Origin of the sequence: Algoriphagus algorifonticola (assembly GCF_007655305.1) — a bacterium.
In the GTDB taxonomy this organism is placed as follows: domain Bacteria; phylum Bacteroidota; class Bacteroidia; order Cytophagales; family Cyclobacteriaceae; genus Algoriphagus; species Algoriphagus algorifonticola.
On the sequence record NZ_VLOG01000012.1, the window covers coordinates 27,075 to 110,040 of the forward strand.

At 39.1% G+C, this 82,966-nt stretch carries 72 protein-coding genes and 1 tRNA gene; 32 read left to right on the forward strand and 41 right to left on the reverse strand.

Annotated elements, in window-relative coordinates:
* Positions 1-322 precede the first annotated feature (322 nt).
* Entirely contained in the window at positions 323-670 is a 348-nt protein-coding gene (locus FL972_RS02205; protein ID WP_091649774.1) for a 4Fe-4S binding protein, read from the reverse strand.
* Between the two features lie 122 nt (positions 671-792).
* Here FL972_RS02205 and FL972_RS02210 point away from each other — a divergent pair, with 122 nt between their 5' ends.
* On the forward strand, positions 793-1,815 hold the full coding sequence (locus FL972_RS02210; RefSeq protein WP_317129915.1) for an acyl-CoA reductase: 1,023 nt from the start codon (positions 793-795) through the stop codon (positions 1,813-1,815).
* Here FL972_RS02210 and FL972_RS02215 read toward each other — a convergent pair.
* Entirely contained in the window at positions 1,812-3,569 is a 1,758-nt protein-coding gene (locus FL972_RS02215; RefSeq protein WP_144603032.1) for a sensor histidine kinase, read from the reverse strand. The two genes, FL972_RS02210 and FL972_RS02215, sit on opposite strands and share 4 nt — an antisense overlap.
* Before the next feature lie 101 nt (positions 3,570-3,670).
* On the opposite strand from FL972_RS02215, the gene FL972_RS02220 reads away from it, so the two are divergent.
* The 5 genes from FL972_RS02220 (at position 3,671) to FL972_RS02240 (ending at position 11,870) form a co-directional block, all read left to right on the forward strand.
* Positions 3,671-4,978: a TIGR00366 family protein gene (locus FL972_RS02220; RefSeq protein ID WP_144603035.1), complete on the forward strand. Its 1,308-nt coding sequence runs from the start codon at positions 3,671-3,673 to the stop codon at positions 4,976-4,978.
* 139 nt (positions 4,979-5,117) lie between these two features.
* Positions 5,118-7,379: an aconitate hydratase gene (locus FL972_RS02225; protein ID WP_144603039.1), complete on the forward strand. Its 2,262-nt coding sequence runs from the start codon at positions 5,118-5,120 to the stop codon at positions 7,377-7,379.
* A 74-nt stretch (positions 7,380-7,453) separates the two neighbouring features.
* The gene (locus FL972_RS02230) at positions 7,454-8,026 is read left to right on the forward strand and encodes a hypothetical protein (RefSeq protein ID WP_144603042.1); all 573 of its coding nucleotides are present in this window, start codon (positions 7,454-7,456) and stop codon (positions 8,024-8,026) included.
* Positions 8,026-8,838 carry a DUF2490 domain-containing protein gene (locus FL972_RS02235; protein ID WP_144603045.1) on the forward strand — a complete coding sequence of 271 codons (813 nt, stop codon included), beginning with the start codon at positions 8,026-8,028 and terminating at the stop codon, positions 8,836-8,838. The genes FL972_RS02230 and FL972_RS02235 overlap by 1 nt, the downstream gene beginning before the upstream one ends.
* Positions 8,839-8,972: 134 nt before the next feature.
* Entirely contained in the window at positions 8,973-11,870 is a 2,898-nt protein-coding gene (locus FL972_RS02240) for an ATP-binding protein (protein WP_144603049.1), read from the forward strand.
* Here the strand turns inward: FL972_RS02240 and FL972_RS02245 are convergent.
* The 7 genes from FL972_RS02245 to FL972_RS02275 form a co-directional block, all read right to left on the reverse strand.
* Complete coding sequence (locus tag FL972_RS02245) at positions 11,867-12,820, reverse strand: tetratricopeptide repeat protein (protein WP_250161266.1); 954 nt, start codon at positions 12,818-12,820, stop codon at positions 11,867-11,869. The two genes, FL972_RS02240 and FL972_RS02245, sit on opposite strands and share 4 nt — an antisense overlap.
* A complete protein-coding gene (locus FL972_RS02250) occupies positions 12,783-13,889 on the reverse strand; it encodes an AI-2E family transporter (RefSeq protein WP_144603053.1) in 1,107 nt (368 codons plus the stop codon). The genes FL972_RS02245 and FL972_RS02250 overlap by 38 nt, the downstream gene beginning before the upstream one ends.
* Positions 13,890-13,924: 35 nt before the next feature.
* Positions 13,925-15,964: a M3 family metallopeptidase gene (locus FL972_RS02255; RefSeq protein WP_144603058.1), complete on the reverse strand. Its 2,040-nt coding sequence runs from the start codon at positions 15,962-15,964 to the stop codon at positions 13,925-13,927.
* A 264-nt stretch (positions 15,965-16,228) separates the two neighbouring features.
* Positions 16,229-18,664 (reverse strand): zinc-dependent metalloprotease, encoded by a 2,436-nt coding sequence (locus FL972_RS02260; protein ID WP_144603061.1) that lies wholly within the window; start codon positions 18,662-18,664, stop codon positions 16,229-16,231.
* 162 nt (positions 18,665-18,826) lie between these two features.
* A complete protein-coding gene (locus FL972_RS02265) occupies positions 18,827-20,929 on the reverse strand; it encodes a ComEA family DNA-binding protein (protein WP_144603067.1) in 2,103 nt (700 codons plus the stop codon).
* Complete coding sequence (locus tag FL972_RS02270; RefSeq protein ID WP_144603071.1) at positions 20,929-21,750, reverse strand: PorV/PorQ family protein; 822 nt, start codon at positions 21,748-21,750, stop codon at positions 20,929-20,931. Before FL972_RS02270 ends, FL972_RS02265 begins: the two co-directional genes overlap by 1 nt.
* 363 nt (positions 21,751-22,113) lie before the next feature.
* Positions 22,114-23,520: a POTRA domain-containing protein gene (locus tag FL972_RS02275; RefSeq protein WP_144603076.1), complete on the reverse strand. Its 1,407-nt coding sequence runs from the start codon at positions 23,518-23,520 to the stop codon at positions 22,114-22,116.
* Positions 23,521-23,627: 107 nt separating this feature from the next.
* Between FL972_RS02275 and yidD the strand changes: the two genes are divergently transcribed.
* Positions 23,628-23,852, forward strand: a complete 225-nt coding sequence (gene yidD, locus FL972_RS02280; protein WP_144603079.1) for a membrane protein insertion efficiency factor YidD — start codon at positions 23,628-23,630, stop codon at positions 23,850-23,852.
* Here yidD and FL972_RS02285 read toward each other — a convergent pair.
* From FL972_RS02285 to FL972_RS02305, 5 genes are all read right to left on the reverse strand, one after another.
* Entirely contained in the window at positions 23,849-24,952 is a 1,104-nt protein-coding gene (locus FL972_RS02285; RefSeq protein WP_144603082.1) for a prolipoprotein diacylglyceryl transferase, read from the reverse strand. The two genes, yidD and FL972_RS02285, sit on opposite strands and share 4 nt — an antisense overlap.
* A gap of 13 nt (positions 24,953-24,965) precedes the next feature.
* Positions 24,966-26,804 (reverse strand): NAD(+) synthase, encoded by a 1,839-nt coding sequence (gene nadE / locus FL972_RS02290; RefSeq protein WP_144603086.1) that lies wholly within the window; start codon positions 26,802-26,804, stop codon positions 24,966-24,968.
* 16 nt (positions 26,805-26,820) lie between these two features.
* Entirely contained in the window at positions 26,821-27,480 is a 660-nt protein-coding gene (gene rnc, locus FL972_RS02295) for a ribonuclease III (RefSeq protein WP_091650886.1), read from the reverse strand.
* Between the two features lie 88 nt (positions 27,481-27,568).
* Positions 27,569-28,819 (reverse strand): beta-ketoacyl-ACP synthase II, encoded by a 1,251-nt coding sequence (gene fabF, locus FL972_RS02300; protein WP_144603090.1) that lies wholly within the window; start codon positions 28,817-28,819, stop codon positions 27,569-27,571.
* A 19-nt stretch (positions 28,820-28,838) separates the two neighbouring features.
* Positions 28,839-29,075: an acyl carrier protein gene (locus tag FL972_RS02305; RefSeq protein ID WP_024282156.1), complete on the reverse strand. Its 237-nt coding sequence runs from the start codon at positions 29,073-29,075 to the stop codon at positions 28,839-28,841.
* Between the two features lie 152 nt (positions 29,076-29,227).
* Here FL972_RS02305 and FL972_RS02310 point away from each other — a divergent pair, with 152 nt between their 5' ends.
* The 6 genes from FL972_RS02310 (at position 29,228) to FL972_RS02335 (ending at position 35,389) form a co-directional block, all read left to right on the forward strand.
* Positions 29,228-29,656 carry an IPExxxVDY family protein gene (locus FL972_RS02310; protein WP_091649814.1) on the forward strand — a complete coding sequence of 143 codons (429 nt, stop codon included), beginning with the start codon at positions 29,228-29,230 and terminating at the stop codon, positions 29,654-29,656.
* Between the two features lie 6 nt (positions 29,657-29,662).
* Complete coding sequence (gene pyk / locus FL972_RS02315; protein WP_144603095.1) at positions 29,663-31,087, forward strand: pyruvate kinase; 1,425 nt, start codon at positions 29,663-29,665, stop codon at positions 31,085-31,087.
* Positions 31,088-31,270: 183 nt separating this feature from the next.
* Positions 31,271-33,136 carry a fasciclin domain-containing protein gene (locus FL972_RS02320; RefSeq protein WP_186299973.1) on the forward strand — a complete coding sequence of 622 codons (1,866 nt, stop codon included), beginning with the start codon at positions 31,271-31,273 and terminating at the stop codon, positions 33,134-33,136.
* 109 nt (positions 33,137-33,245) lie between these two features.
* Complete coding sequence (locus tag FL972_RS02325) at positions 33,246-34,310, forward strand: sensor histidine kinase (RefSeq protein ID WP_144603098.1); 1,065 nt, start codon at positions 33,246-33,248, stop codon at positions 34,308-34,310.
* A complete protein-coding gene (locus FL972_RS02330) occupies positions 34,249-35,019 on the forward strand; it encodes a LytR/AlgR family response regulator transcription factor (RefSeq protein WP_144603101.1) in 771 nt (256 codons plus the stop codon). Before FL972_RS02325 ends, FL972_RS02330 begins: the two co-directional genes overlap by 62 nt.
* A gap of 1 nt (position 35,020) precedes the next feature.
* Positions 35,021-35,389 (forward strand): hypothetical protein, encoded by a 369-nt coding sequence (locus tag FL972_RS02335; protein ID WP_250161267.1) that lies wholly within the window; start codon positions 35,021-35,023, stop codon positions 35,387-35,389.
* Here FL972_RS02335 and FL972_RS02340 read toward each other — a convergent pair.
* The 5 genes from FL972_RS02340 to FL972_RS02360 are packed head-to-tail and all read right to left on the reverse strand — an operon-like array spanning position 35,382 to position 39,122.
* Positions 35,382-36,956 (reverse strand): NFACT RNA binding domain-containing protein, encoded by a 1,575-nt coding sequence (locus tag FL972_RS02340; RefSeq protein ID WP_144603105.1) that lies wholly within the window; start codon positions 36,954-36,956, stop codon positions 35,382-35,384. The two genes, FL972_RS02335 and FL972_RS02340, sit on opposite strands and share 8 nt — an antisense overlap.
* On the reverse strand, positions 36,956-37,720 hold the full coding sequence (locus tag FL972_RS02345; RefSeq protein WP_144603109.1) for an MBL fold metallo-hydrolase: 765 nt from the start codon (positions 37,718-37,720) through the stop codon (positions 36,956-36,958). The genes FL972_RS02340 and FL972_RS02345 overlap by 1 nt, the downstream gene beginning before the upstream one ends.
* Positions 37,717-37,995: a hypothetical protein gene (locus FL972_RS02350; RefSeq protein ID WP_091649833.1), complete on the reverse strand. Its 279-nt coding sequence runs from the start codon at positions 37,993-37,995 to the stop codon at positions 37,717-37,719. Before FL972_RS02350 ends, FL972_RS02345 begins: the two co-directional genes overlap by 4 nt.
* Positions 37,996-38,373 carry a response regulator gene (locus tag FL972_RS02355; protein ID WP_091649836.1) on the reverse strand — a complete coding sequence of 126 codons (378 nt, stop codon included), beginning with the start codon at positions 38,371-38,373 and terminating at the stop codon, positions 37,996-37,998.
* Positions 38,370-39,122: a response regulator gene (locus FL972_RS02360; protein ID WP_144603113.1), complete on the reverse strand. Its 753-nt coding sequence runs from the start codon at positions 39,120-39,122 to the stop codon at positions 38,370-38,372. Before FL972_RS02360 ends, FL972_RS02355 begins: the two co-directional genes overlap by 4 nt.
* Positions 39,123-39,164: 42 nt before the next feature.
* Between FL972_RS02360 and miaA the strand changes: the two genes are divergently transcribed.
* Entirely contained in the window at positions 39,165-40,082 is a 918-nt protein-coding gene (gene miaA, locus FL972_RS02365; RefSeq protein WP_219959142.1) for a tRNA (adenosine(37)-N6)-dimethylallyltransferase MiaA, read from the forward strand.
* On the opposite strand, the gene FL972_RS02370 is transcribed toward miaA, so the two are convergent.
* Complete coding sequence (locus tag FL972_RS02370) at positions 40,060-40,395, reverse strand: hypothetical protein (protein WP_144603117.1); 336 nt, start codon at positions 40,393-40,395, stop codon at positions 40,060-40,062. The two genes, miaA and FL972_RS02370, sit on opposite strands and share 23 nt — an antisense overlap.
* Before the next feature lies 1 nt (position 40,396).
* The gene (gene pfkA, locus FL972_RS02375; RefSeq protein ID WP_144603120.1) at positions 40,397-41,371 is read right to left on the reverse strand and encodes a 6-phosphofructokinase; all 975 of its coding nucleotides are present in this window, start codon (positions 41,369-41,371) and stop codon (positions 40,397-40,399) included.
* A gap of 214 nt (positions 41,372-41,585) precedes the next feature.
* Between pfkA and FL972_RS02380 the strand changes: the two genes are divergently transcribed.
* Positions 41,586-42,476: an aldo/keto reductase gene (locus FL972_RS02380; RefSeq protein WP_144603123.1), complete on the forward strand. Its 891-nt coding sequence runs from the start codon at positions 41,586-41,588 to the stop codon at positions 42,474-42,476.
* A 71-nt stretch (positions 42,477-42,547) separates the two neighbouring features.
* Positions 42,548-44,722 carry an acylase gene (locus tag FL972_RS02385; RefSeq protein ID WP_144603126.1) on the forward strand — a complete coding sequence of 725 codons (2,175 nt, stop codon included), beginning with the start codon at positions 42,548-42,550 and terminating at the stop codon, positions 44,720-44,722.
* A gap of 242 nt (positions 44,723-44,964) precedes the next feature.
* On the opposite strand, the gene msrB is transcribed toward FL972_RS02385, so the two are convergent.
* From msrB to FL972_RS02420, 7 genes are all read right to left on the reverse strand, one after another.
* The gene (msrB, locus tag FL972_RS02390) at positions 44,965-45,384 is read right to left on the reverse strand and encodes a peptide-methionine (R)-S-oxide reductase MsrB (RefSeq protein WP_144603131.1); all 420 of its coding nucleotides are present in this window, start codon (positions 45,382-45,384) and stop codon (positions 44,965-44,967) included.
* A 43-nt stretch (positions 45,385-45,427) separates the two neighbouring features.
* Positions 45,428-47,812, reverse strand: coding sequence for a penicillin acylase family protein (locus FL972_RS02395; protein ID WP_144603134.1), 2,385 nt, complete (start codon positions 47,810-47,812; stop codon positions 45,428-45,430).
* Positions 47,813-48,524: 712 nt separating this feature from the next.
* Positions 48,525-48,902: a magnesium citrate secondary transporter gene (locus FL972_RS02400; RefSeq protein WP_144603137.1), complete on the reverse strand. Its 378-nt coding sequence runs from the start codon at positions 48,900-48,902 to the stop codon at positions 48,525-48,527.
* Complete coding sequence (locus tag FL972_RS02405) at positions 48,902-49,186, reverse strand: hypothetical protein (protein ID WP_144603140.1); 285 nt, start codon at positions 49,184-49,186, stop codon at positions 48,902-48,904. The genes FL972_RS02400 and FL972_RS02405 overlap by 1 nt, the downstream gene beginning before the upstream one ends.
* 18 nt (positions 49,187-49,204) lie before the next feature.
* Positions 49,205-50,389: an aspartate aminotransferase family protein gene (locus FL972_RS02410; RefSeq protein WP_144603143.1), complete on the reverse strand. Its 1,185-nt coding sequence runs from the start codon at positions 50,387-50,389 to the stop codon at positions 49,205-49,207.
* Between the two features lie 10 nt (positions 50,390-50,399).
* Positions 50,400-51,296 carry a class I SAM-dependent methyltransferase gene (locus tag FL972_RS02415; protein WP_144603148.1) on the reverse strand — a complete coding sequence of 299 codons (897 nt, stop codon included), beginning with the start codon at positions 51,294-51,296 and terminating at the stop codon, positions 50,400-50,402.
* A gap of 33 nt (positions 51,297-51,329) precedes the next feature.
* Positions 51,330-52,157, reverse strand: a complete 828-nt coding sequence (locus tag FL972_RS02420; RefSeq protein ID WP_144603153.1) for an SDR family NAD(P)-dependent oxidoreductase — start codon at positions 52,155-52,157, stop codon at positions 51,330-51,332.
* A 163-nt stretch (positions 52,158-52,320) separates the two neighbouring features.
* Between FL972_RS02420 and FL972_RS02425 the strand changes: the two genes are divergently transcribed.
* From FL972_RS02425 to FL972_RS02435, 3 genes are read left to right on the forward strand one after another with little or no spacing between them, the layout of a single operon-like run.
* The gene (locus FL972_RS02425; RefSeq protein WP_144603158.1) at positions 52,321-53,142 is read left to right on the forward strand and encodes a 1-acyl-sn-glycerol-3-phosphate acyltransferase; all 822 of its coding nucleotides are present in this window, start codon (positions 52,321-52,323) and stop codon (positions 53,140-53,142) included.
* Entirely contained in the window at positions 53,135-54,106 is a 972-nt protein-coding gene (locus FL972_RS02430; protein WP_144603228.1) for a GNAT family N-acetyltransferase, read from the forward strand. Before FL972_RS02425 ends, FL972_RS02430 begins: the two co-directional genes overlap by 8 nt.
* Positions 54,093-54,467, forward strand: a complete 375-nt coding sequence (locus FL972_RS02435; RefSeq protein WP_144603163.1) for a CoA-binding protein — start codon at positions 54,093-54,095, stop codon at positions 54,465-54,467. The genes FL972_RS02430 and FL972_RS02435 overlap by 14 nt, the downstream gene beginning before the upstream one ends.
* Here the strand turns inward: FL972_RS02435 and FL972_RS02440 are convergent.
* Genes FL972_RS02440 through FL972_RS02450 form a run of 3 tightly spaced genes read right to left on the reverse strand, consistent with a single transcriptional unit; the run spans position 54,448 to position 57,262 of the window.
* A complete protein-coding gene (locus FL972_RS02440) occupies positions 54,448-55,341 on the reverse strand; it encodes a Brp/Blh family beta-carotene 15,15'-dioxygenase (RefSeq protein WP_144603168.1) in 894 nt (297 codons plus the stop codon). The genes FL972_RS02435 and FL972_RS02440 overlap by 20 nt on opposite strands.
* Complete coding sequence (locus tag FL972_RS02445; protein ID WP_144603173.1) at positions 55,328-56,470, reverse strand: lycopene cyclase family protein; 1,143 nt, start codon at positions 56,468-56,470, stop codon at positions 55,328-55,330. Before FL972_RS02445 ends, FL972_RS02440 begins: the two co-directional genes overlap by 14 nt.
* A gap of 42 nt (positions 56,471-56,512) precedes the next feature.
* Positions 56,513-57,262 carry a bacteriorhodopsin gene (locus tag FL972_RS02450; RefSeq protein WP_144603177.1) on the reverse strand — a complete coding sequence of 250 codons (750 nt, stop codon included), beginning with the start codon at positions 57,260-57,262 and terminating at the stop codon, positions 56,513-56,515.
* A gap of 347 nt (positions 57,263-57,609) precedes the next feature.
* On the opposite strand from FL972_RS02450, the gene gyrB reads away from it, so the two are divergent.
* Positions 57,610-59,568: a DNA topoisomerase (ATP-hydrolyzing) subunit B gene (gyrB, locus tag FL972_RS02455; protein WP_144603180.1), complete on the forward strand. Its 1,959-nt coding sequence runs from the start codon at positions 57,610-57,612 to the stop codon at positions 59,566-59,568.
* 78 nt (positions 59,569-59,646) lie between these two features.
* Positions 59,647-61,770 carry a polyphosphate kinase 1 gene (gene ppk1, locus FL972_RS02460; RefSeq protein WP_144603182.1) on the forward strand — a complete coding sequence of 708 codons (2,124 nt, stop codon included), beginning with the start codon at positions 59,647-59,649 and terminating at the stop codon, positions 61,768-61,770.
* A 195-nt stretch (positions 61,771-61,965) separates the two neighbouring features.
* On the opposite strand, the gene FL972_RS02465 is transcribed toward ppk1, so the two are convergent.
* From FL972_RS02465 to FL972_RS02475, 3 genes are all read right to left on the reverse strand, one after another.
* Entirely contained in the window at positions 61,966-62,178 is a 213-nt protein-coding gene (locus tag FL972_RS02465; protein ID WP_091649897.1) for a hypothetical protein, read from the reverse strand.
* Positions 62,179-62,245: 67 nt separating this feature from the next.
* On the reverse strand, positions 62,246-64,027 hold the full coding sequence (locus FL972_RS02470; protein WP_144603184.1) for an SLC13 family permease: 1,782 nt from the start codon (positions 64,025-64,027) through the stop codon (positions 62,246-62,248).
* A gap of 1 nt (position 64,028) precedes the next feature.
* The gene (locus FL972_RS02475) at positions 64,029-64,304 is read right to left on the reverse strand and encodes a YidH family protein (protein ID WP_144603186.1); all 276 of its coding nucleotides are present in this window, start codon (positions 64,302-64,304) and stop codon (positions 64,029-64,031) included.
* A gap of 44 nt (positions 64,305-64,348) precedes the next feature.
* Here FL972_RS02475 and FL972_RS02480 point away from each other — a divergent pair, with 44 nt between their 5' ends.
* A complete protein-coding gene (locus tag FL972_RS02480; RefSeq protein ID WP_144603189.1) occupies positions 64,349-65,230 on the forward strand; it encodes a DUF3078 domain-containing protein in 882 nt (293 codons plus the stop codon).
* Positions 65,231-65,598: 368 nt separating this feature from the next.
* Here FL972_RS02480 and FL972_RS02485 read toward each other — a convergent pair.
* Together FL972_RS02485 and sucC are read right to left on the reverse strand one after the other, a co-directional pair.
* Positions 65,599-65,672: transfer RNA gene (locus tag FL972_RS02485), tRNA-Arg, on the reverse strand.
* A 9-nt stretch (positions 65,673-65,681) separates the two neighbouring features.
* Entirely contained in the window at positions 65,682-66,896 is a 1,215-nt protein-coding gene (gene sucC, locus FL972_RS02490) for an ADP-forming succinate--CoA ligase subunit beta (RefSeq protein WP_091649907.1), read from the reverse strand.
* A 151-nt stretch (positions 66,897-67,047) separates the two neighbouring features.
* On the opposite strand from sucC, the gene FL972_RS02495 reads away from it, so the two are divergent.
* Complete coding sequence (locus FL972_RS02495; RefSeq protein ID WP_144603191.1) at positions 67,048-67,701, forward strand: ABC transporter ATP-binding protein; 654 nt, start codon at positions 67,048-67,050, stop codon at positions 67,699-67,701.
* A gap of 1 nt (position 67,702) precedes the next feature.
* On the opposite strand, the gene FL972_RS02500 is transcribed toward FL972_RS02495, so the two are convergent.
* The gene (locus tag FL972_RS02500) at positions 67,703-68,152 is read right to left on the reverse strand and encodes a peroxiredoxin (protein WP_144603193.1); all 450 of its coding nucleotides are present in this window, start codon (positions 68,150-68,152) and stop codon (positions 67,703-67,705) included.
* Positions 68,153-68,295: 143 nt separating this feature from the next.
* On the opposite strand from FL972_RS02500, the gene FL972_RS02505 reads away from it, so the two are divergent.
* The 3 genes from FL972_RS02505 (at position 68,296) to FL972_RS02515 (ending at position 72,776) form a co-directional block, all read left to right on the forward strand.
* Positions 68,296-69,099: a DMT family transporter gene (locus FL972_RS02505; protein ID WP_144603230.1), complete on the forward strand. Its 804-nt coding sequence runs from the start codon at positions 68,296-68,298 to the stop codon at positions 69,097-69,099.
* Between the two features lie 57 nt (positions 69,100-69,156).
* Entirely contained in the window at positions 69,157-70,014 is an 858-nt protein-coding gene (locus FL972_RS02510; RefSeq protein WP_144603195.1) for a hypothetical protein, read from the forward strand.
* Positions 70,015-70,115: 101 nt separating this feature from the next.
* Positions 70,116-72,776, forward strand: coding sequence for a CHAT domain-containing protein (locus tag FL972_RS02515; protein ID WP_144603197.1), 2,661 nt, complete (start codon positions 70,116-70,118; stop codon positions 72,774-72,776).
* A 48-nt stretch (positions 72,777-72,824) separates the two neighbouring features.
* Here FL972_RS02515 and FL972_RS02520 read toward each other — a convergent pair whose 3' ends face one another.
* The 3 genes from FL972_RS02520 to FL972_RS02530 form a co-directional block, all read right to left on the reverse strand.
* A complete protein-coding gene (locus FL972_RS02520; protein ID WP_245756357.1) occupies positions 72,825-73,559 on the reverse strand; it encodes a hypothetical protein in 735 nt (244 codons plus the stop codon).
* 108 nt (positions 73,560-73,667) lie between these two features.
* Positions 73,668-74,417 carry a hypothetical protein gene (locus tag FL972_RS02525; RefSeq protein ID WP_144603199.1) on the reverse strand — a complete coding sequence of 250 codons (750 nt, stop codon included), beginning with the start codon at positions 74,415-74,417 and terminating at the stop codon, positions 73,668-73,670.
* A complete protein-coding gene (locus FL972_RS02530; protein WP_250161269.1) occupies positions 74,410-74,949 on the reverse strand; it encodes an RNA polymerase sigma factor in 540 nt (179 codons plus the stop codon). The genes FL972_RS02525 and FL972_RS02530 overlap by 8 nt, the downstream gene beginning before the upstream one ends.
* 229 nt (positions 74,950-75,178) lie before the next feature.
* On the opposite strand from FL972_RS02530, the gene FL972_RS02535 reads away from it, so the two are divergent.
* The 4 genes from FL972_RS02535 (at position 75,179) to FL972_RS02550 (ending at position 78,765) form a co-directional block, all read left to right on the forward strand.
* Positions 75,179-76,666, forward strand: a complete 1,488-nt coding sequence (locus FL972_RS02535; RefSeq protein ID WP_144603203.1) for a nicotinate phosphoribosyltransferase — start codon at positions 75,179-75,181, stop codon at positions 76,664-76,666.
* Positions 76,653-77,282: a bifunctional nicotinamidase/pyrazinamidase gene (gene pncA, locus FL972_RS02540; RefSeq protein ID WP_370627665.1), complete on the forward strand. Its 630-nt coding sequence runs from the start codon at positions 76,653-76,655 to the stop codon at positions 77,280-77,282. Before FL972_RS02535 ends, pncA begins: the two co-directional genes overlap by 14 nt.
* 4 nt (positions 77,283-77,286) lie before the next feature.
* Entirely contained in the window at positions 77,287-77,802 is a 516-nt protein-coding gene (locus tag FL972_RS02545) for an acyl-CoA thioesterase (RefSeq protein WP_144603206.1), read from the forward strand.
* A 375-nt stretch (positions 77,803-78,177) separates the two neighbouring features.
* Entirely contained in the window at positions 78,178-78,765 is a 588-nt protein-coding gene (locus FL972_RS02550) for a hypothetical protein (protein ID WP_091649934.1), read from the forward strand.
* 66 nt (positions 78,766-78,831) lie between these two features.
* Here the strand turns inward: FL972_RS02550 and FL972_RS02555 are convergent, their stop codons facing one another.
* Entirely contained in the window at positions 78,832-79,794 is a 963-nt protein-coding gene (locus FL972_RS02555) for a phosphotransferase (RefSeq protein WP_144603208.1), read from the reverse strand.
* Positions 79,795-79,956: 162 nt separating this feature from the next.
* Here FL972_RS02555 and FL972_RS02560 point away from each other — a divergent pair, with 162 nt between their 5' ends.
* A complete protein-coding gene (locus FL972_RS02560; protein ID WP_144603211.1) occupies positions 79,957-81,114 on the forward strand; it encodes an acyl-CoA dehydrogenase family protein in 1,158 nt (385 codons plus the stop codon).
* Positions 81,115-81,166: 52 nt separating this feature from the next.
* Complete coding sequence (locus tag FL972_RS02565; RefSeq protein ID WP_144603214.1) at positions 81,167-82,852, forward strand: AMP-binding protein; 1,686 nt, start codon at positions 81,167-81,169, stop codon at positions 82,850-82,852.
* Positions 82,853-82,966: the final 114 nt, after the last annotated feature.

Genomic DNA, 82,966 nt, shown 5'->3' on the forward strand with positions numbered 1-82,966 from the left:
CTCCTTTATCAAAGGGGGTAGGGGGATTTAAGTAGAAATACAATTGAAATAAATAGAAATATGCCTGTGACGAAATGGATAAAGAAATACTGTAGAAATAGTTAGAAATACGCCTTCGGCAAAATATATATTCCCGACAAAGTTTTTGAGTTTCAATAGAGAAGATATTTTTCAAGATAAATTAAGAAATGCCTTCAGCGAGATAAACCATTCAATCAAAAAGGTATTAAACCAAATTATCTCTCAAAAAATGGATTAGGGGAAATGAAGTTCAGGATCAAAAATCAGTCAGAAAACAAAAAAAGGCGTTGATACGCCTTTTTTATTCTCCATGCATCATTGCTTTTTTAGCAAGTAGCTCTTCTTCTGTTTCCCGATGATCTGGATCATCTACGCAGCAGTCCACTGGACATACTGCAGCACATTGTGGCTCTTCGTGAAAACCATTACACTCCGTACATTTTGCAGTGACGATGTAATAGAATTCATCAGAAACAGGCTCCTGCTTTTCATTCGCATCTACAACTGTTCCGTCTTCTAATGTTACTTCTTTAAGGCTTGTTCCGCCTCCCCAAGTCCATTCTACACCACCTTCGTAGATTGCTGTATTCGGACATTCTGGTTCGCATGCACCGCAATTGATGCATTCGTCTGTTATCATTATTGCCATAACTCACTCTATTTGTTCCAAAAGTAATAAGCTTAACACAGACCCACAATAAAAAGTTGTCATACTAACTAATTTAAAATAATTCTTATTTTGTTCTAAGGGTTTCTGGTAAATTTGCGGGCATGATGGAATTGGAAAAAAGAATCAAGGCTTTTGCTTCTCTCGGAACATTACTTTCAAACCTAGCACCAAATCAAAAAGAAGATTTATTCAGAAGATCAGAAAATCGAAACAACTGGTTTACTGCTGAAAGTTGCGAGCAGGCGCTGAATGGGTTGGCATTTATGCTACAAGAGTCCAAGTTACGAGCATGGGTTTCCAAGTACGAATTCCCTCAATATTCGTCTCCAAAAGACGTGGGAGTCCTGATGGCTGGTAATATCCCGGCGGTAGGTTTTCATGATGCCATGGCGGTTCTTCTTTCCGGAAATAAACTCAGTGCAAAATTAAGTTCTGCAGATGAAGTCCTTATGAAGTGGCTTTTGCAGCAATTGATCCAACTCGAACCTGAATTCGAAAATCTGATTGAATTCAGTGATATGTTGAAGAACAAAGACGCCTACATCGCTACAGGTTCAGATAATTCCGCCAGATATTTCAACTACTATTTCGGAAAATATCCATCAGTTATTCGGCAAAACAGAACTTCGGTAGCCATCTTGGAAGGGGATGAAAATCGGGATGACTTAGTCAACTTAGGCAAAGATATTTTTAGCTATTATGGTTTGGGATGTAGAAATGTCTCGAAAATTTTCATCAGAAATGAAGAGCAATTGCAGCAATTATTGAAAGAACTTCAGATTTTCGCTGAAAAGGCAGAGCATCATAAATACTTGAATAATTACGATTACAACAAGTCCATTTACCTCGTTAATCAAGATTCGCATTTGGATAATGGTTTTTTGATCCTGAAGGAAAGCCAAGATCTCGTTTCTCCAATAGCTGTTCTCTATTATGAATTGTATTCATCCAAGGAAGCTTTAACTGGAAAAATAGATAGCCTCAGTTCTAAAATCCAGTGCGTGGTGGGGAATATTGATCATGGAATTGCAAGCGTCCCTTTTGGCCAAGCTCAAATGCCAGAACTTTGGGATTATGCAGATGGAGTGGATACCTTAGAGTTTTTAACAAACTTGGAAGATTAATTGCTGAGAGGAAGATAAAGGCAGAAGGTAGTTCCTTCTCCTAAAATAGAATCTACCTCAAGTTTACCATTGTTCTTTTTAACATATTCTCTCACCAAAACCAAACCAAGGCCAGTTCCGCTTTCATTATTCAGACCTCTGGTCGTAAATGAAATTCCCTCTCTGATTTTTTTCAGGTTTTCATTTGAAATACCTACTCCAGAATCTTTTATACAGACTTTGACCTCTTTGGATAGTCTTTTTGCGGTCAGTTTTATTTTGCCACCGGCTGAGGAGAATTTTACGGCATTGTTGATCAAATTTCTCAACACCAAATCAATCATATTTCGGTCCGCCAAAATCTCGATGCTGTCTTCACTTTCAAGTATGATTTCAATTTTTTTCTCCTGAGCTATTCTATCCAATAATTTTTGCTGCTGTGTAAGTAAGGTGACTATATTAAAAGTTTGGATCTGAATATGTTCCCCTCTCAATTGGCTGCTTGCCCATGCCAATAAGTTTTCCAAAAGAATGGCTACTTGCTCCATGTTTTTGGAAACTTCAGGAAGCATAGTTAAAAATTCTTCCTTACTGATAATATTACTTTGGGTCATGTGGATTAACTCCTTCACACCGAAAATTGGGCCTTTCAAATCATGTGAAATAATACTGAAAAATTTGTCTTTTAGCTCATTCAGCTGAATCAAATCATTGGCCTGTTGCCTCAGCTGATTGTTTACTTTTATTTGCTCGGTCTGATCGTCTAAAAGTATGATGACTCCATAAAAGCCTGAAGTCTTATCAAGCATAGGAATGGATTTCACTCGAATGTTTACCTCTTTTCCATTCTTTTCGGTGTTGATCAATAGTATAGTTTCTTCTGCATCTTGAAGAATTTTATAAATTTCTTTTCTCTCATTAAATAATGTAGCAGCCGGAACTCCAATTTTTATTTGGTTTTCTTGGAAGCAAAACTGCTTAGCTGCAGGATTGAAATCGATCAGCTTTTCATTGCTGTCAAAAACCAAAACTCCTACTGTTAAGGACTCCATGATCCGATTTTGTGCCACAGGCTTAAGGCTGAAAAGCCTGTACCTGATGATGGCGAAACCTAAAATCAAATAAGTGAGCAGAAAGGCATAGGGTGTAAGGTCTATTTCCGAAAATGGCTTAATGATTCCAACTTGATAGAAGAGATTAAAAATCAAGGGAAAGAAACCTGAGGCAATCAGAAATATACTTTGAGTTTGATAGAGAGGATCTGCATTTTTGAACCTGCTCCACAAAATCAAAGTGCCTAATAGAAATGCTATATAGGAATATATAGTATGGATATAATACCAAGGGCCAAACTCTATATCCAAAAGGGGAAATGGGCCTGAATTGGAAATGCCAACTGAGCTATAGTGGAGATGATGGTAATCATTGGTTAAAACCATCAAATATGTTGTAATGGGAATCAAAAAAACAGAAACTAGAACAGCGGGTTTCGACCATTTTTTGTATCCCGTGTAAATCATGGAAAAAACTAACCAAGCTGCTGGGGTAAATGAAATTCCAATGTATTCCAGATAAATCAGCTTGATCATTTGATCTAAACTAGTGCTAGCTAACTCTAATCCATAAAAAAATCCCCAGATAGTCATCAAAAACATGGTCAGAGCCATCCATCTGGTTGAATCGCTCAATTTAAAAGCGATGTATAATGACAGTCCACCCACCAGAAGACTGGATATAATCAGGGAAGTTGAAAATGCGTTGTGGATAAATTCCATTTATTTTTGCATTCAGCGAATTGAGGTAGCAGTATTTTGAATTTTTGGGTGATTACTCAAAAGATGCTACTTTAAAGGTCTAACTAATAAACTCAAAATCTTTGAAATCAGAAAAAAATCAAGCCTCAATTCTTTCTCCGTTTAGCATTGTTTTGGCCTTAAGCCTTTTCTGCTTCTTAATGGCTGTTTTCAATTTGATGGGAGAGGGGCAATCTGTCGGTGAAAGCCTCAAGCAATCACTGAATTTCTGGAAAGATGGCTTTTTCAGTTTATTGGATTTTACCATGCAGATGATGATGATTTTAGTTTTTGGCTATGCCATAGCTATTTTTAAACCTATCCATGCTTATTTAAGAAAGATTTCGAAAATCCCTTCCAGCCCTCTATCTGCAATCTTGTTTACTGCCTCTATCACCATGGTGGCGGGACTTTTAAACTGGGGTTTTGGATTGATCATAGGGGCATTACTGGCAAGGTTTGTTTACTTGGCCATGGAGGAAAAAGGGGTTAAAATCAATCCTGCATTATTAGGAGCTTCCGGATATTTGGGAATGGCAGTTTGGCATGGAGGGCTTTCAGCTTCCGCACCCTTAAAAGTCGCTGAAGAGGGACATTTTTTAGCCAGTCAAATTGGTACTGTTTCAGTATCAGAAACACTTTTTACCAGTTTCAATGTGACAATGACAGGTGGATTAATCTTGGTTTTCTTAGTAACCTTGATTTTTCTTTCCCGCAAAGATTATCCTTATCATAAACCCACTTATAGCCATCCACTCAGACCAATTCCTCAAGGTGAAATTGGGAATTTGGCTAGGTGGACAGGGCTGGTGATTCTTCTTGTTTTCGGCTTACAATTTTTAAAATTGGATGCTTTGGGACTGGGTTTTCTTAATTTAAACTTGGTGAATTTTCTCCTTTTTGGGATTACACTATTCCTGTATAAAAATCTTCAAAGCTTTACCGAAGCAACAACGGAGGGAATCAAGAGTTCGGTAGATATTTTCATTCAGTTTCCATTTTATGCGGGGATTTTGGGTTTGGTAACTTATTCTGGATTACTGGAATCAGTTTCACTTTTCTTTCTGGAAACGACCAGCCAGGCCTTTTTTCCAGTATTGACTTTATTCTCTGCTGCGATTGTTAATTTATTGGTGCCATCTGGAGGAGGTCAGTGGGCGGTTCAGGGACCTGTAATCATGGAGGTTGGTAAGTCCTTGGGATTAGATTCTGGAAAATTGATCATGGTTTTTTCTTACGGAGATCAAATCAGTAATCTCTTACAACCATTTTGGGCTTTACCGCTTTTGGCGATTACTGGTTTAAATGCCAGAGATTTACTCAGGTATACCTCTTGGCTGTTTTTGATGGGAACGCTCTTTTTGGCCTTTTCTGTCTACTTTTTCTTCTAAAGAAGCTGCTCTAGTCTAAAATGGTTTTAAATAAGGATGAACCCCTGTTTTGAGGTTTTGTCTGGTTATCTTTTTCAGCTTGAAGTTCCTATATTTGCACCGAAAATTTTGAACCTTTTACACACCTAAATCCAATACAATGGCTTTTGATATTGAAATGATCAAGGAAGTGTATGCCCGCTATCCTGAAAGAATAGCTGCTGCCCGTGAGGCAGTTGGTAGGCCACTTACCCTGACAGAGAAGATTTTGTATTCACACTTAAGTGAGGGTACTCCTTCACAGGCATACGAAAGAGGAAAATCCTACGTGGATTTTAAGCCGGATCGTGTTGCCATGCAAGATGCTACCGCTCAGATGGCACTTTTGCAATTCATGCAAGCCGGAAGAGATCAGGTGGCTGTTCCATCTACTGTTCACTGTGATCACTTGATCCAGGCAGAAGTTGGTGCGGAAAAAGATTTGAATAAAGCAAAAGATAAAAACCGAGAGGTTTACGACTTTTTAGCGTCAGTTTCCAATAAGTACGGAATTGGATTCTGGAAACCGGGAGCTGGAATTATTCACCAAGTAGTATTGGAGAATTATGCTTTTCCTGGTGGAATGATGATTGGAACAGATTCTCATACTCCAAATGCAGGTGGTTTGGGAATGGTTGCCATCGGTGTAGGTGGAGCGGATGCTTGTGATGTAATGGCAGGCTTGCCTTGGGAACTAAAGTTTCCAAAGCTGATCGGTGTGAAGTTAACCGGGAAAATGTCTGGATGGACTTCAGCTAAAGATGTTATTTTGAAAGTTGCTGGTATTCTAACTGTAAAAGGTGGAACCGGAGCAATTGTAGAATATTTCGGTGAAGGTGCTAGATCTCTTTCTGCTACAGGTAAAGGAACGATCTGTAACATGGGAGCTGAGATTGGTGCTACCACTTCTATTTTCGGTTATGACGAAAAGTCTGCTGCTTACCTTCAGGGAACTGGCAGAGCTGATATCGCTGAGTTGGCTAATGGCATTGCAGCTCACTTAACAGGAGATGACGAGGTATATGCAAATCCTGAGCAGTACTTCGATCAGGTGATTGAAATCAACCTTTCTGAATTGGAGCCACATGTGAATGGACCATTCACTCCGGACTTGGCTTGGCCTATTTCCAAATTTGCAGCTGCAGTTAAGGAAAACGGTTGGCCAGCAAAATTGGAGGTTGGCTTGATCGGTTCTTGTACCAACTCTTCTTATGAAGATATTTCCCGTGCTGCTTCATTGGCACAGCAAGCTGTGGACAAGAAGTTGGTTGCCAAATCTGAATACACAATCACACCAGGCTCTGAGCAGGTAAGATACACCGTTGACAGAGATGGTTTCTTGGATACTTTTGGGAAAATGGGAGGAGTAGTTTTGGCAAATGCTTGTGGTCCGTGCATCGGACAGTGGGCAAGACACGGTGCTGAAAAGCAGGAGAAAAACTCCATTATCACTTCTTTCAACAGAAACTTTGCGAAGCGAGCTGACGGAAATCCAAATACTCACGCATTTGTGGCTTCTCCTGAAATCGTTACAGCCTTGGCAATTGCCGGTGATTTGACTTTCAATCCACTGACTGACACTTTGGTTAATGAGGAAGGAAAATCAGTGAAACTGGATGAGCCTAAAGGATTGGAATTGCCAACCAAAGGCTTTGCGGTAGAAGATGCAGGCTACCAAGCTCCTGCAGAAGATGGATCCAAAGTAGATGTAATTGTTTCCCCAACTTCAGAAAGATTGCAACTTTTGGAATCTTTCCCAGCTTGGGAAGGTACTGACCTGAAAGGCTTGAAGCTTTTGATCAAGGCAAAAGGAAAATGTACTACTGACCATATTTCCATGGCAGGTCCTTGGTTGAGATTCAGAGGCCACTTGGACAATATTTCCAATAACATGTTGATTGGTGCAGTAAATGCTTTCAATGATTCTACCAACAAGGTAAAAAATCAATTGACTGGGGAATATGGAGAAGTTCCTGCAACTCAAAGACATTATAAGCAGCATGGAATCGGAACTGTCGTAGTAGGAGACGAAAACTACGGAGAGGGTTCTTCAAGAGAGCATGCTGCAATGGAGCCAAGATTCTTGGGAGTGAGAGCTATTTTGGTAAAGTCCTTTGCCAGAATCCACGAAACCAACTTGAAAAAGCAAGGTATGTTGGCATTGACTTTTGCGAATGCTGCCGATTATGATAAAGTATTGGAGGATGATTCTATTGATATTCTTGGATTGGAATCATTCGCTCCAGGAAAGTCTCTTCAGGTTGTTTTACACCATGCTGATGGTTCTTCTGACACAATTGAAGTAAATCATACCTATAATGAAGGACAGATTGAATGGTTCAAAGCAGGTTCTGCATTGAACTTAATCAAAGCAGGTTTATAATTTTACTTCAATCCTAATGATAGAAACCGTGGTTTATAAGACCACGGTTTTTTTTATTTTTGGACATGCAATATATGAGAAAGCTAATTTTAGTCTTAGTTTGTTTGATTCCTGTTCTATGTTTTTCTCAGGAAAAAATAGAAAGGGAAAAAAGAGTTGACGAAAAAGAAGTGCCCAAAGCTGCAATTGAATGGCTATATGATGCATTCGAAGAAATAAAAAAGCCAAAATGGTATCAGGAATTTTTTGAGTCAGGATATTCCTTTGAAGCCAAATTCTTCAAGGATGGAAGGTATTTCAGTGTGGAATTTGATTCTTTGGGAATCATTCAGGATGTGGAAATTGAAATACCTTTGGACGAAATTCAACCAGAGGTTCAAAAAAATCTTACTGCTTATTGGGAAGAAACTTATAGTGATTTCAAATTGATAAAAATCCAAAGGCAGTATTCAGGTGAGCCAGATGATTTGGAGGATTTTTTTGATGAGAACGAAGTGGAGAATATTTTGGAGCAATATGAGATAGAATATATAGGTAAGGAAAAAGATGGTGATGAAGAAATATGGGAAGCCACCTTTGACGCTCAGGGGAAATTTATATCCAAGCGGGTCGTAATAGTGAGAATAATGGATAACCTGATTTTTTGATGAAAGTGGAAAAAACTGAGACGAATTCTAAATCCTCCTTATCAAGAATAGAAAAAAAATGGACTTTTCTTTTGCAATTTTCTGAAAAGGAGAGAGCAAGACAAAGTTTGGGTTTGAATTCAAGTATCAAAAAGTATATCCTCGTTTTATTCTTGTTTTTTTCGTTTTTAGGAAAACTATTTGCTCAGGAGCAGGTTTTTTTCTTTGGATTCTTTCCGGAGGCTGCGGTTACTAAAAGTCTTTCGAATGGGAAGAAGGTCAATTTTAAGGTTGAGAATCAGGAAACCTTCTTTAGAAACACAGCTAGAGAAGGGGAGCAATGGGATGTAAGACATTACCGGACTGATTTGATGGTTTTTTATAGTTGGCAAGCAAGTCCTGTGATCAATTTGGCCATCGGTGCTTTTCATAGAATTCAGGACGGGGCCAACGCTAATAGGGTTATTCAGCAAATGGCTTTTCTCCAACGTTTAAGATCTTTGAGAATAGCTCACAGAATTCGGACGGATCAAACTGCTACACGAGGAGAGTCTTTAGAGTGGAGGTTGAGATATAGAGTGGCATTGGACATCCCTCTCGATGGAAAAACCCTAGATCCGGGCGAAAATTATTTGGTACTCTCCAATGAACCTATTTTTAGCTTGCAGGATGGGGAGTTTGAATTGGAAAACAGGCTTGTGTTTACCCTAGGGAAATTGATCAATGAAGAGCAAAAACTTGAATATAGTATCGATTATAGAACAGATGGATTTTTCCAAGAAGGCTTCAGAACCCGCTTATGGGCAAAAATTGGCTATTTCTATAATTTTTAAAACATTTTTTTGGGTTTGAAAAGTAAAATACTTGCTATGAAATACAAATTGCTGTATGTTTACCCTATGAATATGAATTGGATGATTCTAGGAATAAAAAAGTAGGACTTCAATTCAATCAAAAACCTAAACAAATGCAGGAAAGGGGTATCAACAGTACTTTTAAAAAGATCATTTACGAGTCTTCGGAAATGGTGTTTTTGGCTGATGATACCTATCCGTACAATATCTTTTATGCCAATGAATCCTTCGAGGAATTTATTGGAGAAAGTCTCAAAGAAAGAAATCTTGTAGGCTTAGGATTAGATATCAATGCATACATTTTTAAGGAGGAACTGATTCTTACCCATGGTGATAAGGATTATTCTTTTCGCCTAGAGCTCCCGCAAGAAAGTTCTTCTAATTACTTTTTATTTTATAAGGGAAAAGAAGTTAAAACTCATGGGCTGCCGGGAAAGCGGGAAATTCAGCAGTTTTTTAAAAATGGTCTAGATCTAATCGCTATCGGGCAGCATGATTTCCTGACTTATCTTAATGCTGCAGTTAAACCAATTCTGGGATATGATCCAGCCGAATTGATGAATACCAGTCTATGTCCCTATTTGCATGAAGAGGATTTAGAAAAAATCAGATCATTTTGGAAGAGTAAGCGAAAGCAGGATGAACTTGGTTTCTTTGAATCACGGGTAAAATGTAAAGATGGTTCATATAAGTATTTAGAGTTTTCAGTCCAGTTTACGGCTGAATATTTTTATTTAATAGGGAGGGATAAAACTGAGTTTTACAGTGAATCTGTAAAAACAAAAAGACTCAATCAGCTTAGAAAAAAAGGTTCGGAATTAGCTAGAGTAGCTACATGGTCTTTTGATCCCGAGAGCTCTACATTTGAATACGATGCGGTTGCCAACCTAATTTTTGAAAAGCAGGAGGATCTAAAAGTCAATTTTGAAAATTCCTTTTCAGAGAAACTGACCGATAAAAGGAGCGAGAAAAAATTGGAATTCGAATTACTTGAATCTGAATTGGGGGTTGTGGCGGAATACCACGATGCCATTCAGGGAACAGGATTTTGGTTGGGCGTATTATCTGATCTTTCTGAAAAGAAAAATATTGAGAGATCAGGAGAACTGCTCAAAAATATTCTTTTAAGCTCCCCAGACCCGATGCTTGTAGCTCGACCGGATGGGGAAATCTACCTCTGCAATGAAGAGGCGAAAAAACTTTTGGGAGTAGAAGAGAACCGAAAATTTGAGCATTTAAGTGAGCTCAATGTACTTTTTGAAGAGAGTGATGAGTGGAAAGACTGGATTGATACACCAGCAAACGAGGAAGGTTCCAGACGATTTTCCACATTACTGATCAGTAATCTGGGCAAGCAACTCACTTTAGAGGTAGCAGCTAAGTCTTTGCAAGAGAAAGAGGAAAGCTTTGTGGTGCTTTCTTTTAGAAATATTTCTGAGAAGGTGACACTGGAGAAGACTCTTGAGGAAAGCAGTGATTTCTTGATGAATTTGACTGAGCAAGTTCCAGGAGGCCTTTACCAATTAGTTTTGGATCAAAACGGAAAAATGAGCTTCTCATTCCTTTCCAGAGGAATTGCTTCGGTTTTAGGACTTACTCAGACTGAAATTGAAAAGTTTGAGGATATTTCAGGAGCTATATCCAGAGTGCATCCAAATGATTTACCACAAGTGATCATGACTTCGGTGGCCTCTGCCAGAAAAGGAGAGCCTTGGCAATGTCAGTTTAGAGTGAAAGACAATTCCGATTCTGAAGGATATCGATGGGTATTAGGTGCTGCGAGACCCCAAGCACTGGAAAATGGAGATATGGTTTGGTATGGATATTTGACAGATATCAGCCAACAAAAAGAATTTGAATCCAAACTCGACGAAGCAAGAAGAACAGCGGAAAAAGCCAGTCAAATCAAGTCTGACTTCCTTTCTATGATTAGCCATGAGTTGAGAACTCCATTGAATGCGATTTCAGGATCTGTTTATTCCTTATTGCAGGAAAATCCGAATACCTCCCAAAAGAGTGCTTTAAACACGATAAATTTTGCTGTAGAGAATCTGATCATCATGATCAATGATTTGCTTGATTTCCAAAAAATCGAAGCAGGCAAACTGACTATAGAAAAGGCACCTTTCAATTTGAGGAATTTAGTAGAGCAGGTGATGAAAGGTTTGTCTTTCCATGCGAGAGATAGTAAAAATGATTTGCAACTTCACCTAAGTGAAGGTTTGGACATGAGGGTAAATGGCGATAAAACCAGACTCTCTCAAATCATGAATAACTTGATAACCAATGCTCTCAAGTTTACTCATGAAGGAAATGTGGATGTCAGCATTAAACTTCAGGATTTAAAGAATGGCAGAGCTAAGGTATATTTTGAAGTAAAAGATACGGGAATCGGAATCGCACCTGAAAATCAAACGAAGATTTTCAACGATTTCGATCAAGTAAAGCCAACTTTCAGCACCAAATACGGAGGAACCGGGCTTGGACTATCTATTACCAGGAAATTATTAAATCTGATGGGAAGTACCATTGCTTTGGAATCTGAAGTTGGTAAGGGCTCCCGCTTTTTCTTCGAATTAGAGCTTGAAGTTTCTGATCAGGAAGTTCAAGTGGAGAAGCCTGTTACAGGTTCAACTCAGGACTTTTCAAAGCTTCATTTGTTGATGGCAGAGGATAATGATGTCAATGCCTTGGTATTAGGGAAAATTATCAAAAAGTGGGGATATACTTTTGACAGAGTAGGAGATGGAGCCCAGGCAGTTGAGATTTTAAAAGATCATCAATACGATTGTATTTTGATGGATATCCAAATGCCAGTTATGGATGGCTTCGAGGCCACTCAAGAGATCAAGAAAAATATTGATACTCCGGTAATAGCTTTAACAGCTGCAGCCAAACTGGAAATCATGGAGAAAATAGAGGAATGTGGCTTCGACGGGTTTGTAGCAAAGCCAATCGACGCAGCTGAACTCCTAAAGAAAATCAAGGAAGTAATTTCTGAGAAAAATTAAAGTTCTAGCGCTTTTTGATAGTATTCTTCTAGTAAATCCATCTCAGGATAATCTTCATACAATTCTTTCAAATACGACAAAGCAGATATTTTATCTCCTGTCATTACATAATAAATCCCCTTATTTCTCAAAGCAAAAGGATTATTAGAATTCATCTGAAGACTTTGATTGATTAGGTCCAAGGCTTCTTCTTTATTTCCTAAGAATAGAAGGTATAATCCTTTATTATTATAATAATAGGCTTCTCTATTGTTGAGGCTTATCGCTTTTTCTACAGCATTTAAGGCCAGCTGATAATTTCCTTCATCAAAGGAAATCATAGACCTTAGATTGTGAAGATTAGGTTCATTTGGATTTATCTGCTCCGCTTTATCCAATAATTCTGAAGCTTTAGCATACTCATCTTGGTAATAATAAATCGTAGCCTGGTTGACTAATAGATCTGAATTTTCAGGATTAAGCTCTAATGCTTGTTGAAAAGAATTGAGAGCAAGTTCATAATCCTCCAGTTTTTCTGCTACCAAGCCACTTAAAAAGAAGCCTTGCCAATTATCCGAGTTGTTTGTAGTCATCCATTCGGCATCGGTTCGGGCTTTGTAAAATTCTCCATTATCCAAATAACTCAGTCCTCTTTGGAAGTAAGCGTCCACATAATTGTTTTTGTATCTGATGGCTTGGGAAAAATCTGCAATAGCCTCTTCCAGCTGGTTTAATTGTAAATGAGCCACTGCCTTATTAAACCAGGCATCTGCATAAGTGGAATCAATATCCAATGCTTCCTGGTAAAATCCTAAAGCTGATTTAGGATCATTTTCTTCCAATTTTTCATTCCCTTTCAAAAGGAAGCGACCCTTTCTGTCTTCATCAGAATCACAACCAATTAGAAAAAGGATTAAAATTAATTTTAGTATGCTATTCTGAACTTTCATTGTCAGCTTCGGGCTTTTCATTTTTCTGTGTTTTTTCTTTTTCCTCACCCATGAGGTATGCAAAAGGCTTGGTAGTTTCGCTCAAATCAAATATTTCGCGCAAGATTGCCATTGCAGGAATAACCAATATCATACCAGCTACTCCCCAAATTGTTCCGCCAATTAATAATCCCAAAAAGGTGATGAAGGCATTGAGGTTAACGTTGCCTCCTACAATTTTTGGAGTAAGAAAGTTGCCTTCCAGCATTTGAATAATTTGGTAACAAACAATCACGGCAACCGGATAAAACAAACTGTCCTTTGTCAAAAAGGAATAAATGACAGGCAGGAGGACTCCGAAAAAGGGGCCTACATAGGGTATAATATTCAATAATGCTCCTAAGACTCCGAAGAAAATTGCATGTTTGATTCCTAATGCTGAATAGGCCGAAATATTCAGAATAGCCAAGATGATCATAACTTTTCCCACTCCGACGATATAGTGTAGAATGACCTTTCTTAGACTGGTGATACGCATTTTAACCAAGTTGGGGTCTCTATCTCGGTAGATCATGATCATCATTTGAGTCAAATGATGCCTATACAGCAGAAAAAAGAACATGAAAACTGGTATAAGAACCAATCCCGAAAGAGATCCCACAGTTTTCATGGCGAAATCTGAAATGCTAGAGCTATTTTCTTTAAGTAATCCTTTGAGATAATCCGTATTGGCTTTATTTCTTATCTCATAATCCATTTGAAAAGTGGATTGGGTCCACTCGTCTATTCGCTGAGCATAGGTATTGATTTTACTCGTGACATCATCGAAGTCACTGGTAAATGAGGCCACATTCCCAACAATAAATGATAAAAGACCTCCAACAATTAAGGTCATGCATAATAGAGAGATGACCGAGGATAGAATTTTCGGTACTTTCTTACTCTCCATCCATTTGCTGAAAGGAGTAAAAAGGATTGCGAAGAACCCACCTAGAAAAAGAGGGATCAAAAGGCTTTTTCCGACAATCAAAAAGAAGGTCAATACGATGATGAAGACCATCACGGATAAAGCACTCAGATAAGTCGGAATTTCAAGCTTTTTGATGCTCATTTCAATCGTATTTCTCCGTTTAATAAAATTAAGAACTACTGCTTTTTTACTAACCCAGCTCTCCGCATCAAAGCATCCGGCTGTGGGTCTCTTCCTCTGAATCTTTTGTATAAAATTGAAGGATGCTCGGTTCCTCCAGCTGCTAAAATATTCTTTTGGAATGATTTAGCCGTTTCCTCATCAAAAACTCCTTTTTCCTGAAATAGCTCAAATGCATCGGCATCCAATACTTCTGCCCATTTATAACTGTAATAGCCAGATGAATAGCCTCCCTGAAATATGTGGGAAAATGCAGTGCTCATCAAGGTATTTGGAACAGATGGAAGTAACTCGGTTTTTTTCATTACCTCTTTCTCAAAATCAAAAATATCCTCGATCTGAGAAGGATTCTGACTATGATAGGCCATATCCAAGAGCCCGAAACTGATCTGTCTTACGGTTTGATAGCCTTGCAGGTAGTTTGAAGCTTTTTTGATTCTTTCGATCAAATCTTCAGGGATTTTTTCTCCAGTTTCATAATGCTTGGCAAACAAATCCAAACATTCTTTTTCATAGCACCAGTTTTCGAAAATCTGAGATGGAAGCTCTACAAAATCCCAAAACACACTGGTTCCAGATAAGGACTCATACTTACTATTTGCAAGCATTCCATGCAATGCATGTCCAAATTCATGGAAAAGGGTAGTGACCTCATTGAAAGTTAAAAGGCTGGGCTTACTCTTAGTAGGTTTGGTGAAATTGCAGACTATGGACACATGAGGTCTTTGGTCTTTCCCTTCTAACTTGAATTGACCTTTGTAGCTGGTCATCCATGCTCCATTTCTCTTTCCAGGTCTTGGGAAGAAATCCGCATAAAAAACGGAAATATGATTGCCTTGAAGATCTTGAACCTCGTAGGCTGTGACGTCTTTATGATAAACTGGGATTTCCTGATTGGCTTTGAATTTAAGACCGTATAGTTTTCCGGCAGTTTGAAAAACTCCATCAATGACATTTTCCAGCTGGAAATAGGGGCGAAGGAGTTCATCGTCCAATTCATATTTTTCCTTTTTCAAAAGTTCGGAATAATAGGCGAAGTCCCATTTTTCCAATCTTTCCAAACTATCCAGATCATTTGCAAACTTGCTGAGCTCCTCTAGTTCCTCTTCAGCCTTTGGCTTCGCTTGAATCAGTAAGTTTTCCAAAAAATCCATCACTGCCTTTGGACTTTTTGCCATACGCTCCTCCAATACAAAATGAGAATGTGAAGAATAACCCAGCAAATGAGCTCTTTGATGACGGAGATTTAGGATTTTTTTGATCGTCTCCTGATTATCAAGTTCATCGCCCTTAGAAGACTTGGTATTATATGCGATGAAAAGTTTTTTTCTCAACTCCCTGTTTTTCAGATAGGTCATGGCAGGGATGTAGGAAGGGTAGTCCAAAGTAAATGCCCATTGTCCAGCTTTCCCTTTTTCTTCAGCTGTCTGTGCTGCAGCCTCTTTGATACTTTCTGGAAGTCCCTCTACTTCAGATTCTTCAGATACAAAGTGTACAAACTTGTTGGTTTCTGCCAATACATTTTCTCCAAACTGCAGAGATAATTGGGCCAATTCCTGGTCAATTTTTCTCAGTTTATCTGCATCTTCATCAGATAGATTGGCACCGTTTCGTACAAATGCCTTATATGTTTTCTCCAGTAAAGTTTTTTGTTCAGGGCTAAGTTTGAGTTCATCCTGTTGTTTGAAAATTTGCTGTACTCTTAAAAATAAATCCTTGTCTAAAAGAATATCATTGCTGTGCTGAGTTAGGAGAGGAGATATTTCTCTTGCCAATTTTTGGATTTCATCCGAGGTCTCAGCTGAGTTGAGATTAAAGAAAATTCCCGAAATAATCCCCAATTTTTTTCCAGCTAGGTCGAGTGCCTCGATAGTATTTTCAAAAGTTGGCAAGGCTTGGGACTTAATGGACTCGATTTCCTCTTTAGCCAGACGGATTCCTTCTTGGATTGCCGGCATAAAGTGTTCAGTTTTAATTTTATCAAAGGGTGCTGTATCAAATGGAGTATTGAACTCTCTCAAAAGTGGGTTACTCATTTTTTCAGATTTTTATTCGGGTAAATAACAGTCTCCTGATTCTTTGGTTCCTCCAAACTCAGGTTTTTAAAAGCAAACTCTAAGTTACTTAATTGTGCCGGATCGATAAACGAAAGAAGAAAAAATGAAAAAGAAAAGGGGCTGTCTCATATTCGTTCTAATGTCAGTCTGATCAGAGTCGAAGGCCGTTTCTACCAAAATGGCCAACATTTCGACTTCGCTCAATGTGACATAATCACTTTCGAGACAGCCCCTAGGGAAGATTTAATAATCCATATCACAGCTCATGATATCTGAGCCGATTGGTGCTCCGTCTGGAACTTTAAGACTTTCCTGAATTGTGAGTTCTTCAGGCAATTCTAGAAATGCTGAAATTTTATCTTCCAGATATTTAGAGTGAGCTGCCAATAATGGACTGCCGCTTCTAGCAGTAAGCTTAGCATTCCCACTGGATAGCGTGCCTAATTTTGATCTCACTAATGCTCTTACTGTGTTGGAAACTTCTTTGTTTTTAGCCAAGGAGATAAGCTGATCTACCAATTTTGATTCTGTCATCAGTTTGATTTCGCCTTTCAAACCTGCCGGTAAATTTGCTGTAAATACCTGACCTGAGATTTGATCCAAAACCTGTGAAAACCCGGGAAGATTAGTGCTTTGTAAGCCCTGTAGGTAAATGCGGTTAGCTCTGCCGGATTCGAAAAGGAAGCTGAAAGTTAAATCTACAACGCTTTCAGCTGGAGCTATCGGATCGAAAACAGGTCCAGTTCTTGAAACAAATGTTTCTCTAGTTTTCCCATAACCATAGGGTCTTGGTGGAATTAGAGAAAGGATATCACCTGGGATTTCCAACTGATCTGGGGAAATGGTATATAGCAATGCATTTAATGCTTCCATCTGAGCATCTTTTGTAATCCACTGATGTCTTTTTTGATTATCACCTTTGACTTTATACGTGTAATCCAAACCTCCAATCAACTTGCTGGTGGCTTCGACTTGATATCTGTGCATGAGATAAAGAGGTACCAAAACTTCTTCAAGTAAAGCTTCTGGCGTACCATCAGGAATGGCATTTAAACCAAAGGTTTTGAGTTTATTGGAACGGATGCTTAGCATTCGCAACAATTCTTTGGGAGCAGACTCGCCATTATCCCATAAATGCGACCGTGGATGGACTCCACTTGGGTCCCTAGAATCAGAGTCAGTAATAAATTCGTACCCCTCAGCATAAGTTTTTTCCAAGGTGTTTTTCAAAAATGTCTCTTCAGTCTGACCTTGAGAAGGATATCCATAGCCATAGGTTATTGCCCACTTGTCCCAAGCTCCGATTTTATCATCGTAAGCATTGCTTAGATCCAATTCACCCTGAGCGTTTTGAGTAATTAAAGGATAGGGGTAATCCATTACTGAAACCCTACCTACTGCGGAGGTCGCGTAGCTGTGAGCCAAACCAATAGTATGTCCAATTTCGTGGGCAGATAATTGTCTTAATCTTGCAAGTGCCATTTCCAGCATTTTTGGATCGGCTGGTTTTCCATCTTCAAAGGGCTGAAGTAAACCCTGAGCGATCAAATAGTCTTGTCTTACGCGAAGTGAACCCAAAGAAACATGACCTTTGATGATTTCGCCTGTTCTAGGATCTCTGACGCTACTACCATATGACCAGCCACGCGTTGATCTATGCACCCACTGAATCACATTGTACCTTACATCCATCAAGTCCATTCCTTCAGGCGCCAATTCTACTCTAAAGGCATTTTTAAATCCCGCTGCTTCAAAGGCTTGATTCCACCAATTTCCGCCTTCGATCAAGGCAGATGCCACAGGCTCAGGTGTACCACGATCCAAATAATATACAATCGGCTCAACCGCTTCCGAAACAGCAGCTGTCGGGTCTTTCTTTTCTAATCTATGTCTGGATATAAAACGCTTAACGATAGGCTCTGAAATTGGAGTCGTGAAATCCATGTAGCTGATGGAAAAGAATCCGGCTCTTGGATCAAATTCTCTTGGCTCGTATTGATCATCAGGCAACTCAATAAATGAGTGTCTTTGTCTAACGGTAACTGCATCTGGACTAGGAGTAACTGATCTTATCAAGGCTCCAGTAGCATTTCCAGTAAGGGTTATGAGGGCTTCAACTTCCGTGTTTTTCGGGAAGTTTTTGGTCATAGGAAAGTACAATGCAGATCGGGAAGCGTCTGCTTTATAGCTTCCCTGTCTTCTTTGGTTGAGCCTGTCTGCCACTCCATGGGTATCCTGCATGTAAAAGGAGGTAGCATCTACAATTAGCTTATCTCCATTTTTTTGGCTGATTTCAAATCCCCATAAAACGGATTCGGCAAATGCATCCTGAATGGATTTGACCTCATAAGGATTATCTGAATAAGCGCGGTAATCATAGTTTTTATGAACCAAGAGAACCTTATTTCCTGATCTTCTGAATTCTACGATTCTGGTGTCTCCCAACTGACCGCGATCCAATCCCAGGTCGTTTGATCCTACGCCTGCTGTAAGAGAACTTACATAAAGGAATTCATGATCAAGTTTGTCTATTTCCAGGTAAATTTTGCCTTTTTCTTCATCTAGATAGAAGGTGACAAAACCGTCTTTTTTGGAGAGTTTTCCCAAATCAAGATTTTGTGCCTGAATTTGAAAAACAAGGAGTAATAGAATTAGGGTGGTGGTCAGTAATCTTTTCACGTGATTAGAGTTTATTTTTTTCTTTGAATTATCTGCTGTGATAACCGATTCAATAGTGGATTCCAATTGTTAAAAACTTCCAAATGAAGTGGCTATAACAGATTCAAACTTAGCCCTCAAATTATCAAAAAAGGATGGCTTCTTTCAGCCATTGATGGAAAATTACCTGTGAAATAAATACCGGATCAAAAAACTACTTTCGGTAAGTGTGGATCCTTCAATAGTTTGGAGTCCAGAGCCTATTCTTTCACGGTCAGTATAGCTTGTTCGTGCTATCCTTAAATACAGTCTAATTTGAGAGTTTACGGTATACTCGCTTACTAAATAACTTCGCTGTCCTTGTCCAAAAAAAGCTGGAATTGAAAAAGTCCAAAGCACATTATTTTCAAATGCAAACAACCTGCTATCATAATCATCAGTGTCAAAAAGCGAATAGCGGGCAGTAAATTTCCATCTGTTTTTATCCCATTTAAAATCCTGAAGAATAAGAAAGCCCTTGCTTTTGAGACCGTCCATCTGTACTTGTGACCAAAGTATGCGAGAACGAATAAAAACCTCCTTGCTCAGTTGATACTCCAAGCTTAGGATGCCATTCGATCTTTTGATAGGCAGCACAAGATAAGGGAGATTAGGCTCTCCGGAGTCAGATGCATTTCTATCTTTTTGTTCCTCCCTGAATTGAATAAAAGCCGTAAGTGTCCGAGTGGGTCTATAAGTAATTCTTGCAAGCCACTCATGACCTGCTGAAGGTGCATACACCCTATATTTCAGCCAGGGAAATTTGAATAAATCATAATAAGCATTGATCTTCCACACTTTGTTGGGACGAAATTCCAAGCCTAAATAAGTTCCACGCTCATTGATAGGCCTGGTATTTTCGGAAAATGCATTGCCGTAAAAGCTGTGGAAGTTTCGATCGTAATTTCTCCATAAAAAAGAAAAGTCCAAACGATTGCTCAGGCTGCTGATAAACCCTAAGACCGTACCGTTTCCTCCTGAACTGGAATAGGCAGTCTCTCCAAAAAGGAAAAAATTTCTCCAATTGTAATTGAGATAGACGCTTCCAACTTGATTGCTTTTTCCGGCAAACTCAAATTGATTGTAGGGTTTTGGATCTCTTATCCATTCATTATCGAAGGAGGTATGTAAGAAGTTGACTCCGGAGTTCAGTCTTTTATTAGGAACTTTCAATTGGATATTTCCTCCTAAACTGAGCTCTTTAAATTGATTTTTTGTAGAAAGCTCGCTTGGGGTGCGATGTAGGCCACTTTGATTGAAAGAACTGATCCTGAATTCCTCCCGATTTAAACTGTCGAGTGATTCTGCCAATCTTCCGTCTTTGGGAGCAAAGGATCCAATGAAGCTGAATTCCCAGTTCTTATAAGTATAGGTAGATCCTATTCCCCTGAAAAATCCAAACTCAAGAGCTGCTGTATAAGGGATTATGCCTACTGAACTTCTTCTTACTGTAGGCACAGTCTCTGCACCCTTCCCTAAGGAATATCCGGCACCAAATACTAATCCCTGTCCAAATGAAGCCTGAAAATCTCCCAGAGAAATGGTTTTCCATTTTCCCACTTGATATCTGGTTAAGTGAAAAGACAGAAAATTGAAGCCATATCGGGCGGTTTTGGGGTCCCAAGTGAATTTTTCGCCGGGGTCTTTATCCAATGTCATCCCCATGCTGAAATCTTTGGGATGCTGAATTCTCCATCGTAAATAAATATCATTAGGGTCTCCCAAATAGCGAGTGCTAATTCTTCCTGTTGAGCTGGTATCAGGGGCTGTAAATCCTCTCCTGGTCTCCCAAACTCTGCGAGTTCTGAAAATCAGATAGGCTTGCTCTTCTTCAGAGACCCTTTTCCAAAAGGATTTTTCCCGTTTGATAGAAGGATTCAAGGCCAGAAAAGGAAGCAATGATTCTATGGTTGCCTGATCAAATCCCGGAATCGCTTGCAATTCATAAAGTGATAAAAATGGCCCCATTTCAGCTCTGTATTGGAGAAATTCATTGATTTGAAGAGGGTTAAGCAGAAATGTGGACTGTAAGGTTTCCATATCTGCTTTGTTGATATCAATGGGGTTTTGGTAAAGCTGAAAAAGAACCTCGTAAATACTCTCATAATCTAAATCGTCATCTTGGACCGGGAATAATCGTTCGATCAATTCATCTAAGTTGAAATTGGCTCGTGGAGGAGCCTGTCCATAAACTGGATTAGTCAAAATGAAAGACAACAGCACGATAGAAAATCCAAATGCCCGCATTAGTCTCTCAGTTGATACCCCAAACTAAGGTGATGCGTACTTCCTAAGGCAGAATTTTGCCCATAAGAATAATCAAATTGAATTTTGCCGGGTAAAACTCCCAAACCAAAAAATAAGCGTGAGGGGTTTGTGTTTACTCCTGAACGTAAGACCAGGAATTCTTGAAGCGTATAGGCAATTCCAACCTTAGTAATTGGCTGTATTTGAATATCCTTTTCCACTTCAAGAAATAAATTTAAGCTTTCCAAGGGTCTGTATTCCAATCCCATTTGAACCGCTGTCGGAAGGCGACTTTCGCTATCCTGGCTGATTTTTCCCCGATTGATATTGCTGATATGAGCTCCTAAAAATAGGTTGGGGGATAGTTCTGCCACTCCGCCCAAACTAATCAGTAAGCTACCTGCTGAGCCAAAATTCTCAATTTGTGTTTGAAACCATTCGGCTTTGATTCCAATACTGGCAATTCCCAAGGTATTGGAATACCCCAGGTTAAATGTTTGTTGATTGAATAATTTGGCCCCAAACCGGCTAATCCCAATCCCGAATGTGCCTTTTTGGGTCCGAAATGCTCCGGCGAGATTTAATGTCGTGAGTTCCTTTAAACCGTATCTGTGATCAAAGCCTACTCCAAGGATTTCTGAACTTGAAATTCTGTCCAGAGCGCCTACATTGTTGAAAATGGACCAAACGCTAATATGATGAACTCGAATGTTGCCCAAAGCTTGATTGCTCGCTCCATGCACCTGGGTCAAGGGATCCATTTGCGCAATAGTCAGTTGAATCGAACCGAAAAAGAAGAAGAAAAAAAATCCCTTTCTCATAGGATTGAATTTATTGTTTAAAAGTTCTGCCAGAATTCAGACAGCTATTTTCCTTTTCTAATAGCGTGAGCTAAACCCCTTTCTTTCAGGCCAGGATTCAAAAATGGTTTACCCAAAACGCTGTGATAGAGAAAGAAAAATCTAATGATAAGTTAGTTATAAAAATTCTAACTTTTACGTTTGAATCAGGAAATTCTTTTTTTTAATCTGATTATCCGTAATCATGCCAGTTGCCTTATTTTCCTTGCTTGACAGATTGGAAGACCGATGACCGAAGACCGAAGCTTCCGGATTCTGTTCCTTTCAGCAGACAATAATCCGTATTTTTGTCAATACTGGTAAGAAAGCGGATATCCATATTTTTTAAAAAGGAGCCTTAAAGTTTAAAAAGAAATTGGCACCTCCGTTGTTGTTAAATGAGTATTCAAACCTCAAAACTGCATCATAAAATCCTACCATGTCTATACCTAAGCCGTAACCAAACAGGTAGCGATTGGTCAACAAGGCATTTTCAGGGATATTATTTCTATCCTTCACATATCCATGGTCAAAATTGGCACTGAGATAAAATGTAAAAGGAATAGTACTGAATTGTTCGAGAGGTACAACGCTTGAGATATCATATTCCCAATCGATAAACTTCCATCTAAAGCTATTCTTATGGACGTAGAGTTGCTGTCCCTCAATTACATTGAGTTCATATCCACGAATGAAGTTAGGGTTGTAACCGATACCCCTAACCAGAGTATAGGGCTGAGATTGACTGAGAAACCAGTTGGCCGTTAACCCACTCGCAAAATGAAATTTCTCATTTAGCTTCCAATATCGATTCATGGTCAAATTCACCTCAATCTCGTCCAGATTTTCTGTTCTAAAAATCCCGTATTTGGTTGCCGAAACCTGCAATAATTCCCCATCCGTGGCGTAAGCTACATTATCCCTTTTATCATGTCTAAAGGTGTACGTGGCGTATAAATACTTAAGAGAATTAGAGTTATGCTGGAAATAATTCGGGTTTTGTAAAAGAACCTCGGGATCTATTCTGGTATTATTATAACCCAAATTGAAGAAGTGAAAATTGTAGAAAGTCCTTCTGTAGGTGTATCTAAGGGCTAATCCAAAGTTTTTTCTCAAAACATCTTCTTGCTCATTGGAGAAGAAGACTTGTTTATTGTTGCTGGATCTGAGTGGAATAGTTTTCTGCTCAAAAAATGTTACCTGAGCTGCAATCCCGTGCTTTTGTTTTTTATCAATATATGGTTTGCTGTAAAGCACATCCAATGCTCTGGTAAAACCCAGCTGGCCTGCAAATCGAAGCTTTTCATTTCTTCCTCCTACATTGGCATGAGATAAACGTAGCCCAAAATTAACTCTTGAGAAGTCCCGGTTTTGGTTGGTCCACCATTCTGAGAAGTTTCTATCCGCCAACTCAAAAATCAAAGAGGGTAGGATATACCACCTTTCTTTGACGGCTATGAGAACTTCCACTTCGTTATTCCCGCTCATTAAAGGCGTAATTTCAACAGAGGTAAAAAGTCTGAGATTGTAGATTTTCTTTTGGTCAGCCTGAATAATTTCCAAAAAAGTATTCCAGTCATAATAATAGTCGGTAGTAAAGTCCAACTCCCTTAAAATGATATTCTTCTGAGTCTTTTCATTTCCAATAATGAAAATATTATTGACCTTCACTGAGTCGGGATAACCGTTGATATACTCTACCATTGGTGCCAAAGAGGTGTCCTGAGCAAAGGTTTTATCCGGCTTTAGCATTAGCCATGTAAGGCTAAGAAAAAGAATATGTGAAATTTTAAGTTTCAAAAGGAATTCAGAATCAATACTTTTGGTTTAAATAAGCGAGCTCTCCAAACGCTTGAACCATGCTCAAAGACGCCATCAGAAAGATTGCCATTTTCCCTGTTTTGGTATATCAATACACCATTTCTCCTTTATTTCCTACAAGCTGTAGATTTACCCCGACTTGCAGTCAATATACCAAAGAGGCCATTTTAAAACATGGTCCACTCAAAGGAGGATGGATGGGGATCAAGCGCATATCCAGATGCCATCCTTGGGGAGGACATGGACATGATCCCGTACCTTAATTTTCTTTCGCAGGAATACCTTTTTTCAAGGCTCTCAAAACGAGGAGTACTCCTGCAATCACCAGTGGAATACTCAAGATTTGCCCCATGTTGAATTTCATGGTCTCTTCAAATTCAACTTGGTTCTCTTTGAAAAACTCCCAGACGAATCGCATTCCAAAAACAGAAATCAAGAATAAACCAAGAAGTAAACCTTCAGGAACCCGCTCTTTATATTTAATCCAAATGCTTAATAAAATTAAGAAAATGATAAAATAAGAAATTGATTCATAAATCTGGGTTGGGTGCTTGGCTCGGCCAAATGTTTTGACTGTGGCCACATATTGGTTAGACTCCTCAGTCAAAGTCAGATTTAGTGGAGTTTCCACTTCTTCTGCCAAATACTTTTTGGAGGAATTAAACTGAGTCAATGCGTATTTGATATCGCTTCTTAAAGTAGACTCCAAGGTTTCCTTAGTGAAGTTTCCCTTGTTGATGACAATGTCAATATTCACAGGAACAATACCATTTCCATTTAGCTCATTTTGCCTATCCTCTGGTTTGTAGGCATCAATAGACTCTACAGGAACCCGCAAGCTTTCCAAAACCTCCTCGGTATCTCTCATATACACAATACCGGTGTCCGTTCCTGTGTCTTTACCCCCGATTTCAGAGTTCATTAAATTTCCAAAGCGAATCAAAGCACCAGTCATAGCGGTTACAATGACAATTCGATCAACCACCCATAGGTAACTTTGTCCAGGAGTCTTTTTGGCATAAAGCCAAAGCGCAAAAAGGATTGCAATAGCGGCTCCATGGGAAGCAAGTCCACCTTCCCAGACTTTGAGGATGTCTATGGGATTGCTTAAATATTTTTCGGGTTCATAAAACAAAACATGCCCCAATCGAGCGCCAATGATTGTTGCCAGCACCATGTAAATGGTCAATTTATCTACCAAAGCTTCATTATGTCCTTCTTTTTTGAAGAAATAAACCATGAACTGTTGGGAGATAATAAAGCCCAAGGCAAACAAAAGGCTGTACCACCGAAGTCTTTCAAATCCTGCAAAAACAGCTGGATTAGGGTCCCACACTACATAATTTAAGATAAAAGAGAGCATAAATTAGGTTTGGTCAAAGTTGATCTAATTGTTCTAATTCTTCTTTGTATCCCCCTGATAAAATTGGAAATCTGTACCAGGTTTTGGGGTCTACATTGAATTGGTCCAAGTGAAAGGAGGGAGCCAATCGCTCTCTTTTCCATTGGTTTCTGGACCAAAGTTGAAAGAATTTTTTAATATATCCCTTCAAAATCTGATCTTCTATCTGTATCTCTTCTTTTAAAATCAGAAATACATCCATAGGTGATCTTCGGTCTCTGATTGCGAGTTTTTCTATTTCTACAATCAGCGAATAAGGCATCAAATCTTTTTCATCAGTTTGAGTCCTTTCAGCCGGCCTTAATTCAGCTGAAGGCTGCAGGGAATTCACTAAAGCTAATCCTGGCCTGTCGAGATTTATTTCTGCCCAGCGCAACCAATGAAGTATAAAATATTTATCTACCGCTGCAATAGGGGAGATACTTCCGCTGGTATCACCGTCCATGGTAGTATAACCTACGTCTCCTTCACTTCTATTGGATGTAGCGAGCAGCAAAGCATTATTGATATTTGCCAGCATCCAAATAATTGGAGATCGGGTTCTAGCCTGAATATTCTGCAAGGTGATATCATCCTCGGCCCAAGTCAATTTCCTGCCAATAGCATTTTCAATTTTCTGGGTATAAGTGCCGACCTCTTCATCAATGGTCCAATGATAAAAGGTTGCTCCTAGGCTTTCAGCCAATTCTTTAGCACTTTTAAACGTGTCAACCGATGAATTTTTAGTGCCCTGATAAGCGGTAGTGAGAAGTTGATTTACCAACTCTTTTTCTGCAGAAGCTGAATTTTGAGGGATTGGAAAAGAGATTTTTTTGCAGAAGTTTTCTAGTCCTAATTCTTGAATTCCTCTTCTGACCATTTCTGCGACCAAAATCGCAACGGTGGAGGAATCAGCGCCTCCGGATAGGGAAAGTACAAATCCTCTGCTTTTGCTTTTTCTCAAATAATCAAAGAGGCCTAAACTGGCGGCTTGAACAAACTCTTCCTCCTTGCTTAGGATTCTAGCAATTTCTTGAACTTCTTCTTTGACTTCAAAAGTCAAAACCTGAAAATCTTGGTAGGATAGGAGTTGATTTCTATACAAAACCTTGCCGGATTTAGCCAGCATAGTCTCTCCGTCGAAGATCATTCGACCAGCTTCATTTCCAAGTAAGTTGACATAGCAGTAATAGCAGTCAAATTCCTTGGAGCTAAATTCAATCAATTCTTTCCGCTCTAGGGTTTTTCCCATGGCGAAATGACTAGCACTTGGATTGAATATTAAATCTACTTTTCGTTCGCAAAGTCTATAGCCAGGTCGAATAGGTCCTCTCCAGGCATCTTCACAAATTTCAAAACCATAGTGGATGTTTTTGTGATGAAAAGTAATATCTCCAAAAGGGATTTTTTCACCGAAGAAATCCAGGTCGATAATCTCATGAGCTTTCCAAGGGGTAAACCAGCGAAATTCGTAATGAACTCCGTCTATGGCCATATACTGCTTTGCCACAAAACCTTTCAGTTTCCCGTCTTCCACAATAGCCATCGTATTGTAAACCTTATTTTCAATTCTCACAGGAAGCCCAATGGCAACAGTGATTCCCTTGCAATGGGGCAATAAGGTTTTGAGTTGATCCAGAGCTTTGATAGGAAACCAATAGCTTAAAAATAAATCCTCAGAGCCATAGCCTGTGATGGCCAGCTCAGGGAAACAAAGAAGTTCTACCTTCTTTTCTCTAGCTTCATTGATTGCAGAAACAATTCTTTGGAGGTTGCCAGACCAATCCAAAGGTGTTTGATTTAGGGGAGCTGCTCCGATTTTGATTGCAGACATGTGTAATTGATTTGAATCAGGTGGCGATATTCAGTTCTTCACAGGCATTTTTGGAGGCATCTTGTTCGGCTTTCTTTTTAGTGCTTCCTTTTCCTTGAGCTACACTTTTGCCTTCTACTTCCAGCCCCACAATAAACTCTTTGAATCGCTGATTGCCGTGTACTTGCAATACTTTAAACTCCAGCTGTTTGTTTTCTTTTTGGGACCACTCGATGATTTTACTCTTGTAATTGGTGGTCGTGGCGATCATTCCCTCCAAGTCAAAGTGGAGGAGAATTCTTTTAAGAATAAAGCGCTTGGTAAAATGATAGCCCCGATCCAAATAGGTGGCTCCAATGAAAGCTTCCAGCATATCTCCATAAAGAGATTTATTTCCTGTAAAGTTTCTTTCTCCTATTTCCTGATCCAGGACATTTCTGAGCCCAATTTTAATTCCTGTTTCATTCAGACTTTCCCGGTTTACCAGTTTGGAACGGGTTTCCGTCAAAAAGCCCTCATCTCTGTAGGGATATTTTTGAAAAAGATGCTCAGCGATGACAGCACCTAGCACTGCATCTCCCAAAAACTCCAGTCTTTCATTGGAAATCCTGAATCCTTTGGAAGTTTCCTCTCCTAATCCGGCAGGAGTTAATGCGAGTCGGTAGAGAGAAATATTAAAAGGCTTGCTCCCGGTCATTAATTTGACCGAGGCAGCAAGCCTTTTGTCTTTATTGTTGAGAAAGAGAAGATGTACTCCGAGTTTCTGAAAGAGTTTCAAACCCTGATCAGTTATATTTTTTGAAAATGACAGAACAGTTGTGTCCACCAAATCCAAATGTATTACTCAGCGCATAATTTACTTCTCTTTGCTGCGCCTTATTGAAAGTTAAATTCAATCCCGGGTCAAATGTTTCATCATCCGTGAAATGGTTGATGGTAGGAGGGATCAAACTATGCTTGATAGCAAAGATAGATGCGATAGCTTCGATAGCACCAGCTGCACCTAAAAGGTGACCTGTCATGGACTTTGTACTACTGATATTGAGTTTGTAAGCATGCTCTCCAAAAACTTTTTGGATGGCTTTAGTCTCACTTACATCTCCCAACGGAGTAGATGTTCCATGTACATTGATGTAATCAATATCCTCAGGCTTTAAGTTGGCGTCATCTAAGGCTGATTCCATCACTGAACTAGCTCCCAAGCCTTCTGGATGTGGAGCGGTAATGTGATTAGCGTCTGCGGACATTCCTCCGCCTACGATTTCAGCATAGATTTTAGCACCTCTAGCTTTGGCATGTTCGTATTCTTCCAGAATCAATGCGCCAGCTCCTTCACCTAAAACAAAGCCATCTCTGTCTTTGTCAAAAGGTCTGGAGGCTGTTTCAGGAGAATCATTTCTCTGAGACAGGGCTTTCATAGCATTGAATCCACCGATACCGGCTTCGGTAACTGCTGCTTCAGATCCACCAGAGATAAAGATATCTGCTTTTCCTAATCTGATGTAGTTAAATGCATCGATTAGGGCGTTGGTTGCAGAAGCACAAGCCGAAACAGTTACAAAGTTTGGTCCTCTAAATCCATATTTGATGGAAATAAAACCTGCACTTATATCAGCGATCATTTTAGGGATAAAGAAAGGATTGAACCTTGGAGTTCCGTCACCTTTTGCAAAATCGGTCACTTCATCCTGGAAGGTTTTTAATCCACCTATTCCTGAGCCCCAAATGACTCCCGCTCTGGATTTGTCAATTTTTTCAAGATCTAATCCCGAATCTGCCATTGCCTCATCTGCAGTGATCATTGCATATTGAGTAAAGGGATCCATTTTTCTGGCTTCCTTTCTGTCAATGAATTGATCTAGATCGAGGTTTTTGATTTCGCAGGCAAACTGGGTTTTGAAAAGTGAAGCGTCAAACTTGGTGATTGGTGCAGCACCACTTACGCCCGTAGACAAAGCCTTCCAAAATTCTTCGGAAGTATTGCCTATGGGTGTAAGGGCACCAATACCAGTTACAACAACTCTTTTTAAATTCATGGACTGAATTTATTGGTTATTATTTTACGTTAGCCTCAAGGTAGGAAACAGCCTGTCCCACCGTGCCGATTTGCTCAGCCTGATCATCTGGGATAGAGATGTTGAATTCTTTCTCGAATTCCATAATCAATTCTACAGTGTCTAGAGAGTCAGCTCCCAAGTCATTGGTAAAGCTTGCTTCCATAGTCACTTCAGACTCTTCTACGCCCAGTTTGTCAACGATGATGGCTTTTACTTTTTGTGCAATTTCAGACATTTTGTGATCAGTTTAGTTAATAACACTCCGCAAAGAAATATATTTAAAAGCTAATTGGCAAAGAAATGATTCAAGTAAATTTTTAAGCTTTGGGGCTTTTCGTTGAGTTGAATTTTTATTTCTACCTTTGTTTTGCTCCATTTTCTTCCCAAATGAAGAAGGTAAAATTACAGATTGAACATACGTACGACTTTGAGGTTTTGGGCCTTGTATCCCCTGTAAAGGACTACAAGATGGCCTGGCTTATCAATCGTCAACTGGATTTAGACCTCATCAAATGGGAGGATCTTGAGATTGAGTTTCTTTCAGATCCACAACTGAAAATTAGTCAATATTTCCTTTCTTTACCCCATGGATTTGTTCAACTTTTGAAAAATAAAGCGATCAATTCACAAAATCAGGTCTCTTACCTGATACCTGAACTAAAAACCATGGACTATTTCCTTTTGGTCCAAGATCAGACCTTTCAAATAAGTATTAATACATTTGCGAATAAACTTGCTGAAATTCCCTTCATTCAAAACGTAATGAAACTGGATGTCACCAAGCTAAAATCTAGAGAAAACCTATTAACTTATTAAAAATCAATGAGTCATATTAACAAAACCAAAATCCTCGCAACTATAGGCCCAGCCTCCAATAATTATGAAACAATCAAAAGCTTGGCTGCTGCGGGGGCAAATGTGTTTCGATTAAATTTTTCTCATGGTACTCATGACATCCACGAGGAAGTCATTCAAATCATCCGAAGGGTCAATGAAGAGCAAAATCTGAATTTGGGTATCCTTCAGGATCTTCAAGGTCCTAAAATCCGGGTAGGTGAAGTGGAAAACAATGGGGTTGAAATCAAACCTGGGGAGCCAATAACCATCACCAATGATCCAGTAGTCGGTACTAGTCGATTGGTTAGCACAGTTTATCAAAACCTTCCTAATGATGTGGTTGCAGGTGACAGAATTCTAATCGATGACGGAAATCTGGAAGTTGTAGTAAACGATACAGACGGCAAAAATGTCAATTGTACCGTTATTCATGGAGGGATTTTGAAATCAAGAAAAGGGATCAACCTTCCAAATACTAAAGTTTCCGCTCCTTCTTTGACTGAAAAAGATATTGAGGATCTTGAATTCGGTCTTTCTCAGGATGTTGACTGGATTGCTTTATCTTTTGTCAGATCTCCGGAGGATATTTATGATTTGAGAGAAAGAATTCAAAAAGCTGGAAAGGTTTGCAAAATCGTTGCAAAGATTGAAAAGCCTGAAGCACTTGAAAATATAGATGCCATCATTGATGCTACTGATGCGATTATGGTTGCAAGAGGTGACTTGGGTGTGGAAGTTCCAATGGAGATAGTTCCTCTTTGGCAGAAAAGAATGGTTGAGAAATGTAAATTGGCTTGTAAGCCTGTAATCATTGCAACCCAGATGATGGAAAGCATGATTCAGAATCCGAGACCAACCCGGGCTGAAACCAATGATGTGGCCAATGCGGTTTTAGATGGTGCAGATGCAGTAATGCTTTCTGCTGAAACAGCTTCAGGAAAATATCCTGTAAACGCGGTAAAAGCGATGAGTAGTATTATCAGCTACTTGGAGCAAAATGCTGAGATCTATCATAATCTTTACAAGATTCCTGAAGACGACACCACTTTCTTAAGTAATAATTTGCTGTTGATGGCTGCTAGGCTATCCAGAAACGTCAAGGCTAAAGCAATTGTAGGCATTACCTCTTCAGGATTTACAGGATTTAGAATTGCTTCCCACAGACCTTTGGCCAATATTTTTATTTTCACCAGAAATAAGCAGTTGATTACTCAAATGTCTTTGGTATGGGGAGTGAGAGCATATTTATATCAAAACCAGGTTTCAACAGATGCTACTTTTGAGGATATTGAGAAAACCCTGAAAAGGGATGATCATGTCAGCGCAGGCGATATTATTATTAACACGGCAAGTATGCCTTTGAAAGCGAAAGGCAGAACAAACATGCTTAAGATTCATCAGGTAACCTGATCCTTCTAAAGTTTGAAACTTAAAAATCCTCAATAGTTATTCTGTTGGGGATTTTTTGTTTTTAGGATCACAGTTCAAAGAAAAAATAAGACAGTTCAAGCTTCTTTTGATACAGGTCAGAGTAAAACTCGTATCCTAATTTCTACTTAAAAGTTTTGATAGCAAACTAACCAATTTAATGCTATGACAAAATTATTTAAGTACCTGTTCATCGGAACTGCGCTTTTTTCGATGTTTTCCTGTCAGGAAATTGTCGACGCTGATCCAATAGAAGGAAGAACTGTTGTTTCAGTTGCTCAAAATGAGGGTCTAACAACGCTGGTTGCTGCTGTTCAGGCTGTTCCAGGCTTGGAGTCAACTTTACAAAGCCAGTCTTCTATTACTGTTTTTGCTCCGACCAACGAAGCTTTTGCAGCTGCTTTGGATGCCTTCGGCGCAAGTGATTTAAATGACTTGGTTGCTAAATTAGGAGGAGCTACAAATCTCCAGACTGTTTTAGGCTTCCATGTTGTACCAACCAGAATTTTATCTTCTTCTCTTTCTGGGACAAGTACTGTGACCACTTTGGCAGGGCAGCAATTAACTGTCACCAGAAATATAGACGGAATAACTGTAGTGGATGCTCAAGGAAATACTGCGAATGTATTAGAAACTGACTTGCAATTTCAAAATGGTGTTATGCACATCATTGATAGGGTGTTGCTTCCATCCATTGAATTGCCAAAGCCAAACTTGGTTGAGGTAGCTAATGAATTTGGTTTAAATACCCTTTTAAGCGCTGTAAATGCCGTGGATGGTTTAGGTAATACTTTACTTTCAGCTGGAGAAATAACTGTTTTTGCGCCAACAAATGAGGCTTTTGCCGTAGCGTTGGAAGTTTTTGGTGCAGCAGATTTGAATGAACTAGTGATCAAACTAGGGGGAGTATCCAATCTTGAAAAAGTTTTAGGGTTCCATGTTGTCCCAGCAGTTGCTTTCTCAGGAGATTTGCAAGCAAGCAATACATTTACGACAGTTGCTGGACAGGACTTATTGGTTGAAGTTTCTGGAGGTTCAGTTACTGTAACCGATAGATTGGGCAGAACAGTAAACGTGGTTGCTGCTGATATTGAAATTGCAAATGGAGTAGTTCATGTTGTGGACGGAGTACTCCTACCAGATTTGATGCTTCCAAATGTAGTAGAGGCCGCAACTGCTGCAGGGTTGACAACTTTGATTGATGCAGTGACCGCCGCGGATCTAGGAGGAGCATTGCTTGGAGCTGATGCAATTACAGTATTTGCGCCTACCAATGATGCTTTTGGGACAGCTTTACAAGCATTCGGCGCTGCTAATCTTTCTCAATTGGTGACCAAAATAGGAGGCGTAGAAAACCTTCAAACTGTCCTTGGTTTTCATGTTGTTCCTGCGGTGGCTTTTTCCACTGATTTGAACGCAAGTAATACTTTTACCACTCTAGCAGGGCAGGAGCTCACGGTTACCGCTGGAGGCTCTGGAGTGACTGTGACGGATGCATTAGGAAATACAGCTAATGTAGTGACTGCTGACGTCGCCATTTCTAATGGAGTGGTGCATGTCATTGACGGGGTCTTGTTGCCGGAATATAATCTTCCAAATGTTGTGGAAGCAGCAACAGCCGCTAACCTTTCTGTTTTGTTGGACGCTGTAACTGCCGCTAATTTGGGACAGACATTATTGGATGCGGATGAAATTACAGTTTTTGCCCCTACCAATCAGGCCTTTGTGAATCTATTGAATGCTTTGGGTTTTTCTTCTCTTCAAGAAATGATCTCCAATCTAGGGCTTGAAGCTGTTCAAAAAGTATTAGGATTTCATGTGGTACCAACAACGGCTTTCTCATTTGATCTAACTGAGGGAACTCAAATGGTACCAACTCTAGCCGGAGAAAATCTAATGGTAACCCGATCTGGAAATCAAGTGACCGTCACTGATGCCAATGGACAAACTTACAATGTTGTAGCAGCTGATGTGGCAATAGAAAATGGTGTTGTTCACGTAATCGACGGGGTATTATTGCCAACCCTTTAATCTGGCAATCAACTAAATACCACAATTAAGGGGCAGGTACATCTGCCCCTTGTTTTTCCATCGTAGGTTTCTGTACATTTACCAACCGTGATGAAAGTCAAGCAGCGATATGTTCAGCCATCGATTTAAATTTATTTTTCCAGGATTATTAGGGGTTTATTCTTTCTTGAATATCCTTATTCTTGATGGTGATAGATTGTATCAGGCTGCATTGCCGGAGGCCCAATTATTTTCACTTATCCTGGTACTTTGTTACGCTGTTTGGTTGATTAATTGGAGTTTAGAGAGCTTTTTTTCTTATTCATTCAAAAATTTTCATCCGCTATTAGCTCAATTTTTGGGAAGTTTTGTTTTGGTAGCTGGATTAGCGGCACTTTCAGTACAAACCACCTCTTTTTTATTTGGAGGACCTTTTGGTAACTCGCTACCGAATTTTCTGCTGACTCTCGGTTTTTTATTTAGAATTAACCTCTTCCTAAATTGTATCAACGCGATTTATTTTTTCTTTAAAAAATTTACTGAGAAAAAACTAGAAGCAGACAAGTTAAGATTGCTGTCTACTGAAGCCAAATTAGAATCCCTCAATTCACAATTAAATCCTCATTTTTTCTTTAATAATCTCAGTGCCCTTTCAGTTTTGATCCATCAGGACGTGGGGAAAGCAGATCAATACCTTCAAAAATTGAGTGCTACCTATCGATACATTCTTCAAAACAAGGTATCAGAACTAGTTAATTTAAAAGATGAATTAGTCTTTCTGGAGGACTATATAGAGCTTTTGCAAATTCGATTTCAGGATTCACTCAGCTTTAATTTTTCAATTTCTGAAAAAGCAAAAAACAAATTGATTCCACCAGCCGTACTCCAATTGCTGGTAGAAAATGTGGTTAAGCATAATTATTTCACGAAAAAGGAGCCATTGATTGTTCAGATTTCTGCGGATGATCAAAGTATCAGTGTTGGAAATGTGAAGCAATTGAAAGAAGCCGTGGAGGATTCTACGGGAATTGGCCTCAAAAACATTTCCGATAGATATAGGTTTTTAAATCAGTCCATTAGGATTACCGATCAGAAAGACTGGTTTGAAGTAGTTTTACCATTGTTAGAGACCCATGAGGATACTTTTAGTCGAAGACGAGCCTTTAGCTCAAGACAGAATCAAATCGATCCTTGAGCATCATTTTCCATCTTGGACTATTCATTCTGCTGTACAAAGTATCAAGGAACTACGGGAAGAGTTAAAAAGTCCTGATGCTTTTGATATCATTCTTTGTGATATCCATCTTGCTGATGGTTTGAGTTTTAAAGCTTTCGAAGGGAGGGAAATTGCTCATCCAGTCGTGTTTATCACAGCCTATGATCAATATGCACTGCAGTCTTTTGACCATAATTGTATAGACTATGTACTTAAGCCTATTGACGAAAACAGGATGGTTCTGGCTTGTCAAAAAGCTGAAAAACTCTGTGTTTCAAATTCGGGTTTGAACTTAAACTCAAAATTGATAGATAGATTAATAAGGTACTATAATTCAAATTCTTATAAAAAAAGATTTTTGGTGAAAATTGGAGATAAATTCAGTTTTATTTCCAGCGACAAAATAGCTTATTTCTATTCGGAAGAAGGGATTACCTATGTCGTAGAAATAGGCTCTTCTTCCCGATATATGATAGATCACAGCTTGCAAGAACTTCAGGATGTTTTATTGGATCCTCAGCAATTTTATAGAGTCAATCGATCCATTATTATAAATCTGGATGGCCTGATGGAGATCAAACCGTATCTGAATGGTAGGCTTGTTTTATCTTTAAATGCCCGAAGCGAGGCTGCTATCGTTGTGGCAAGAGAAAGGGTGAGTGAGTTTAAAAATTGGATCAATCAATAACATGTTGACAAAAATATTTTTTCTTTTTATCGCTATTCTTTTGATTTCGAATCTAGCCCATAGTCAGGTAATAGAACGTCCAGCCTATGATTCTTTGAAAAGAACTATCCTTGCTCTGGATCAAGAAGTCTATGAAGTGAAACTGAATTTACATCAAGCTCAAAGCCAACTGAAAACCGGGATTTTTGTAGCCACCATGGGATATACAATCACCATTATTGGTGGTCAATTATTAGGGTCTAATCCTGATTTGGGAAAGTCACTCCTATATGTGGGAGGAGCCACAGGTATCGCCGGAACTTTTGTTCTAGTCAAAGGATTTAAAAAGCTCTCTTTAAGAGCTCCTGATCCTCCTTTGGGTATTAGGTAGTGAGCTCCTCTGAAGGGCCTTCAGGTACTACCATTATCACCGATTCTCTATCTACCATGACTGCACCTGGAGCAAGACCTTTCACCTTTCTTACAAACTTTGCTTCAGTGTAAATCACTGGAGCCAAGCTTTCAGTTTTGTATTTTGAATAATAGGCTGCTAAAGAAGCCGCTTTTTCAAGCACTTGATTGGGGACTTTCTCCTTGCCCTTTGTTCTGATGACAACGTGTGATCCCGGAACCTGCCTTGCATGCAACCATAAGTCATCTTTGTGAATATAGTTTCTCAGCATTTCATCATTATCCTTGGCAGATTTACCCACCCAGATAGGGAAACCGGCATATTCGAATTGCCTAAAAGGAAGACTGACACTATCTTTTTGGAGGGACTTATCTTCTTTATTTGATTTTTTAAAATCCTTTAAATCTCTAAAACCATCCAGGTTTTCCAACTCAAAGAGCTTGGTTTCCAATTCCTCCTTTTTTACTTTTTTAGAAGCGATAGCCTGTTCAATCTGGTCTAATTCAAGCTGCCTATTTTTACTTTTTCTGTAAAGGTTTTCAGCATAATCTTGAAGTTTCTGATTGGGTTTTAGCTTTACTTCGACTTCTTCTCCTGAATAAAAATTGGTAAAGCGATAGGTTAATTGACCTGGCTTAAACTCATGAATATGAGCCATTATTACATCAGCTAATTGAGAAGGAGGGGCGGCTTGAATCAATGCCTCCAGCTTCTCTTGAGATTTTTTGATATAGCTTTCAGTTTTCTTGAGTTCATCCCCATATTTCTTCAGCAAAGCCCTCTTTTCTTTTTCAAAAGAGCCCACGACCATGGCTTTATAAAAAAGCTCATTCAATGCATCTACGGGGTTGGCGAAGGTTTTTTGGATATTGGAATCAGGGAGCAAGGTCAAATAGACCTCCTCCTCTTTTTGAACCAAGCAAAAAAGCGGGCTGTCGAGCATGTCCAACAACTCCTGCATGAGTGCCCACTTTTGATTTATCGTTGCCTGTATATATCCCCGCTCTTTCAACCATTCCCGAGGAATCTTCCCGAGAGTTGGCAAAAACTGAGAAGCATTGCCTTCAAGCCTGAAAAATTGTTCTTGACTTAAATCCAAAGTCTTTTCTAAATCGGGCCAGTATAGACTTTTATCTTCTACAAATTCATTTCTGAAAACTCGAATGGGTAGCTTATTCCCAGATTGATAATGAAGCACATTACTTCGATTTCCATGCAGTTTAAACAACAAAGTTCCTCCAGACTCCAATTCCAATCTAAAAGCCCTTTCATAGCTTAATACTTTGCAGGAACTGATCTTTTCTCTTATTAACTCTGGAAAAAGGTCTACCGAATTCCTTTTAGCTCTTTTATAATCTTCAGGAAAAGCAAAATAAATCTGAGGAGGTAAAAAGTGCGCCCGGATGTACCGATGATTTTCTCCTGATTCAGCTTCTATAACCAATTCATCTTTGCTTTGAGAAAAGCAGGAGATAATGGTCATTCCTTTCAATTCCTGCTCAAGTTCAGGGCAGAGGTATTTAAGAAAATGATAATTGAGATGCATTAGTCCAAAGTTAACTCTAATCCATCGTAGGCCAGATGAATTCCTTTAGGAAGCTCTTTCTCAACTTCAGCATGGAGTCCCAGTTTATGGGAAATATGGGTAAAATAAGTGTTTTTCGCTCCGAGACTTTCTGCCATTTCTATTGCTTCGTCCAAAGTAAAGTGGGAAATATGGGGCTTTTTTTGAAGGGCATTGAGGACGATGGTCTCAGAGCCTCGGATCAAATCAATAGATGAATCGGGAATGTGATTGGCATCTGTTATATAGGTAAAATCGCCGATTCTAAACCCTAAAACTGGTAATTTATAATGTAAAACCGGAATAGGAGTGATGGTAATGCCTTCTATGGTAAAGCTTTGTTCATCAATTTCTATGGTTTCAACCTGAGGGACTCCCGGATATTTTTGACTGGAAAAGATATAAGAAAACTCCCTACGAATTTGATCCAGCACTTGAGCTCTTGCAAACACTGGCATATCTTTTTGCTGGGCAAAATTAAATGGTCTAATATCATCCAGACCAGCGGTGTGATCCTTATGCTCATGGGTAAATAGTACGGCATCTAAAGTGCTTATGCCACTTTGAAGGATCTGAGATCGAAAGTCTGGACCCGTGTCAATTACCAAACTCAGTTCGCCCACTTGTATGTGAATAGAGGACCTATATCTTTTATCCCTAAAGTCCAAAGATTTACAGACCGGACATGAGCAGCCAATGACTGGCACTCCCTGTGAGGTTCCTGTTCCTAAAAATCGTACTTTCAAAATTTTAATTGGGTTTGTTGCAATTCTTTTAAGAAATCCTGAACGGACTTCTCTTTAAAATCCTGAGGATTGAATTGAAGTTCCCCTAAAATGTCGATCAATGCATTAATTTTCCCTTCTAGCGGGAAATATTTGTTGACAATGACGATTTTGGTGTCTTTTAATACACAATAGCCTGATTTAAAGCTCCCTTTTTCGTAGCGCAAAACGTAGTCTGATGCTGCGAATAAGTTTTCGAGCTTATCTAAAAAATGCTTTGTGTATTTGACAGCCATTTAGCTTAGGAATTTTTTCACCGTAGCCAAAACCTGATCGTAATCAAGAGGTTTTTGAATAAAGTCATCAAAACCGGCCTTTCTGAAATCATCATGAGTCATGTTGTGGATATTTCCAGAGATGGCAATGATAGGCAGTTTGGATTTTTTCTCATCTGCCAATTCACGGATTGCTTTGGTGCAAGCGATTCCATCCAAGACCGGCATGCTGATATCCATCAAAATAAGGTCGAAATCCTCCTTGGCTAAAAGATCCAAAACTTGCTGTCCATTTCGGGCTGCTGTCATTTGGTAATTTTCAAATGCCAATACATTTTTCGTCAGGTTGATAATGACTGAACTGTCTTCACCTACCAAAATTTTCTTGTCTGCATTCATAACTCAAAAATAGTTGCTTGATTTAAATATTGTTTGAAAGATTGTATTTCTTCTTCTAATTGATTCAGTTGGTCGGGGATTTCTTCTAAAGATCCTTTTCTACCGGATAGTTCAAGAGTCTGTGCCGCAAGAAATATTCTATTGGCCCCAAGGGTGCCCGAGTTGCCTTTCAAAATATGAATAGAATTGCTCAAATCCTCTAAATTTTTGCTTTCATATGCAATCTTTGATTTTTTTATCAGTTGATCGCACTCCTGCAAAAAGTCAAGATATACCTGTTTGATCATTTCTGGGTTGTTGTATTTTGTCAATTGCTCAAAAACTTCTCGGTCCAGAATATTTTTTTGGAGTGTTTTTTCTGTGCTTTCTTCCTCCGGTAAAGTTTTTGAGTCCAGGGTGTTTTGAATCAAGTTTAGAAATTCTCTTGGCCTTATCGGCTTGACCATAAACTCATCAAAACCTTGAGAAAGGAAGGTTCCCCGATCTGATTCATCTGCATAGGCCGTGATTGCAATAATCGGACAATCAGCTAATTCGCGCGATCTGATTAGCTTCATGGCGGAAATGCCATCTAATTCCGGCATCTGAATATCCATTAAAATCAGGTCGAAACTCTGATATTTTAATTTCTCCAATGCTTCCAGACCATTCCTTGCAGTTTCACAATACCAGGATTGACTGATGAGATTTTCGAAAAGCTTTCTATTGAGATCATTATCATCAACGATCAGGATGCTTTTGCTTTTCATTCCTTTACTTTAGAATTTTACATCAAATCAAATCCTCAGGACTTGTCTGAAATACCTACATTAATTTTGGTTGTTGGCCCCACTGCAGTTGGGAAAACTAACCTTTGTTTAAAGCTAGCTAAATTTTTCAATACCGAAATCATTTCTTGCGATAGTAGGCAATTTTATAAAGAAATGAACTTAGGTACTGCAAAACCTACCCCGGATGAACTGGCTCAGGTTAAGCATCACTTGATTGATTCGCTGTCTATTGAAGATGTATATGATGTGAAGAAATTCGAGCAGGATGCTATGAATATTTTAACTCAACTCTTCAAAGAAAAAAAAGTCGTCATTATGACCGGTGGTTCAGGCTTATTTGCCGACGCCATCACAGAAGGCTTGGATGAAATGCCGGAAGTTGAATCCGAAATCAGAACTCAAATTATCCAAGAGTATGAAGAAAGAGGTATAGAATTTTTGCAGGAAGAGGTCAAAAAAGCAGATCCTGAATATTTTGAAACTGTCGACAGGCAAAATCCCCAAAGACTTATGCGAGCCTTGGAAATCTGGAGGGGCACTGGCAAGAAGTTTTCTTCATTCAGGGTAAAGCAAAAGGTGGAAAGACCCTTTCAAACCATTAAAATTGGACTGAATCGGGATAGGGAGGAATTATACCAAAGGATTGACCAACGCATGGAGGAGATGATCTGGGCAGGTTTATTTCAAGAGGCAGAAAGCCTTTTCAAAAAAAGACATTTGAATGCCTTACAGACCGTAGGTTACCAAGAAATATTCTCCTACATGGAAGGTGAATATGATAGGGAAGAAGCTATCCGCTTATTAAAAAGAAACTCCCGCCGATATGCCAAGCGTCAATTGACCTGGTTTCGACGGGATTTAACTATTCACTGGTTTCATCCTGATCAAGAATCAGAAATCATCCAGTGGGTTCAAACTAGATTGTCTGAAAACCACTGATTTTTGCCACCCAATTGTAAGGTGCTTTTTTGATCAGTTGATTGTATTGAATCCGATTATACTTTAGCTCTCTGACTACCTTTAAGGCATCTTTTATTTTGGATTTTTTTTCGTCTGATTCTTTCAGTTTTTCCAAAATCACATCTGGATCTACTAAACTACCTGCAGTTAGTTGAAACTCAGGAAAGGCCAAGCTTAATTGAGTAAGCAACTCTTTTTGAAGGTTGAGTTTCCTTTGTAAGGAAGTTTTAACGGTTAAGAAAAAAAGGAGACAAGCGCCTCCTACAGTCAGAAATAAAGGGATATAGCCCATTTTAGATACTTAAGATTTCTATCAGTTTCAAATGATCTTCAATCAGTGGTTTGGTTTTACCAATGCAGTCTCCAAATGGAGTGTAAACAACCTGCTGATTCATCACTCCGGCCATGCAGTTCACTTCTCCTTTCAACAGACCTTCTACAGCTGCCATTCCACATCTACTTGCTAAAACTCTATCTCGGGCCGTAGGGTTTCCACCTCTTTGAATATGTCCTAAAGTGGTCACCTTAAATTCCTTGGTAGTGTCCTTGATTTTACTTTTAACTTTCTGCATAATCTCCTCGGCATTCCCTGCATCATCTCCTTCTGCTACTACGATAATGCTGGAAGATTTAGTCTTCCTGAGGTTTTTCAAGGACTTTACCACTCCTTCTATATCAGTAGCAGTCTCCGGAACCATCACGAATTCCGCTCCGCCTCCGATACCCGATTCCACAGCAATAAAGCCTGCATCCCGTCCCATCACTTCTATGAAAAAGATTCTATCATGAGCAGCAGCAGTATCCCGAATCTTGTCGATTGCTTCCAAAGCGGTATTAACCGCAGTATCAAATCCTATGGTGTAATCTGTTCCATAGAGATCGTTGTCTATAGTTCCTGGACAGCCGATAGTTGGTATCCCAAATTCTTCGAAGAAAATTTTTGCACCTGTAAATGTTCCGTCTCCTCCGATTGCGACAATTCCTTCAATTCCATGTTTCATCAGGTTGTCATAGGCTTTTTTTCTGCCTTCCGGAGTTCTAAATTCCTTTGATCTGGCAGATTTAAGAATGGTTCCCCCACGCTGAACAATATTACTTACAGAGTAGGAATGCATGCGTTTGATATCACCCTCAATCATTCCTTCATATCCGCGATAAACTCCGTAAACTTCCAGTCCTTTAAAAATAGCTGTTCTGACAACAGCTCTCACACAGGCATTCATTCCTGGACTATCACCTCCTGAAGTAAAAACGGCAATTTTTTTCATGTTTTCTGTATTATCTAAAAGGTCAATAAAACCAATCTTTCGATAGAATTCCCATGGGGGAAAATCTTAGATCGTCTAGTTTTAATAAAATAGGTTTTTAAGCCCCGCAAAAATAGGGATTAAAGGAGGAAAGCCGTAGTTTCTGGGATGAATTAAGTGGAAAATTTTATCTATGGAATGAAATCATATTTTTGAATTGTAAACCCAAAATCAAATGAATAGACGAACTCTTCCCCTTGCGGATTTCCAAATACCTGAAATTTCTTTAGGCTGTATGTCTCTTCCTGAAAAGAAGAATGAAGGCATAAAAATCATTCAGGCTGCGATTTCTTCAGGAATCAATTTATTGGATACGGCTGATTTGTATCAAAGAGGCTTTAATGAGGAAATGGTGGGAGAGGCCATTCAAGACCGCAGAGATCAGGTGCTTTTGGCAAGCAAAGTCGGCAACGAATGGAGAAAGGATGGCTCTGGGTGGGATTGGAACCCCAAAAAAGAATATATTCTTAAAGCCGTAGATGCCAGTTTGGCTCGTTTGAAAACGGACTACATAGACTTATGTCAGCTTCATGGAGGCACGATTGAGGATCCTTGGGATGAGACCTTAGAGGCCTTTGAAATTTTAAAGAAGGAAGGAAAAATCCGGGCTTTTGGGATTTCCTCCATTCGGCCCAATGTTATCCGAAAAGTGATGGAGTTAAATCCTCCTGCCAGCATTATGATGCAATATAGCCCTTTGGATAGGAGACCTGAGGAGGTGGTTTTTCCTGTTTTGGAACAAAGTGAAATCCGGGTTCTGGTAAGAGGGGCATTCGCAAAAGGCTTATTGATAGATAAGGAATCCTCTGATTTCTTGAGTTATCATGCTGAAAAAGTAAAGGCTATGAAGGACTTTTTAAATTCATTCGTCTATTCAACCGAGTCCTTGTTGATTCGCTTTGGCTTAAGCCAAAAGGCAGTTGCATCTTTGGTCATTGGGGCTAGTTCAGTAGGCCAGGTTGAAAAAATGTTGAGAGCCTACGAAGAAGGGATGCAGATAGAGGAAGACTTTATCCAGGCAATTCGAAGGAAATTACCCGCTAATCATTATCAAGATCACCGCTGATCAATTTCTTCTATACAGGATTTTTATTTCCCTTAATTTCAAGATTGAAAATCAACCACCCATAGATACCTATGATTAAAAATATTTGCTTGCTACTTCTGATAGCTTTTATCGCTTGCAGTCCCAAAGTTGAAACAGAATTGGATCGCTGGGAAGCCCGAGCTGCCCAAGTGGAAATAATTCGGGATGACTTTGGAGTTCCTCATATTTACGGAGAAACCGATGCTGATGCGGTGTTTGGACTGCTTTACGCTCAATGCGAAGATGATTTTAGAAGGGTTGAGCGAAATTATGTATGGGCAACAGGAAGATTAGCTGAACTGGAAGGAGAAGAGGCAATTTTCTCTGATTTGAGAGCCAATTTGTACATGACAGAAGAGGAAGCTAAGGCTGCTTATGAAACAGCTCCGGATTGGTTGAAGGAATTATGTGTGGCTTTCGCAGATGGCATAAATTACTACCTACATACACATCCAGAAGTTGAGGCTCAGGTAATTACTCATTATGAACCATGGATGCATTTATTCTTTTTTGAAGGTTCCATAGGTGGAGACATCGAGCAGATACCTCTAAAAGGAATTCGGGAATTCTACGGAAAAGAAATCAGTGTACCTGTTTTGGAGGCAGTTGCTGAATGGAAAAGCCCTGAGGCTTTGGAAGAACCTGCGGGATCGAATGGAATTGCAGTTGCCGGGGAACTGACAGAGTCAGGAAATGCTATGCTGCTTATCAATCCCCATACCTCATTTTATTTCAGACCAGAGGTGCATGTTGTATCTAAAGAGGGTTTGAACGCCTATGGAGCTGTGACCTGGGGTCAGCTTTTTGTTTATCAGGGATTTAATGAAAAAACCGGTTGGATTCATACTTCCACCCGAGTTGACTTTATCGATGAATTTGTAGAAGAAGTACTCCAAAAAGAGGATGGTTCACTGGTTTATCAATATGGAAATGAAGAAAGACCGGTGGAAGTAAAGCAAGCGACAATTAAGTATAAAACAGCCGAGGGGATTAAAGAGAAAACCTTTGACTTCTATAGAACCCATCATGGCCCGATCACTCACGAAATGGATGGAAAATGGGTGGCAACCAAAATCAATTGGGATCCTGTTCAGGCCTTGATTCAAAGTTTTACCCGAACCAAGTTGAATAATTTTGCAGAGTTTAAGGATATGATGAATATCCGTACCAACTCATCCAATAACACTGTTTTTGCTGATGCAGAAGGGAATATCGGCTATTTCCACGGGAATTTTATTCCCAAAAGAAATCCTGAATTTGACTTTTCTGAACCCGTAGATGGATCTAATCCAGCTACAGACTGGCAAGGCTTACACACGGTGGATGAAAGCATTGTGATCCTCAATCCTGAAACGGGCTGGATTCAAAACTGTAATTCCACACCTTACACAGCAGCAGGTGAATATTCTCCGAAAAGGGAAAATTATCCTATTTACATGGCTCCTGATCAGGAAAATTTCCGAGGCATTCATGCAGTTAAAGTTTTGAAAGAGGCTAAAAATTTGACATTGGATTCATTTATAGAATTGGCACATGATCCTTATTTACCTGCCTTTGAGGCTTTGATTCCTGAATTGGTTGCGGCCTATGAAAAAGTAGGTTCTAAGAATAAAGAGGCGATTCAAGTGCTTAAAGCATGGGATTTCCGTACGAGTAAGGAATCAGTGGCTATGTCTCTGGCTCATTTTTATGGGATGAATTATGCGCGAAATGTAGGTTCATTGAATCGCTTCATCGACGATCCATCAATTAGTGGGGAATATTCTAAGCCTAGCGACAATCAAGTCGTGGAGGCTTTTGATCAAACTATTGAGGAAATGAATGCAGATTTCGGATCTTGGAATACCCCTTGGGGCGAGATCAATAGATTTCAAAGACTTTCAGGCGCTATTGATTTGAAGTTTGATGATGATAAACCATACATTCCTGTAGGAATGGCTTCAGGAACCTGGGGAGCTTTGGCAGCTTATGGAGCAAGAAGTACAGAAGATACAAAGCGATTATATGGATATAGAGGGAATAGCTTTGTAGCTGTAGTTGAATTTGGTAAAAAGGTAAAAGCTAAAAGTATTTTAGCAGGAGGTCAAAGTGGGGATCCTAATTCGCCTCATTTTACCGATCAGGCGCAGCGTTATGCTGATGCAAATTGGAAAGATGTGGCGTATTACCAAGAAGATGTTGAAGCTAGAGCAGAAGAGCGGTATAATCCAGGGAAAAGGAAATAATTGTATTGACGAAAAAAGCTCATGTCAATTCGGGCAAGGTCGATGGGTTCTCGACTTCGCTCGAACTGACATTTTATTGAAAAATATATCCGATTTTCTGTCTGTAAGAAAACTGAGGTGCATAAAAGAAGCACAGCAGATCAATTCAACCAAGCTTCGGTCAACTGTCTTCGGTCTCCATAATCGATGAGCAAAGGAGATTTGGCTACTAGCAAGATTCTGGATATTGATATAACCCGGTTTTACTCTCCTTTCTTGAAATCCATACTGACCGAATTGATACAATAGCGAATTCCTCCTTGATCTTTTGGGCCATCCGGGAAACGGTGACCTAAATGTGATCCACAATTTCCACAGAGAATTTCTTCTCGAATCATAAAATGTGAATAGTCCATCTGAACATCTATTGCCTCTGGGCGGATAGGTTCTGTGAAGCTAGGCCAACCACAGCCGCTGTCATACTTTTTCGAAGAGTGAAAAATCTCATTATTGCAGACCTTACACTCGTAAATGCCAGTGTCCTTGTTTAGGTAATATTGTCCCGTAAATGGCCTTTCTGTTCCCTTTTCTCTAAGCACATGATAGGACTCAGGATCTAGTTTATTTTTAAGTTCCTCTTCAGAGAATTGAACCGGATATTCTTTTTTATTTTTCTTGCTCATAGATTTCTATTTAGAATTCTAACCCATCTAATACCAAAGAAGTTTATCTGGGCTTTAATATGAGAGGCTCCTCTGTGCTTTTGATGATGTCCTTTTTATCCATCAACTGATATCGGTATTTCCCTTTGGCGTAAAGATTCGCCTGATCTTTATAGTGTTTGCTAAAACGATTCCCACTTTGACCTGTGGGAAGTACAGAAAGCGATTTTTGAATATTTTGAAAATCTATCAAAATCCGCATAGCCGGTCCAGAGGTAACCCTGTAAATTCCTTCTCCATTTAATTTGAAGGCCAGTTTATTGACTGCTTCATCATTGGCTGGAATCGGATCAGTTTTAACATTGAATATCTTGTCCAGCGGTTTTTTACTTCCTAAAGGGTGGGGATGCTCTGCGATTATTACCTTCTTCCAGTCCCAGTCATCTATATCTTTTCCTAATTGATCGCTAAGCTCATCCAGCGTAATCTGCAAGCTATTGGCAAATATGTCTTTTGCATTTTCTTTTTCGGGGGTTTGTATATCATCCCACCAAGGGCTTCCTATGTTTTTGATAAAGGGAAGGTTGGATCGAATCATCATAAATGTGCCCAGATAATTTTCAAAGCCAACTTTCCCCAGCTCATCTTCCATTGAAAGGCGAAGTGTATGGTATAACCATTTGTAATAAATAGTTGGAGTCGGGGAGTTTAACTCATGATTTCCGTCCCATTGGTTTAGAAGCTCTCGAGCTTTTTCTCTTCCTTGAAAATCAAAGTCCGGGATTTGATCCAGCATGAATTGGGCGATTTGAGAGTGGTCTGTATTGATCACTTCAAGCTGGACCGCTTTTACATCATCCAAGGTCCAATCATTTTTGGATTGAATAGCCTCAGCGATTCTTAGCCATCTTTCACCGGGATAATAATAGCCAGGAAAAAATACGCCATTTCTTAGGGTGTCAGGTTGATTATTAGCTGAGGCAACAAATCCCGAAGGAGGATTGATACTCATTGGGTTCATGCTGAAAGGGTACCAGCCCTGAGGCATGATTTCGGGATCTGAGCCATTTGCAAAAATCTTGGAATCTACTTTTTCAGATCGGATAGGCAATTTGGCAGCAGCCCACCAAGCGATATTGCCCAAACTGTCACCATACATGATATTCAAACCAGGCGCATGAATGAGCTCTGCGGCATGAGCTACATCCTGCATAGATTTGGCATGATTTATCTTGTAAAGTGACTCTAATGCTCTTGTGGGTTCTGAAGTATATACCCACCAAGAACTAACAGGATTTTGTGTCAAAGAGGCGATTTCAGAAACTACCCCATTCATGATGGGACCATGAATTGTTTGACGTATTTCAAAATCTACCGGGTCTTGCCCTTTTACCGGGATTTGATCTTTGAGTATAGTAAAGGGAAGAAATTCATCTCCATATCTGTATTCATTGGGATTATTGGGATTCAATTCTACTTCAAAAAAGTCCTGATCATCGTTTTCAAACATGGTCAAGCCCACGCTGTGAAACAAGGAATGTCCAACCAGACCAAAAGGAACACCGGCCAGGTGATTTCCATAAAAATTAAAACCAGGATATTCCAAATGCGCTTCATACCAAACAGATGGAGATGAGAAGCCAATATGGGTGTCATTAGCAAAAATGACTTTTCCGCTTTTCGTTTTAGATCCAGAAATGACCCAACCATTGGAACCTTCCAAAAGAGGAACAGGAAGTTTTTCTAGCATGGATATAAGCCCGCTGCCCGAAGTAGACTTAAGAGAATCAGGATAATGATTTGGGATTACATGGTGTTCCGGAAGTGTATGAACGGATAATGCTTGAAGGTAATTTTCACCGAGTTTTCTGCTCATTTCAGTAATCAATGGATCAGTCTTGACTGCCATGGCAAAAGTAAATGACATATAACCTAAAATAGAGTGAACATCATTGATAGTGAATTCCCGGGGCTTTTCTCCCAAAAGGGTATATTCTACAGGTAAAGTACCTTCCTGAATAAATTGATTTATTCCAGCTATATAGGCTTCAGTGGCTTTTTTCCAAGGAGAATCAGGTTGAGAGTTCCAAAAGTCAGTGGAGCTTTGAGCATGCTCAGGAATTCCCAGCGTTCTGAAAAACTGGTCTATTTCCAATAAATCCGGTCCTAAAAATTCGGCTAAGGTTCCAGTTCCGACTCTTCTCATCATCTCTAACTGAAATAGCCGATCTTGAGCATGGAGGTATCCAAGAGCCGTGTATGCATCAGCTTGGTTTGAGGCATAAATATGAGGGATTCCGTATTGGTCGAAGTAAACAGTGGTTTCTTCATTTAACCCTTGGATTGTAATCTCCCCTTCATATTGAGGAGTATGCAATGCTGTAAAAACCAATGCACCAATTGCTAAAATAAGAAGCAAAATGCCTAATACGATTCCTGTTTTTCTCATGTGTCAAAATTTTAGAAAAGATAATTGAAATAAAAATTGAAATCTGCCTCAGGTAAAAGAGATAAAGAAATACAGTAGAAATAATTAGAAATACGCCTTCGGCGAAATAGATAAAGAAATACAATGGAAATAATTAGAAATACGCCTTCGGCGAAATAATAGAAAAGATACCTTTTAAGATAATTTTAAGATATGCCTTCGGCGAAATACGGATCAATTCCCCCTTTGGAAGTGTAAATTCAATTCAGGATGATAGCTATATGTAAAGGGGGAAAGGGGGATTTAGAAGTAAAGCTTTATTCAAGGAAAATACCGTAGAAATAATTTGAAATATGCCTTCGGCGAAATATTTAGAAGATATTTTTCAAGATATGCCTTCGGCGAGAAAAACCTCCGATCGTACTCGGATCGTAAGCTCCATAGGAGCGTACTATGTAGTAGCCAGGGGTTTTAACCCCTGGTTTCATTATGCAACGCCTTTACCCAGCGCTGGCCCTATTTCTTCTTTTGGAAATGGGGCTTTGTGCCAGCAAGACAGAACGAGATTTTATTTTTATCGGATAGAAAATCCAACGATAAAGCCTCGGAATTACTCCCGATTCTTGTCGTTGATCTGAGGGGCACTCTTCAAGAAATTATCAAAATATGCCTTCGGCAAATAGCCAAAAAAAGCATCGAAATATATCCACGGCTAAAAAATTAAACTTTTGACCTAATTAAAGACCTTCTGGCTTTTGGTATGGTTGATAAATTTATAAAAATAGATACTCCCTAATCCATAGCAGAGGATATCCCAATAATCAGAGGTATAGGTAGATGAATATCTTGGTAACAAAAACTCAAATACTATGGAGACATACACAAATGCAACCAAAACCTGAGGCTTAGAAAAGCTGAAAAGCTCCTTTTTAGGATGAATCCACTGATATATTTGAAGGGTTATTCCGAGTATAACAGGCATTGCTAACAAATCATCAGCATAAGAGGAAAGGAAACCGCTTGAATGCCAACCCATGACTCTTTCAAAAAACTGGTTAGTCCAAAATAATATCACAGGAATAAAAAAGAATGGATTTTTGATCACTTTCATTATCCGGGGAGCGCTGCAATTAACCAAAGGATGAAGGTAATGATAGCCATATATATGGTATAAAAGAAGTTTCCGATCTTTTTGAAAGTTTTGACCAAATCAGAATCATCTTCCTTGATGTGAAACATCCAGTTTTCTTCATTGGATTTCTTATCAGCCTCTCGTTTTTGTTGATTTTCGAGGTCTTTGCCTCCCAATGGTTTGCCGCAATGCTGGCAAGTATCTGTAAGATTCTGATTCCAATCCGACCATTGCCCACAATGGGGGCATTTCTTCTGTCCCATAAAAAATAAAGTTTAAAATTAAGCTACATCTTCAATCGCCTGCAAAATGATGCTACAGGCACCTTTTATTTCTTCTTTAGTTATTACCAATGGTGGGGCGATTCTCATAGAATCATCACAAAACAGAAACCAATCTGTAATCACACCCAATTCGATTGCTCGATCAATAATTGGTTTTAGAACTTCAAAAGATTCAAACTCAACGGCCATCATCAAGCCTTTGTTTCGGATACCTTTGATTTTGGGGTGAATGAGTAGTTTTTTGAAAAGCGCTGCTTTATCCTCTACCTGAGCGATCAAATTTTCTTTTTGTAAAATCTGAATAGTGGCTAAGGATGCAGCTGCGCTTACTGGGTGCCCACCAAAAGTAGTGATATGACCCAGCAAAGGATTATTCTTAAAAACTCCCATCACCTCTTTGTTGGCTATAAATGCTCCGATCGGCATTCCACCTCCCATACCTTTGGCACAAACAACTATATCTGGGACTATATCAAAATGCTCAAAAGCCCAGAATTTGCCGGTTCTGCCAAAGCCAGCCTGAATCTCATCCAAGATCAATAATGCTCCTACTTCATCACACTTTTTCCGTAAAGCCTGAAAATAATTTGTACAGGCTACTCGAATTCCGGCTTCTCCTTGGATGGTTTCTACGACTACTGCAGCAGTATCCGAATCAATTTTCTCCAGATCTGCATAGCCACCATACACTATATTGGTAACTCCAGGTAAAAGAGGTCTATACGCTCTTTTGAAAATTTCATTTCCTCCTATACTCAGCGAACCATGAGAACTCCCATGATAGGCATTGATGCAGGAGAAAAGCTTTTTTTTGCCAGTGTATCTCTTGGCTAACTTGAGGGCTCCTTCAATTGCCTCCGATCCACTGTTTACAAAATAGACATTGTCAAGCTGATCCGGTAAAGTGTCACAAAGTGCCTTGGCAAGTAGGGTTTGGGGAGTTTGAACATATTCTCCATAAACCATCAGGTGGAGGTATTTGTCCAGTTGATTTTGGATGGCTTCCAACACTTTGGGGTGCCTATGCCCCACATTACTGACTCCGATTCCTGAAATCAGATCAATGTATTTTTCTTGGTTGGGGCCATATAGGTATACTCCCTCCGCCTTTTCCACTTCTATCATCAGTGGGAAATCTGTGGTTTGGGCGAGATGGGATAAAAATAATTGTCGGTTATTCATGATTTACTTATCAGAAACTCGAGAATCTGAAGAAAATTCCCAAAGGAAGCTTTTTCTCAAATTTATCCTGCAGATATAATTCTCCGTGCTCTGGGTTTTTCACTTCTCCGAAATTGGATTTGATCAGGTTGACAGCGATCAAAGAAGAAAAACTGAGTGAATACATATTTAAGAGCAAGAAATGATCTTTGGGATCTAAGATTTCTGCGCAGGTTTTCAGCATTTCGTTGATTTGCTCTTCCAATACCCATTTTTCTCCTTCTGGTCCTCTGCCATAGGCTGGAGGATCCAAAATAATTCCCTGGTATTTGTTTCCTCTTCGGGCTTCCCGTTTGATAAACTTCATCGCATCATCCACAATCCAGCGGATTCCATCCAGCTTAGAAGCCTCCATATTGTGTCTAGACCAGGTCACTACTTGCTTGACTGAGTCTAAATGGGTGACATCTGCTCCCGCAGCTTTGGCTGCCACAGAAGCAGCTCCGGTGTAGGCAAAAAGATTGAGAACTTTTGGGTTTTTTACAGGAGAGCGTTTGATAGTGGAGAAAATATAATCCCAATTGACAGCTTGCTCTGGGAACAGGCCAATGTGTTTAAAGGAAGTTTGGGCAAGATTTAGCTTGATATCCAAACCTTCCTCATTTTGATAGCCGATTTGCCAATTGTGAGGCATTCTTTTTAATTGCTCCCAATGGCCTTTTTCAGGGTTGTTTTTTTCTTTTGCAAAGTGGGCATGTGCTAATTTCTTCCATTCGGAATCCTCCATGCTTTTATCCCAAATAGCCTGCGGTTCGGGTCTGCTGACAATAAACTCTCCGAAGCGTTCCAATTTCTCAAAGCCTCCTGTATCAATCAGCTCGTAATCTTTCCAAACTCCGGGACTAAGGGATAAAATTCTGTCTTGCATAGCTAGTTATTTGAGCGAGCAAAAATAGGGAAATTATAGCAGACCCAAATTCGCCAGGGATTCCTCACTATATTCCCAAAGAGCTCGGGCATTTTCAGCATTTAAGGAAGCGGAATTAGATGATTTAGGCTTCTTTCTGACGTAATAAGCTCCGTTTTTGAGTTCTTCTGAAGGTATTTTTGCTAAAAAAATACTGGTTTGGGCTCCTTTCTTGGCTGAAATAAAAAATAATTGAGTTGCCCGAATGATCATCTTGCTGATTGGGTCCGTTTCGGATCCGAATGCTGTTTTGACTGCTCCAGGATGCAATGAGAAAGAAGAGATGCCTTGCTCACTAAATCTTTTTTTTAATTCTTTAGTGAATAGAATATTATAAAGTTTTGCCTGACAATAGGCTGAGAAGATATTTCCGGATTTTTTGAGACTTGGGTCTTCAGTATTAAAACTTGCGATTCTATGAGCCTCTGAACTCACATTGATAATTTTCGCTTTGCCTTTGACCAGGGCATTTTCTACTAATTTAAAGAGGAAAAAATGTCCCAGATGGTTGACAGCAAAAGTCATATCGAAGCCATCCTCTGTCTTTTTTCCAGCAGGAAACATGCCGCCTGCATTATTGATCACAACATGGATTTCAGAGTAATTTTCCTGAATATAAGATCCGGCATTTTGAACGGATTTCATGGAAGAAAGATCCATTTCTACCCAGTCTAGCTTTTCGGTTTTTGGGAATTGACTGGCTAACCTTTGGGCTTTTTCCATATTTCTTACCGGTAAAATAAATCGGTCAAAATGGGGATAAAGTACTTTTAGAGTTTCTAGTCCAATTCCGGATGTGCTGCCTGTTAAAAGTAAATTCATATAGTATTTTTCTAAGACTACTCAAAAAGTACTCTCTTGGTTTTCAGTTTACTGTAGAGTTGACAATATACAAAAATGTTATGCATGCAGAATTTTTGTAATTTTAGCCTTATTTTCCCAATCTAAGCGAATTAATCCTAACCCTATTGAATAGCATTTGGCTATGTCGAAGAAATTTATTGATATAGAAAAGGCAATTGCCTCCAAAAACCCATCTTTATTGAAATGGATGCCTGGTTTTGTGCTCTCCTACATCAAACGTGTCACGCATGAGTCTTGGATGAATGGGATCATGGACCGCATTGGGCACTTGAAAGGACTTGATTTTGTCAATGCATTGATAGAGGAGTTTGAGATGGAAGTAGAATTAATAGGAGAGGAAAAAGTACCCAGAGAAGGAGGCGTGATCATCGCTGCGAATCATCCTTTGGGTGGAATGGATGGAATTGCACTGATGTATGCCTTGGGTAGAATCCGAACTGATATCCGCTTTTTGGTGAATGATCTATTAATGACCTTCGATAATTTCAATCCAATTTTTGTCCCTGTCAATAAGCATGGAAGGAATTCTCAAGAAACTTTGGATAAAATTGAAGAGGTATATTCCAAAGATTTTGCTGTGCTAATATTTCCGGCAGGATTGGTTTCCAGAAAAATAGACGGAGAAATAAAGGACTTGCAATGGAAAAAGAGTTTCATCGCCAAGTCAAAAAAATATAAAAAAGATATACTTCTAAGCTTTATTGAGGGGGGAAATTCAAAATTCTTTTACAATTTAGCTAACTGGCGAAAGAAACTTGGGATAAAGGCAAATCTGGAGATGTTTTATCTTGCAGATGAAATGTATAAGCAAAGGGGTCAAAAAGTTAAGATTCGAATTGGTGAAAGAATCAAATATCAAACCTTTACCGATGAGAAATCTGATGCTCAATGGGCTGATCAAATGAAAGAAAAAGTGTATGAACTCGGATCGAAAAATGCATAAAGAGGCTGAAATTATTCCTGCAGTGAGCACGGAGTTGATTAAGGCTGAATTAAGGCCTGAAAGATTCATTCGTTACGCAAACAATGGAAACAATCTGGTTTATTTGGTTAATTACCACAATGCACCTAATGTGGTCCGAGAAATCGGCCGTTTGAGAGAATTGACCTTTAGAGCAGCAGGAGGAGGGACAGGCCTAGCATTGGATCTGGATGAAAATGACACTTGTGAAAACTGCTATGATCAACTAATTACCTGGAGCCCCGAAGATGAAGAAATTGTGGCTGGATATCGTTTAATCCATTGTAAAAAAGCCATTAATTCATCTGGGAAAATCAATTTGTCCACCACTCACTTATTCGATTTTTCTGAGAAATTTATTTCTGATTATTTGCCTTACACTATTGAGTTGGGACGCTCTTTTGTTCAGCCTAAATATCAGCCAAGCATTGATAATAGAAAAGGAATTTTCAGCTTGGATAATCTATGGGATGGGCTTGGAGCTGTGGTTTTATTGAATCCTGACGTAAAATATCTATTTGGCAAAGTGACCATGTATCCGCATTACAATAGAGAAGGAAGAGATCTTTTGCTGAGATTTATGAATCATTATTTCCCAGATAAAGAAAATCTAGTCAGTCCCAAACCTGAGTTAAGACTTACTTATGAAACCGAATTAGGAACAGGTCCAAATATTTTTGAAGGCCTAGACTATAAAGAGGGCTACAAACTTCTCAATTCCAGGATTAGAAATTACGGAGAAAATATTCCTCCTTTGATCAATACTTACATGAATTTGTCTCCTACCATGATGACTTTTGGTACGGCTCTGAATGATGAGTTTGGAGAGGTAGAGGAAACAGGAATTCTAATCACATTAAAAGATATCTATGATACCAAAAAACATAGACACATGGATACCTTTGAAAGAGACAGAGTTTTAGGAAGTAGAAATGGGCAAAGCTAAAAAAACATTAATCGTAGGTGCTACTCCGAATCCTTCCCGATATGCATTTGTAGCGGCAGGAATGTTTGATGACAGAGATATGGAATTTATCCCCATTGGAATCAAAAAAGGAGAACTTTTTGGAAAGGAAATTCTGGATTTGAGACAAAAGCCAGCTTTAGAAGATATTGATACGATCACTTTATATATTGGACCGGATCATCAAGAAGAGTGGATTGATTATTTGCTTTCACTCAATCCTAAGAGAATCATTTTTAATCCAGGAACCGAAAACCCTGAGTTTTTTCAGGCAGCAAAAAAGCAAGGTGTGGAGGTGACCCCAGCATGTACTTTAGTTATGCTTAGTACTGGTCAGTATTAGAGATTTTTTTGAAGAAATTATCCATATACAAAATATGTGGAAAGGAAATTAGGGAGATTAATACGAAAAATAAAAGCAGTAATTCCTGAGATTCTAAAAACCTAAGACCCAAAAATAGGATAAGGCCAATTCCTATGAAACTCAAAATTGAGAAGGGGAGGAGTTGAATTAGAAATTTTTTAAAGCCCCGAAATTTGGGGAATTTTTCCAGAAATCGGTATTCGACCATCATACTTGGAACAGCATGCCAGAACCCAAAATAAATAATAAATGAAACAAGCAATGGGCTAAAGTATAAAAGTAGGGGCAGTACAGTTAAATCGATCAAATCAGCTTTACTGAACCCAATTTTCAGATATAATTGAATTGATAAACTACTGACCAAAAATACGCTTATAATGAGAATTTGATAATCATAGAATCCCTCAACAACTAAAATAGGAGCTAAGATTGATTGGGTCATTTCAAAATCTCCAAAGAGAATCACAGACAGCATTAACAATCCCCTGCTGCAGTATAACAAGGAGTTTAAAAGTCTATTATTAGCAAATTCTCGCTTGATAAAGTGAGTTTGTCCAAAGTGATAGGCGGACATAAGTAGAAATGCAGCTAGGGCGATTTTGGGTACTATATACCAAATCAAAAGATAAGCTGCAATCAATGATAAGTAGTTGATTAAAAACCTAATAAGGCTTTTTTGGTTGGTATGAGGATTGGATGTCAAATGGTCTATTGCTCCGTGAGGGATTCCGGCTGTAAGGAGTATTAGTAGAAAAATCCCATAATCCAAGATAGGAAGGTCAAATGAGAAAAGTGCATATACACAGCCTATGCCCAAGCCCAATATTTTGAAAATGTCTTCAATGCTTCTCATAATTCATGAGGCTTTTGATGAAAATTGGAAACCGTAGTCGGCTAAGCAATTTAATTTCTTGAAAAAGACTAGTTTCTTCTCCCAAGAATTTCATGACCAAATCAGTTTCATTCCTTTTAAACAAATCCTCGAAAATTCCTTTGAGTTCATGGGGCCATCTATGGGCGATATTGAGTAGGATATTATCATAAAAGCGAAATCTGGCAGGAGACTTTTCGGTTTTAATGTTGTTTTCACCATTCACTAGCTGATTGACAAGTGATTGAGCTCTCTTTTGAATGGTGTGGAATGTATAACCTGTAGATGCCTTAGTCCATCCCGCTTTGGTACCGATAGGAATGATCCGTTTTGAAAAATCGGGGGCTTTTATTTGAGTTGTCATTGGAATAACTCCTTTTTCCTGAAAAGTGATTTCATAAGCTATTCCACTAAATTTTTCCTCCAGATATTCTTTGATTTTTGCGTTTAAGTTTTCTTGACTTATATCCTGTCGACTGTAGGCGGTATACTCTATCAAGGCTGATTTGGAATGATAGGGTAGAATGTAAAAGAAATCAAATAGACCCTTTTCACTGTGGGTCCACTCCATCATCGTGAAGGTTGATTTATCAAAAATGTTTTGATCAGTTTCGATTTTCCATCCAGCAAAGATCTGTTTTAGAGCTTTGGAACCTAGGTGATCCGAATCTGTAAGTCTGGAATCGAAAATATAATTTCCTTGATAGATAGTATCATTTGAGGTGAATACTTCTACTGAATTTTCTTTTTCAATGATTTGATTGACAGTATTTTGTTCATGAGTCACGTTGGGGTGAGATTTTAAAAAAGTATAAATGTGTTCAAAAAAATCTCTAGAATTTAAATGGAAATACTGTAGGTTTTCCATTTGATGAGTTGCCTTATCATAATTGGAACTCAAGCTAAGTTGGTTCCAGGAATGAATTGCGTTTCTTGGGTGAATTGGTAAAGGCTTTTCAGCCCAATAGCACCAAGTTTTATCCGGTATCTGACCCATATTTGGGTCTAGAAGTAATATTTTTGAATTTTTCAACGGACTGTTGAGTAGGTGATACACCATACTAAGTCCGGCACAACCCGCACCTGCAAATATGAAATCGTAGTGCTTCATGAGAAGAAAAGAGCCGCCCGAAAGGGCGACTCTTAATTAGGTTTATGCTGCTGCAGTTTTGTTTTTGGATGATTCGGAAATTGCTACAGAGTAGATTACCAAACCGAAACCGATTTTGTTGATAGCATCAGCCAAGTTGTAGAACAAGTCGATTGAGCTTACCTCAAATGCACCTGACAACAAGTTTCCTGGCAATACCATGTAACCGATTGGATAGATTGACCATCCTAGGGTGATGAAGATTTTCAATAGGAACATAGCTCTTCCTAAAGCAGGGCTGTTGGAGTCTTTAGCCAATTTCGCTACATCTCCTGCGAATACTTCGTATACGATATACAAATAACCCAGGGTAGATAGGATACCCCACATGACGTTGCTATCGATACCTGAAGTTTCACCGATGTAACCGGTAATTAGCATGAAAAGAGATGCTACGATCAATTTGAAAAGAGTGGAACCTTTTGCACCAAATGGTTTGGTCAACAAATAGAACTCCACACACATCAAAGGTACTGTCAAAGTCCAGTCAACATAACGGAAAGCTGTTGGGCTGGAACCAGTTTGTAAATAGAAATCTCTCATGTAATAATAGTGAACTGCGGCAATACCTGTGATCAGTCCAGATACTAAAAGAGAGGTTTTCCATTTTCCATCTACAGATCCTCTTTCTACGAAAAAGAAGACTGCAGAAGCGAACATAGCCATATACCCAATGAAGAAGGTAATGGCTACCGGGTCTGAGTTAATGATTCGATCTAGTCCTACTAGATCGGCTGCTAAGGTTAGGTTCATAATTTTTAATGGGGAAAGTGTTAACTGTTTGATTTGCTTACTTAAATAGATTCAGAATTAAATTTGTTTAACAAAAAGGTCTTATAATTAAACAAAATGGTATAAAGTGTTAAAAAACAAGTTTATATGTACTATAATCAGGTAGGAATTGGTGAAAAAAATTTTACAAAAAATATGAATTTTAGAATAATATTTGGATTATTATAGGCGGGGCATACTATTCTATTCAGGTAGATAATGCTGTAATTATTCTCGTTTGAGTCACTTTTTTTGCTTATCTTGCCGAATCAATTGAATTTCAGAAAATCACCGTTTAAGCCCGTTTTAAGGGTTTTTTTCCAGTTAATATGAGCGAAGAAAAAGCGAAGAATCCGGCAGAGTACGGAGCCGGCAATATTCAGATTTTGGAAGGTCTGGAAGCAGTTAGAAAAAGACCTGCCATGTACATCGGAGATGTAGGAGTTAAGGGTCTTCACCACCTAATTTGGGAAGTAGTGGATAATTCCATTGACGAAGCCTTGGCTGGTCATTGTGATACTATTCATGTCACTGTCAATGAAGACAATTCCATCACTGTGGAGGATAATGGTAGGGGTATCCCAACCGATATGCACCCGAAGGAAAAACGTTCGGCCCTGGAGGTCGTGCTTACTGTGCTTCACGCTGGTGGTAAATTCGATAAGGACACTTACAAAGTTTCCGGAGGTTTGCACGGTGTGGGTGTTTCCTGTGTGAATGCTTTATCGACAGACCTTAAAGCTACTGTTTTTAGAAATGGGGTTATTACCGAGCAGGAATTTAAAATTGGTGTACCTCAATATCCTGCTAGAGAGATAGGGAAAACTGATAAGAGAGGAACAATCATCCACTTCAAGCCGGATGCCAGCATTTTTGCTGTTACTGAATTCAAGTATGAGACCATTGCCAACAGGCTTAGAGAAATGGCATATTTGAATGCGGGAATTCGAATTTACCTCAAGGATCTTAGAGAAATTGAAGACGATGGAAATCCAAAGTCTGATGAATTTTTCTCTGAAGGTGGTCTGGTTGAATTCGTAGAATACCTGGATGAGACTAGAGAGAAAATCATCGATGCACCTATTTATATAGAAGCTTTAGATCAGGATGTACCTGTACAGGTAGCGATGAGCTATAATAACTCCTATTCCGAAAATGTGGTTTCTTATGTGAACACTATCAATACCTACGAAGGAGGCTCCCATGTAACTGGATTCAGGAGAGCTCTAACCAGAACGCTCAAGTCCTACGCGGATAAATCCGGCATGTTGGATAAGTTGAAGATTGAGGTTTCCGGTGATGACTTTAGAGAAGGTCTTACTGCAGTTATTTCCGTAAAAGTTGCAGAGCCTCAGTTTGAAGGCCAGACCAAAACTAAATTGGGTAACTCCGATGTGGTAGGCGCAGTAGATTCTGCTGTTTCTGAGACATTACAGTCTTGGTTGGAAGAGCATCCAAAAGAGGCGAAAATCATCGTAGGAAAAGTAATCTTGGCAGCTCAGGCAAGACATGCAGCTAGAAAAGCTCGTGAAATGGTACAGCGTAAGAACGTACTTGGAGGCGGTGGTCTACCTGGAAAGCTTGCGGATTGTGCGAATTCTGATCCTACTGTTTGCGAATTGTACTTAGTGGAGGGTGACTCTGCAGGTGGTTCAGCCAAGCAAGGGAGAGATAGAGATTTTCAGGCCATTCTTCCCTTGAAAGGAAAAATCCTGAACGTAGAAAAAGCCCATGAGCACAAAATCTACGATAATGATGAAATCAAAAACATCCTGACTGCCTTAGGGGTTAAGTTTGGAACTGCTGATGACGATAAGGAACTTGATTTGACCGGTTTGAGATATCACAAAATCATCATCATGACGGATGCTGATATTGATGGGTCCCACATCCGAACTTTGATCTTGACTTTATTCTTCAGATATATGAGAACCTTGATTGAAAAAGGATATATCTACATTGCCTTACCACCTCTTTATTTATTGAAGAAAGGTAAAGATGAACGCTATTGTTGGACTGAAGAAGAGAGAAAAAGGTTGGTCTCCGAGATGGCCAAAGACGGTAAAGAGGACAGTGTCGGTATTCAGAGATACAAAGGTCTCGGTGAGATGAATCCAGAGCAACTTTGGACTACCACCATGGATCCCAATGTCCGGACCATTAAACAGGTGACTATTGATTCGGCAGCTGAAGCAGATCATCTCTTTAGCATGCTGATGGGAGATGAAGTCGCCCCTAGAAGAGAGTTTATCGAGAAAAATGCTAAATACGCAAAAATCGATACCTAATACTTCCCAAAGGGGCTTTCGAGCCCCTTTTTTTGGCCAATAAATAAGATAAGCTATTCAGGAACAAAATTATCAGGTATGAAACTGGCAGTTGGAGATAAATTCGAGTCAATCATCCAAAAAAGTGATTTAGTCAGTAGGGATTTAAGCTGGCTGAAATTTAATGAACGCGTGCTGGATCAGTCCAAAAAGGAGCACCGTTCAATTTTTGAAAAACTGAAATTTCTGGCAATCACTGCATCTAATCTGGATGAGTTTTTTATGATCCGTGTAGGTTCATTGTACAATTACCTGGATTATGATAAAGAGCGGATAGATTATTCTGGCCTGAGAGAAGAGCCTTTCAAGGCTAAATTGATGAAAGATTGCCAGCAATTTCATGCAGAGCAGCATCAGCATTTTATTGAAAATGTACTTCCTAGACTGGGCGAAGAGGGGATTTCTTTGGTCAATACTTCCAGACTGACAGCCGATGAGCAGGAAAAGGTCCGTCAGTATTTTCAGAAGGCTATTTATCCAATGCTCACGCCCATGGTGTATGACGGGTACAGAACTTTCCCGATTTTGATGAATAAGCTTCTGATCTTCGGTGTGGTGACAACTAGCCCGGGAGAGAAGAAGGATATGCGCAAACTCAGCTTTGTACAGATTCCGGCAAATATTCCTCGTTTTTTTGAAATCGAGCGGGATAACATGTTGCTTTTGATTCCAATTGAAGAGGTAATTCGTGAAAACATCGTTTCGCTTTTCAGAAATGTAGAAATAGAAGCAGTCAGTCTCTTCAGAATTACCAGAAATGGTGATTTTACTTTGGAAGAAAGTGAAGATATGGACGCGAACTTTCTGGAGGAAGTGAAGCGGAAGCTGATGGAAAGAAAAACAGGTAGGGTAGTTAGAATTGAAATTGAAGAAGGGTATAGCAAATGGATGCTGAATTCATTATTAGAGAGATGGAATCTGAAAAGTGATTCGGTCTTTTTGGTGAAGCGATCCAGCATGATTGATTTTACCGGTTTCTGGCAAATCGTAGGAAATAAAAAATTCAGGGATAGATTGCCACAAATTCCTGAGCCAGTCAAACCACTTTCTCTGAGGGATGAAGGGACTGCTGATATTTTTGAGATTTTGAAAGAAAAGGATATCCTGCTTCATCACCCTTATAACAATATCGATTCTATTCTAGACCTAATTGAGAAAGCGGCCGATGATCCGGATGTAATGGCCATCAAAATGACCATTTACAGGCTAGCTAAGGAAAGTAGAATTACCAAAGCTTTGTTGAAGGCAGCGGAGAATGGAAAACACGTTTCTGTTCTTTTTGAGGTCAAAGCGAGATTTGATGAGGAAAATAATATCAGGGAAGCCAAAAAACTTCAAAAGGCGGGATGCTTTGTGATTTATGGAATCACTCATTTGAAAACGCATACCAAACTTCTTTTGATTGTAAGAAAAGACAGAAATGAAATAACGCGTTTTGTTCACTTAGGCTCAGGTAATTACAATGAGGATACAGCAAGACTATATACAGATATTGGCCTTCTGACTACTAATGAGGTTTTGGCAAATGATGTATCAGAATTCTTTAATGTAATTACAGGACACAGTATGCCTTCTCAATATCAAAATTTGATTACTGCTCCTCGGGATATGAGAAATCAGCTAATTGAATACATTGAGCAGGAAGCAGAAAATGCAAGAAATGGTCTTCCAAGTGGGATTTTTATCAAAGTCAATTCTTTGGAGGATTCCGAAATTATTTATGCCTTGTACCGTGCTTCTCAGGCGGGTGTGATTATCAAATTAGTGATTAGGGGAATTTGTTGCCTAAGACCTGGAAGACCTGGCCTGAGTGAAAATATAGAAGTGATTTCTATTGTTGGAGACTTCTTGGAGCATTCCAGGATTTATCATTTCCATAATAATGGTCAAACACGAACTTATGCAGGTAGTGCTGATATGATGGTGAGAAGTTTTGATAAAAGACTGGAGTCTTTGTTCAAGGTTGAATCTCCATTATTGGAAAAGCAGTTGATGAATATCTTAGCTTTTAATCTTCGGGATAATTTCAATTCATACGTGATGCAAGAGGATGGGACCTATCTGGCTAAGGAGCCGAAAAATGGGGAAGAAGTATTCAATGTTCACAAAGAATTTTTCAATCTGGACCCTGATAAGGTAATGCAGGTCAGATTAATAGGTTAATAGATAATCTGATTATCCGCAATTATGCCAGTTGCCTTATTTTCTTTGCTTGACTGGATGGAAGATCGATGACCGAAGACCGAAGCTTCCGGATTCTGATCCCTTTAGCAGACAATAAGCCGTATTTTTGTCAAAATGGGTAAGAAAGTGGATATCCATAATAGATTAAAAAAAAAGCGCCGAGAGGCGCTTTTTTTATTTCTTTTTACTTGCAACAGCCAATAGAACAATTCCTGCTGCCACCACAATTCCTCCGGCATATTGAGGCCAATCCAGCTTATTTTCTTTGTCAGCTGTGACTTCTAATGGCCCCGCATCTATGACTTTTTCTTTGGTAGTGAAACTGATACTGCCGCTGAAAAGCATAAAAATGCCTGCAATAATTAAAATAATTCCGAAGATTTTCATTGAAAAAGGGTTTGAATGGAACAAAAACGAGTATAAAGGTTGATTTTATTGATGATTAATCCAATAATTAAAATGGATAAAAATATGGAATTAACCATGTTGCTAATATCCACATGATCAGGTTTAGTGGAATTCCCACCACCAAATAATCCCTGAACTTATAATTTCCTGGATTATAAATCATCGTATTAGTCTGGTAACCCATAGGAGACATAAAACTTAAGCTTGCCGCAAATGTAACAGCCATCAAAAAAGGTCTGCTATCCACTCCAATTGATGCAGCTACAGTGATGGCAATAGGAGCTAAGAGAGCAGCGGTAGCATTATTGGACATAATATTGGTCAATAAGAAAGTTAGTCCAAAAATTCCTCCCAAGACGGCCCTTGGTCCAAATTCACCTAGGTTTTCTGTGATAACATCCCCTAAGAGCTGTGCTCCTCCGGTTTTCTCAAGAGCGGCACCCATAGAAAGCACGCCGGCCAGCATCATAATTACTTTCCAATCAATAGCTTTATAAGCTTCCAAAGGGTTGATGGATTTAAGTAAGACAAGTACTACCACACCACCTATTGCGCTAACTGCAATTGGAAAAATTTTGAAAGCCGAAAGTAATATTACAGCTGCTAAGGTAGCTACAGTAAGAATACTTTGAGTCTTATTGATATTTCTGCTCTTATTTTCAGCCAGTAAAAGGAGATCATTTCCTTCACTTAGCCTTTGAATTGCTTCTTCTGTACCTCTGAGGAGTAAAATGTCCCCTGCACGTAGCTTAGTCTGTTTGAGTAAGCCTTCCAAAAGCCCAGCTCTGTGTCGGATACCCACTACAGTAATCTGATCAAAAATATGCCGGAAGTTAAGGGCTAATAGCTTTTTATTGACTAAGTCTGAGTTTGGAGTGACTAATGCTTCATACAGTCTAACTTCATCATCTGTCACATTCTCCGTGCTCCATTCCAATTCTGATTTTATCGATAGACCTGCGATTTTCTTGAGTTTTTGTATGGTTTCTTTTTCACAAGTGATTCTTATCAGGTCATCTTTTTCAATGGGAGTATTGGGATATACTTTCACTTTTCTTCCATCTGCTCTTAGAATTTGGAGGGCCTCAATTGGATAAGCTTTGAATAATTTCTGTTTGTGAAAAGGTTCACCGATTTGCTCAAACTCCTTGGTAATGACAATCTCAATGAGGTAATTTCCAAGATGGGAGCTTTCTTTTACGCTGAAATGAGCCTTTCGCTTTGGGATAAGCCAAGTGCCTATAGAAATCATATATATAATTCCAGCGATAAAAAATATAACTCCGGCTTTAGTCATTTCAAATACACCAAACTCTTCCAAGCCTTCTCTTGCAGCGATTCCACTTACGAGAATGTTGGTACTGGTGCCCAGTAGAGTACATATCCCACCCATTAAAGCTCCAAAAGATAAGGGCATTAAAACTCTGGATGGTGAAATGCCATTTTTTTTGGCGAGTTGAATAACGGTTGGCATTAATAAGGCGACAACTGCAGTATCGTTGATAAATGCGGATAAAATACCTGCGGAGAGCATCAAACTTAATATCAGACCAACCTCACTTTTTTGGGCTTGAAGGGTCAGTAAACGACCGAATGAGTCTAAAAGTCCTGTATTAAAGATTGCGGCAGAGATAACAAACATAGCTGCTACAGTGACTGTAGCAGGATTGGAAAAGCCGGCAAAGCCCTCTTCTAGGTCTAAAATCCCTGTAAAGATGAAAAGCCCCATGATGCCAATGCTAACGGTATCTATGCTCAGCCTTTCTGTAAAAAATAAAATCATCGCCAAACCAATGATGGCGAAAACAAGACCGATTTCAAATGTCATATTACATCAGGTGATAAGTGCCTTTTTTGAGTTTTTTCCGAACTCTGAAATAATTGTAAAAACCTAGAATGATTAAAATTAGAGATAATGCAAACGACAAGTATCCCAAATCTCGTATGTGATCCAAATTTTTTACCTCAAACAATGCCGTACCGCTTACCAGGAAATACAATGAGGTACGGATGTAGGATAGTAGGGTTCTTTGATTGGCTAAAGTAGTTCTCTGTCTAGCCAAAAAATCCCTGACTATTAATTCGTTTTCAAAGTCATTTTCCATATTTTGTTTTCTTGTCTAAGTTAATTTAATGAATCAGTATACTTATGAAAAGAATATTTACGCTTTTCTTTTTAGTTTTTGGGGTAGCCATTGCGCAAGCCCAAGAAACTGAAAAGGATACGACTTATTGGTTAAAAGAAATAGGGGGAGGTCTAAACTTTAACCAAGCATCATTCAGTGGTAACTGGACGGGTGGTGGAGTGAACTCCATTGCAGTTGGTACCTATCTTCAGGGTAGGGCAAATTATAAGAAGGAGAAATGGACTTGGGATAATACCTTGGATTTCATTTACGGTGTGGTAAAAAACCAAGACCAAGACGGTAGAAAATCCAATGATAGGTTATTTCTAGATTCAAAAGTCGGATACAAAATTGGCGAGTTCTGGAATTTATACTCCTCTGCAAATTTCCTTTCTCAGTTTGCACCAGGCTATAACTTTGACGACACAGGCAGAACCTTAATTTCCAAATTTGCCAATCCGGCTTACCTTACATTTGCTTTGGGATTTGAGTATAAGCCCAATGATGAGTTTAGCCTTCGTTTATCCCCCTTTGCTCCGAGATTTACATTTGTCACCGATACCGAATTATATTTGAATGTCCCTCAAAATTATGGAGTGCCGATAGGAGACAAGGTCAGAACAGAATTGCTTGCCATGAATATCATGGCAGATTGGAATAAACAACTTTCAGAGAATGTTTCTCTCCTGGTGCGTTACCAGTTGTATGCAAATTACGAGACCTTGGCATTTGACACGATTGATCATAGATTGGATGTAGCATTAACAGCGAAAGTTTCCAATTTGATCAATGTGAGTTTAACCAGTTTGAGCATTTACGATATTGATCAAGACGATAAAATACAATTTAGCCAAGGGCTAGCTTTGGGGATTTCCTTTAAGCGCAGTACGTTTCCGGCTAAGTAATTAATAAAAACAAATTTTTATTTTGGATTTTGTTTTGTTAATAATTGTATTATTTTTGAATTCATTGTGGTAGTTAAATAATAGTTGGTTTAGTTTTCAAATAAAGGGCAGGAGATTTTCTCCTGCTTTTTTATTTTAATCTTGGATAAGTACAATTTATAGCTTTTAAACTTATTTCTTTACTTCACTTTTCCTACTTCATATTTTATGGGAGTTTCCTTAGGGAGAAAATATTTTCTTTGGAAGTTCCATCCTTCAGCCAATTTGCCCACAGTCAAAAAAATCGGTCTATCTATTCTCATATTACCTTATCCCTGCTAGAGTATATAACAAAAAAAGCCCAGACTAAGAGTCTGAGCTTATAAGAGTGCACTCGGAAGGATTCGAACCCTCAACCCTCGGAGCCGAAATCCGATATTCTATCCAGTTGAACTACGAGTGCTGCTATATTTTAGCCTTTTAGTACACCTTGTACTTTTTCTGCAGCTTCTTTCAATGTGATTGCAGAGAAAACCTTAAGGCCTGATTCGTCAATGATCTTAGCACCTTCTTCAGCGTTGGTTCCCTGGAGTCTTACGATGATAGGAACTCGAATGTCTCCGATTGATTTGTAAGCTTCAACCACACCGTTAGCGATTCTGTCGCATCTTACGATACCACCAAATACGTTGATCAAAATCGCCTTTACATTAGGGTCTTGAAGAATAATTCTGAATCCAGCTTCTACAGTAGTAGCGTTTGCTCCTCCTCCTACATCTAGGAAGTTAGCCGGCTCACCACCAGATAATTTGATCATATCCATAGTTGCCATAGCCAGACCTGCTCCGTTCACCATACAGCCAACATTACCATCCAACTTCACATAGTTAAGGCCGGATTTTCCAGCTTCAACTTCCAATGGATCTTCTTCAGCCAAATCTCTCAATTCAGCCAAATCCTTATGTCTGTAAAGTGCATTGTCATCCAGATTTACTTTAGCATCTACTGCCAAAATTTTATCATCTGAAGTTTTCAATACCGGGTTGATTTCAAACTGAGAAGAATCTGTAGCTTCATACGCCTTATAAAGCGCAGTGATAAATTTGGTCATCTCCTTGAAAGCATTTCCGCTCAATCCTAATTTGAAAGCTACCTTTCTTACTTGGAATCCCTGAAGTCCTGCTTTAGGATCGATCCATTCTTTGATGATTTTCTCAGGATGTTTCTCGGCTACCTCTTCGATATCCATACCACCTTCGGTAGAAGCCATGATCACATTGGATCCTGTAGCTCTGTCCAAAAGGATAGAAACATAATATTCTTTAGGTTCTGAATCACCTGGGTAGTATACGTCCTCAGCGATCAAAACTTTGTTTACTTTTTTACCTTCCGGTCCGGTTTGGTGAGTTACCAAAGTTCCTCCAAGTATGTTCTTAGCCTTTTCAGCTACCTCTTCCAATTTTTTGGCAAGTACAACGCCATTGGAACCAGTTTCCTGAACCTTACCTTTTCCACGGCCTCCAGCATGGATTTGAGCTTTAATCACATACCAGGAAGTTCCTGTTTGAGCGTTTAGTTTTTCTGCAGCTTCTTGTGCGGCTTCGGGACTGTCTGCTACGATGCCCTCCTGAATTCTAACGCCGTAACTTTTTAGTACTTCTTTAGCCTGATATTCGTGAATGTTCATCTCTCAAAATTTTTGGGCGAAGTTAAGCCCTAGCCGTGGATAAATCAAACCTGAATTTTGCCTTTTTTATTTAATAGGACCTTATTTGATGGCATAAATGCCCTTTGCCTCGAAGAATTGTTCTAATTTTAGGAGCGTAAATTTTAATAGTATGTTGATAGCCAGAGACATCCATAAATCCTATGGAAATCTCCATGTTTTAAAAGGGGTGGATCTTGAGATTTCCACTTCCGAGATTGTTTCCATAGTCGGTTCATCGGGTGCCGGAAAAAGTACTTTGTTGCATATTTTGGGGACTTTGGATAAGCCAGATCAAGGAACTTTGTCCATGAATGGAAAGGATTTAATAGCCATGAAAGGAGAGGGGCTGGCTCAATTTAGAAATCAGCAAATAGGCTTCATTTTTCAATTTCATAATTTACTTCCTGAGTTTACAGCTTTGGAAAATATTCAAATACCAAGCTTTATTCAGGGAAAAAATCCTCAGCAAATCGAAAAAAAAGCTGGCGAATTGGCTGAAATTCTGGGTATTTCCCATCGACTGGATCATAAACCATCCACTTTGTCCGGTGGGGAACAGCAACGTGTGGCAGTGGCAAGAGCCTTGATCAATAGTCCGGAAGTGGTTTTTGCTGACGAACCCAGCGGCAACTTGGATACCAGCAATGCAAGGGCTTTGCATGAGCTGTTTTTTACCTTGAGAAAAGAGTTGGGGCATTCCTTTGTGATAGTTACTCACAATGAGGAATTGGCTGCCATGGCTGATAGAAAAGTGGAAATGAAAGACGGAAATATCCTCAGCTAACTCATTTATTGAGTTTTTTGAGCATGCTTTCTATATGTCCTTTGGATTCAAACATATCTGAAAAAACTCCAGCTATTTTCATTTCGGAATCTATCAGATAAGTAATCCTTTTCGGCATTTTGATCAGCGGTACCAAGGCATCATATTTTTGGCAAACCTTTCCTGAGGTATCAGATAAAAGTTCGAAGGGAAGGTTGAATTGCTTTTTGAATTTCTCATGCGTAGACAAGTCATCTCTGCTAACGCCAAAAACGGGAATGTCCAAGTCCCGAAATGCCGCAAACTGATCTCTGAATTCACATGCCTCTGCAGTACAAACTCTTGTAAAATCTTTTGGGTAGAAATAAAGGATGAATGATTTGCCTTCTAAATCCCTGCTGGGTTTGAGTTCTGTTCCGGATGTCCCTTTCAAAGTGAAATCCGGAGCAGCTTGTCCTAGTTTTAATGCCATCTTATCTTTTTTAACTCTCCTAAGTATAGATAGTTTATTCTGTTTTTGAAGATTTTTTTTGAACTCTCCAATGATAATTTTGCTTTGTAAGTACAACACCCTAAAAATGAAATAAAAAATTGAAGATTTCTAGCGTTCAATCCATGCTTTTGGCTGGAGTATTTTTTGCGTTGATGAATGTATCAGTCAAGTTCATTCCTCATATCCCTGCCATAGAGATTATTCTGTTTAGGTCTATTTTCTCCTTGATTTTCAGCTATGTTTTTTTGAAAAATCAAAAAATACCGGTCTTTGGGAATAATAAGAAACTGTTGGTTATCCGTGGAATTGTAGGTTCAGTGGGCCTGATAGGGTTCTTTTATACGCTTCAAAAAATTCCATTGGCCAGTGCCGTAACTATACAATATCTATCCCCAATCTTTACAACCATTCTTGGTATTTTTCTAGTTAAAGAAAAAGTCAAACCCATACAGTTTCTTTATTTCTTTATATCCTTCGCTGGCGTTTTAGTGATACAGGGTTTTGATCCTCGAATTGATTTCTTTTATGCCGGAATCGGAATCATCGCCGCACTTTTTTCTGGTTTGGCTTACAATGTGATTCGAAAGCTCAAAAACACAGAGCACCCGCTGGTGATCATATTTTATTTTCCTTTGGTAACTCTTCCAGTTGCTTCGCTGATTAGTTATTTTACTTGGGTTCAACCGATAGGCTGGGATTGGTTGATTTTACTTTGGATAGGTATTTGTACTCAGGCAGCACAATATTTTATGACAGTTGCTTATCAAAATGCCAACGTCTCAAAAATTTCCAGTCTGAGTTATTTAGGAATTTTATATGCATTGTTCTTTGGGTTCGTTCTATTTGGAGAAACCTTCGGAATAATGTCCTATGTTGGAATGGGATTGGTATTAATAGGCATTTTGCTGAATTTAAGAGAAAAATAATCTGTTATCTGATTACAATTTTATAAGTGGAATCGACTTAAAATAAAAAAGGAACTCATGCGCCCACATGCTTTACTTTCAACTTTGACTTTTGCCTTATTGGCTTTGCTGTCTTTTTCTTGTGTTCAGGATAATCAGATCAGAGATAATTCATTTGATTGCGAGTTATTTGCTTACACAGACACCATTTATTACATCAATGCGACCCAAAATGTCATTGTAAATCCTATTACCAACGCATCAGGAACTTTCACTGCCAGTCCTGATGGCTTGGCTATCAATGGAGAGACGGGAGCAATTGACGTAAATGCAAGTGAAACCGGATTGAAATATAAAGTAACATTTACTCCGGAAGGAAGCTCCAGTTCCTGTGAGACTTTCGTTACCGTCGGAGGGGTGAATTACCGGGATGGTATTTATGTCCTTGGGCAGAATCAAATACAGGCAGCTCCGATTTATAATGGAGTTCCGGGTTTGTTACTTCCCTGCGATGATGGAGATGATGACGACGATGATGATACCAGCTGTGATTTTGATGTAGAGGATCAAAACGGTATTTCTCTAGAGGATCTAGGCTTTGAGATTTCATCCAAAGGTGTTTTTGACCTTCAAAAAACAGTTGAAAATGGGACATTTGGTGCTATTCCCGTAAACGGACAAGTCCTAGATGTTGAATTGCTTTATAGATTACCTGATTTAAGCAATCTGGCACTCAATTCTATCCCCTTGAGATTTTTCTATTTTGAAACTGTGGCAGACATTCCTCAAGCATTATTAGATGATATTGAGGAAAAAAATGACCTTATCAATGAGCGAAGAGGAGGAAATTGGGTTAATTTTAGATCACTAAATGAAACCCGACCTGCCGGCAAGCCGAGACCTCCTTTTGTGGTAATCGTAGCTCGTCTGGAGTAGGGTTTGTCCCTATTTCCGTGTTTTTAAAGAGACTTTATCTTTCCATTTTCCTAAGCTTATGCTTCTCACCCATATGCGTATTAGCGCAAGGAAACCTGGATTTGCTGAAAAAAGCCGACTCTCTTTACCAGTTGCCTTCACCTACTGAGGAGGATGATAGGCTTGCCATCATGCTGTACTCTGAGGCTTTGGCTGAAACTCCCAATTCTGAAGAGGTTCAGCTTTTCTTGAGAGGCTCTGAAAGGTTAGGAGTGTTACTTTCTGTATATGGAGAAAATGAAGCTGCAGCCAAATCTTACAGAAAAGGAATTCAACTAGCCAAAGCATTTAAACTTCCAGATACTTTAATTTACTCATCCCATCTATTTTTGGGAGAGCTTCTTTTTAGCTTGAGTAAGCTGGACAGTTCTATTTACCATTTAAAAGAAGCTGAAAGTCTTCAGAAATTGATTCAGGGAAAGACTCAGCCCGAACGACTATTTAATGCTTTGGGAGTCTATTATTTTGAAACAGGAAATTACAGCCAAAGTATCAGCTATTTCAGTAGGGCAGAGTCAGCATTGCCTTCTTCTTTAGGGGATTATGGACGATATGCACGCTATAGTTTTTTGAGTAATAAGGCATCAGCCTTGTATAATCTGGAAAAATACGATAGTGCGAAAAAGATTTATGAGGATTTACTGACTTGGGAGATTAATCCAAATCAAGTTCGAATCAATCTGGCAAACACTCATTTGGAAGAGGGAAATCCTGATCAAGCACTGGATGTATTAAATCAAATTAGTGAAACCTCCGAGCCTTTAAAGTTTTCGCATTGGAATTTACTTGCGAAAGGTTATTTGTTAAAAAAGGATCTTGAAGCTGCTGAATTGGCTTTGGATAGGACTAGGGACTCTCTCATGATCAAGTTGATGAGGAAAAAAGATCTTCAGAGAGGTATCTATTATAATCTTAGAGGCCAGCTCCATGAACAGAAAAAGGAGTATCAGAAGGCTTTGAATTCTTACCAAAAAGCGATAATAGAGCTGCATCCTACTTTTGAAAATCCGGACATTTTTCAAAATCCTGAAAAATCATCCTTAGGAATGTCCTCAATCACGCTCTTTGAAGTTTTAGCATCAAAGGCGGAAGTAGCCTGGATGCTTTATGAAAAAGAAGAAGATTCCAAATGGTTCAGGTTGGGCTTGAGTACCTATCTCAGTGCTTTCGATTTTGCAAATTACATCAGCTTCAATTTTGATAATGATGAGGCTAGGATTTTTTTGGGCGACCAAGTTCTCAAGGCTTATCAAAACGCCATCGAGAAGATTTACAATATTGCTCTAGAGAGAGATGAATTGGATTTAATGGAACAGGCTTTTGTTTGGGCAGAGCAAAGCAAAGCTGGGGCTTTGAGGCAAAGTGCCTATTTTGAAAGACTCAAAAGAAGGTCTGGAATCCCTTTAGCGAAGCTTCAGGAAGAGGAAAATCTCCAATTTCTGCTTTCAAAAAATTATCAGAGACAATATTTATCCAATGATCCCGAAGAGTTAAAGAAGCTTCAGGAGGAATTTATCAAACTGCAAGTTGACTTGTCCAGGTTACGTGAAGAATTCAAGAGTTTTTTGCCTGATTTTGAAAATGCAGATGTCTTCAGCTTAGCTAGATATCAGGATCAATTGGGTAGGAGGAAGGCGAGTTTATCTCTATTTCAAACTTCTTCAAAATTATTTGTTTTTTGGGTTGAGCCTGATTTTTTCGATTTCAAAGCGTTGGATATCAAAGAAATCAATTTCAGAGAACTTGAAAATTGGAGGAAGGCATTACAAACTCCTAACTTGGGCAGAAAGTATGATGCTGGTTCCTTCATCAGTCAATTTGGGAAAACACTTTTTGACCCTTGGCTGTTGAGAATGAAAAGCCGGAATCAGTTGATTGTAGTTCCTCATGCGCAGTTTAATCCTATTCCTTTTGAGGTATTACCCATTGATAGAGAATATTTAATTGAGCGAATTGCAGTTTTATATCAGTTTTCTGCTGCTTTGGTTAAATCAGAACCCAAGAAAGAATGGTTTTCCAATGCTGTTTTGGGTTTTTCTCCATTTGAGCAAAAGGGATTTCAAGGCTTATCAAGGTTGCCCGGATCCAAAGAGGAAATAAGCAGGAAAGGATTTACCGTGTTTACAGATGAGTCTGCAGATCTGGAAACTTTCTTGAAAGAAGCCCCTAATTATCCCTATATCCATTTGGCGACGCATGCAAAAGCTGAGCCCGGGGACATCAATTCTTCATTTATCGCATTCTATCCCGGTCTGGAAGAATTTAGGCTTTTTTCTCAGGAATTGAGCTATCAGGCTTTGGACTCGGTTGAATTTGTATTTCTCAGTGCATGCGAAACAGGAGCGGGGCAGTTGAGTGATTCTGAGGGGTTGATCAGTTTAGCTAGAAGCTTCGCTCTGGCTGGAGCGGATCACTTAATTACCTCATTGTGGTTAACCGAAAATCAGGTAGCTGTGTATTTATCAGATGCCTTCTATAAACATTTGCAAAAGGGAGAATCCTATGCCTCAGCATTAAGATTGGCAAAATTGGATCTACTAAGCGATCCTAAAATGTCGCAATTTTCACATCCCGGTTATTGGGCAAATTATGTGTTAATTGGTCAGCCTGAAGTAGTTTCTTTTGAGCGAAAAGTGAAAGAAGTAATAGGTAGGATAGCTTTGGTTCTCTTTATTCTAGCGGGTATAGTCTGGATAATTTACAGGTCAAATAAAAAGGAATAAAAAAATCCGGCAAATTGCTCTGCCGGATTATTTCGCTGAAAATTAGCCCTATTTTAGTTTCAGCTCAATTTCGCTTGAAGCTTCTATTTTATCCAATACTCTTTCATAGATTTCTCTATTTTTTGTTCTTGAAATTAGCAAGACACCATCAGTCAATTCTGCATTTTCCAATTCAGAATTTGAGATACTAGAGAACCAGCCTTTTGCATTAATTTCTAACATTGCCAAAGGATTATTTACTGCATCGAGGAAGAATAATTCATCATCATCTTCGGCTTCCAACTCAACTTCAAAATCCAAGTCCTCGTCATCATCTCCAAAAACTTGAAGTCTAAATGGTACTGAACTTCCGTCTTCCTTATTAAAAGTACCGTCTAGCTGAATGCTTGGCTCGTTTCTGTTATCAATCAAGTCAATTTCAAATTCAACTTCATAATAGTTTCCAGCAGGAATATTGATAAAGAAGTCGGCTCCTGAATCAAATTCATTGAAATCGATTTTCAGAATTTCCGGAAATTTATATTCAAGCTCACGCTCGAATTCTCCATTTTCGTCAACTCCTTCTGTTTCCAACTCAATTTTTTTCACTTGTAAAAAGCCTGAGTTGATATCAAGTCCGGAATTTTGGATTCTTGCGCCTGGGTTAGTCCCGGAGTTCATTTTGACTCCAACACCCATTCTCACTTCTCCTTCACCTAAGGAAAGAGGATCTTCATCATTGTTACAGGCAGCTAGCCCGATAATCAAAAATGTGCTTAGTGTTAATTTGATTAGTGTTCTCATAATTTTTGTTGGTTTAATCCTTTGTCGGAGTCAATTGCAAATATGTAACCACTTAACTGAAAAAAAATTAAAAAAACTCCCATAGGGGAGTTTTTCGCTTTATTCAATTCACTTTTTCAACTTTAGAATTCTTATTTTCCATAAGTCCGACTTCGTAAAGTTTTTGAAATATCGATGTGAAGGATCCTGCAAGATCTTTTCAAGCCGTGATTCAGCCTCATCATATTTTTCCTGCTGAAGTAATGACTGGATCAGGTAATAATCGATTTCCTCAGAAAATACTGGTTCTTCCAATTGTGAATTTCTGGTTTCTAGATCTTTTAATATGATTTCAGCCAAAGCTGACTTTTCGTTTTCCAAATCAGCCATGGCTAAAATAAATAGGGATTCTAAATCTGATTGACTGACCTGACTTCTTAAGGACTCTATCAGCTCATAATCCTGGCTGAGGTAGGCATCCTGAATTTGTGAGAATGTATTTTGTTCTCCTCTCATCACAGGAATTTGATAGCTGTAAAAATTTTCTACCATGGAATTTTGGGACGTTGTGACGAATAGTGCCACAGTTGCCACCACCAGTAAAAAAGACAGACCTGCGGCGATTCTTCCAGCCCAAGACCAAAGTGGATTTGCTTTTGAATCTGCTTTTTTTCTCTCCTTCAAAAATGATTTTTGAGTTCCGGAGATCAATTCTGCCCAGGAGTTCATAGCTATTGCCTCTCTTGAGAGTTTTAGTAATTCCAGTTCCTCTCTTAAAGAGGCGTCTTCCTTTAAGCTATTTTCAAGTAGTATTTTTTCTTCAGAAGCTAATTTTCCATCCAAATAAGCTTCCAATGTTTCCAAGTCTATATTATTCATGGCGTAAAGCTTTTTGAAGGTTTTGATATACTTGAGGTGAAGCCTGTGTTTTTTCAATCAATGATTTCAGGCATTTGTATTTTTTGTTTCTGAGAACTTGCTCTGAACTAAAGTCAAGTTTCTCGCAAATCTCCTTCATTGGAAGTTCTTCATAGTAGAAGAGTTGAAGAATCTGCTTGCATTTGTTTCCCAACTCCTGAAAGAGTCCCATGATGTATTTGAGACTCTCGGTTTTTGCTATACTTTCCGAGACATCTGAATCTACTTTTTCAGTACTTTCTTCATATTTCTCTTGCCTTGCAGCAGAGCTTTTTCTTTTTCTTAATTCTGTGATCCAAAGGTTTCTACAAATACTGTAAAGAAAGGATTTGATGGAGGACTCTGCTCTGAATTTTCCTTCAGAAATCATTTGTACAAAAATCAGCATCACTTCCTGAATGATGTCTGCCGCATCGTCTGAGCTGCCGGAATTCTGTAAAATGTAATTTTCTAAGACTCCGTAATATTGTCGATAAAGTAAAGTTATTGCCATATTCTGCCGGTTTTTGGTTAGGATCATTTCCACCAGTTCCTGATCAGTGAAATTTGGATTTAGCTTCATTTGCTATTCATCTTTAGGTCGATACAGCTTGGAATTTTGTAACCACAATATCCAAAAAAAACAGTTCATCAGTGATAAAACTTCATTTGTCCGGAAATGTGTTTAGAAAACTTTAGGGAAGAATCAATGTCTGTTATATTTTTAAGTCAGAATTGAATTTATGAAAATCACGAAAGACTTATATCAGGGAAGTTTGGCCCTTCTCACTGACTTTTATCAGCTTACCATGGCATATGCCTATTGGAAATCGGGAAAAGGTGAGCAGGAGGCTGTTTTTAATCTGTTTTTCAGAAAACATCCATTTCAAGGCGGTTTTACCTTGGCAGCTGGACTGGATTATGTCATTGACTATTGCAGCAATTTTAGGTTTGGGAAAGAGGATATAGAGTACCTCTCACAAATGAAAGCCCCTGATGGAAGCCAACAGTTTGAAAAGGGGTTTTTGGAGTATTTGAGCGAATTAAAATTCAGTTGTGACATAGATGCGGTGGAGGAAGGAACCGTGGTATTTCCCAATGCACCTATGGTGCGTGTAAAAGGCCCTTTAATCCAGTGTCAGTTGCTGGAAACACCCCTTCTGAATATCCTCAACTTCCAATCATTGATCGCTACTAAGGCTGCTAGAATTAATTTGGCAGCAAAAGGAGAACCGGTATTGGAATTCGGTTTACGAAGGGCACAAGGCATAGATGGAGCATTGGCAGCAAGTAGAGCGGCCTATATTGGAGGGTGTGCTTCTACCAGTAATGTAATGGCAGGAAAACTATTTGGAATACCTGTTTCCGGAACACATGCCCATAGCTGGATCATGTCATTTGAGACTGAACTGGAAGCTTTCGAAGCCTATGCAGATGCATTTCCCAATCAATGTGTCTTTTTGGTAGATACCTATGATACAATCAATGGAATCAAAAACGCAATTAAGGTTGGCCAAGCTTTGCGAAAAAAAGGGAAAGAGATGATGGGGATCCGAATTGACAGTGGAGATTTGGCTTATTTTTCCAATCAAGCAAGAGAACTCTTGGATGAGGCAGGGTTTCCTGAGGCAAAAATTGTAGCTTCCAATGACCTGGATGAGCATATCATTACTTCTTTGAAAGGGCAGGAGGCCTCAATCAATGTATGGGGTGTTGGAACCAAACTGGTGACAGCATTTGATCAGCCTGCCTTGGGCGCCGTTTATAAGTTGTCAGCTATTAAAACCGAGAATGGAATTTTTCAGCCTAAGATTAAAATCAGTCAACAATCCCTGAAAATCAATATTCCGGGAATTCACAATGTGAAGCGATACTACTCCAATGACAAAGCAGTGGCTGATATGATTTACTTGGAAAATGAGGAGATCAACCCGAGAGGTACGGTCATTATTGATCCAACTGATCCGACTAGAAGAAAAAGAATCATGCCGGCATTTTATCAGGAAGAGGATTTATTAAAACCTATTTTCAAAAATGGGAAAGCAGTTTATCAAAGTCCTGATATTCAAAAAATCCGTGAAAGAGCGCAGAAACAGCTGGATTCCTTTGATAAAACACATAAGAGATTGGTCAATCCGCATCTATATCCAGTGGGCTTGGAGGAAAATTTGCACCATTTGAGAATGGAATTGGTTTTACAGGCAAAAAAGATGGAAAATGGCAATGCATAATTCAAAGTCAGCTTTGGTAATCGTAGATGTTCAATATGATTTTCTACCGGGAGGCGCTTTAGCGGTCTCTGATGGAGATCAAATTGTACCCATCATTAATTCAATTCAGGAAAAATTTGAATTGATCATAGCGACTCAGGATTGGCATCCAGTAGATCATCAAAGCTTTGCGGCCAATCATGAAGGCAAGAATCCTGGGGAGCTGATTGATCTCCATGGATTGACTCAGGTTTTGTGGCCAGTTCACTGTGTACAGTTTACCAAAGGAGCCCAATTTTCCTCGGACCTTAATCAATCTCAATGGGAGGATATTTTTCAAAAAGGGACTAATCCGGAAGTAGACTCGTATTCAGGCTTTTTCGATAATGCCAGAAGAGGGGATACAGGTTTGGGAAAATTTTTAGAAGATATTGGAGTGGAAAAGGTATATGTTTGCGGTCTTGCACAAGATTATTGCGTGAAGTTTACATCCATGGATTCGAAAAGCCTGGGGTTTGAAACCTATTTAATTACGGATGCGACCAAGCCTGTAAACCTTAAAGCGGAAGATGGAGATGTTGCCTTGAAAGAAATGCAGGATGCAGGAATTCATTTAATTACCTCAAAAGACCTTTAAAAGAATGTTTGAATTTAACCCAGACAAATACTATCCCCAAGAAACGGAAAGCAGAGTTGTAATCCGCTTTCAAGATTGCGATCCTTTACAGCATTTAAATAATGCGAAGTATTTTGATTACTTCTTCAATGCGAGGGAGGATCAGGTGCCAAAGCTGTATGGCTTGGAAGTTATTGATTTGATCCGAAAGTATAAAGCTGCCTGGGTGGTGTACAATCATAATATCAGCTATGTCAAACCTGCTATGGTGGGGGAGTGGGTTCGCATCATGAGCCGAATCATCTGGCACAATCACAATACTATAGTGGTTGAATACTACATGACTGATGATAGCAAGACTCAGCTCAAGACCTTGCTTTGGTCTACTATGCGCTATGTAACGTTGGCTGAAGGGAAGTCAACAGATCATGAAGGTGCAGTAGAAGATTTCTTAAAGGCCACTTCCGGAAACCTGGATATCAGCAATTTAGATATCAAAGATCGAGTAAAAATGTTGATTTCAGAGTTTAAGAAATCTTAAAAGAAGAATTTAATTGTCCCGCGACGAACAAGACCTGTACAGAAGCGTACAGGTTTTTTTATTTGTAAAAATTGGCATGATGCGATGGAAATTTTTTTTGAATTAATTTTCCTTAACAATACCGGCAATCATGCAACCTTCTTCCAGTAAGAAATCCAAGGATTTTGTTCGGAACTGATACAAGCGAACGGGGATTTGCCCAGTAGTTATACAGTTTTTGTTAATTTTTTGACACGTTATCCAAATTTAATTTTGTTCAATTGTTAATTTTTTGAAAAATGTATTTTCTCAGTTCTAATGAGAAACTGGGATTATTCAGAGTTGGTATGTCCTTCGCAAGAGGATAGACATTGAAACACTAAACCAACTCACATTATGAAAACCTTATTCACAATCGCAATGGCCGGACTTTTAGCAACTAGCACTCTAGCTTCAAATTCAAATGAAGACTTGATGGCTTTATCTACTGCCAGCGCCAAGTTTAAAAAAGTAAACGTCCTTCTTAAAGAAGGTATTGGGAAAGCCAAAGTAGCAATCCTTGATGAGGATGGAAAAATGCTCCACCAAAGAAAAGTAAATGTAAAGGACCAGCAAGTAATCGTTCCTTATGACTTGAATGAAATGCCTTGTGGAGAATATCAGGTCAAAATTACTACGGAGGATGAGGAAGTAACTTACAAGGTGGAAACGTTTGAGCGCAAAAAAATAATTGATGAGTATCCATTGGCAGCTTACGGTAAGAAAGTGGACGATCAGACCATCAATTTATCTGTGTTTGGATTGACCGAACCTGGAGTTCGAGTTAAAGTTCGTCATGAAGATTCTGATGCAATTTTGCACTCTGAAAGAATCAATGTTTCAGAAGGCTTTACCAAGGATTTCAAATTGCAGGGATTAAGTCCTGAAGAAGTTTATTTGGAGGTAACAGACTCTAAAGGAAGAATGAAAATTCTCCATTTCTAATTCAAAAATTGAAGAAAAAAAGCTCCAGACGCAGATGTTTGGAGCTTTTTTGTTTTTCACGGCAACTTAGCCAAGAATGAGCTTTCTTCCCTTTTCCAATAATTTTTTCTTTGCTTCCAGATCAAAATTTACTGGAAGCTGGGCTATTCCTATCAACCTTCTCAAGATTTCAACCCCATGATATTGATCCAACAAAGCTTGGGAATAAGGCAGGGTATAATGATCCTGGAAAGCTTGCTGAATAATTTCAGAGTTTCCACTGAGATCTCCATGTGCCAAGACCACGCCTAGATCAAACTCGGCATCACCCATAAAACCAAATTCAGGATCAATGACTTTTAAATCACCTTGAGATTCTATCCAGCTACCTGGATAAAAGTCACCATGAAGTAAAGTCTTTCCGGTAGAAAGATATCTTTTACCTAATTCAGTGATTTTGGATTTCAGCTGTGTATCCCTTTTCCAAGCCATACTCAAATCCTGCAAGCCAGGCTGAACGCTATCTAAGTCAAAGCCATTTTCTTCTAAGAAAGGAAAATTGAAAATGTGCTCATGATTTAATTTCTTCATTTCTAGATTTTCAGGAAAACCCAACCCATCAACCTGATGTAGGAAATTGAGATATTGAAAGATGGATTTTGCATGATTTTGACTTAAAGAAAAATCAGCTTGATACATTTTCGAAAAGTCTCCTTCTGTCCCTAAATCTGCAGTAATTAAAATATGTTGATCAGGATAATAAGCCAATACTTCCGGGGAGTAGGGACGCAGACTTTCCTGCTGATTAATCCTGCTGAGATATTGGTATTCTACATCAATTCTTTCGATGGGAGCAGGGATTTGAGGGAATTTCCTGACATAAGGTTTGGATTGCTTGAGGATGACAGACCTTTCATTTGTCTGTACTCTTAAAACCAGGTTCATATTACTGTCGCCGGCAGGCAATACATTGAGAATTTTTTCTCCTTTATTCCAAAAATCCAGTACTTCTAAATCAGAAATGGGGCTGTTGATACTTAACTCGGTCATAGGAAAGCTAGATGTCTTTGTGGTTGAAGTTTAAACATAAGTCTTGTTAATCAATTTTTCAGAAAAGGAATTGTTTATTTTTCCTTAAATGAAAACCCTGAATTAACCTCAAAAACGGCTGAATTTTCTATTTTTGAGGGAATTAAAAACGATATAAACCCAATGTTTGGACTACCACGAATGTTATTTACCGAAGAGCATGAGCTTTTTCGGCAGAGTGTAAAAGATTTTATTGCCAGGGAGATTAGCCCCTACAATGCAGAATGGGAGAAACAAAAAATGGTTTCTCGAGAATCCTGGAAAAAATTTGGTGAAAACGGATTCTTAGGCATACAGGCTCCCGAGTCTTTGGGAGGAATGAACATACAGGATTTTCGATACAATGCGATTTTAATTGAAGAATTAGGATTGAGTGGATGCTCAGGACCTGCGATTGGATATCCCCTTCACAGTGACATTGTGATGCCTTATATTTTGCATTATGGCACAGAAGAAGCCAAGCAGAAGTATATCCCCAAGATGGTTTCAGGCGATTTTATCGGTGCCGTTGCAATGACTGAGCCCGGTGCTGGTTCTGATTTACAGGGAATGCGTACATCAGCTGAGGATAAAGGAGATCATTTTTTGGTTAATGGAAGTAAAACTTTCATTACAAATGGTTATCTATCTGATGTTGTGGTTGTTGCGGTTAAAACTGACCCTGCAAAAGGTGCAAAAGGCATCAGTTTGGTTCTGATTGATAAGGATATGAAAGGATTTTCAAAAGGAAAGCCTTTTGAGAAAGTTGGCCTTCATGCCCAAGATACTTGCGAATTATTCTTTGAAGATGTGAAAGTTCCAAAGGAAAACCTTCTTGGTAAGTTGGGAGAAGGGTTCAAATATTTGATGACTGAACTTGCCCAAGAGCGATTGGTAGTTGCTTTGGCAGCAGTTGCTTTGGGAGAATATATGCTGGCATCCACAGTTGAATATGTGAAGCAAAGAAAAGCCTTCAATAAAAGTATTTCGGAGTTTCAAAATACCAGGTTCAAATTAGCGGAAATGACAGCAGCTTTAGAACAGGGAAGAATCTATTGTGACCATTTGGTGCAGTTGCATAATTCCAAATTAGTTGATCCTGCTATGGCATCGGCAGCTAAATACAATATGACCGAGCTTCAGTGCAAGGTGGCGGATGAATGTGTACAATTACACGGAGGATATGGGTACATGTGGGAGTATGGAGTAGCTCGAGCTTATGCAGATGCCAGAGTTCAGCGAATTTATGCAGGTACAAATGAAATTATGAAGGAGTTAATTGCCCGAAAAATTTTAAAATAGAATTATATTAGGCTTTAATTAAATATAACGTTACACCCAAATTAGCCAATCGATGAAGGATTTTCCGTGGTTTAAACATTACCCTGCCTCTGTTGAAAAAGAAGTGAATTGTGAAGCATACTCCAGTGTTGCAGATTTATTCGATGAAAGCGTTGAGAAATACAAAGATGCAGTCGCCTATGAATGTATGGGTAAGACAATGTCTTTCAATCAAGTAAATGAATACAGTGCTCATTTTGCTTCTTACCTGACTGAGGAATTAAAGTTGAAAAAGGGTTCCCGCGTGGCAATCCAAATGCCTAATATTCTTCAATATCCCGTGGTGATGTTTGGTGCCCTGAGGGCTGGAATGGTTGTAGTAAATACCAATCCGCTTTATACATCTTCCGAGATGAAGCATCAGTTCAATGATTCTGGGGCAGATGTAATCGTGATCGTTGCCAACTTTGCCTACAACTTGGAGAAAATCCTTCATGAAATTCCCGCTAAACATGTCATAATAACAGAATTAGGGGATATGTTGGGTGGTTTCAAAGGCACTTTGGTGAACTTGGTGGTGAAGCATATCAAAAAAATGGTTCCTGCTTACAGTATTCCCAATGCTGTTTCTTTGAAATCCACACTTTCAAAAGGAGCTAAGCATAGCTTCAAAAAACCAAAGATTTCTCTTCAAGATACCGCTTTCCTGCAATATACAGGAGGAACTACAGGAGTTTCCAAAGGTGCAGAGTTAACCCATGGCAATATAGTAGCCAACATGCAGCAGATTTCTGCTTGGATGAAACCTAAGTTGAAAGAGCGAGAGGAAATTGTAATTACTGCTTTGCCATTATATCATATTTTCGCCTTGACAGTGAATTGTTTGGCTATGCTAAAAATTGGAGCACATAACCTTTTGATCACCAATCCAAGGGATATGAAGGCCTTTTGCAAAGACCTATCCAAGCATCAATTCACGGTTTTCACAGGTGTAAATACCTTGTTCAATGGACTTCTCAATCAAGAGGCATTTTTGAATCTTGACTTCAGCAAATTAAAGATCGCAGTAGGAGGAGGGATGGCTGTTCAGAAAGTTACTGCCGAAAAGTGGAAAAAAGTTACTGGAGTTCCTTTAGCAGAGGGGTATGGCTTGACAGAGACTGCACCAGTAGCTACATGTAATCCTATTGATGGAACTGAGAGAATTGGGACAATTGGAATTCCTTTGCCAAATACGGAAGTTATGATTGCCAATGACGAGGGTGAACCATTGGGATTAGGAGAAAGAGGAGAGATTTTGATTAAAGGACCTCAAGTGATGAAAGGCTATTGGAATCGTCCCAAGGAAACCGCAAATGTAATGCATGGAGATTGGTTTAAGTCAGGAGATATTGGAGTTATGGATGAAGATGGCTTCTTCAAAATCGTGGATAGAAAGAAGGAAATGATACTAGTTTCTGGGTTTAATGTCTATCCTAATGAAGTTGAAGATTGTATAGCTTCCTGTCCAGGAGTACTAGAAGTCGGGGTAATTGGAATGCCGGATCCTAAATCAACTGAGAAAGTGGTAGCCTATGTAGTAGCAAAAGATCAAAGTCTGAAGGCTGAGACTGTTATAGCACATTGCCACGAATCTTTGACCAACTATAAGATTCCAAAAGAAGTATATTTTACTGATGAGCTACCTAAATCCAATGTGGGTAAGATTCTGAGGAGAAAAATCAAAGAGGCTCATATAGAAAAGCACGGAGACAAATAAAAACATTCATGAATTAGAGCTTCACAAACGGGAATGAAAGAGTTGACTTTTCGTATAAGTAGAATATTGAGATTTACTTATCAGTTATGTCGACACAAATTGAATTCGAGCAGG

Coding starts and splice junctions, on each gene's coding strand:
- FL972_RS02205 (WP_091649774.1), bottom strand. CDS start 670: ATGGCAATAATGATAACAGACGAATGCATCAATTGCGGTGCATGCGAA.
- FL972_RS02210 (WP_317129915.1), top strand. CDS start 793: ATGATGGAATTGGAAAAAAGAATCAAGGCTTTTGCTTCTCTCGGAACA.
- FL972_RS02215 (WP_144603032.1), bottom strand. CDS start 3,569: ATGGAATTTATCCACAACGCATTTTCAACTTCCCTGATTATATCCAGT.
- FL972_RS02225 (WP_144603039.1), top strand. CDS start 5,118: ATGGCTTTTGATATTGAAATGATCAAGGAAGTGTATGCCCGCTATCCT.
- FL972_RS02230 (WP_144603042.1), top strand. CDS start 7,454: ATGAGAAAGCTAATTTTAGTCTTAGTTTGTTTGATTCCTGTTCTATGT.
- FL972_RS02235 (WP_144603045.1), top strand. CDS start 8,026: ATGAAAGTGGAAAAAACTGAGACGAATTCTAAATCCTCCTTATCAAGA.
- FL972_RS02240 (WP_144603049.1), top strand. CDS start 8,973: ATGCAGGAAAGGGGTATCAACAGTACTTTTAAAAAGATCATTTACGAG.
- FL972_RS02245 (WP_250161266.1), bottom strand. CDS start 12,820: ATGAAAAGCCCGAAGCTGACAATGAAAGTTCAGAATAGCATACTAAAA.
- FL972_RS02250 (WP_144603053.1), bottom strand. CDS start 13,889: ATGAGCATCAAAAAGCTTGAAATTCCGACTTATCTGAGTGCTTTATCC.
- FL972_RS02255 (WP_144603058.1), bottom strand. CDS start 15,964: ATGAGTAACCCACTTTTGAGAGAGTTCAATACTCCATTTGATACAGCA.
- FL972_RS02265 (WP_144603067.1), bottom strand. CDS start 20,929: ATGCGGGCATTTGGATTTTCTATCGTGCTGTTGTCTTTCATTTTGACT.
- FL972_RS02270 (WP_144603071.1), bottom strand. CDS start 21,750: ATGAGAAAGGGATTTTTTTTCTTCTTCTTTTTCGGTTCGATTCAACTG.
- FL972_RS02275 (WP_144603076.1), bottom strand. CDS start 23,520: ATGCTAAAGCCGGATAAAACCTTTGCTCAGGACACCTCTTTGGCACCA.
- yidD (WP_144603079.1), top strand. CDS start 23,628: ATGCTCAAAGACGCCATCAGAAAGATTGCCATTTTCCCTGTTTTGGTA.
- FL972_RS02285 (WP_144603082.1), bottom strand. CDS start 24,952: ATGCTCTCTTTTATCTTAAATTATGTAGTGTGGGACCCTAATCCAGCT.
- nadE (WP_144603086.1), bottom strand. CDS start 26,804: ATGTCTGCAATCAAAATCGGAGCAGCTCCCCTAAATCAAACACCTTTG.
- rnc (WP_091650886.1), bottom strand. CDS start 27,480: ATGACCGGGAGCAAGCCTTTTAATATTTCTCTCTACCGACTCGCATTA.
- fabF (WP_144603090.1), bottom strand. CDS start 28,819: ATGAATTTAAAAAGAGTTGTTGTAACTGGTATTGGTGCCCTTACACCC.
- FL972_RS02305 (WP_024282156.1), bottom strand. CDS start 29,075: ATGTCTGAAATTGCACAAAAAGTAAAAGCCATCATCGTTGACAAACTG.
- FL972_RS02310 (WP_091649814.1), top strand. CDS start 29,228: ATGAAGAAGGTAAAATTACAGATTGAACATACGTACGACTTTGAGGTT.
- pyk (WP_144603095.1), top strand. CDS start 29,663: ATGAGTCATATTAACAAAACCAAAATCCTCGCAACTATAGGCCCAGCC.
- FL972_RS02320 (WP_186299973.1), top strand. CDS start 31,271: ATGACAAAATTATTTAAGTACCTGTTCATCGGAACTGCGCTTTTTTCG.
- FL972_RS02325 (WP_144603098.1), top strand. CDS start 33,246: ATGTTCAGCCATCGATTTAAATTTATTTTTCCAGGATTATTAGGGGTT.
- FL972_RS02330 (WP_144603101.1), top strand. CDS start 34,249: ATGAGGATACTTTTAGTCGAAGACGAGCCTTTAGCTCAAGACAGAATC.
- FL972_RS02335 (WP_250161267.1), top strand. CDS start 35,021: ATGTTGACAAAAATATTTTTTCTTTTTATCGCTATTCTTTTGATTTCG.
- FL972_RS02340 (WP_144603105.1), bottom strand. CDS start 36,956: ATGCATCTCAATTATCATTTTCTTAAATACCTCTGCCCTGAACTTGAG.
- FL972_RS02350 (WP_091649833.1), bottom strand. CDS start 37,995: ATGGCTGTCAAATACACAAAGCATTTTTTAGATAAGCTCGAAAACTTA.
- FL972_RS02355 (WP_091649836.1), bottom strand. CDS start 38,373: ATGAATGCAGACAAGAAAATTTTGGTAGGTGAAGACAGTTCAGTCATT.
- FL972_RS02360 (WP_144603113.1), bottom strand. CDS start 39,122: ATGAAAAGCAAAAGCATCCTGATCGTTGATGATAATGATCTCAATAGA.
- FL972_RS02370 (WP_144603117.1), bottom strand. CDS start 40,395: ATGGGCTATATCCCTTTATTTCTGACTGTAGGAGGCGCTTGTCTCCTT.
- pfkA (WP_144603120.1), bottom strand. CDS start 41,371: ATGAAAAAAATTGCCGTTTTTACTTCAGGAGGTGATAGTCCAGGAATG.
- FL972_RS02380 (WP_144603123.1), top strand. CDS start 41,586: ATGAATAGACGAACTCTTCCCCTTGCGGATTTCCAAATACCTGAAATT.
- FL972_RS02385 (WP_144603126.1), top strand. CDS start 42,548: ATGATTAAAAATATTTGCTTGCTACTTCTGATAGCTTTTATCGCTTGC.
- msrB (WP_144603131.1), bottom strand. CDS start 45,384: ATGAGCAAGAAAAATAAAAAAGAATATCCGGTTCAATTCTCTGAAGAG.
- FL972_RS02395 (WP_144603134.1), bottom strand. CDS start 47,812: ATGAGAAAAACAGGAATCGTATTAGGCATTTTGCTTCTTATTTTAGCA.
- FL972_RS02400 (WP_144603137.1), bottom strand. CDS start 48,902: ATGAAAGTGATCAAAAATCCATTCTTTTTTATTCCTGTGATATTATTT.
- FL972_RS02405 (WP_144603140.1), bottom strand. CDS start 49,186: ATGGGACAGAAGAAATGCCCCCATTGTGGGCAATGGTCGGATTGGAAT.
- FL972_RS02410 (WP_144603143.1), bottom strand. CDS start 50,389: ATGAATAACCGACAATTATTTTTATCCCATCTCGCCCAAACCACAGAT.
- FL972_RS02415 (WP_144603148.1), bottom strand. CDS start 51,296: ATGCAAGACAGAATTTTATCCCTTAGTCCCGGAGTTTGGAAAGATTAC.
- FL972_RS02420 (WP_144603153.1), bottom strand. CDS start 52,157: ATGAATTTACTTTTAACAGGCAGCACATCCGGAATTGGACTAGAAACT.
- FL972_RS02425 (WP_144603158.1), top strand. CDS start 52,321: ATGTCGAAGAAATTTATTGATATAGAAAAGGCAATTGCCTCCAAAAAC.
- FL972_RS02430 (WP_144603228.1), top strand. CDS start 53,135: ATGCATAAAGAGGCTGAAATTATTCCTGCAGTGAGCACGGAGTTGATT.
- FL972_RS02435 (WP_144603163.1), top strand. CDS start 54,093: ATGGGCAAAGCTAAAAAAACATTAATCGTAGGTGCTACTCCGAATCCT.
- FL972_RS02440 (WP_144603168.1), bottom strand. CDS start 55,341: ATGAGAAGCATTGAAGACATTTTCAAAATATTGGGCTTGGGCATAGGC.
- FL972_RS02445 (WP_144603173.1), bottom strand. CDS start 56,470: ATGAAGCACTACGATTTCATATTTGCAGGTGCGGGTTGTGCCGGACTT.
- FL972_RS02450 (WP_144603177.1), bottom strand. CDS start 57,262: ATGAACCTAACCTTAGCAGCCGATCTAGTAGGACTAGATCGAATCATT.
- gyrB (WP_144603180.1), top strand. CDS start 57,610: ATGAGCGAAGAAAAAGCGAAGAATCCGGCAGAGTACGGAGCCGGCAAT.
- ppk1 (WP_144603182.1), top strand. CDS start 59,647: ATGAAACTGGCAGTTGGAGATAAATTCGAGTCAATCATCCAAAAAAGT.
- FL972_RS02465 (WP_091649897.1), bottom strand. CDS start 62,178: ATGAAAATCTTCGGAATTATTTTAATTATTGCAGGCATTTTTATGCTT.
- FL972_RS02470 (WP_144603184.1), bottom strand. CDS start 64,027: ATGACATTTGAAATCGGTCTTGTTTTCGCCATCATTGGTTTGGCGATG.
- FL972_RS02475 (WP_144603186.1), bottom strand. CDS start 64,304: ATGGAAAATGACTTTGAAAACGAATTAATAGTCAGGGATTTTTTGGCT.
- FL972_RS02480 (WP_144603189.1), top strand. CDS start 64,349: ATGAAAAGAATATTTACGCTTTTCTTTTTAGTTTTTGGGGTAGCCATT.
- sucC (WP_091649907.1), bottom strand. CDS start 66,896: ATGAACATTCACGAATATCAGGCTAAAGAAGTACTAAAAAGTTACGGC.
- FL972_RS02495 (WP_144603191.1), top strand. CDS start 67,048: ATGTTGATAGCCAGAGACATCCATAAATCCTATGGAAATCTCCATGTT.
- FL972_RS02500 (WP_144603193.1), bottom strand. CDS start 68,152: ATGGCATTAAAACTAGGACAAGCTGCTCCGGATTTCACTTTGAAAGGG.
- FL972_RS02505 (WP_144603230.1), top strand. CDS start 68,296: ATGCTTTTGGCTGGAGTATTTTTTGCGTTGATGAATGTATCAGTCAAG.
- FL972_RS02510 (WP_144603195.1), top strand. CDS start 69,157: ATGCGCCCACATGCTTTACTTTCAACTTTGACTTTTGCCTTATTGGCT.
- FL972_RS02520 (WP_245756357.1), bottom strand. CDS start 73,559: ATGAGAACACTAATCAAATTAACACTAAGCACATTTTTGATTATCGGG.
- FL972_RS02525 (WP_144603199.1), bottom strand. CDS start 74,417: ATGAATAATATAGACTTGGAAACATTGGAAGCTTATTTGGATGGAAAA.
- FL972_RS02530 (WP_250161269.1), bottom strand. CDS start 74,949: ATGGCAATAACTTTACTTTATCGACAATATTACGGAGTCTTAGAAAAT.
- FL972_RS02535 (WP_144603203.1), top strand. CDS start 75,179: ATGAAAATCACGAAAGACTTATATCAGGGAAGTTTGGCCCTTCTCACT.
- pncA (WP_370627665.1), top strand. CDS start 76,653: ATGGCAATGCATAATTCAAAGTCAGCTTTGGTAATCGTAGATGTTCAA.
- FL972_RS02545 (WP_144603206.1), top strand. CDS start 77,287: ATGTTTGAATTTAACCCAGACAAATACTATCCCCAAGAAACGGAAAGC.
- FL972_RS02550 (WP_091649934.1), top strand. CDS start 78,178: ATGAAAACCTTATTCACAATCGCAATGGCCGGACTTTTAGCAACTAGC.
- FL972_RS02555 (WP_144603208.1), bottom strand. CDS start 79,794: ATGACCGAGTTAAGTATCAACAGCCCCATTTCTGATTTAGAAGTACTG.
- FL972_RS02560 (WP_144603211.1), top strand. CDS start 79,957: ATGTTTGGACTACCACGAATGTTATTTACCGAAGAGCATGAGCTTTTT.
- FL972_RS02565 (WP_144603214.1), top strand. CDS start 81,167: ATGAAGGATTTTCCGTGGTTTAAACATTACCCTGCCTCTGTTGAAAAA.